This is a genomic window from Flavobacterium cheniae (genome assembly GCF_004363695.1).
Taxonomy (GTDB): domain Bacteria; phylum Bacteroidota; class Bacteroidia; order Flavobacteriales; family Flavobacteriaceae; genus Flavobacterium; species Flavobacterium cheniae.
This window is the reverse complement of the sequence record NZ_SNZC01000003.1, coordinates 115,344-230,686: the sequence shown is the minus strand read 5'-3', so window position 1 is coordinate 230,686 and position 115,343 is coordinate 115,344. Positions and strand designations below refer to the sequence as shown.

Genomic DNA, 115,343 nt, shown 5'->3' with positions numbered 1-115,343 from the left:
AACTGTCTTTTTTCCGGCATGCATGAATTGTAATAAAGCCATTTGAGCGGTTGCATCTTGACATGCTACTCGATCTGGAGCGAAGTCAACATAATCTTTACCTCTTGTAAATGTCTGAGTTGGCATTCCTTCCCATAAATGCGAATACAAAATTTTCTCAGACAACGTTAATGGACGTCCAACTATGTCACGAGCTTTATCCACTCTAGCCGCCATGTTGGCGTACATTTTTTCAATCATTTCAATATCGAATGCCATAATAATTATTTTATTTAGTTATGTTATTTTCAACCTCCTAATTTACGAAAAAATGGACAGATAAAAAACAAAAAAAAGCCTAAGCAGAACTTAGACTTTTAATTGATTATTATAATTGATTATATTATCCTACCAACAATTTGTGAGATGGAGCAAACTTAGTTAAGTTAATTCCTTCTACCGCTAGTTTGTATTCTTCAATTGAAGGTGTTCTACCTAAAATTGTAGATAAAACTACAACTGGAGTTGATGATAATAAAGATTCTCCTTTTTTAGTTTCTGTATCTTCAACAACACGTCCTTGGAACAAACGAGTTGATGTTGCCATAACTGTATCTCCTTTAGAAGCTTTCTCTTGATTCCCCATACAAAGGTTACAACCTGGGCGCTCTAAATACAACATGTTTTCATATTCTGTACGAGCAGCGGCTTTTGGCGCATTATCATCAAATTCGAATCCTGAATATTTTTGTAATACTTCCCAATCACCTTCTGCTTTTAATTCGTCAACAATGTTGTACGTTGGAGGAGCAACTACTAAAGGCGCTTTGAATTCCACTTTACCTTGTTGTCTCTCGATATTTTTAAGCATTTGCGCTAAGATTTTCATATCGCCTTTGTGCACCATACAAGAACCGATGAATCCTAAATCTACTTTTTTGTCACCTCCGTAGAAAGAAAGTGGACGAATTGTATCGTGAGTATAACGTTTAGAAACGTCTTTATTATTTACATCTGGGTCAGCAATCATTGGTTCGTTAATCACATCCAAATCTACTTCAACTTCAGCATAATATTTTGCATTAGCATCAGGACGTAAAGCTGGTTTTTCACCCGATTTGATTTCAGCAATACGTTTGTTTGCTTTGTCAATTAACCCTTGAAGTACACGGTTTTTATTATCCATGCCTTTATCAATCATGATTTGGATTCTTCCTTTTGCAATTTCTAATGATTCGATTAACGTTTCATCTTCTGAAATACAAATAGAAGCTTTAGCTTTCATTTCGGCAGTCCAATCTGTAAATGTGAATGCTTGGTCAGCTGTTAATGTTCCTAAATGTACTTCGATGATTCTTCCTTGGAAAACGTTTTCACCACCAAATTTATGTAGCATTTGCGCTTGCGTAGCATGAACCACGTCACGGAAATCCATATAACTTGCCATATTTCCTTTGAAAGTCACTTTTACTGATTCTGGAATTGGCATTGAAGCTTCACCCGTAGCTAAAGCAAGAGCTACCGTTCCTGAATCTGCACCGAAAGCAACTCCTTTTGACATTCTTGTATGAGAATCTCCACCAATAATGATAGCCCATTCATCAACCGTAATATCATTTAATACTTTGTGAATTACGTCTGTCATAGCATGATAAACGCCTTTTGGATCACGAGCTGTGATTAAACCGAAGTCGTTCATAAATTGCATTAATTTAGGAATATTAGCTTGCGCTTTTTTATCCCAAACAGAAGCTGTATGACAACCTGATTGATAAGCTCCGTCAACAATTGGAGAAATCACAGTAGCTGCCATAGACTCTAATTCTTGAGCTGTCATTAAACCAGTAGTATCTTGAGAACCTACAATGTTTACTGTTACACGAACATCAGAACCAGCGTGTAATGCTTTTTTAGAAATAGTTCCTACCGCATTTCTATTGAAGATTTTCTCAACAGCTGTTAAACCTTGTCCTTCAACTGAAACTTCTTTTGAAGGTGCGTAAACTAGTGGCGCTTCAATTCCAAGAGTTTTAGCTGCGAAAGTTTGGATTTTTTTACCGAAAACAATCGCATAAGATCCACCTGCTTTGATGAATTCCATTTTCTGAGGCGTGAATGCTTTAGAAATGTCGATTAATTCTTTGTCTCCGTTGTATAATTTTTTTGTTTTTGTATTGATGGTAAGAACAGTACCCGTTGCTACAGAATATACTTCTTCTAAAACTGGATCACCACTTTCATTACGAACTACTTCTCCATTAGCATCTGTCTTTTTTACCCAGTTTTTCAAATCTAAACCGATTCCACCTGTAACATCAACTGTAGTTAGGAAAATTGGAGAAATTCCGTTAGTTCCACCTACGATTGGAGCAAAATTTACAAATGGTACATAAGGACTTGCTTGTTTACCTGTCCAAAGTGCAACGTTATTTACACCCGACATACGAGAAGAACCTACACCCATTGTTCCTTTTTCAGCAATTAACATTACCGATTTATCTGGATGTTGCGCTTGCAACGCTTTAATTTCTTCTTGAGCTTGAGGCGTAATCATACATTTACCATGCAATTCACGGTCAGAACGCGAGTGCGCTTGATTACCTGGAGATAATAAATCGGTTGAAATATCACCTTCACCAGCAATAAATGTTACTACTTTAATTTCTTCTGCAATTTCAGGAAGTTTTGTAAAGAATTCTGCTTTAGCATAACTTTCTAAAATTTCTTTAGCAACGACATTTCCTTTTTCAAAAGCATCTTTAATACGAGCCATATCAGCATCGTAAAGATAAACTTGAGTTTTTAAAACATCCGCTGCTTGCTTTGCAATATTTGAATCATTTCCTAAAGCTAAATCTAATAGCACCTCAATTGAAGGTCCACCTTTCATGTGCGATAATAATTCGAAAGCAAAAGCAGGAGTAATTTCAGCAACAGTCTCTTGACCAAGAATAATTTCTTTTAAGAATTTTGCTTTCGCTCCAGCTGCAGGAGTTGTTCCTGGTAATGTGTTATAGATAAAAAACTTTAAACAATCTTCTCTGTTTGCATTGTTTGTATCTTTAATTTGAGCGATGATTTCGTTTAACAAATCAGCTCTATCAATTGGTTTTGGGTGTAATCCTTGACCTTTTCTTTCTTCGATTTCTTTAATGTATTCGTTATAAAGATTCGTCTCAGTAGCTAATGCCATATTGTAAATAGGTTAATTATTGGTTGTTGTATTTATTTTGTGGCACAAATTTAATAAATCTTAATCAGATTTAAAAATTTTTAATAAAAAGCCTAAATAGAAGAATTATTATTTATAAAGATTCTATTTTGATAATTATTTTTCAATAAAAATGATTAAAATCAAAATATATTGAATAATTCGTAATTTAAAATCAAAGTTTTATTAAATTATCAAAAAACAATATTCAATTTTATGAGAGTCTCAAAATAGGTGAGCTAAATTATTGCTTATCTCTCCAATTCATAATTGGTTTTTCGTAAAATCTGTACAAAATGTAGGACAATAAAAAAGTTATGGATAGATAAATAAAAGTAAAAAAGTGACGTTCCGTTGTAGACATCTGAGAAGTATCCATAAAAACCCTCAATAATTGTAGTATAATACTGTAATGAAGTAAATAAATAGAATATGAAATTTTACTTATCAATTCAACAGGATACAAAACTGGATTGGCGTACGTTTTCCATTCGGAGAAGAAAGGCAACAAAAATGCAAAAGCGACTGAAGTAATTGGCAAATACAAAACATTCCAAAAAAACGGATTTTGTTCGATTGTCAGATTCATTGGAATAAGTCCAAACATTAAAAAGAATAAAATTGCAAAGCCTATCAAAGCAAACACACCTTTAAATTGTTTCCAAATACTACTATAATTAAAAGAAAACCACGCGACTAAAACTCCAATTAAAATAGCATCTATTCGATAAAGCAAAACCGATTTTAAATTTAAATTCCATTCTGATAAATTCGAAATTTTATGTTGGGAATGATAATAAAATTTATTCATCCAGAAAACTAGAATCAAAGCTACAATTACCAACAAAAATAATTTTGCCTTGTTTTTTACCTTACTTAATCCCACAAAAAATAATGAAAATGGCAAAAGTAAATATGTATATTCTTCTATTGATAAACTCCAAGATTCCGGAAAAAAAGCAGGTGATTTTGATGCGAAATTTTGCAAAAAGAGAAAATAACTTCCTGTATTTTCAATCGAGAATCCAAGAAAAAAAGCAATCAAAATGTTTAAAATCAATACCAAATAATAGTTAGGTAATGTTCGAAACCAGCGTCTTTTTAAGAAATGAAAAACTGATTTTAAAGTAAAATTTTCATTGACAAATGTTTTATACAGAATTGAGCCAATCAAAAAACCACTTAAAACAAAGAAAAGTTCCACACCCCAAAAACCAAAAAGTTCAAATAATGTTGGAATAAACGCATTACTTTTTGGGTAAATCCATAACACATGTGAACTCACTACCATTAAAATAGCAGTAGCTCTTAGTGCGTCTAAACCGAAGATTCTTTGTTTAAAATTGAGTTCCAAATTCCTTTATTGATTTATAAAAGTAATAAAAAAAGCTGTTTAAAACAGCTTTTTAATAATATCATCTTCCGAAATTCCTTCGGCATCGGCTTTGTAATTTTTTACGATTCTGTGACGAAGAATTCCAACGGCTACTGCTTTTACATCTTCGATATCTGGTGAGAATTTTCCATTGAAAGCGGCATTAGTTTTTGCTGCTAAAATTAAGTTTTGTGAAGCTCTTGGTCCTGCGCCCCAATCGATATACGTTTTTACAAATTCGTTTGATAATGGATTATCCGGACGTGTTTTGCTTACTAACGAAACTGCATATTCAATTACATTATCGGCCACAGGAATTTTACGAATTACATTTTGAAAATCGATAATTTCCTGAGCCGTAAATAAAGGATTTACGACAGGTTTAAAATCGGATGTTGTTGCTTTCACCACATCAACTTCTTCTTGAAAACTTGGATAATCTAATTTTACGGCAAACATAAAACGGTCTAATTGCGCTTCTGGTAACGGATATGTTCCTTCTTGCTCAATTGGATTTTGGGTTGCCAATACAAAATATGGCAAATCTAATTTATAATGATGTCCCGCAACAGTAACAGCACGCTCTTGCATAGCTTCTAACAATGCTGCTTGCGTTTTAGGAGGTGTTCTGTTGATTTCGTCAGCCAAGATAATATTAGAGAAAATCGGTCCTTTAATAAACTTAAAATGACGATTTTCATCCAAAATTTCACTTCCTAAAATATCGGAAGGCATTAAATCGGGTGTGAACTGAATTCTTTTGAAATTCAATCCTAAAGCTTGCGAAATAGTATTCACCATTAAAGTCTTTGCTAATCCAGGAACACCAATAAGTAAAGCGTGACCTCCAGAAAAAATACTCATCACAATTTGATGTACTACTTCATCCTGACCCACAATTACTTTAGCAATTTCTTGTTTTAATGCTTTTTGTCTTTGAACTAATTCCTGAATGGCTGCTACGTCTGACATATTGAATTTAGAATTTAGAATTCGGAAAATTGAACTTAATTATTAAACCTCTAAAATAATAAAAAACCCTCTGAAAATTCAAAGGGTTAGTTAATTTATTTTTTTAACCAATTGTTGGTAAATTCACAATCTTTATATTCATCACTTATTTTAATATAAGTTTCTTTTATTTTTTCTTCAGACCACTTAGCAATTTCTTTAATTTGCTTATCTCTTAAAGCTAATTCTTTAATTTTAAGATAATCTCTAGAAAAATCCGCTTGATGTTCTTCAATTCTATTATTAACAGTAATTATTTTATAAAACTTACCTGTACCTCTTTCTTCGTCTAAAATTGGAAACGAAACCTCACCATCTTTTAAAGAAGAAACTTGAGCATATAAAGATGGATCCATTTTGGTTAATTCAAATCTTGGCTCCATTGTTCTTGGATTTAACAAAACCCCACCGTTGTTTCGCGTTTCTTTTTCGTCTGATGATGATTTAGCTGCATCAGCAAATGTAATTTCCTTATTTATGATTTTAGTTCTTATTTGATCAATTTTAGCTTTTGCATCTTTCATTGCTTGAGTTGAAACTTTTGGAGCAATTAAAATATGACGCAATTCTACTTCTTGACCTTTAATTTTTTCTACCATAATAATGTGATAACCAAATACAGTTTCAAAAGGCTCTGAAATTTCACCTTCAGCCAAACTAAATGCTACATCTTTAAATTCTTTAACAAAAGCAGTTTTACGATTCATTTTATAAAAACCTCCTGAACCAACTGATGCTTCATCTTCTGTAAACAAAACGGCTTTACTAAAGAAACTAGAACCGTTTAATACATCTTGTTTAATTTCTTTTAATTTATCAATTACTCGCTTCTTTTCGTCTTCAGAAACAACTGGTTTTACTACAATTTGAGCTACTTCCATTTCGGCACCAAATGTTGGAATTTCATCAGCTGGAATTCCTTTGAAAAAATTTCTAACTTCCTCTGGAGTAATCTCTACTCCATCAACAATTTTTTTCTGCATTTGCGTGGTAAGCTTGTTCATTTTTACAGCATCAAAAAAATGATTTCTTAACTCTTCCTCATTTTTTTTGTTGTAATATTTAACTACTTTTTCCATTGAACCAATTTGCTCCACTGCTGCATCTAATTGCTCACTTAAATAGGCATTTACCTCAGCATCTGTAACCACAATACTATCTTGAATAGCTTGGTGAGCATATAATTTATCTTCTAATTGTTTACCAAAAAGTTCACAACGTGTAATGTTTTTAACATCAACATTTTGTGCTTTTAATGTAATGTAATCCAAATCGATATCGGAATCCAATACAACATAATCACCAACCACTGCTACAACTCCATCTACTTTTTGTTTCTTAGGCTGTGCAAATACTGTTGTTGATGTAATAAAAAGTAATGCAAAAAGTAATCTCTTATTTATAAATTTCATATTTATTGTCTTTGATTGCGTCATTCGTAATCTCTTTTTCTAAAGTGTTAATTAATTCTAATTTTCTATTGTTGATAATAATTTGCTTAATTGTAGGTTTTAAAAACTCTAAAGGTGTTGCGCTATCTTTTGGTAAAACATTATTAATTTTTACTAACCATATAGTTGTTGAATCGGGATACTGAAAATTCATTCCACTTGAAACATATTTCTGCTTATTTTCTAAATTAATAAACGGAATTTTTTCATAAACCTGATTAATATCTACCCAGATAGAATCGTTAAAAGCATAGCTTTTAAACTGAACCGCCATTTGTTCTAACTCCTTTTTATCTTTTTTGGTAAAGGAACTAAACTTTGATTTAATTTTCGCAAATTTTGGATTTTCTTTAACTAAATTGATATATCGCAACTTTACTAACTCTGATGAATTCTTAAAATATTGCTTATTTTTATTGTAATAATCTACTATCTGATCGTCTGTAACCAAAGTATCTACTTGTCTAATTACTAAATTTTCTAAGTAAGCTTTGGTGTATAAATCAACTTTGTATTGTTCAATTAAAACATTAAATTCATCTAATTGATCTTTCCCTATATTTTTTTCTGCCGCTTCAAAAAGTAATTTTTGAGTTGCCCATCGACCAATAAAAGATTTTACAATTGCAATACTATCTTGTTCTGATGTTCCTTTTGGTACTAAATTTAAGATATCGGATTCGTATAAATAACTTTTACCAACACGCGCTATGGCTTTTGGTTCTCTAGGCGCTTTGAAATAATCGCACGAAGAAACCAATAGTAAAAGTAAAATTATTTGTATCCAGTATTTCATTTATTTATGCAACTGATTTTTTACTTTTGCAAATACATCTTGATTTACCTTAATAGTAAATTCTTTTTTTAATTCATCTACCCAATTATTCTCTAGATATTGCTGATAATCGCTAATTACTTTTCCTTTACATTCAGACAGTTCTTTTGAACCAGCAGGCTTTACATCCGAAATATTTACAACAAAAAAGTATTGGTCTTTTGAAACAATAGCGGTTACACCTTTTGGCAAGTCTTTAAATTGAGATAAAACATCATAATCTTCTTCATACATACCTGATTTTGACATGATATTTACTTTACCATCATTATTTAATTGTTCTTTGATATATTCTAATGATTTTCCTTTTTTCAAAAACTTTTGCGCTTTCTCAACAACTTTACTATCCGTTGATGATAAAATATCAGCACTATATTTTTTTTTCCATTGATAGTTTTTGATGTTGTTTTTAAAATAATCGTTTAATCCTATAGTATCATTTTTAGCTCTATTCCAAATCTCTTTTTCCATCAAATCAAAAAGCAATAAACCATCTCTGTATTCATCCATTACATTTTTGAATTCCGAAAATTCATTTTCTAAATTATCATTATAGTAGGTTATTAATTGCTCGTCAACAAATTTTTCAAACAATTCGTCTACTAATCTAGCAACAGGTTTTGTTTTAATATTTGACTTTTGTTTTGAAGCAATAAAATCTAAAAACACTTTAGAATTGATTTTTCTATCTTTATTGATGGTTAAAACAACTCCATTTAAATCTTTTGATTTTTCAGGAACAACCCAAGTTTGAGTGTAAAACTCATCATTAACTAATCCCTTTATTGTTGCAATTAATTTTGAGTCTTTAGTAAATGTATATTTTGCTCTTAATTTTTTAGCCAAAGAATTAGTAATTAACAAAGAACGTTCGTCTTTTCTAATTTTTTCCTCTAATTCAAATTTCATATCGTCAAACGTACGAACGGGATGCTTTTCGATTAATTTAACAATATGCCATCCAAATTGTGATTGAAAAGGAACTGAAATTTGATTTTTATCTTTTAATTCAAAAGCTACGTTTTCAAATTCTTCTGAACTCAACTGCCCAGAACCAAAACGTTGCAAAACACCACCTTTAGCAGATGATGATTTGTCTTCAGAAAATTGTTGTGCTAAACTTTCGAAATTTTCTCCTTGTTGAATTTTTTTATAAATATCATCAATAGTAGTTTTAGCTTTTTCATTTTGAGCAGCATCATTTTGCTTTAAAATCATAATGTGTGCCACTGTAACTTCTCCTCTATTCACTCTCTTATCAACAACTTTTATGATGTGGTATCCAAAACGAGTACGAAATGGTTTTGAAATCTGACCTAACTTAGTTTTGTAAGCTGCATTTTCAAAAGGATATACCATTCTGAAAGCTGAAAAATAACCTAAATCACCATTATTTTCTTTTACTGAAGGATCTTCAGAAAATTGTTGTGCTACTTTAATAAAATCTTCACCTGCATCTAATCTTCTTTTTATATCGATTACTTTATTATATGCTTTTAAAGTATCTTGTGGTGAAGCACCTTCGTCAACTAAAACCAAAATATGTGAAGCTCTAACTTCTTGTTGCATTCTTTCATAAGCTTCATGCACCAATTCATTAGTAACTTTAGAATCGTTTACATAATTCTTTGACAATTGATTTCTATACGATTTTAATTCGTTCTGATAATTCGTACCGTTTTGCAAACCAATTTTATTTGCCTTTTCAACTTTTAATTTATATCCCAAAAATAAATCCAAATACTTGTCTAAATCTTTCTGAGAATCATCTTTTACTAAATCTAAATTTTTATTGTATACTCTCATGAATTCATCTGTATAATAAGGATGATTATCAATAGTAAACAAAACTTCCTTAGTTTGAGCCAATAAAAAACTTGGAGCTATTAAAAAAACAAAAATAAGTAGGCGACTAATTTTCATATAAATCATACATTTTAAGTTGTAATCGACAAAAATAACAATTCGAGACTATTTCACAACATTTATAAGCGACTATTAACAGAAAATTCTGCAAAAAAAAGTTACTTTTGCACAAAATTTTGAATAATGAGTTTTATAGAAGAAATAGCAAGAAGACGAACTTTTGGAATTATCTCCCATCCCGATGCCGGTAAAACGACTTTAACTGAAAAATTATTGTTGTTTGGAGGCGCAATTCAGGAAGCTGGAGCTGTAAAAAGTAATAAAATTAAAAAAGGAGCTACTTCCGATTTCATGGAAATTGAAAGACAAAGAGGAATTTCGGTAGCGACTTCTGTTTTGGCTTTTAACTATCAAAATAAAAAAATCAACATCTTAGATACACCGGGTCACAAAGACTTTGCTGAAGATACTTTTAGAACTTTAACTGCAGTTGATAGTGTTATCGTAGTAATCGACGTTGCAAAAGGGGTTGAGGAACAAACTGAAAAACTAGTGGAAGTTTGTAGAATGCGAAACATTCCGATGATTGTTTTCATTAACAAATTAGACCGTGAGGGTAAAGATGCCTTTGATTTAATGGACGAAGTGGAGCAAAAATTAAAACTTCGCGTTACGCCATTGAGTTTTCCAATTGGAATGGGATACGATTTCCAAGGAATTTACAATATTTGGGAAAAGAACATCAACCTTTTCGAAGGTGATAGTCGAAAAAACATTGAAGAAACGATAGCTTTTGACGACATCAATAATCCGGAATTAGAGAAGATAATTGGTGAAAAACCAGCAAATCGCTTACGTGAAGAATTAGAATTAATTGAAGAAGTATATCCAGCATTTAGTCGTGAAGAATATTTGGCAGGCGATTTACAACCGGTTTTCTTTGGTTCGGCTTTGAATAATTTTGGAGTTCGTGAATTATTAGACTGTTTCGTTGAAATTGCACCAACACCAAGAGCAAAAGAATCAGATACTAGGTTAGTTCACCCTGAAGAAGAAAAATTAAGCGGATTTGTATTTAAAATTCATGCCAACATGGATCCAAAACACAGAGACCGTTTGGCGTTCATCAAAATTGTATCGGGAACGTTTGAAAAGAACAAACCGTATTTACACGTTCGTTTAGGAAAGAATTTAAAATTCTCTAGTCCGAATGCATTTTTTGCTGAGAAAAAAGAGATTGTAGATATTTCGTATCCTGGTGATATCGTAGGTTTACATGATACTGGAAACTTTAAAATTGGAGACACATTAACTGAAGGCGAAATCATGAATTTCAAAGGAATTCCAAGTTTCTCACCAGAGCATTTTAGATACATCAATAATGCTGATCCATTAAAATCGAAACAATTAGAAAAAGGAGTTGACCAGTTAATGGACGAAGGTGTGGCTCAGTTGTTTACTTTAGAAATGAACGGCAGAAAAGTAATTGGAACCGTAGGAGCACTTCAATACGAAGTAATTCAATACCGTTTAGAGCATGAATATGGAGCAAAATGTACGTATGAAAACTTCCCTGCATTTAAAGCATGTTGGGTAAAACCACAAGATCCTAAAAATGTAGAATTTGCCGAATTTAAACGTGTGAAACAAAAATTCTTAGGTCATGATAAATACGGACAATTGGTTTTCTTAGCTGATAGTGACTTCTCTATCCAAATGACCCAACAAAAATACCCAACGGTTGAATTATTTTTCACATCTGATTTTCAAAAAAGATAATTTATTAGTATTATTGCACTATAATTAGATAAAGCCCCCAAATTTAAAAATATGAAATCAAACCTATTTAAACTTTATGCAACACTTATGATGGCTTTTGTAAGCTTCTTAAGTTTTGCTAATCCAATTGATCCACCTGCCGATGATGATCCACCACCAGCACCAATTAACACAAAATTAATTTGGTTAGCAGTTGCAGGAATTATCTTTGTTTACTTTTATTTTAGAAAACAAGCGAAGACTACAAGTCAAAACTAAAAATAAAAAAAGACCTGAAAAATTTCAGGTCTTTTTTTATTTAACTACTATTTATTTCTCTTCTGTTCTCTTGCTAACAAAGTATTTTTCAACAACATTGCAATTGTCATGGGTCCTACTCCACCAGGAACTGGCGTAATGTATGAGGCTTTTTTAGATACGTTTTCAAAATCTACATCACCTACAATTCTATAGCCTTTTTCTGTGGTTTCGTCTTCTACTCTTGTAATACCTACGTCAATAATAACTACATCGTCTTTTACCATTTCTGCTTTTAAGAAATTTGGAACTCCTAATGCAGAGATAATAATATCGGCTTGTGAAGTAATTTGGTTGATGTTTTTAGAATGACTGTGTGTTACTGTTACTGTTGAATTTCCAGGAAATCCTTTTCTTCCCATTAAAATTCCCATTGGTCTACCTACGATGTGACTTCTTCCAATAACTACGGTATGTTTACCATCTGTAGGAACATTATATCTTTCTAATAATTCTAAAATTCCGAAAGGTGTTGCTGGAATAAAAGTGGACATATCTAACGCCATTTTTCCAAAATTTTCTGGATGGAAACCATCTACATCTTTACTTGGATCGATAGCCTCAATGATTTTTTGTGTATCAATTTGTTTTGGTAAAGGTAACTGAACAATGAATCCGTCAATATCATCATTTTCGTTCAATTCTTTGATTTTTTTCAAAAGTTCCGTTTCAGAAGTTGTGCTTGGCAATTTAATCAAAGTAGATTCAAAACCTACGCGCTCGCACGATTTCACTTTACTTCCTACATACGTTAAACTCGCTCCATCGTTACCAACAATAATAGCTGCTAAATGAGGTACTTTTTCTCCATTAGCTTTCATTTGAGCTACCTCAGCAGCAATCTCATTTTTAATATCTTCCGATACTTTTTTTCCGTCTAATAATTGCATTTTTTATTTCAGGTTTAGTGTTTTGGATTTAAAAGTTGTGTGTTTCCCAAAACAAATAGTTAGTATATTTAAAAAAATAAGGCTTAAACTCGAAAATTTAAACCTTAAACTATAATTTACATTTTTGGCATTCCGCCTTTCATTCCAGCCATAGCCTTCATCATGTTTTTTCCGCCACCGCCTTGCATCATTTTCATCATTTTGCTCATTTGGTCGAATTGTTTCATCAATTGGTTGACTTGCTCAATTTTTGTTCCCGAACCTTTGGCAATTCTAGTTTTACGTTTTACGTCTATCAAAGATGGTTTGCTTCTTTCAGCTGGTGTCATCGATTGGATGATAGCTTCAATATGTTTGAAAGCATCATCTTCAATTTCAACATCTTTTAACGCTTTTCCAGCTCCAGGAATCATTCCAACAAGGTCTTTCATGTTCCCCATTTTTTTGATTTGTTGGATTTGCGCTAAGAAATCGTCAAAACCAAATTCGTTTTTAGCGATTTTCTTTTGTAATTTTCTTGCTTCTTCTTCGTCGTATTGCTCTTGTGCTCTTTCTACTAAGGAAACAACGTCTCCCATTCCCAAGATTCTATCCGCCATACGATTTGGATAAAACACGTCGATAGCTTCCATTTTTTCACCTGTACCGATGAATTTAATTGGTTTATTTACTACCGATTTAATCGAAATAGCAGCACCACCACGCGTATCTCCATCTAACTTCGTTAAGATAACTCCGTCAAAATTCAATCTATCGTTGAAAGCTTTTGCTGTGTTCACTGCATCTTGACCTGTCATGGCATCCACAACAAATAAAGTTTCATGTGGCTCAATTGCTTTATGAACATTTGCAATTTCGTTCATCATTTCCTCATCAACTGCTAAACGACCAGCCGTATCGACAATTACAACATTGAAACCATTTGCTTTTGCATGTTTGATTGCGTTTTGAGCAATTTCAACAGGATTTTTATTTTCTGGTTCTGAATAAACTTCAACACCAATTTGTCCACCCACTACGTGCAACTGATTAATTGCCGCAGGACGATAGATATCACAAGCTACCAATAAAGGTTTTTTGTTCTTTTTTGTTTTTAGAAAATTAGCTAATTTTCCAGAAAAAGTAGTTTTACCAGAACCTTGTAAACCCGACATTAATATCACTGTTGGATTACCAGAAAGATTAACTCCAGCAGCGTCACCACCCATTAATTCAGTCAACTCGTCTTTAACGATTTTCACCATTAACTGACCAGGTTGTAACGTAGTTAATACGTTTTCACCAATTGCTTTTTCTTTTACTCTTGTGGTAAAATCTTTAGCAATTTTAAAATTTACGTCGGCATCCAATAAAGCTCTACGAACTTCTTTCAGAGTATCAGCAACGTTAACATCGGTAATTTTACCGTGTCCTTTTAATATATGAAACGCTTTATCTAACTTATCACTTAAATTATCAAACATAATTTTGTCTTTGTTTAATGAGGTGCAAAGATAAGATAAAGTTATAAAGATGCAAAGTGAGAAAATGGGTTTGTTTTAAATAAAAAAACCAGCCGTAAAAGCTGGTTTTAATTTTATTTGAATTTTGTTAGTCTTTCTCAAAAGTTAAATAATCAATACTTCCATCGCCACCACTTACGTGTTTTAATTCGATTTTAGTAGTGGTTCTTGAAATAACATTCCAATCTTCACTGATTTCTTCAAATGGTCCGTCAAGTGCAGTAAACATTATATCTAATTTAGTATAACCGCTGTCTGTATATGTACTCCAGTCCCCAGATTGGGTTGTTGAACCATTGGTTGCCGATAAAGAACCGTCAGCTCCAAAGGTAAAACTATAACCTGAATAATTACTAGTTTGTACTACATCATTCTCTTTAAACAAAGTCACAACCCATTGACCATCTGTTACAGTCGAAGTAATTTCCGTTGGATTTGATACCTGTGTAGAAGTATCATCTTCATCCGAACAACCTATGCTAACAAATAATAGCAAAGATAAAATTGAGATTAATTTTAATTTTTTCATGATTTTTGTTTTGTTTAATAACGCTAAATTATAAAAAAAAGTATGGCATTAATCTTGAATCTTAAATACTTTTCTTAAAATATCTTCCATTAAACACCATTTGGTAATGGAGGATTGTAACAAATTGGCTCCAACAAAAATGGTAAACCAATACCAATTTTCATTCACATACATTCCTAACAACACACTTAAAATGATGAAGGTTCCTGCTATTGCTCTTATTAATCTGTTTATCATAATCTTTAATTTTTAATTATACTTTTCTACTGAAAATACTGCTAAATGAACTTTTGATATTGTTTTTTGTTCCTTATTGAATTGATTAACTTCTTGAAACAAAGTATCTAAATTTTGTTGTAAAATGAAAGCGTAAAAAACTATTGAATCCGTTTCATTCATTTCTGAACCAAACCAATTAGATTCTACATTTTCCTCTGAAGCATCTCTAAAACCTTTTACATCTCTGTACGAATACGATTTTACTTTAGCTTCTTTTAGCATCTTTTTGACGTCTTTTTCAAATTCTGCTATGGCGGTAATTAACACTAATTTCATGTTTATATTTTTTAGATTCTGAAACAAGTTCAGAATGACATTAATTTAATTATTCTTCTCCCATTTTTTACGTTCCGTGATATAGTAAATCAATGGAACTACAATCAATGTTAATAATGTTGATACAATTGCACCCGCTACTAACGAAATCGCTAATCCTTGGAAAATTGGATCAAACAAGATGATGGATGCTCCGATTACTACTGCTCCAGTAGTTAACAAGATTGGTGTTGTTCTAACGGCTCCAGCTTCAATGATAGCTTGTTTCATTGGAACTCCGTCGTTCAAACGGATTTCGATAAAGTCAATCAGCAAGACCGAATTCCGAACCATAACTCCAGCTAAAGCAATCATTCCAATGAATGAAGTTGCCGTAAAGAAAGCACCTAAAACCCAGTGACCTAATACAATTCCAACCAATGAAAGTGGAATGGCAACCATCATTACTAAAGGTGTTTTGAAGTTTTGGAACCAACCTACAATCAACATGTAAATCACAATAATTACGACCAAAAAAGCAGCTCCTAAATCACGGAACACTTCTAAGGTTATTTGCCATTCTCCATCCCATTTTACAGTGAAATCACTTTCATCTGATGGAGTATCCATGTACAATTCGTTTACTTTATAGCCTTTTGGCAATTGCATTTTTTCTAACTTCTCATTCATTCCCAAAATCGCATACACCGGACTTTCTAATGCTCCTGCCATATCTGCTAAAACATACACCACGCGTTTTTGATCTTTACGATAAATGGTGTTTTGTAAAGTATCTGTTTTAACTTTTACCAAATCACTCACAGGAACCACATTGCCTCGACTGCCTTTGATTTTCAAGTTTTGAATATCTTGCATCGAAGTTTTGTCTTTGTCTTCTAATGAAAGTGTAATACCAACAGGATTATTCGAACGTTCATCGTATAAATTAGAAACTGGCATTTCTCTTAACAAATAAGTCAAATTCCCCACTATTTGTTGTGGAGCGATTCCGTTTAACATAGCTTTTTCTCTGTCAACTTCTAATTTGTATTCTACTTGAGGTGCTTCTACCATCCAATCAGTATCTACTACATCTGAAGTAGTTTCCAAAATGGTTTTAACTTGATTCGCAACCTTGATTTGATCTTCATAATTTGGTCCGTAAACCTCAGCTACTAAAGTTGATAAAACTGGTGGTCCAGGTGGAACTTCTACAATTTTCACATTCGCACCATATTTTTTTGCAATTTTTTGGACTTGTGGACGTACAACTTTTGCGATATCATGACTTTGTAAATCTCTATCTTCTTTGTGTAGTAAATTCACTTGAATGTCCGCCATATTGCTTCCACCACGCATATCATAATGACGCACCAAACCGTTAAAAGTTATTGGAGCTGAAGCACCAACATAATTCTGATAATCCACTACTTCAGGAACGGTTGAAAGATATTGTGCAATTTCTTTTGTAACCGCTGCAGTTCGTTCTAACGTTGTTCCTTCTGGCATATCGATTACGACTTGAAATTCGTTTTTATTATCAAAAGGTAACATTTTAACTGCAACTGATTTTGTGAAAAACATCAAAACTGAACCGATTAACAAAACACCTGTAACCAAAAACATTAGATTACGTTTTTTAGAATTGTCTAAAAGTGGTTCTTCAATTTTTTTGTAAATTCTATAAATCCATGAGGTTTCTAATCCTTGTTCTTCTTTATGTTCTTGCTCGTCTTTTTCGTGTAATAAATGGTATCCCAAATAAGGTGTTACGGTCAAAGCCACAAACAACGATAATATCATCGCAATCGAAGCACCAATTGGCATCGGACTCATATAAGGCCCCATCATTCCTGATACGAAAGCCATTGGTAAAATAGCTGCAATTACAGTAAAAGTTGCTAAAATGGTTGGATTTCCTACTTCGTTAATGGCATAAATAGCCGCTTGTTTGAACGGTAGTCGTTTCATTTTAAAGTGACGGTGCATGTTTTCGGCAATAATAATACTGTCGTCTACCACAATTCCTACCACAAAAACTAAGGCAAAAAGCGTGATTCGATTTAACGTATACCCCAATAAATAATAACTAAATAAAGTCAAAGCAAAAGTCAATGGAACAGAGAAAAACACTACTAATCCGCCTCTCCAACCCATCGCTAACATTACTAAAACAGTTACTGCAATAATAGCAACACCTAAGTGCAACAACAACTCACCTACTTTGTGCGATGCTGTTTCTCCATAGTTTCTAGAAACTTCAACGTGTACATCAGACGGAATTACATTTTTCTTTAAAGCTTCTACTCGTTCCAGAATTTTCTCTGAAATTTTCATCGCATCCGCACCTTTAACTTTTGCAATCGAAATGGTTACGGCTGGATATTCCGAATTGTGTTTTGAGAATTTTTCATTCGCTTTTCCGTATCCAAAAGAAACATAATTCTTAGGTGTTTGTGGTCCGTCTTGAATGGATGCAACTTGTTTTAGATAAACGGGCATATTGTTATTTACGCCAACCACCAAGTTTTCTACATCTTCCGAAGATGCTAAAAATTTACCTGTAGTAACTAAATATTCAGTGTCATTTTGTACAAAACTTCCTGATTGCGAACTTCCATTATTAGCTTGAATCATTTGCATAATGCTCAATGCATCTACACCATTTTCGCCCATTTTGTCTTTATCCAAAACTACTTTTAGCTCGCGCGTTCTTCCACCAATTTCTTTCGTAATCGCAACGTCTTTTACTTTTTCAACTTCCGAAGTAACTTCTTCTGCTATTTGACGCAATTGAAAATCATCGTATTTTTCGCTCCAAAGTGTTAATCCTAACATCGGAACATCGTCAATAGAACGCGTTTTTACCATTGGTTGATAAACACCTTGTGGAAACATGTTTTGGTGTTTCATCAATTCGTCGTATAATTTCACATACGAATCTTCGCTGTTTTCACCCACATAAAATTGCACAACCATCATTGCCTGACCGTTCATTGCCATACTGTGAATGTGCTCTACTCCTTTGATGTTTGAAATTACTTTTTCAAGCGGTTTAATAACTCTGCTTTCTACTTCGCTTGGACTTGCTCCTGGATAACCCACCATTACGTCGGCCATAGGAACATTAATTTGTGGTTCTTCTTCTCTAGGAATTAAGAATGAACTGTATGTACCAATAATCATCAACGCTACCATCAATAAAATGGTTAGTTTTGAGTTGATGAAAAAATTGGCTATTTTACCTGATATACCTTCTTGCATTTTTTTAAGTTTAAATGTTTATAGCATTCTTTTTACTGAACACTAACCTTTGCTCCATTGAATAATTTTCCTTCAGCTGAAATGATGTATTGTTCGTCTGCTGATAATCCTGATAAAACTTCTACTTGATTCCCGAATGTTTTTCCGATTCGCAACCATCTTAAAATAGCTACATTGCCACTTCCGATAGTGTAAATTCCTGTCAATTGACCTTGTTTTACTAAAGCAGTTTCTGGAACCATTACTATATCAGATTTTGCTATAGTTGTTTCTTTTTTAGCGCTTGGAAATTGAACGTTGACAAACATTCCTGATAAAATCTCTTTATCCATTTTGTCCAAAGTTACTTTCACTAAATATTGTCCACCCGTATTTTTTGCAGATAAACTCACTTCAGAAACTTTTCCAGTAACTTCTTTATTTAATGATTTCACGTTGATTTTAACTGGCATTCCGTTTTTAACATTCGAAATATCACTTTCTGAAACCATTGCCGTTACTTGTAATCTTGAAGCACCTTCTATACTTACTAAAGGCATTCCTGGATTGGCCATATCACCTTCTTTTACGAAAGTATTGGTTACCGTTCCTGAAAATGGAGCTGTAATATTCGAATAAGAAAACTGCGCCATCACTTCATTACGCACTTGTTTGGCTGCTTCTAAACCTGCTTTTGCCATTTCGTAACGTGCTGTCATATCATCCAATTCTTTTTGCGAAGCCGATTGTTGTGCAAACAAATTCACAAAACGATCATAATCTTTTTTTGCATTGTTGTATGCTGCTGTTGCTTGTGTTATTGAAGCGTCAACTTGTGCTTTTTTAGCTTGTAAATCGGTATTATTGATGCTTACTAAGAGTTGTCCAGCAGAAACATTTTGTCCAACTTTCACATTCACTTTGGTTACATAACCCATCATTCTGGTGCTTAAATTCGCGCTGTTTTCCGATTCGATTTTTCCACTTGCTGTTATGTATGGACTATTAGAATTTCCTGAATTTCCAGCCACTTTTACTGGAACTGCAGGTAAATCAGCTACATTTTCTTTTTTATCACTTCCACAAGATGTTAAGATTAGTGAAGACAAAGTGATTATAGTTATTATCTTTTTCATAGTATTATTTCGTTAAAAATTGTAAGTATTGTTTGGTAAAGTTATATTCGAAAACGGCTTGTAAATGCTCTAATTCTTTTTGTGCCATTTGCGTTTCAGCCATTAATAAATCGGTTGTTTTTTCTAATCCTTGTGTGAATCTATTTTGACGAATTCTAAAAGCTTCTTGCGATTGTTCAAAAGCTAATTTGGATAAATTCACTTTGTTTTCGGCATCTACCAATTGACGATTGGTTTTACTCAATTCTAACTGGCTTTGCTTTTTGTATTGTTCGGTTTCAATTTCGGCTTTTTCAAAATCAGCTTTCGCTTTTTGCGTTTTTCCAATGGTTTTAAATCCATCAAAAATATTCCATGATAATTGCGCACCCACTAAATAGCCTTTAGCTGAAGTCCCGAAAATATTTTGATCATATAATTCATAACTTCCAAAAGCGTTTAATCTTGGTAAGAATCCAAATTTGGATGATTGAAACATTTTTTTGTACGCTTCAGACGATTTTTGCATCGCTTGAATATCTTTTCTGGAATCAGAAATTGTGGTATTCATACTTTCGATTGCAATTGAATTGTCTAAAGCTTCTGCTGGCTTGTAGGTTTTTCCAGCCATATCTTCGTTCAATAAAAATGCTAAATAATCGGATGCATTTTGCACATTTGATTTGGCATACTGTAATTGATTTGTAATTTCATTCACACGAACTTGCACGTTTAACAAATCCGTTTTTTGCAACATTCCGTTTTTGAAATAGTTTTCAACCATTTTTAAATTGCCTTGTGCGGTTGCATTCGCTTTTTCTAAAACTTTCACTGCTTTATAAGCCAATTGCAATTGCATGTATGCTTTTGAAACTTCCAATTCTAAATATTCCTTAGTTCGTTCCGTTTGCAATTGAAAAGCATCCATTTTTGCTTTAGCCGCTTGTCTTCCATATAAACCATCTAAATTAAAAAGAGGTTGTTGCACTTCAATTTTAGTGGCGAAGTTTTGAGTTACATCTGGGTCATTCAACAACGCTGGATTAAAATCGGAAGCTGTTAAAATTTCCTGATTTAATTTCGAACCAAAAGCCATTAAAGGATTAGTTGTAGAAATTCCTGTGTGCGACACATTAATGTTGGGCAAAAAGAGTGCATTCGATTGACGATAATCCGCTTTAGCCGATTGAAATGATTTTTCTGCCACTTTGATTTGTAGGTTATTTTCAGTGACTTTTTGTAACAAATCATTTTTTGAAATCGTCAGAGTATCTTGTGCAAAAGCAGCACCAGTTACCATTCCTAATACGATTAATAAATTGACTTTTTTCATATTATAGTTTATTCTTATTTTATGTTACAAATGTACATTCGTAAAAAAAGGTAGTCGGTAACAAGAGTTACATAACGAAGTGACAATTGTTACAAATGAAAAGAGCACCTCTACAGATGCTCTTTTACTAACCAATAAAACTAAAACAATCATCAATTTCTCAATGAATTGTTTCTCAAAATTATGTCTTTTAAAAAACCTACTCAGCAACATTTGTTACATAAAAAAACGCCCCGAAATAATCGAGGCGTCTTTATAAATATGAGTGTAAAACTATTCAGCTTTTTTCTCAGCAGCTTTTTTAGATGAACAACATCCACCTGATTTAGCTTCTGAACCACAAGATTTTTTTTCAGCAGTTGAACAAGATTTTTCAGTTTTAGCTGTTTCTTTTTTTGCTTTTTGTTTTGGCTCTTGAGCGTTAACATTCATTGAAAACATAAAAGCAGCTACTGCCATAATTGAAACTAATTTTTTCATTTTTTGTATTTTTAAATTGTTATTTATTTTTTTTGCTTGTATTGTACTATGACAAATATATATAATTTTAGAAATAGTACTCTTAATTTTTTATTATTTTAACAGTTATTACTTTTTTATTACTTTTTGAGACACATAAAATTTGTCATCAAAAATAAAAGTTATAATCACAAATTCTGATTTGGCTGATGCTAAACTAAAATTCATGCTGTTTATTCCTGCGCTTACATCTTCGATTTCTCCTTCTTCTGCTATTTTACCATCTAATGTCGATATTATATAATTGACTTTAGCAGAATAAGCCATATCAAATTGAATTCTAACCGTATCATTTGATGTTGGATTAGGCGAAACCGTAAACGAAAACGGATTTTTACCATCTATTTGAGGTGTGCTCAATAACGGATTTTTTACTAATTTAACTTCATAAACCGTTGGATCGGCACTCGTTAAATTGGTTTGATTATCCGTAAAAGCTGAAGGAGAAGAACTTTGAATTCCCCCAAATAAATATCCAATTACGAATTCGTCCGCAGTAATATTCGATAATTGAATTACTTCATTTGAATAATGTGGTAAATTCTCATTCGGAATAAACTCAGCTCCAGCGCCTTTTAAATTTGGCATTTCAACTGGCAATTGATATTCAAGCAAACTTCCATTGGCAAAACGAGTTGTTCTACTAATCGTTTTTACAAAAGGAACCGTATCGTCTTGTAATAAGGTGCCATTAGAATAGTAATACTGACTCATACCCCCAAAAAACAAATTGTGCATTCTGTTATTGGTAGCATCGTACAAACAAGCCTTTCCACTGTGATAATTACTCAAATATTGATTGAATTGCGTTTGAGGAAAATAGCCTCCTGCTTTTATATCAACTGGATATAAAAAAGGCAAATCCACTGCAATTTGAAATACGCCTGAAGAAATCGTGTATCCTAATTCTCCATTAGGAAAAATCTGAGGCAATAAATTATAATCCCGACGGTGTAAATGAACGGCATCTACAACTTCTTCATAATTGGCATAACTCAAACTCGCTCCCGAATTATCAATTGTAAATTTTCGGATAGCATTCGAATACGTTTGGGTAAACGTTGGATTGTTCATTGGGTTATATCTTCCGTCAAAACGATGCCCACCTACCAAATAAAACGTAGTACCAATTTTTGCTAATTGACCTCCCGTAATCGCAAAAACATCATTTGATATTTGTTTGAAATAGGATGTTATTGGAGTACCTGCAATGATAGCATTTATCAAATTAGGCACGTCAACTGAAGTCAAATTATTGAACGTTTTATGATCGGCAGCTGTTGTTGAATAAGCATATCCTCCAATAATAAACAAAGCATCACCATCCTGATAAAAGTTCATGTTGGTCGATTGCAATTGTTCTTTAATTCCTGTTGGAAGCGAATTCACGGAAGCCGACCAAGATTGCTGCGTTGCAATATCAACCACATACATATCCGTATTATTTTGAGCTCCTGGAAAAGCATTAAAAGGCTGACGTGCGTGTAAACCGTCTTTTCTTCCGCCAATGATTAACCATTTTCCATTATGTTGCGCAAAAGCATAAGAATGCAATCCGGGCAAACCTGAAACGGAGACCGGAGTTAACACCACATCATATTCGAAGGTGCTTTGTGCTGTTGTTGACTGAAAAAAAGCCAACAAAAACACGATTAATATATTTTTCATTTTATTCCATTATAAGTTAAGCTTGTGTAAAAACACAAACATAAAAATCAACTTTTTTTAAGTTAAGAAATGGAAAACTTCGGCGGATGCCAAATGGAATGTTGGTATTTAGAAATAAAGATCTTCTCGTAGTTCGATTGTTCTTTTTCTATTTTGAATTCTGGAAAAGTTATTTCGGGTTTAAAATCTAATTCGGCTACAAATTGAACCGGACTAAAATTCAAACTCATGATGATTTTTCCTTTCTCACAACCCGAAGATTCTGAGCCTGATTTATTACAAGTTTGTTCACAATTTTCATTCACAAGCATCTTCATTGCTCTAACTGATGGCAACGTCACCAGAAGCAATAAGTAAAAACAAAGTATGTGAACTAAAAATTTCATTCAACAAATATATACAAACTTTAAAAACCTATGGTAACATTTGTTACACAAGAAATTAGGATTGTTTCTTTTTGAAGAAATCACTAATCATGTTAAATAGTAATCCTCCTAATACGCCTCCATACAAAGTACTATTTAATGGTTTTGAAGTGATAGAACACGTTCCTGAAACACATCCAACATAATGGTAATAAGCATAACCTGAAATTAATCCTATTACAACTCCAATAAACGTAATTATAATTTCTCTTTTATTCATCTCGTTTTAAAAAAACAAAGTTACAATTCGTACGAAAGCAAATTGGTAACAAAAGTTACTTAAAACTGAAAATAAATAAAAGGTTGCGCACCAGCAGAAGCCGTAGCATACACTACCCAATAAATCAATCCTAATAAAACAGCTTTTGCTAGCAAAGGTAAAGTTGAAAATGTTTTTTGCATACCAGCTAAAGTTTTCACTGGAACAAAATGCCAAACCACGCCAATAGCGATTAATAAAAATACATTTTTATAACCTAAAATAATGGTTTGCCATTGATTTAAATCGAAAGTTAATTTGGTAATATTATCTGCAATTTGAAATGCCGTTGCAAAGTCTTTCGCTCTAAAAAACAACCAACAAAACACAACAAAGTGGAACGTTAAAATAACTTGGATAGTTCTAACGAATATATTTTTTGGCAACTTAATAAACTGACCAAAGAATTTCTCTACTACTAAAGCCAATCCGTGTAAAACGCCCCAAACTACAAATTTCCATGAAGCGCCGTGCCATAATCCACCTAATAGCATCGTCATGAATAAGTTGAAATAGGTTCTGATTTTACCTTTTCTGTTTCCACCTAAAGTAATGTACAAATAATCACGTAACCAAGTGGAAAGCGAAATATGCCATCTTCTCCAAAACTCAGTAATCGAACCTGATTGATAAGGTGTTCTAAAGTTATCAGGTAACCAGAATCCCATTAATAAAGCCAATCCAATTGCAATATCAGAATATCCAGAAAAGTCACAATAAATTTGAATTGCATAACCATAAGAAGCCATTAAATTTTCGAATGCAGTGTAACTATTCGGTGCATCAAATACGCGATCAACGAAGTTGCTTGAAATGTAATCTGAAATAACTGCTTTTTTGATTAATCCACCAATAATCAAGAATAAAGCACGATTGAAATCTTCTTTCGTTAACTTTAATTTCTCATAAATTTGCGGAATGAAATCACTTGCTCTTACAATTGGCCCTGCTACTAATTGCGGGAAAAACGAAACGAAGAACAAGAAATCCATGAAGCTTTTCGTAGGCTCTAATTCTCTTCGGTAAACGTCAATCGTATAACTTAAGGTTTGAAATGTATAAAATGAAATTCCGACTGGTAGAATAATATCCTCAAACTTCATAGTGCCATCGAAAAGTGAATTGTAATTATCGATGAAGAAATTGGTGTATTTAAAATAAGCCAACATCCCTAGGTTAATCAATAAACTTAATATCATATAAAATTTACGATAACCTTGTTTGGCTTCTTCATAGATTAATCGCGATAAAACATAATCAACAACCGATGAAAAAATCAACAATCCAAAATAGATTCCACTTGATTTATAATAGAAAAACAAAGAAAACAACACCACATAAGTAATGCGGAAATAATGAGTTTTTCTAGATAAAATGTAAATAATATAGAAAACTAAAAAGAATCCTAAAAAAATAGCGCTATTAAATAAAAGCGGTTGTTTTGGATTGAATAAAAACCAGTTTTTAATGGTCTCTAAATCGATATTCCCTACATTTTCAAGAAACCAATTTTGTATGCTAAAAAGTGCTTTCACTACTGCTTTGTCGATTTAAATAATTCGTATGATTGTAAAAAGGCTTCAAAAAACAAATCGCCTTGTTTTTCATATCCTGCTTTTGAATAATGCACCTTATCTCTTGCCATGTAACCTTTTGCTGCATTGCGTTGAATGGATTTGTTTCCACCAAAAACTTGAAGTAAATCCCAAACGGCATAATTTTTCACATGCGCATTTTCTTCAATTAATTCGGCATATTTTTCAATAAAGGTATTTTTATATTTTCTATGCAAAACCGAAGGCGGCGACGTCATCACCAAAACACAAGCTTGAGGGTTTTTATCTTTAATTCCTTGAATAATTTGGCTCAAATGAGTAAAATATTGTTCGCCTGATTGCTTATCGAAACTTTCATTTGTTCCTAAAGAAATAATTACTAAATCAGGATTTAAAGCTGGCAATTGCTCATTGAATAATCTGAATTTATTGTAATCAGACGCTTTCGCACCATTCACTCCAATACTGTGATAGATGACACCCGAATTATCATTTTCCAAAACCAATCCGTTCAAAGCAAAATCATCAATTTCTTGATTCGGAACAATCGCAATTTTATCTAAAGGCGTTTCCGAAATGTAATCGTTTGAAAATGGTGAAGGTTGTAATTCGATAGGAATATATTCTGTTTTTGTGGTGCTTTTCGATTGTGTTCCTTTAGTTGGAATCGTCAAAATTTTTCCATCGCGAATCATATCGCTTTTTAAACCGTTTGCTTGTTTCAATGCTTTCAAAGAAACATTGTATTTATCGGCAATTCCTCCTAAAACTTCACCTGGTTTTACTTTGTGAGTGATTTTCTTCGGAACTTTTCTTTCAATTACTATACTTTTATTAGAAACCGAAACATCAAACAAGTTGACATTTTGAGGTGTAATCACTTTTAATTTCGTGAAATTATATTGCGCATCTTTTACATTCAATTGAATCGCAAAATCTTTTGAAGTCGTTTCCATAGAAAAACCACTCAAGCCAACCGGACGATTAGCATCAGCATATAAATTTCTAAAACTTTGAAAATTTCCTGAAGCAGAATAACGAATTGGAGCACTGTTATTTGTCTTAGCTACGCTATATGGAAACGTAAATCCAAAACCGCCATTCCCATATACTTTTTGAAATTGAGTACGAATTTTAGCCGTAAATAAATCCGCTTGAATATGTGAATCGCCAATATGAACAATATTAATTTTACCCGATTTACTTTGCTCTAATTGGTACATTTTTTCATAAAACGCCAAAAGTGCATTCGGATTGTGAATGTCGTTTCCTGTGAAAGTAACTTCAATAGAATCGATAACAGGAAGATCTACTTCAACAGAATCTATCGGAACTAATAAAGTATCTTGAGCAAATCCAAAAAATGAAATTCCCAATAAAAACATCAAAAATCTATTCTTCATAAACGGAATCTTTATTAATGATGACACTATCTTTTTTCACTGGAGCAGCTGGTTTTTTACGTTTCTTTCTCAAATCTTTATACATTTCATAGCCTTGATTTAATTGGGTAAAAATCAAATTTGCAGCTTCTTTAGCTCCTCTGTGATTAAAGTGTGTGTAATCTTTATTAGCTCTGGCTGGCTCTTGTTCTACCCATTGAATCATAGAACCATCGCCACCCATTAAAGTGTACATATTGACAAAACTCGATTCCGACTTGATAGCATATCGTTTTTGTGCTGTATTTAAAGGAACAACAGCGGAATCGGTTTTCATTTCTAAATCATATTTGGTAGATTTATCAGCAGTTGAAACAATCAAAATAGACACTCCTGGAAAACATTCTTTCAAATGCGCTACTACTTTTGCCATTCGCTTTTCGTACCAACCGTAGTTTAATGAACCGTAATTTAAAACGTTAGCTCCGTATTGCAACACAATTAAATCGTAATCTAATTTCGAATGAAATGCCCGCATAGTGGCAACATCAAAACTTCCAATTGGCAAACCAGAATTTCCTCTATTCGAGAAATTATCCACGTGAACACCTTTGCCGTCATCAAAATTAAATCCGTAAATTGGAATAGAATCGGCTTTTTTGAAATTCACTTTGATGCTTTTTAAATTTCCTTCCGATAAAGCTAATGTATTAACCGCTTTATTAGGTGTCAATTTTTTAACAATAGTATCTGCGCCAGATGTATAAAATACTTTTCCATCTTTATTCGACGAACTTCCGTAGAATAAGGTTGGGCGAGGTAATTCTGAAGCAAATCTTGTTTTATTGGCTTTATATTTTACCCAAGCTACATTTGCTGTATCATTCGCATAAAACACATGACCGTTTACACCAAATGGATTAGATGGACGCTTTACTTTTAAATACGATTGGGTTTTCCAGTTTCCAGAAAATTCGTGAGTAATTGAACTACGAGAACTCGCCGATTCAGAAGTAATATTCACAAATCCAACACCTTGACCACCAAATTTTTCTTGTAAATAAGTTCTAAAATCTTTTACAATTAAATCGCCATCTGTCATTGAATCCCCAAAATAAGCTATACGAACGTTTCCTTCTTTTTTAGTTTCTAATTGAAATAATTTTTCGAAAAATGTTGCTAAATACTGATTTCCGGTATATTCTTCGAATGTTTCTGGCGGAAATTGAATTCCGTTTACCACTTTGTAATCGATAATGGTTTTAGCCATAGAATCTTCTACAACTTCGCCTTCGTCTTCAGCAATAGCTTCCAAAAGCAAACTATCAACAACTACATTTTTAGAACTAAAAGTACTTTCCGTAAATAACTTTTTAGGTAAAAACGTTTTGAATGCCAAAAAAGACAATCCAGAAACGATTACCACGATTAAAGTTTGAAAAAAATATTTTGATGTATTCACTTAATTTTATCTCTTATAACTGATTTACTATTTCAAAATTCGTTGTTCCAAGTTCGTTGTTCGATATTTAAACAAAGAATATTCAACATGGAATTTTGAATGTTGAAATGTTTTTACATTCGCTCCGGAACTTCAATTCCTAATAACTGAAATGCATTTTTTATCGTGTTTCCAACTGATTTTGACAATTGTACTCTAAACACTTTTTTATCGTGATTTTCCTCTCCTAAGATTGAAACCTGTTGATAAAACGAATTGAATTCTTTTACCAAATCATACGTATAATTCGCAATTAATGCCGGACTATGATTCTCTGCCGCATTTTGAATTACTTCAGGAAATAATTGCACTTGCTTGATTAATTCTTTCTCCTTTTCGTGTAATTCTAATCCCGAAATTGAAATTGAAGTATCAAAATCTGCTTTTCTCAAAATTGACTGAATACGAGCGTAAGTATATTGAATAAATGGCCCAGTATTTCCTGCAAAATCAACTGATTCTTCTGGGTTGAACATCATTTGTTTTTTAGGATCAACCTTTAGCATATAATATTTCAAAGCGCCTAAACCGATTGTTTTGAACAATACCGCTTTTTCATCTTCAGAATAACCATCTAATTTTCCTAATTCTTCCGAAATAGTTTGCGCTGTCGTAGTCATTTCTGCCATTAAATCATCAGCATCTACAACTGTTCCTTCACGTGATTTCATTTTTCCAGAAGGCAATTCCACCATTCCGTATGATAAGTGATATAAGCTATCAGCCCAATCAAATCCTAATTTTTTCAAGATTAAGAACAACACTTTGAAGTGATAATCTTGCTCGTTTCCAACGGTGTAAACCATTCCTCCAACATCTGGAAAATCTTTCACACGTTGAATAGCTGTTCCAATATCTTGTGTCATGTAAACCGCTGTTCCATCAGAACGAAGCACGATTTTTCTATCTAAACCATCCGCAGTTAAATCAATCCAAACTGAACCATCTGGATCTTTCTCGAAAATGCCTTTTTCTAAACCAAATTGTACTACTTCTTTTCCAAGTAAATACGTGTTTGATTCGTAATAATTAGGAATATTGAAATTAACACCTAAATTTTTATAAGTTTGCTCAAAACCATCATACACCCATTGGTTCATGGTTTTCCAAAGTTCGATAACTTCTGGCTTTCCATTTTCCCAATCTAAAAGCATTTGTTGTGCTTCCAAAATAGATGGTGCTAGTTTTTTTGCTTCGTCTTCGGTTTTACCTTGAGCGATTAATTCTGAAATTTCTTTTTTGTATTGTTTGTCGAATTCCACATAGAAATTTCCAACCAATTTATCTCCTTTCAATCCTGTTGATTCTGGCGTTTGTCCGTTTCCAAATTTCTGCCAAGCCAACATCGATTTACAGATATGAATTCCTCTATCGTTGATGATTTGTGTTTTATATACTTTTTTTCCAGAAGCTTTAATGATTTCTGCAACGGAATAACCCAATAAATTGTTTCTGATGTGTCCTAAATGCAAGGGTTTGTTAGTATTTGGTGAAGAATATTCCACCATTACAGCCTTCTCGCCTTCTTTTGGAGTTACAAAACCAAACGTCTCGTTGTTTTTAATCGAATTGAAAAATTCTACATAAAAAGCATCCGAAATCACAATGTTTAAAAATCCTCCTACGACATTGAACTTAGCAACTTCATTTACGTTCGCTACTAAGTAATTTCCTATCTGATTTCCGATTTCAACTGGGTTACCTTTTAATGCTTTTACCAAAGGAAAAACTACCATAGTAATATCACCTTCAAACTCTTTCCTAGTAGCCTGAAATTCAACTTTTTCTATAGAAATATTGAACAATTCAAGAACCGCTTTTTGGATGTGTGTTGTTAATGTGTGATGTAATGTCATTTTACCTTATTTTTTTGAACGTGCAAAGGTAATAAATAGTAGTTAGTGATTAGTAAATAGTGATTAGTTTTTTTTCGATTAAAAAAATATTTTAAAAATACTGTAACAATTAACAATTGTTGAAGTCTATTAACCACAATCATCAATCATTTAATCAAAAACAAACAAATGAAACTTAAATTAATTATCACCTGTTTTTTGTGCTCAATTGCCTTTGGATTTGCACAAAACTCGGGAAGCATTAAAGGTAAAATAGTTGACAAAAAAACAAATGAGCCTTTACCTTACGTAAACATTATTCTTAAAGATAATGACAAGATTGTTACAGGAGGTGTAACCACAGAAGACGGAAATTTTGCCATCAACAAATTAGGATTACAAAAATATACTATTGAAATTCAATTCATTGGCTACACAACAGTTGTTAAAAACATTGATTTAACTGCAGATGCAAATCAAAACTTAGGAACAATTGCTATTTTAGAAGATGTATCAGAATTAAAAGACGTAGAAGTTGTGGCTGAACGCTCTAACATGGTGCAGAAAATCGATAGAAAAGTAATTAATGTTGGAAAAGATTTAATTGCTTCAGGAACTACTGCTTCTGAAATTATGAATAACATCCCAACAGTTAGTATCGACCCTCAAACGAAAGAAATCAGCATGAGAGGAAACAGTAATGTACGTGTACTTATCGATGGAAAACCTTCGAATGTTTCTGTAGAGCAATTGTTACAACAAATTCCTTCTGCATCAATTAAACAAATTGAGTTGATTACGAATCCTTCGGCAAAATACAATCCCGAAGGAATGAGTGGAATTATTAATATTATTTTGCATAAAAATTCGCAAGATGGTTTTAATGGTTCTATCAACACAGGAGTTACATTTGGAATTACTCCAAAAACAAACTCGGCTCTGAATATGAATTACCGTGTAGGAAAAGTGAATTTTTATACCAATTATGGTTTTAATCACGGAATCAATGCCAATAATGGTTTTGTAGATAGCGAAAGACCTACTCAAGAAAATCGTCAAGATTTTAATTTTAGAAACAAAAACAATTCGCATCTATTAAAGTTAGGAATGGATTATTATATAAACGACAAAAACACATTATCCGCTTACACCAACCAAAGTTTTACTTATGGTTCTGGGACAGGTTTAACGACAGTAGTTTATGATGACCCTATTGCAAATAGCAACACCACACAACTTTTTGGAAGTAATGGCGACAACAAAAATCAAACTTATGATGTTGTTTACAAACATGATTTCGATAAAAAAGATGAAAATTTAGAACTTCAATTTAATTATTCGCACACGGAGAATGATGAAAACACAGTATACGATGAAACGATTTCGAATCCAACTTTTAATTTTGATAGAACCAATTTAGTAAAAGGAACAACAGATTATTTTCAGTTTAATGCAGATTATGTAAATCCAATAACTGAAACTACAAAATTAGAATTGGGAGTTGAAACGAGAATTCAAAATTCGGGCAATCATTTTAACGATATTAATCCGAGTTTTACAAGCGCTAATAATTCGTTTGAATTTGGTAGAAATATTTATTCGGCTTATGCTAATGTTGGCAAGCAAATTGGAAAATGGAGCGGTCAACTTGGGGTTCGCTTAGAATATTTTGACTTAGATGCTGATTTCGCAATTAACGAAACAAATCCTAGTTTTAATGATGCTCAAAACATTTCGGATGATTTATTTACAGCTTATCCATCAGCATTTTTAACATACACAGCAAACGACAAAAACTCTTTCAATTTCAATTATTCAAGACGAGTTGACCGACCAAGTATTGGACAAATTAGCCCAATTAGAGAATGGACAACACCTTTAATGGAGTCGAGAGGAAATCCTGGATTAGTTCCGCAGTTTACTAATTCATTTGAAGTAAATTATACGAGAAATACAAAAATTGGATCGATAACAAGTGGTGTATTTTACAGAAGTATTTCAGATGAAATATCAAGAACTGTTTACAACGATCCAAACAATCCAAATCGTAACATTTTATCGTATGACAACTTTGATAATAATGATGCCTTTGGAATTGAAACTTCTGGAAATTTAAAATTCACAAAATGGTGGTCAGTTAATGCAAGTGCCGATGTGTATTTTAAAACGGCTAAAGGAACGGTACAAAATGCTAGCACAAATGCTTTAGAAAATGCAGAAGTTGATGTAACTACTTTTAATACAAGAATCAACAATAGTTTTACCGCTACAAAAGATTTACGTTTCCAATTATTTGGAATGTATAGAGGAAAAGACAGAGGATTACAATATGACAGAATGGAAATGTACAAAATGGATATTGGAGCAACCTACAATATCTTAAAAGGAAAAGGAACCATCACAGCTCGTTACAACGACGTTTTTGAAAATATGAACTTTGCTTTTGATGGTAATATTCCTTTCAGACAACAAGGTGCATTTTACTGGGAAAGCCAAACATTTTATGTTGGATTTAACTACATTTTTGGCGGCGGTAAAAACCGTGCTTTAGCAAGAAAACAAAGAGATGCTAACGAGACTCAAAGTGGTGGTGGAATGTTCTAATTTAGCTATTAGGCATTAGGCATTAGGCATTAGGCATTAGGCATTAGGCAAAAGTAAAAAAGCGTTCTGAAAATTTCAGAACGCTTTTTATTTATTCATTTTTAGCATAAAGCTTACCGCTTATTGCATACAGCGTATTACCATCTAATAATCACACTTCCCCAAGTAAATCCTGAACCAAAAGCAGCTAAAACTACTAAATCACCTGATTTGATTTTACCTTGCTCCCAAGCTTCGGTTAAAGCAATTGGAATGGAAGCTGCGGTTGTATTTCCGTATTTTTGAATATTATTGAAAACTTGGTCGTCAGTTAAACGGAATTTCTGCTGAATGAATTGCGAAATTCTCAAATTCGCTTGATGTGGCACCAACATATTAATGTCAGAAACTTGTAAATTATTCGCTTGTAATCCTTCATTAATGACTTCACTAAAACGAACTACTGCATTTTTAAATACGAATTGTCCGTTCATGTAAGGATAATAACTTTCATCATTTGGATCGTTATCAGCAATGATATCAGTTACCCAACGTTTTCCCATTCCTGGCGCAATTAATGATAATTCTTCGGCATGTTGCCCTTCTGAATGTAAATGCGTAGACAAAATTCCTTTAGATAAATCTTCTTCTCTAGAAAGTACTGCTGCTCCTGCTCCATCTCCAAAAATCACAGAAACTCCTCTTCCGCGAGTGGTCATATCCAACCCTGTTGAATGCAATTCAGAACCAATTACTAAAACGTTTTTATACATTCCGGTTTTGATGTATTGATCCGCAATTGAAATTGCATACACAAACCCAGAACATTGATTACGAACATCTAAAGCACCAACCGTCCTTAAACCTAAATCGCGTTGGACTAAAACACCTGGACCTGGAAAATAATAATCAGGACTTAAGGTTGCAAATATGACAAAATCAATATCTTCTTTAGCTATCCCTGCACGCTCAATGGCAATCTTAGCAGCTTTTACACCCATTGATGTGGTTGTATCTTCTCCTCTTATGATGTGGCGACGCTCTTGAATCCCAGTTCTTTCCTGAATCCACTCATCATTGGTGTCCATTTTTTTGGCCAAATCATCATTGGTAACAATATTTTCAGGCACGTAATAGCCTAATCCTGATATTTTGGAATGAAACATAATTTTTATCTTTAATTAAATTTAGCCTGCAAAAATACAAACTTTAAGCGTATTTATTGAGCATATAAAAAAAAGTCCAACTTAAAAATAAGTTGGACTTTTAATTTTTTTATACTTTATGCTGTTTGATCATACGTTTCTGCGTCAGGAGCATTTTTTGCTACAGAAGCAATTCCGTTGTCTCTAGAAGCGGTACTTTCATACATTTCACTAGTTCCAATAATTTGACCATTAGTCGCTTTTAAATTGAAATAATACTTTCCATTTTTAGATTCCAAACGATCAAAACGAGCATCATCTTGCGAATTTTTTTTCACAGATTCTACACCATTTAAACAAGCTGCTTTTGTAGTGTAACCTTCACTACCTAGAATTTCTTGACCATTGCCAGCTTTTAAGCTAAATTGAAATTCACCGTTTTTTCTTGTAGAAATTACAAATTTTCCCATGTTTTAAAATTTTATTTTGAACTATTTTATTTACAAACGAATTATAAAGTTACAAAAAAAATTAACATATAATTTAAAATTTCTAAATTCTAAAAAATTAATTTTAGAGCTTAATATTCAAACCAACAAACATGAAATTAAGATTATTAACATTTGTGGCGTTTTTGGGTACTTTTTTAAGTACATCAGCACAAGAAAATGTAACCTATCAAAAACCCTCACCTGAGATTTTAGCCTTAGCTGATTACGAAAGAGCGCCATCAGTAAGTATGGACACTAAGAAAGAATACATGCTTTTAAGCTACCGAAACACATACAAAACACTTGATGATTTAAATCAAGAAGAAATGAAATTGGGCGGCTTAAGAATTAATCCAGTAACCAATATTTCGAGTACTGTTACTTATATTAACAATCTAAAAGTTAGAAAAATAAAAGACAAAGCGGAAATTCAAGTAAAAGGCTTACCAGAGAACGCTCGAATTACCAATGTTTCTTGGTCGCCAAACGAAAAGAAAATTGCTTTTACAAACACTACTAATAAAGGAGTTGAACTTTGGGTAATTGATGTAGCAACAGCAACAGCCAAAAAATTAACTGCTGATAATTTGAATGCCAATTTAGGAAGTCCATTCAACTGGATGAAAGACAACGAAACGTTATTGGTAAAGGTTCTTCCAAAAGACCGTCCAGCATTAATTAATAGTGGTAAAGATTTACCAAAAGGACCAACCGTTTCTTTAAGTGATGGATCTAAATCGCAAAACAGAACGTATCAAGATTTATTAAAAAATAAAACAGACGAAGCTAATTTTGATGTTTTAGTGACATCTGAATTATATAAAGTTTCTATTTCTGGAAATACTACTTTATTTAAAACAGCTGACATTTATGCGGGTGAAAGTTTTTCTCCAGATGGTAATTATTTAATGTTGACTACGATTCAAAAACCTTATTCTTATATTGTTCCAATGAGTCGTTTTCCACAAAAAACCACGATTTATGATGCCAATGGTAAAGAAGTAAAAATGGTAAATGAAGTACCATTAACTGAAATTATGCCTAAAGGATTTTCATCAGTAAGAAAAGGAAAAAGAAGCATGGGATGGAGATCTGACAAAGCTGCAACTTTATATTTTGTAGAAGCTTTAGATGGTGGAGACCAAGCTGTAAAAGTAGATTTCAGAGACGAAGTGTTCTTATGGGAAGCTCCTTTTACTTCAAATCCAATAAGTTTAATCAAAACACAACAACGGTATGGTGGTATCATGTGGGCGAATGACAAAATTGCAATTGTAGCGGATTCATGGTACGATACAAGAAATACAAAAGCGTATTTATTCAACCCTTCAAATTTAGCTATTGCTCCAAAAATTATTGAAGATAGAAATTCGCAAGATATTTACTCGGATCCTGGAAATTTCGAGATGAAAAAGAACGAATTTGGAAGATATGTAATTGCAATAGAAAACAACAAAGGCTACTTAATTGGTGCTGGAAATACTAAAGACGGACAATTTCCTTTTATTGATGAATACGATTTCACTACTTTGAAAAAAACGAGATTGTATACTTCTAACATGAAAGACAAAAAAGAAGACTTGATGTCGATTGAAGATTTCAAAAAAGGAGAAGTTTTAGTGATGATTCAGTCTAAAAATGAATATCCAAATTACTATTTCAGAAACATCAAATCGAAAAACAAATTAACACCAATTACCGCTTTCAAAAACCCATTCGAAAGTATTAAAAACGTTCATAAAGAAGTTATCAAATACAAGAGAAAAGATGGTGTTGAACTTTCAGGAACTTTGTATTTACCAGCAGGTTATGACAAAACGAAAAAAGAAAAATTACCTTTGTTAATTTGGGCCTATCCAGCAGAATACAAAGACAAAAATTCGGCAGGACAAAACGATAAAAACCCTAACGAATTTACATTTCCTAACTATGGGTCGTTTGTATATTGGGTAACCAAAGGTTATGCGGTTTTAGACGACGCTGCTTTCCCAATTATTGGTGAAGGAACAACAGAACCTAACGATACATTTATTCCACAATTAGTTGCTAATGCCGAAGCTGCTATTGATGCAGTTGACAAATTAGGTTATATCAATCGTAAAAAAGTAGCTATTGGAGGACACTCTTACGGTGCTTTTATGACGGCTAATTTATTAACACATTCGAATTTATTTGCTTGTGGAATTGCAAGAAGTGGTGCTTACAACAGAACATTAACTCCTTTCGGATTTCAAAGTGAACAACGTAATTACTGGGATGTTCCTGGAGTTTACAACGGAATGTCGCCATTTATGAATGCAGAAAAAATGAAAACACCATTATTATTAGTTCATGGTGAAGCTGATAACAATCCTGGAACTTTCACACTACAATCAGAACGTTATTTTCAAGCGTTAAAAGGTTTAGGTGGTCCGGCAAGATTGGTGATTTTACCAAAAGAAAGTCACGGTTATGTTGCCAAAGAAAATATTTTACATTTGTTATGGGAACAAGATCAATTCTTAGAAAAATATTTAAAGAATTAGAAAAAAACATAGTATAAAGAAGTTAGCCCTTTGAATTGAAAGATTTGAAGGGCTATTTTATTTTCAAACAAACAACTTCTCCATTTTCAATCAAATCATCATTTTCAAAAAAAACCGTTTGATTTTCGAATTTCGCTTCAATTAAATAATGACTTCCTCTAAAATAAGAATTTACAACTTCCACTTTTATATCGGAATTAATCGAAACTTTTAATTGATGCGGATAAACAAATTTCAATTCTCCATCAATTTTAATTTCGTTCACATCTCCAAATAAAGAAGCTATATATCGATTTTTTGGGTTATCATAAATGAATTTTGGAATTCCACTTTCTATGATTTCTCCATCTTTAATAATCGCAACCTCATCGGCAAAAGCTAAAACATCAGTACTATCGTGAGTGGCAACAATACAAGTAATTTGTTGTTCTTTTAAATAGCCAAAAAGTTTTCTCCTTAAGCTATTCTTTCTAAAATTATCGATATGACTAAAAGGTTCGTCTAACAACAACACTTCAGGTTCTAATGCTAAAACTCTAGCAATGGCTACACGTTGCATTTGACCACCACTCAAAAACTTAGCTTTTACATTGGCATATTCTGTCATTTCTACAATTTCTAATAATTCCGAAATACGAGCTTGTTTGTCTTCTGGAAAAAAATTAGAAAGATATTTCCCTACGTTTTCAGCAACAGTAATAAATGGCATTAAATCAAAATCTTGAGCCAAATATTTCATAAATGACATACCTGGAATCAAATGGAATTTCGGGCCTAGTACTTCGGTTTCGTTCCAAAATATTTGTCCTTCATCTAAATCATGTAACCCATAAATCAATTTTAATAAAGTACTTTTCCCACAACCACTTTCTCCTATAATAGCTAAATTTTTTCCTCTTGTTAAAGAAAAACTTATATTCTTTAGAACCAATTTATCTTGATAGGAAAAACATATTTCGTTAGCTTGTAGCATCTTTTTTTTACAAAGTAAATTATAAAAGTCAACCTTTTAAAATTTTTAAAAAAAATATTTTTTAAACTTTAATTTAATTCTATATTGCGACACCCAAATTAACCTTTAAATACAAATGAAAAAAACTTACTTTATCATGGCAATTTTGCTATGCTCTTTATTTTTGTCAAAAAACACATATGCCCAAATTGGTGTAGAAGTTAATTACGGACTTAATGGTGTTTTTGAACCAAGCATTAATGATTTATCCCATCTTGGAGGAGCAATTTCTTATGATTTTGATGAAACATACGGAATGAAAATTGATTTCGCTTCTGATAAATTTAGAACTAAAAACCTTTTATTTACCGAAGAAACAGGAATTGATATTACCCGAATTTCACTTCAAGGAACTATGAATATTACTACTGCATTTTCTAGAGCCTCAAGTTATGACTTCTTCAATTTAATCGCACACGCTGGTGCTGGATATTCTTTAGTTAAATCGAGTTTTAATTCTGGAAATGATAATTTAGTAAACGTTGTTATGGGTTTGACTCCACGATTTAAAATCACTGATGGATTATATTTTGCAATTGACACATCTGTTATATTCAATATATCACAACATTATAATTTTGATGGAAGTTTTTCATACACAGAAGCGGTAAATTCTTTTACTGGAATAACATACAATGTTACTGGAGGAATTATTTACAAATTCAACGAAAACTACTAAAAATACTTATAACTGAAAACATTAATTTTAACCAAAAAACAAAAAAGACTGCCTTATAAGCAGTCTTTTTTTATTATTCTATTGTTGTTTATTTCCCTGCTTCTTTTTTAGCATCGTCAATCATTTTATCATTAGCTAAAATAGCAAACTCAACACGTCGGTTTAAACTTCTACCTGCATCGGTATCATTTCTTTCAATTGGTTCTGCTTCTCCCATTCCAATTACTGCAAATCGACCTGAGCTCAATCCTTTTCCAGAAAGATACGATTTTACTGCCGCTGCTCTTTGAGTAGATAAATCTAAATTGTAACTTTCAGAACCTTTACTATCGGTATACCCATAAATTTTAATATCAGTATCTGCATACTCTTTAAAAACTGGAACTAATTTATCTAAATTTTGTTTTGCTGTAATGGTTAAAGTAGCTTTATTAAATTCAAAATTTACGGAATTTTCTCCTAAAACCAAATGAATTCCTTCTCCTACTCTTTGCACTTGAGTTCCGGGTAAAGCTGTTTCAATTTCACGAGCTTGTTTATCCATTTTATTTCCTATTAAACCTCCAACGGTTCCACCAACTACGCCACCAATTACAGCTCCTAAAGCCGTATTGCCTCCTTTACCCAAATTATTTCCTAGAATTCCTCCAATAATAGCTCCTGAACCAGCACCAATTACAGCCCCTTTCTGAGTGTTATTAGCGTTTTTAGTAGCTTCACAACTTACAAAAGTACCAGAGAACAACACAACCAAAATCAAGCTCAAAACGATATACTTATTTTTCATACTCTTTATTTTTTATTTTATTCTGTTAAATTGATAAACCAAAGTGATGGTTTTTCCTGCAACATCAACTGTATCGAATAGCTGAAAAGCATTTTCTGTCAAATTAGCTACTTTTAATACATAACCTTCTTTTACTGTTTTAGCTTTCACATCTGCACCTACAAATTTCAAAACAAGATTTCCTTCCTGATTAACATACCAAGTAATATCACTTGAAAACGTCGGACAACCTGCTTTACGCAAAGCCATTTCTCCTTGATTGTTGTTTGAAATGAAGCGCCAAGAACTGGTTTCAAAACATTGTGAATCCGCTATACCAAAGGAATTAATTTTAATATAAGACGAGTTTGGATAAGAAACTGAAGTCAATTCCCAATTTCCTTTTAAGCCTACCTCTGTCTTATTGTCTAATTTTGTAACTGGATTGGATTTACATGAGACCATTAAAAAAAACAAACCGAAAATAATTATATTTTTCATAATAAATTGTTTTACAAGAGATTATACTTACAAAGATAACCCTTATATTACCGTCAACTGTTAATTAAAACCCAATTCTCATATCCGACAATTTGTCATAAATTCAAAAATGGTACTTATTTTGAATGATAAAAACCATTCAATTGTTTAACTAAAAATTTTAAAATATGGCATCAGGAAAAATTAATGTTTCAGTAGAAAACATCTTTCCCTTAATTAAAAAGTTTTTGTACAGTGACCACGAAATTTTTCTTCGTGAATTAGTATCGAATGCGACAGACGCTACTTTAAAATTAAAACATTTAACTAGCATTGGCGAAGCTAAAGTAGAATATGGCAATCCAATCATCGAGGTTAAAATTGACAAAGAAGGTAAAAAACTACACATCATCGACCAAGGTTTAGGAATGACAGCTGATGAAGTAGAAAAATACATCAATCAAGTAGCTTTTTCTGGAGCTGAAGAATTCTTAGAAAAATATAAAGACTCTGCTAAAGATTCTGGAATTATTGGTCACTTTGGATTAGGTTTTTACTCGGCTTTTATGGTGGCTGAAAAGGTAGAAATCATCACTAAATCATACAAAGACGAACCAGCAGCACATTGGACATGTGATGGAAGTCCGGAATTTACTTTAGTACCTCATGACAAAACAGAAAGAGGTTCTGAAATCATCTTACACATTGCAGAAGATTCATTAGAATTTTTAGAAGAATACAAAATTCGTGAATTGTTAACTAAGTATAACAAATTCATGCCGGTGCCAATTAAATTTGGAACTCGTAAAGAAACCATTCCAGTACCTGAAGGCGCAGCAGAAGATGTAAAACCAGAAGAAATTGAGGTTGACAACATCATCAATAATCCAAATCCGGCTTGGACTAAACAACCTGTGGATTTAACAGATGAAGATTATAAAAAATTCTATCACGAATTGTATCCAATGCAGTTTGAAGAACCATTGTTTAACATTCACTTAAATGTAGATTATCCGTTTAATTTGACTGGAATTTTATATTTCCCAAAAATGGGCGCTGATTTACAATTGCAAAAAGATAAAATTCAATTGTACCAAAATCAGGTTTATGTAACCGATAATGTAGAAGGAATTGTACCTGAGTTTTTAGGCATGTTAAAAGGTGTAATTGATTCACCAGATATTCCGTTGAATGTATCACGTTCGTATTTACAAGCGGATGGCAATGTTAAGAAAATTTCGAACTACATCACTCGTAAAGTTGCGGACAAATTGAAATCGTTATTCAACGAAAACCGTGAAGATTTCGAGCAAAAATGGAACGATATTAAAATTGTTTTGGAATACGGAATGCTTTCGGAACCAAAATTCTATGAAAAAGCAGGCGATTTCGTCTTGTATCCAACAACTGAAGACAAATATTACACGTTAGCAGAATTAAAAGAAAACTTAAAAGACAATCAAACCGACAAAAACGGAAAGTTAGTTGTTTTATATGCTTCAAACAAAGATGCACAACACAGTTACATTGATATCGCAAAAGAAAAAGGCTATCAAGTGTTATTATTAGATTCGCCAATTGTATCGCATTTAATCCAAAAATTAGAAGCAGATAATGAGAATTTGACTTTTGCTCGTGTGGATGCAGATCATATCGATAAATTAATTCAGAAAGAAGAAGAAACGATTTCTAAATTATCAGATGACGAAAAAGAAAAATTAAAAACGTCTATTGAAACGGTTGTCCCAAAAGAAAACTATACGGTTCAATTAGAGAATTTAGATAGTAATGCTTCACCATTCATCATTACCCAACCTGAATTCATGCGTAGAATGAAAGAAATGAGTGCTTCTGGCGGTGGTGGAATGTTCGGCATGGGCAACTTCCCAGATATTTATAATTTAGTGGTAAACACGAATTCAGAATTAGCCACTACTATTTTAAACAGTCCAGAAGACGCTCAAAAAGACTTAGTTAAACAAGCTTTAGATTTAGCAAAACTTTCACAAGGTTTATTAAAAGGCGAAGAATTGACTGCTTTTGTTAAGAGAAGTTTTGAGACTTTGAAGTAAGAAATAAAGTAATAATTATTAATCCTGACAGGTTTTGAAACTTGTCAGGATTTTTCATTAAATTTGATTACTAAAGAAAGAAACCATGAAAAATCTAACATTCGAAATTGAAATAAACGCTCCTGCTGATATAGTTTGGAATGCCATGTGGAATGAAGAAAATTACAAAAAATGGACATCCGCTTTTTGTGAAGGTTCATATGCAAAATCTTCTTGGAAACAAGGCGAAAGGATTCATTTTTTAGATCCAAACGGAAACGGTATGTATAGTGAAATTTCAACTTTAGTTCCGAATGAAAAAATGTATTTTACTCATCTTGGTAACATCAAAGAATTTGAAGAACAACCTTTAGACGAAGCTACAAAAGCTTGGTCGGGCGCTCAAGAAAATTACGAAATAATTAAAGTTGGAAGTCTTTCAAAAGTTTTAGTAACTCTTGATATTGTTGATGAATATGCCAACTTCTTTTTGGAATCATTCCCTAAAGGATTAAATACCATCAAAGAAATAGCTGAAAATAATGAATAATTTTTTCAAGATAATAGTTATTACACTAATTAGCGGATTTACTTTTTCGCAAGAGCAAGAAAAACCAATGCCTGCTATTGACATTTTAAAAAAATATCAAAATGTTCGTGATTTTACTATTTCAAAAAATCAGGATGAAATTTATTTCACCATTCAAAATCCTTCCGAAGAACGAGCTGTAATTGCAGTAATTAAGAAAAAGAAAAAAAGATGGTCAGAACCCGAAATGACATCTTTTTCTGGAAACTTTAGAAACATCGAACCTTTTTTAACGCAAGATGGTTTGCGTTTGTATTTCGCATCGAATCGACCTATTAACGACACGACAACAAATGCGAAAGATTACGACATTTGGTATGTTGAAAGAAAAGACCTAAAAAGCAAATGGTCGAAACCAATAAATATTGGAGCTCCAGTAAATTCTTCTAACAATGAATTTTATCCTTGTGTAACGCTGAATGGAAATTTATATTTTACTTCAGATGCGATAAAAACACTCGGAAAAGATGATATTTTGGTATGCAAATGGGACGGAAAACAATATATAGAACCTAAAAATTTAGGCATGAATATTAATTCAACTGGATACGAATTTAACGCCTTTGTGAGTCCGAATGAGGAATTCATTATTTACACTTGTTACGGAAGACCTGATGGTTTAGGAAGTGGTGATTTATACATAAGTTACAAGAATAATAAAGGAAATTGGGACACCGCAAAAAACTTAGGAGCTGAAATCAATTCTAAACAAATGGATTATTGTCCGTTTTACGATACCACTACACAAACACTGTATTTCACGAGTAAAAGAATGATTGTAATTGATAAAATATTTACCAATTTAAAAGAATTTGAAACCGAAATTTCTAGTTATGAAAACGGATTTAGCAGAATTTACAAATATCAAATAAAGTTATAATCATGACACTATCTATCGAAACTCCAGCTTTACTATTCTCTGCAACTTCGTTAATTTTATTAGCCTATACAAATCGGTTTTTAACTATTGCACAGATCATTCGTAATTTAAAGAAAAACTACGATGACAATCATAACAAGAATATTCTTCTAGAAATCAAAAATCTGAATTTAAGATTAACATTAATTCGTTACATGCAGCTTTTTGGAGTGATGTGTTTGTTCTTATCGGTTTTTGCTATGTTATTACTTTATGTAAGTCAAGAAAATCTTGGTATTTACTTTTTTGGAGCCAGTTTGCTTTGTTTATTGATTTCTTTGGGAATCTCATTTTGGGAAATAAGTATTTCCGTTAATGCTTTGAGAGTTCATTTAAAAGATTTATCGGAAGACATTGAATAATTTTTAACTTTTCATTAAACCTTTTTAATTTTATGATGTCAAATTCCAATAAAAAATATTTTAATTATGAAAAAATTATCTGTTTTTTTGTTGCTAATTCTTGGAATTACAACAAGCTTTGGTCAAGAAAATGATAAAAATGATTTTCCTGAATTTACTGGTGAGAATTTTAGTTTAGAAGGTGCTTTGGCTTTATTTAAGCAAGCAAACTCATTAGAAGAATTTGAAAAATTAATTAATGACGAAAAGAACAATGTTAATAATCTTGATTTAAACAATGATGGAGAAACAGATTACATTGTGGTACAAGACATTCAAGAAAAAGATACTCATGTCATTGTTCTAAGTACTTATTTAAACGAAAAAGAGAAACAAGACATTGCAACAATTGGTATAGAAAAAACTGGAAATGAATCAGCAATTCTGCAAATTGAAGGCGATTCAGAATTATATGCAGAAAACACAATTGTTGAACCTTTTGAAGTGGAAGAAAAAATCGAGAAAACAAAAGGTGGTCCAAATGTTCCCGTAATTACATCAACAGGAGTAGTAGTAAATGTTTGGTTTTGGCCAAGTGTTCGCTTTTTATATGCACCGGGTTATGTAGTTTGGGTTTCACCTCATCGTTGGGGATTTTATCCAAGATGGTGGAAACCTTGGAAACCATACAGATATTCAATTTTTTACGGAAAATGTGCGCATCATCGCGTGTTATATCGCAAAACTACAACACATAGGGTTGTTGTTGCTCGAAAAGTATATACACCTAGAAGAAGTAAATCTACAATTGTAGTTCACAACAGAAGAGGAACAACAGTTATACACAAAAACAAAAGAGGAAAAACTACGGTAGTAAAAACAAAACGTCGTGGTGGTAGAAGATAACTTACAATTAATATAAAGTTGAAATAAAAATCTCGTTTAAAGTAAATTAAACGAGATTTTTTTATTACAATCGCTCAAATGATTTCAAATTAATTACCAATAGCAGGCTGATCTTCTTTTTTATCATTATTTAAAATATTACCTTCTTCTTTTGCTAATTTATTTTTAGTCGGGATTTTATAATTTAATGTAATTCCTACTCGTCTTGAATCGTTTTTACTTTCATAAACTAAATTCGTTCCTAATGCGTTAAATCCTTGTTTATTGGTGTTAAAAATATCATTACAATAAACCGAAACTGACAAATTATTGTCTAAAAATTTCTTAGCAAATGTAACATCAAATTGTTGACTAAATGGCACTCGATTTTCATAATAGAAATAATTCCCACCCGTTGATGAAGTATTATAAGTTGCTGTAAACTTAATTTTACTTGGTAAAACAATTTGCGACATAGCATTAAAAAACCACAAGCCTTTTCCACTAACCTCAGGCAAAATGTGCTTTTGATGTCCAACATATAAATACAAGAAATTAATCTCATCTGGATTAAAATCAAATTTTAAGGTCTCTTTCAATCCTTTGGTAAACAACATATAGGGTACTGGTAAACCAAAATTAAAATTATGAATGGTTACTTGTGGAATATTTTCTGAAATACTTGCAGCTCCATCACCATCAGTAATTATTCTATTCATTACCTGATTATTGGCATCGCTACGAGAATAACCAATAAAAAAATATTCAAAAGCACTTATTTTAAACTCATAATTATCAAAAATGGTAGGTTCTAAATTTGGATTTCCAAAAAAGGAAACATTGGGATTTTGATAATTGGTATTATTCGGATTTAAAGCAGAAGTATTGGGTAAGCTAATCTTTTTATTATAATTTGCATTCACAAAAACTTGTGGAATTATATTGTATTGAATACTTGCATTTGGAAAAAATCGGGTTTGATTAAACGGAATTAATTCATCAGTATCTGTATTTCCATCAATAGCATACGACTCTAATCTTCCTCCTAAAATAAAATCAAACTTTTTATAGGTAGATTGAAATTCAGAATAAGCTGCTAAAGTGGTTCGTTGATAATCTAAATTAGTTACACCTAAATTTAGGGCTTCAAATTCTAATTTATCTGCTAAAACTCCAGTTGAAAATTTAGTTTTCTCTAAAAACGAAAACTCTTGTGAGTAATCGGTTTTAAATTGATAAAACAATTGATTGTAACCATTATCTAAGACTGAATTCCCAGAAACTCTATTATTCAAATCGAAATTATTGTTAACCGAATTGACATTAAATCTAAAATCTAATTTTTTAGTTGCATCATCAAATCGCTTCTGATAGTTCAAAGCAACATCATTTCTATTAAGTTTGTTTTTACTTTTATCGCTGGTTACAAATCCAAAACCACTAGCATCAATTAAAGCATTATTATTTGAAGTGGTGAAATCGTAATTGACCAAAAATCTATCTTTTTTTAAATCGAACTTTAAACCTGTTTTAAAAAAGTAAAAACGATTTTCTCTGTCGGTCGTATTTTTAGAAAGTACAGTTGTTTCATTTTCAAAATTTGTACGCTGGTAACCTTGGTTAAAGTTTTGCCCCAATTGTACTTGCCAACCAAACCATTTGTTTTTTGCATTGACCAATAAACTATTATTAAATCGATGACGTGATTTGTCGTATTTTGTATAACTATATCCGTTTGAATACGTTGCCGAAAGATATTTTTTAGCGTTTTTTGAAGTTACAATATTTATAATTGCTCCACCAGAAGTTGCAGGAAATTCGGCTCCTGGTTGCGTAATAATTTCTACTTTTTCAATTGAATTTGCAGGCATACTTTCTAAATATGAAGTAAGTTCATTCGAAAAAATATTTAATGGTCTGGCATCCATAAACACTTCTAATTGCTTTCCTTGATACATCATTCCAGCCACGTCAGAAACTATTAATCCGGGTAGTTTTTTTAATCCTTCCATCACAGAGCCTGAATTCAAATGACTTTGTTCAGAAAAATCAAATATGGTTCTGTCGGCTTTTTGTTCAATACTTTTCTTTTTAGATTGCACCACGACTTCATTTAATTCGGTGGTTTTAATACTATCTTTAGATGTTTCTTCTTGAGCAATAGAAAATTGAAAGGTTAAAAAAGAAAGGAAAATCAAAAAATTTCTCATTGTAGTAATTTATTTGCAATTAGTAGGCTTTTTCCTATTTTGTTACAAAAAAAATTATTTATTCCACAATCCACAACAAAACTGGTTTTTCCGATTGTTGCAAGCGAACATCTAATTTTCCCATAAATGCATCAGAAACCGCTGGACATCCCCAACTTAGTGGACTATGTCTTGGATACACTTCTTTATTTTTAACAGCACTCCATGAATGTAAAACCACAACCCTTTTTTCAGCACTTTTATTAGTTGCTTCTAATCCGTGCAACCAATATTTCACGTTGATTCCCCACGAACTATAATCGCGATTTCCAATTTTGTATTTACCTTTCATGGAACAATGACTATCAACTCTATTATCAAATTTTACTTTTTTCCATTTGTCTGGATTTTCTTCAAATTGGTCGCAACTTCCGTGTGTAACCAAGTTTTTATCTAATACTTTCTTTGTAGTAAAATCATAAATAAAAAAACGATTCTTTCCAGAGTGCAAACTCAAATCAACTAAAAAATAATAGGACTCATTATAACCATTCTCCTTACAAAATTCCTTTGCCTCTTTATGAAAGGAATTATAATCTTTTAACGTTAAGGTTTCAACTTCCGAATTATTACAACATAAAAAACAAACCGCAATCAATAGTAAAAAGTGTTTCATATAAATAGAATTAAATTGATATAACTCCACTTTTTGATTTTTATTTAAACCTTTTGTGTTAAATAAAGTCTAAATTTTAAATGCAATACCATACATCATGAATCAGTCAAATCTTTGGTCACTTCGGTTAGGATTTTCGGGAAAACAAAGCCAGAAAATAAATAGTATTGGAATTGAAAAATTTCTAAAAGAATCGTTTTATGCTCCATTTGAAAATAAAATACCCTATTGTTTAATAGAAGATCCAAAAACCTTAAGTGAACTTAAAGATTTTAGAGAAAAAGTAAAAAACACTACTTCTGAAGAAGGTAAAAAAGCCTTAAAAAATCAAATCAAAAACAGTATTGAATTAAGAAAATGGTGGATTAATGAAATTCAAAAACAAGAATTTCCTTTGCGTGAAAAAATGGTGCTTTTTTGGCACAATCATTTTGTATCAACCTCACAAAAAGTAAAAGTTAATTGGTGGATTTATCAACACAATCAAATCTTAAGAGAAAATGCTTTTGGAAATTTTAGACAATTAACCAAAATAATGATTCAGACGAATGCCATGGTGCGTTATTTAGACAATACCGATAACCGAAAAGGTAAAATTAACGAAAATCTAAGCAGAGAATTATTAGAATTATTTACTTTAGGCATTGGAAATTACACCGAATCCGATATAAAAAATGGCGCAAAAGCATTGGCAGGATTAGGTTTAGGCGAAAATGAAGCTAAATACAGAGCTTTTTTTGAAGACAACGACACCATTACTTATTTAGGAAAAACTGGAAACTTCAAAGCAAATGATTTAGTTGATATTATTTTTGAACAACCAAATATCCCTTACCTTATTACTCGAAAAATTTTAAAATGGTTTATTTATGATAATCCAAAAGAAGAATTGGTAAAATATTATGGCGATTATTTAAGAAAAGTAGATTTTGAAATTGAACCTTTACTTTTAAAAATTTTCACAGAAGAATATGAGAAAAAAACCTCAGGAAGCAAAATAAAAAACCCATTAGAATATATCTTACAACTTACCGAAGCCCTGCAAATTAAAGAAATAGATGCTGCCATCATTGTATTTTTCATAAAACAACAAGGCATGGATTTGTTTAACCAACAAAATGTAAAAGGTTGGGATGGTGGAAAATCATGGCTAACATCACAGCTCTATTTACAGCGTAACAATGTATCTGATTTGCTTTGTAATGGAAGAAACATTAACCGAAAAACATTTAAAAATTTACCTGAAAATGGTGAAGAACTTAAAATTTCATTAGAAAAAATTGACATAAGAATCAATTTTAATCCCAAGGGAACAAACAAACAAATTATCAAAGAATTAAGTGATGCTTACTTGTTTCAAATAGACGAGAACATTCAAAAAGATATGGAAGCAATCTTAAAATATGATTTTGACGCAAGTTCTAAAAATTCACAACAGGCGGTTGTTCGGTTATTCAATTTTATAACCAAATCACCAGAATTTCAATTAATTTAAACCATTTGCTATGAACAGACGTAACTTTTTATCGCTTACAGGAACATTAACTGGAGGATTGTTAATTCTACCTGATTTTCTTCATGCTTTTGGTAACCAAACGCAATTAATTCAAGGTAATTCTTCAGTTGTATTTATTCAATTAAATGGTGGAAATGATGGATTGAACACTTTTATCCCTTTTGAAAATGAATTATATTATAATTTACGTCCAAAGATTGCCATTTCAAAAAATGAAGTAATAAGCAAAAATAAAAGCATGGCTTTTCATCCTGCCTTAAAAGGATTTGCAACAATGCAACAAAACGGCCATTTATCTGTAATTCAAAATGTGGGATATCCAGAACCAAATCGTTCCCATTTTCGTTCTCAAGAAATTTGGCAAACAGCATCTGCATCAGATCAATACATCAATGAAGGTTGGCTAGGGCGTTATTTAGATTTACAATGTGTTGAACATGCTCCAACAGCCGGCATAAACCTTGACAATATTGATAATTTGGCATTAAAAGGAGTTGAACCAAATTTTATAACCGTTAAAGATCCAAACCGTTTTAAATCAAAATCTGAAACAGAAAACATACAACTTTCAGATAATCCACAATTAGATTTTGTTAGAAAAATTGCAAATTCAGTTACTGAAGGTGCGGACGAAATTCAAAAAGCTTTAAATCAATCCAAAACTGAAATTAACTATCCAAAAACACAATTGGGTAAAAATTTAGAATGGATTGCCCGATTAGTTAAAGGGAATTTAAATTCAAAAGTATATTATACTTCTCAAAACGGATATGACACTCACGATAATCAATTAGCCATCCACAGCAATAAATTAACCGAATTAAATGATGCCATTTTTAGTTTTTATACCGAATTAAAACAAGCTAATCTACTTCAAAATGTAACGATTGTAATATTCTCTGAATTTGGTCGTCGCGTAAAAGATAATGGCAATGGAACAGATCATGGAACAGCTGCTCCAATGTTCATCATTGGTGGAAATAACAAAGGTACTATCATTGGGAAAAATCCAAACTTATCTAATTTAGACAATGGTGATTTAATTTTTGAAACCGATTTTAGAAGTGTTTACGCTACTATTTTAGAACAAAAGCTTCAATTTGACTACACAAAAATTGGAATCAAAAATCAAATTCTAAACGGATTGTTTTAATTTCTGAATTCTAAATCCCTATATTTGCGCCCCTTAAAAATTTAGGAAATGTCGAACAACAATATCATAAAAGGAGTTTTTCTTGTAGCATTAGGAGCAACGAGTTACGGAATGTTAGCCACTTTTGTAAAACTAGCATACAAAGAAAATTTTACAACAGCTGAAGTAACTTCATCTCAATTCATCTATGGAATCATTGGAATTTTAATTATCAATTTATTCCAAAGAACTAAAAACAAAAATACAGCTGTAAAGGCTACTCCAAAAAACATCATGCACTTAATGTTAGCTGGAACTTCTTTAGGAATGACTAGTGTTTTCTATTATTTGGCTGTAAAATACATTCCGGTTTCTATTGGAATTGTATTATTAATGCAAACCGTTTGGATGGGCGTTTTATTAGAATGGTTTTTAGATAAAAAAGCACCTTCTTTTCAAAAAATAATTTCTGTAATTATTGTTTTAATTGGAACAGCTTTAGCGATAAACATCTTTAAAATAGATTTCAACGACCCAACAATTGATTGGTCAAACGGATTATTCTGGGGATTATTAGCAGCTGCTTCTTTTACTACAACTATGTTTACAGCAAACAAAGTCGCATTAGGCATTTCGTCTGCTCAAAGAAGTTTGTATATGTTGTTAGGTGGAGCAGTTATCGTATTTGGTTTCAGCTTATACACGCAAGTAACTCCTTTTAACTTTGAAATTTTCACCAAATGGGGAATTGTTTTGGCTTTATTTGGAACCATCATTCCTCCTATGTTATTAAATGCAGGATTTCCTCTTACAGGAATTGGATTGGGAAGTATTGTTTCTTCTTTAGAATTACCGGTTTCGGTTATGATGGCTTATTTCTTATTGAACGAACAAGTTTTATTAATTCAATGGATTGGAATTGTGTTGATAATTACTGCCATTGTTATTATGAACATTCAGTTTAAGAAAAACAAATAGCAAGAATTATACTGTTAATAACTTTATTTTCAGTGATTTAAAAAGCATTCTTTTTTTAGTAATTTTAGTTAAATAACCATTACAAGAAATTGTAATTAAAACTATTTAACTATGAGAAAATTATTTGCAGAATTTTTCGGAACCTTTTGGTTAGTATTTGGTGGCTGTGGCGCAGCAGTTTTTGCAGCCGGAGTTCCAGATATTGGAATTGGATTAGTTGGTGTTTCACTAGCATTTGGATTAACCGTTTTAACTATGGCTTACGCTGTTGGACATATTTCTGGCGGTCATTTTAATCCTGCTGTTACTTTTGGATTATGGGCAAGCGGACGCTTTTCATCAAAAGAAATAGCACCTTACATTGGGGCACAACTAATTGGTGCAACTGCAGCCGCGGGAGTTTTATACTTAATTTTAAATGGTGGTGGCGGAACTGAATTTGCAGCTGATTCTGCGGGTGCTTTTGCATCAAATTTCTATGAATCTAACGCTTTTGATCCGAAAACATATTATAATGGTGTTGGATTTTCAATGGGAGCCGCATTTTTAGCTGAATTCATATTGACAATGTTTTTCTTAATTATCATTTTAGGAGCAACAGATAAATTAGCCAACGGAAGATTTGCTGGAATTGCAATTGGTTTGGCTTTAACCTTAATCCACTTAATTAGTATTCCAATAACCAATACTTCTGTAAATCCTGCTCGTTCTACTTCTCAAGCTCTTTTTGTACAAGGTGAAGCCTTGAGTCAATTATGGCTATTTTGGGTTGCACCAATCGCTGGAGCCATTGTAGCAGGTTTTATTTACAAGAATTTATTACAAGACAACAAATAATATTCCCCATAAAAATAGTAAATTAGCGATGTTAATCATCGCTTTTTTTATGCTCGATTTATTCCCAAAAGAAAAAATAATTTTACCTCTACCTGATGCGGTTTTTGAATTTTATCCCAATTTCTTCAATCAAGAAGAAGCGGATGTACTATTCGATAAGCTCATAAATGAAACCCCTTGGCAACAAGATGACATCACTATTTTTGGAAAGAAAGTCGCTCAACCTAGACTAACTTGTCTTTTTGGAAACGAAGGTAAACCTTATTCCTATTCGGGTTTAACAATGCAACCTCATGCTTGGAATCCTACTATGATGTTTATAAAAGAGAAAGTGGACAAAATTTCCGAACAAAATTTCACCACCGTTTTAGCCAATTTATACCGAAACGAAAAAGACAGCAACGGTTGGCATGCCGATAATGAAAAAGAATTGGGCAGAAATCCCATAATTGCCTCTGTAAGTTTTGGGGAAGAACGTAAATTTCAATTGAAACACATTTCAGATAACAACGTAAAATTATCGCTTAATTTAAACCACGGTAGTTTATTAGTAATGAAAGAAGGTAGCCAAATTCATTATAAACATCAAATCCCAAAAGCTACTCAATCCAAAAATGCGAGAATAAATTTAACGTTTCGAACAATTTTGTAAATATTCTCTAAAAACACATAGCAACTTTCTAATAATTTTAAAAAATCCTAAAAAAACAATTGGCATATTTTTTGAATTTATTTTTTTACTAATATTGAATTACAAACCAATAAAAAAGTTAGAATTAGTATTCATCTGATGAGAAAGAAGAAAATTTCAGAATTCGACAACGAAACACTAGATAGAGTTGTTGCTATGGCTCAAGAGGAAAAAAAACCTTTTGAAGTTTTAAAAGAGGAATTTGGAGTGACTGAAAACGAAGTCACCGAATTAATGCGCAAACGATTATCCAAAGACAATTTTGAACTTTGGAAAAAGAAAGTAACGGCAAGTAAGCCTAAACCAAAACCCATAAAGTACAACGAATTAGAAGATGAAGATTTAGATAGTAAATATTACTTCAAAAATAAATTCGACTAAAAACTAAAGCTCTTAAATAAAATAAGAGCTTTTTTATTGACATTAATTTGATTAGTTAAATTTCCAAAGAGAATTTGTAACAAACATCTCTTTTTTTCTACTTATATCTAATTCAATTTTGATAAAATGAAAAAAATAATCCTTTCCCTTTCTTTAGTGGGATTTTTATGGAGTTGTAGCCCAACTCAAACAACTGCTAAACAAAATGATGTAGCAGTAACAATCGATTTAATTAATGTTAAAGACGATAAAGTAATGGTTACCGTTACACCTCCAACTATTACAAGTGAAACTGTAACTTTTCATTTCCCTAAAACAGTTCCTGGAACCTATTCAGAAGACGATTACGGTCGTTTTATTGAAAATGTAAAAGCATTTGATGCTAAAGGAAATACACTTAAAGTAGCTAAAATTGATGAAAATTCATATACTATTTCCGATGCTAAAAAACTATCAAAAATCACATACTTAGTTAATGATTCATTTGATACAGAAGGTGGTGCAGGTTTTGGTGAAAGCGAAGATATTTTCTCACCTTCAGGAACAAATATTAATGCTGGAACAAACTTCATGTTAAATACGCATGGATTCATTGGATACTTCAAAGGAAAAGAAGAAACACCATACAAATTAACCGTTACACACCCTGAAACTTTATTAGGTGTTTCGGCAATGATAGATACAGATGCAAGTGCTACTTCAGATGTATTTTTAATGTCAAAATATGCAAGTTTGGTTGAAATGCCAATCATGTATTCTAAACCTGATTTCACTTCTTTCATGGTAGATGACATGGAAATTATCATCAGTGTGTATTCTCCAACAGGAAAATATACCGCTAAACAAATTACACCTCACATGGAAAACATGATGAAGGCACAAAAACGTTTCTTAGGACCAATTAACTCTACAAAAAAATACGCCATCTTATTGTACTTGTCTGATATGGCAGCTAAAGATGCAAAAGGTTTTGGAGCATTAGAGCACCCAACATCAACTGTAGTAGTTATGCCAGAAATGATGGGATTAGAAATGTTACAAGAACAATTAAAAGACGTAGTTTCTCACGAATTCTTTCACATTGTAACACCATTAACAATTCACTCAAACGAAATTCAATATTTCGATTTCAACAATCCTCAAATGTCGGAACATTTATGGATGTATGAAGGTGTAACCGAATATTTCGCTAACTTATTCCAAGTAAATCAAGGCTTAATTGACGAAAAAGAATTCTTCGAAAGAATGGCAGGCAAAATTGCACAATCGCGCCAAATGAACGACAATATGAGTTTTACAAAAATGAGTAAAAACGTATTGAATCCTCCTTACAAAGAACAGTATTTAAACGTATACCAAAAAGGAGCTTTGATTGCTATGTGTATGGATATTTTAATTAGAGAAAACAGCAATGGTCAAAAAGGAATTTTAAGCCTAATGCAAGAATTATCTAAAGAATACGGAACAACAAAAGCATTTAAAGACGAAGAGTTATTTGATAAAATTACGGCATTGACTTACCCTGCTGTAGGTGAATTCTTAAAAAACCACGTAGCTGGTGAAACTCCAATTCCTTACGAGCAATATTTTGCTAAAATGGGAGTTACAGAAGCAACTATCGAAATTGCTGGAAATCCATTCTTAAAAGGGCAAACACAACCTTATATCACGGTAAATCCTGCTACAAAAGAAATCATGATTTTACCTGATACAGAATTAAATGTATTCATGACTACTTTAGGTTTAAAGAACAATGATACGCTTTTGGCTTTCAATGGTAAAGACTATAATTTAGATAATATCTACGATTTAATCATGGCAAGTATGAACTGGAAAGATGGTGATGCTATGACCGTAAAATTCAAAAGAGATGGTAAAGAACAAACTGTAAAAGGAAAAGTTGTAATGCCAAAAGAAAAACAAGACGGATATCAAGCAACTGATGACACTAAAAAAACAGTTAGAGAGGCTTGGTTAAGAGGTTAAATTTAAGTTTAAAGAGTAACAAATCTTGATTTTTGAATTTGAACTTGAATTTAAACTTGAAATTTGCATTTGATATTGCACTTGAAAATCCTCAAAGTACTTAGTATTTTGAGGATTTTTTTATTTACTTTGCGAACATAAAATAAAACAAAAGGATGAAGAAGATATTTTTAGTTGCTATTGCCGTTTTCACACTTATTGCATGTGACAAAAAAGAAGTTGATGCCGATGCTAACATTCATATTACTGGAGATGTAAAAGGCTTAAGTCAAGGGAAATTGTATTTACAAAAAATACAAGATTCGGCTTTAGTAATTTTAGATAGCATTATCGTTAACGGAGATTCAAAATTTGAGAGTCACATTAAACTTGATAGTCCAGAAATGTTATATTTATTTTTAGATAGAGGACAAACCAATTCTATTGATAACAGCTTACCGTTTTTTGCTGAGCCTGGAAATATTAAAATTGAAACTACCTTAAAACATTTTTTTGCTGATGCGAAAATATCAGGTTCTAAAAATCATGATTTATGGAAAAAGTTTGATAGCATTAATAGTAAATTCAGAGATCAAAACTTAGCTTTGATGGAAAAACGGTTAAAAAACGAATTAAAACCTAATGCAACCACTACAGATAGCATTGAGAAGGCATATAAAAGCTTATTAACGAGAAAATATCGTTACACGGCACATTTTGCAGCTACAAACGGAAATAAAGAAATTGCGCCTTATTTAGCGCTTTCAGAAATTGCTGATATCAACACAACGTATTTAGACACCATTCAAAAAAGTTTGACACCTGAAGTTGCCAAATCAAAATACGGAAAAATGCTTAACGAGCATATTAAGGAAAGAAAAACTTTAGAAGTTCAGAAATAAAGTAAAGCGGTCAGTAATTGACCGCTTTTTTTTATGCTATATTCAAAATTGATTTTTATCTTTATAGAATATCGATACTTATAGTCCATGCGAAAGAATTCAAACGGAGAGTGGACATTTAAAAAATAGATTAAAATGAAATATAAATTAATATTAATATCAATAATAATATTGTTAAATTGTAATAATGCGACTCTTAATAATAAGAACGAAAATCAGACTTTTTTTGTTGAATTCTTCTATCACAATAAGGGAGCTAAATACCCTATGAGATATACTTGTGGGAAATTAATAAGTGGAAAAACTGATAGTAAACCAAATTATAAAAAAATCAATAATAAGGAGTTTACTGAAAAAGTAATTTCGTACTATACTAATTTAAAAGAGGCAAAGGATGAAAGATTTGATGCTAGAATACATTTTCTAGTACATTCACAAAAAGGAGTTGATACCATTTGCATGGGTGAGACTTTTGGAATTGTTGTAAATGGAGTTACAAAAGAGGATTCAGAAGAATTTATTAATTTTATTAAAAATGAAATTTATAAATAATAAATGGTAATTTATAAAAACAATCATTACAACATTTTAGAAACCCTAATTTAAAATAAGATTAGTTAACTAGTTCACCGCTAGCGCGAGCATCTTGCTCGTGACTACATATTTCAAACATTAAAAAACCTTTTTTATACTTTGTGTACACAAGCGTGACGCTTGCGGATGCGTTTTAAAAGATTCTGAAATCAAAGATTCAATGAAGTTAAACAAGTTCAGAACGACTTGAAATAAAAAAACCACCACATTGCTGTGATGGTTTTTAATTTGAGCCGGCGGAGGGACTCGAACCCACGACCTGCTGATTACAAATCAGCTGCTCTAGCCAGCTGAGCTACGCTGGCAACTCAAATTTCGAGTGCAAATATAAGGGTGAATTTTTAATTTCCAAATATTTTTTACACTTTTTTTATTGATTTTTTTATTTTAATTCGTTTATTTTCGCAACAAATTGATTAGCAGCAGCTTCGTATTCTTTACGAATTTGTTTAAAATGTGCTTTTTTATTCTCAACGTCTTTTACGTTAGCTTTTGTCATTAAAGCATCGAAAGTTTCGTACACTTCATCAATTAATTTATCAGATGCTTCAGTTGGTTTTCCTGTTGTAGACATTTCCCAAATGTAAACGATGTTTACAATATCACCTAAAACGTAGTTGATTTCTTTTTTCAAGTTTTTAACGCTTGCCATTTTGTATAAATTTAAAATTTGAAGCAAAATTACATAATATATTTTGTTCTCAATACATTATATGGAAATTTCTAACAATGTAGCCTTTCCTTTAATGGTTAAATTCTCAATACATGCCGGAATCAAAATTGTATCTCCCATTCGGTATCGTAAGATTTCGCCATTCATTACCATTTCAAATTGTCCATTGGTACACATAAAAACGGTGAAAGCTTGTTTCTTTCGTTTCCAAATAAAACGATCTTGTAACGCGATAATATTAGTGATAAAATAAGGACAATCTACCACCAAAGTACTTTGATTAGCCTCTTCCTTATATGTTATTTTAGAATCAGTTGCGTTATAATTAATTGCATCCAAAGCTAATTCGGTATGTAATTCTCTACCGTTTCCGTTAGCATCTACTCTATCCCAATCGTAAATTCGGTAAGTAACATCACTTGTTTGTTGAATTTCTGCTACCACAACCCCAGCTCCAATGGCATGAATAGTGCCAGTTTCTAAAAAGAAAACATCGCCTTTTTTTACTGGAGATTCATTCAATAAAGCCACTAAATTTTTATTTTCTAAATGTGCTAAGTATTCTTCTTGATTAGAATCTTTCTTAAACCCAACCACCAAACGAGCCGATTCATCTGCTTGCATTACATACCACATTTCGGTTTTCCCGAAAGAATTATGGCGTTCTTTAGCTAAATCATCATTCGGATGCAATTGAATAGATAAATCTTCCTTGGCATCTATAAATTTAAAAAGCAATGGGAATTGTTTTCCAAAACGAGCAATGACCGATTTTCCTAAAATTTCTTCAGGATATAAATCAATAATTTCGTTGATATTCTTTCCTTTCAAAACACCAGTAGCAACCACACTAATGTCGCCAGGCACGGTTGAGATCTCCCAACTCTCGCCAGTAGTTTCAGAAACTATAGGTTTGTTGAGATAGGTTTTCAACTTCGTACCGCCCCAAATGCGGTCTTTAAGTATCGGTGTAAAGGTTAAAGGATAAAACTTCATAGTCAAATAGTGAAGTACAAAGATGCAAAAAATTCTAACGAATTACAGAAATTGGAAGTCTTACTTTGTGAAAAAATATTTTATTTTGACTTTTTGATAGCGTCTAAAGCCTTTGTAATATGATTTTTAGCACTGATGCTATCAAAAATATAAATACAATATCCTTTAGCGTCAAAAACATAAGTTACACGTCCTGGTAACAATCCGAAAAGTGCGGTTGGAACGCCAAATAAACGACGCAGTTTTCTATCAGCATCAGAAAGTAAAATAAAAGGAAGTTTATATTTTTGTTGAAAGTTTTGATGCGAAGTAGCCGAATCACCACTTACGCCAATAACTTCGGCACCCAAATCTTGAAAATCTTGATACGCATCTCTAAAACTACAAGCTTGAGTAGTGCAACCTGGCGTAAAATCTTTTGGGTAAAAGTAAATTACAACTGGTTTATGTTGAATAGAAGCACTTTCAAAAGCAGTTCCATCTTGTTTAGCCGCTTTAAAACTTGGTAATTTATCTCCAATTTGAATTGCCATAATTAGTTTCCTTTATAAGTTACAAAGTTTCTCGGAGTTTCGTACAAGGTAATTTCTAATTCTTTATCAGAAGCTATCAAAACGCGAAGTTTGTTCCAAATAATATAAGCAATGTGCTCGGCTGTCGGATTCAAATCCTTGAACTCAGGAACATCTTCATTCAAGTTTTTATGATCAAATGCTTCTTCAATATGTTCTTTGATTAAATCGGATAAAATTTTAGTATCAATTACATAACCCGTTTCCATATCCACTTCACCAGTTACCGAAACAATCAATTCGTAATTATGTCCATGAAAGTTAGGATTATTACATTTTCCAAACACTTCCTGATTTTTTTCCATTGACCAATCCTTGCGATACAAACGATGCGCAGCATTAAAATGGGCTTTTCTTGAAACAGTTACTCTCATGGCAATTTAGAATTTAGAAATTTGAATTCAGAATTAGTGGTTTGGAAATTTATAATTTATGTTCTTCTAGATAATGATAAAACTCATCAAATATAATCTTAAACCAAACGGTATAAGCCTCTGGATTTAAAATCATATCTTCTTTTATCGCTTCAATGGTCATCCATTTCCAGCTTTCAACTTCATCATCATTAATAACAGGTTCTCCGTTGTAATAGCCAATCATCACATGATCCAATTCGTGTTCGGTTAAGCCATTATCAAAAGGTGCTTTGTATATGAAATGAAATAGTTCTTTTAACTCTGCTTTAAAACCCATTTCTTCAAACAAACGGCGTTTTCCAGCTTCAATATTGGTTTCGCCAGCGCGTTGATGACTGCAACAAGTATTAGTCCACAAAAGTGGTGAATGGTATTTGTGATGCGCGCGTTGTTGCAACATCACTTCATTTTTATCATTCAAAATAAACACCGAAAAAGCTCTATGTAAAACTGCTTTTTCATGGGCTTCCATTTTATTCATCAGCCCAATAGGCTCGTCTTGTTCGTTGACTAATATTACTTGTTCTTCTATCATAGGATTTGTAATGCTTGTCAAAAATACAAAAAAAGAAAGGATTGGAAACTAGTTTTTGAGTTTGTGATAAGTTTAACTTGTGTTGAATTCCAAAGTAAAAAGAGCAATCGAAACTTAAAATTGGCGGGTTTTATAGAAGTGAACGTTTTTTTCACTACCTTTGTCACATTGGTAATGATAATAATTTCTTCTCGCAATACTTTGAATAAAAGTACTTTATAAATTTCTTGTTTATTTCGCTTGTGTGTTTTTATCCTTTTACTTTAAAACAAATATTAATTTAAATTATTTAAAATTTAATGGCTAGACCGCAGGAAACCTTTAACAAAAAAGAACAAGAAAAACTTCGTGCTAAAAAACGAAAAGAGAAACAAGAGAAAAAAGAAGCACGTAAATCAAACCCTAAATTATCGGGAGAAGATTTATATGTGTATGTAGACGAGAATGGTCACTTAACCAGCACACCTCCAGATCCATCTAAAAAAATTATTGTTGATGTAGAAAGCATCGAAATTGGTACTTCAAGAAGAACTGAGGAAGATGAAGCACCAACGGAACGCAGAGGAACAATCGATTTTTTCAATGATTCTAAAGGTTTTGGTTTCATTAAAGCTGTTGAAACAGGAGAAAAATACTTTGTACACATTAGTGGTTTACTAGATGATGTAAAAGAAGGTAACTTAGTAACTTACGATTTAGAAAAAGGCGCTAAAGGCATGAATGCTGTAAACGTTAAAAAAATATAATTCCCCTTTTTATCCCAAAAATCAAAATCACAGTGCAAGCTGTGATTTTTTTATTTCGATAAACTCTCCGCAATCTTCAACGCACACTTTTCACCATCAATCGCTGCGGAAATAATACCACCTGCATAACCTGCACCTTCTCCACACGGATACAAGCCTTTGATTTGAACGTGTTCCAATGAAAAATTATCTCTTGGAATTCTAACTGGAGATGATGTTCTACTTTCTGGCGCATGTAAAATAGCTTCGTTAGTCATGTAACCTTTCATGGCTTTTCCGAATTGCACAAAACCTTCGCGCATAATTTGCGATAAAAATCCAGGAAAAACTTGTCCCATTTCTACCGAAGTAGTCCCAGGAACATAAGACGTTTTTGGAATGTCTTTAGATACTTTATTTTGAGTAAAATCAATCATTCTTTGCGCTGGAACTTTTTGAGTTTCTCCAGCCAAATGCCATGCTTTTTGTTCGATGGCTTTTTGAAATTCCATTCCAGCTAAAGGCCCGAACTTTTCATAAGGCTTGAAATCTTCTAATTTTAACTCCACTACAATTCCAGAATTTGCTGTTGCTTGATCACGTTTTGAAGGCGACCAACCATTCGTAACTACTTCGCCAGGAGCTGTAGCACAAGGCGCAATTACACCTCCGGGACACATACAAAACGAATACATACCACGACCATTCACTTGTTTTACAATCGAATAAGGTGCTGGCGGTAAATAATCGCCTCTAAAATCACACGAATATTGAATTTGGTCAATCAATTCCTGTGGATGTTCTGCTCGAACACCTAATGCGAAAGGCTTCGCTTCAATATGAACACCTTTTTTATGTAACAATTCGAAAATATCACGAGCGGAATGTCCGGTTGCTAAAATGACTTTATTAGCCGAAATCACATCACCATTTTGAACCACAACACCTTGCATTTCGTTGTTTTTGATTACAAAATCAGTCACACGAGTTTCAAACAATACTTGCCCACCACATTCGATGATTTTCTCTCGAATATCTTGAATAATTTGAGGTAATTTATTGGTCCCAATGTGCGGATGTGCTTCTACCATAATATCTGGCGTAGCTCCAAAACCAACTAAAAGGGCTAAAATCCTATCAATATCGCCACGTTTTTTAGAACGTGTATATAATTTTCCATCCGAATATGTTCCTGCTCCACCTTCGCCAAAACAATAATTGGAATCTTCGTTTACGATATGATCTACATTAATCGCTTTTAAATCGCGACGACGACCACGAACATCTTTTCCTCGTTCTAAAACGATAGGTTTTAAACCTAATTCGATTAATTGTAAAGCAGCAAATAATCCAGCTGGACCTGCTCCTACTACAATTACTTCTTGTTTATTGGCAACATTTGGGTAATCAGGTAATTCTATTTTTTGCGCTTTATATTCTTCACCAACCAAAAAAATATTCGCCTTAATATTCATTTTAATGGCTTTCTGACGCGCATCGATAGAACGTTTTAAAACATCCACTTTTTGAATTTCTTTTGGGCTAACCTGAAATAACTTTGCAACATGTTGGGCTAACAAACTTTCGTTTGCCGCTACTTCGGGTGAAACTTGAAATTGAAATTCGCGTGGCATAAATTGGTTTTAAAAAATGAATTATTTTGCAAAAGTAATCATTTGAAACTATTTTTTAGATGCAAATGCTCGCAAAGCAAATGAAGCCAACCAATGTTCACCTTCATAATTTCCATCCACAATGGAAGGTAATGAAAAAGACAAATGAGCATCTGCCATTGGTTTCAAGTGAGAAAATTGTTTTGGATATTGTTGAATCAAATCATACAAATTCCAAGCTCTACTAAAATTAAGTCCATCTAAATGTACTAAATGTCCATCGGTTCTATCTGACACTTTTGCGACATCCCATTTCCATTTTTTAGAGAATAATTGAGGCGCAAATTTTTTAATCCATGGAATAAACTCATTTTGAGGAAGAATTCGTTGCATTATGGCTACTTCTTCCATGCATGGTGAAAGAAAATCAGTACCGCTTGGCTCCCAATTAAAAGGACAATTTTCATCTTTTAAAAACATACGTTTAGCATTTTCTTTAATACTGTTTTGCAAAGCAATATTACCAGAAAAAACAGCATAATCCCAAGCATTTGTTAGTCCAAAAGCAGTATTAGAATGTGTTCCAACACGAATAGGGTATAAAAGTTTTGGTAAAAATTCGATATAACGTTTGATAATTAAATCCGTCAAAGGACGCAGATTGTCAGCCAATTCTTTTGCATACGAATCATTTGAAATTTCTAATTCATGTTGTAATTTTAATAGCCAATTCCATCCATAGGTTCTTTCAAAAGATTTTTCATGCGTTTTTTCAAAATAGGCAATTTCCTTATCAATATTTTCTTTGGAAAGATTAATTTTAAGCTTCTCTATAATGAGTGCTGCATCTTTAATATCTTTGAAATTAGATAACAAATACACTAAACTCCAATGTCCATGTACCGAAGAATGCCAATCAAAACAACCATAAAAAGCAGGATGTAATACTTTTGGAGAAAGTAATTCGGTTTCATTCAGTAAAAGTTGATTTAGTTTATTGGGATATTCTTGTTGTAAGCATTTTACAGGCAAACTCGCCAAATGATTGGCTTGTTCAATTGTCAAATTTTGCGAGAGAGCAATACTACTAACCAGAAAAAAAAGTACACTTTTCATAACAAATAGTTTTTTCAAATTTAGTAAAAACTTACCTTTGAAAAATAGTTAATTACAATGTCTAGAAAAATAAAACTAATTTGGGATTTTAGAGGAGAAGCAGCTGCTAAAACAGCAGAGCATCACGATATTCATTTAAAAGAATATTTAGTTGAGGAAAAAATAACGTTAGAAAAAACGGGATTTGAAATCATTAATGAAATGCACGCAATTGCTTTCATTGTGGTAGAAGAAAAAGACATGATTATCTTTAGAGACATTTTAAAACCACACCGAGGAGAAGTTTACACAGCAAATTAAATATGATCACAACCATTATAAGCATGTTTGGAAACAAATGTCCAAATTGCAACAAAGGAAAGATTTTTGAAAAAAGATTGTTGCATTTTAGTTTTAGTTTCCCAAAAATGCATGAAAATTGCTCTAATTGCGGTACGAAATTTGAAAAAGAACCTGGCTTTTTCTTTGGCGCTATGTTTGTTAGTTACGGACTTGGAGTGGCAGAAGCCTTAATAACTTATTTTATCTGCATGCCGTTTTTTGAAGAAACTTTCGATTTGAGAATTATCCCAATAATTGGAGTTGTGATTTTAAGTTTAACCTTAGTCAACATCAAACTATCGCGAATTATTTGGATTTATATGTTTAAGGATTATTCGGTGTAAAAAAGAAAATCCAAACTCTTTTTTAAATGGAGTTTGGATTTTTATTTTTTGGAATCTAATACTAATTCGCTACTTCACTAATAAACTTAATACGCATTAAACGAAGTTCTTCGATATCGTAATCGCCATCAAATTCTTTTAAAGCGTCTTTAATATTATCGGATTCGGAATCCATGAAATAATCATGAATCTCTTCTTGTTGGTCTTCATCTAAGATTTCGTCAATCCAATATCTTATATTTAATTTTGTTCCTGAATAAACGATTTGTTCCATTTCTTTCAACAAACCATCCATGTCTAAACCTTTTGCCTTGGCAATATCGTCTAAAGCTAGCTTTCTGTCTACGTTTTGAATAATATACAACTTCAAACCTGAATTGGCTCCAGTAGATTTTACCACCAAATCATCAGGACGAATAATATCGTTATCTTCAACATATCTATTGATTAGATCAATAAAAGGTTTTCCGTATTTTTTAGCTTTTCCTTCTCCTACTCCATGAACATTACTCAATTCATCAATTGAAATAGGATATTTTAATGCCATATCTTCCAAAGAAGGATCTTGGAAAATAACAAATGGTGGAACGCCTAACTTTTTAGCTTCTTTCTTGCGTAAATCGCGCAACATACTCATTAACGCTTCATCAGCTGTTCCTGTAGATTTTGCTGCCGTTACAATTGCTTCATCTTCTTCTTCATTGTATTCATGGTCTTCCGACATCATAAAAGAAACTGGTTTTTTAATAAACGCTTCTCCTTTTTCTGACATTTTCAACACACCATAGGTTTCAATATCTTTTGTCAATAATCCATCTACTAAAACCTGACGAATTAAAGCCATCCAATATTTCTCATCAAAATCAGCACCACTTCCAAAATAAGGTTGCGTATCAATTTTTTGTGCTTTAATAATCGCATTGACTTTACCTACAAGTGCTAAAACTACTTCTTTCGATTTGAACAATTGTTTGGTATCGCGAACTACTTTTAACAAAGTAACCACTTGGTCTTGTGCTTCGACTTTCTTTTTCGGATTGCGAACATTGTCATCCATATCGGCGCCATCTCCATTAACATCATCGAATTCTTCACCGAAATAATGTAATAAGAATTTACGACGTGACATCGAAGTTTCGGCATAAGCTACCACTTCTTGTAACAACGCAAAACCAATTTCTTGTTCGGCAACTGGTTTTCCAGAAAGGAATTTTTCTAATTTTTCAATGTCTTTATACGAATAATACGCCAAACAATGTCCTTCGCCACCATCACGACCAGCACGACCTGTTTCTTGGTAGTAACTTTCTAATGATTTTGGAATATCGTGGTGAATTACAAAACGAACGTCTGGTTTGTCGATTCCCATACCAAAAGCGATGGTTGCTACTACAACTTCCACATCTTCCATTAAGAACATGTCTTGATGTTTAGCACGTGTTTTAGCATCTAAACCCGCATGATAAGGAACAGCACTTACACCATTGACTTGTAAAACTTGTGCAATTTCTTCCACTTTTTTACGACTCAAACAGTAAATAACACCTGATTTTCCTTTATGTTGTTTGATGAATCGAATAATATCCGATTCGATATTTTTAGTTTTGGTACGTACTTCGTAATATAAATTAGGTCGGTTGAACGATGCTTTAAAGGTATTCGCATCAGGCATATCCAAGTTTTTTAAGATATCTTCCTGTACTTTTGGAGTTGCCGTTGCCGTTAAACCAATCATCGGTACATCGCCTAAAAGACGAACAATATTTCTTAAGTTACGATATTCAGGACGGAAATCATGTCCCCATTCTGAAATACAATGTGCCTCATCAATCGCTACGAAAGAAATTGGAACACTATTTAAAAATTCAATATATTCTTCCTTAGTTAAGGATTCTGGTGCTACATATAATAGTTTAGTGATGCCCGAAGTAATGTCTTTTTTTACTTTGGCAATCTCAGTTTTATTTAAAGAAGAGTTTAATACGTGCGCTATTCCTTGTTCAGAACTTAAGCTTCGAATGGCATCTACTTGGTTTTTCATTAAGGCAATCAGCGGAGAAACCACAATCGCGGTTCCATCTAATACCAATGCTGGCAACTGATAACAAAGTGACTTTCCTCCACCAGTAGGCATAATCACAAAGGTATTATTCCCTGTAATGATACTTTTAACTACTTGTTCTTGAAGTCCTTTGAATTGGTTAAAACCAAAATATTTCTTTAATTCTTTATGTAAATCAATTTCGTGTGGATTCATTCTCTATTAATATGATTTTACCTAAATTTGCAAACATAAAGATACGACTTTCTTTTACACATACAAATTTTTTAATTTTTCTATTTTGAGCACAACTGAAACGATTTTAGCTACCGCAAAACGAACTTTACTTTCCGAAAGTAAAAGCATCGCAGATCTTGTAAATTACTTAGATGAAGACTTTGCCAAAAGTGTTACCGAAATCTATAACACCAAAGGAAGATTGGTAGTAACTGGAATTGGCAAAAGCGCTTTAATCGCTCAAAAGATTGTAGCCACTTTAAATTCGACGGGAACACCTTCTATGTTTTTACATGCAGCAGAAGCCGTTCATGGTGATTTAGGAATGGTACAACCAGAAGATATTATCATTTGTATTTCAAAAAGCGGCAATAGTCCAGAAATTAAAGTATTGGCTCCGTTATTAAAACGTTTTGGCAATACCTTAATTGGAATGACAGCAGATAAAAATTCGTACTTAGGAAAAGAATCACACTATATTTTACATGCTTATGTTGAAAGTGAAGCTTGTCCAAACAACTTAGCACCGACAAATAGTACTACAGCTCAATTAGTATTAGGAGATGCTTTAGCTGTTTGCTTAATGGAAATGCGCAACTTTAAAAGTGAAGATTTTGCCGTATATCATCCAGGTGGAGCTTTAGGAAAAAAATTATTACTTCGTGTGAAAGACATGTTAGATACTACTCACAAACCAATGGTTACTCCGGATGCCTCTATCAAAAAAGTAATCATGGAAATTTCAGAAAAACGTTTGGGTGTAACAGCGGTTATTGAAAACAATCAAGTAGTAGGAATTGTAACTGATGGCGATATTCGTAGAATGTTGAACAACCGTGATACTTTTACCGATTTAACAGCGCAAGATATTATGACTAAAAATCCAAAAAATATTAATTCTGGTATTTTAGTTTCAGAAGCGTTGGATATTTTGGAAAATAATTCAATCACACAATTAGTAGTGGTTGACAACAACGAATACAAAGGAATACTTCACCTACACGATATTTTAAAAGAAGGAATCGTATAATGGCAGAAAAAAACATAAAAGAGATGTCGTTTTTAGACCATCTTGAAGAATTACGTTGGTTATTAGTAAGAAGTTCAGCAGCAATTTTAATTTGCGGTGTGGTAGCTTTCTTTTTTAGCGATTTTATTTTCAATGAAATTATTTTTGGACCAAAAAGTCCCGACTTTGTCACCTATCAATTCTTTTGCGATTTAGGAAAACAATTTGACATGGCAGACACAATGTGTATCAACGAAATCAATCTCCCTATTCAAAACAGGGAAATGGGTGGGCAATTTTCTATGCACATGTGGACTTCAATTACGGTAGGATTTATTTTTGCATTCCCCTTTATTTTATGGGAAATTTGGAAATTTATTAGCCCGGCTTTATATGAAAAAGAGAAGAAATATGCCGCTTCGTTCATCATTGTTTCTTCAATTCTATTTTTTATTGGTGTATTGTTTGGCTACTATTTAATTGCCCCGTTATCAGTACAATTCTTTGCGAGTTATATTGTGAGTCCAGAAATTAGTAATTCGATTGATATTGACTCCTACATGAGTTTGATGAAAACATCCGCTATTGCAAGCGGATTGTTATTTGAATTACCAATTATCATTTTCTTCTTAACAAAGATTGGATTGGTAACACCAGAATTTTTAAGAAAATACCGAAAATACACTTTAGTCATCGTGTTAATTGTAGCAGCAGTCATTACACCACCAGATGTTTTGAGCCAAATTATCGTTACAATCCCAATTATGATTTTATACGAAGCAAGTATTTTGATTAGTGTTTTAGTTGTAAAAAGTCAAGAAAGAGAAAAATTAAAAGCATAAAAAATGGCAGATTTAGTAAAAGAATTCAACGATTATCGTTCGAAAATGAACGAAAAATTATTAGCAGATAACAATAAAGTTATCAAAAGAATATTTAATGTAGACACTAATGCTTACATGGAAGGTGCTTTAGATGTAAAAACTAAAGAACTTTTAGGCTTAGTAGCGTCAGCGGTTTTACGTTGCGACGATTGTATTAAATATCATTTAGAAACCGCTTATAAAAATGGCGTGACTAAAGAAGAAATGATGGAAAGCATGGGGATTGCCACTTTAGTAGGTGGAACCATTGTAATTCCTCATTTAAGAAGAGCTTATGAATTTTGGGAAGCTTTAGAGGAGCAAACTAAATAATTGTTAAAAGATAAATTGTTAAATTGTTTATTCGTTTATTTGTAAATCGATTAAACAATCAAACTTCTAAACATTTAAACCTTAGAATGAAATTAAGAGCAGAAAATTTAGTTAAAACCTATAAAAAAAGAAGTGTTGTAAAAGGAATTTCCGTTGAAGTAAATCAAGGAGAAATCGTGGGTTTATTAGGTCCAAATGGTGCCGGAAAAACCACTTCGTTCTACATGATTGTAGGTTTAGTAAAACCAAATAGTGGGAATATCTATCTTGACGATATGGATATTACCAACTTCCCGATGTACAAACGTGCTCAACACGGCATTGGTTATTTGGCACAAGAAGCTTCTGTTTTTAGAAAATTAAGTATCGAAGATAACATTTTAAGTGTATTACAGTTAACCACTCTTTCAAAAGCGGAACAAGAAGCTAAAATGGAAGAATTAATTGCCGAATTTGCATTGGAACATATTAGAACCAATAGAGGTGATTTACTTTCAGGAGGTGAACGTCGTCGTACAGAAATTGCGCGCGCTTTAGCAACTGATCCAAAATTTATTCTTTTAGACGAACCGTTTGCCGGAGTTGACCCTGTTGCAGTAGAAGACATTCAGCGAATTGTAGCCCAATTAAAAAATAAAAACATCGGAATTCTAATTACTGACCACAACGTACAAGAAACCTTAGCAATTACCGATAAAACGTATTTAATGTTTGAAGGTGGAATTCTAAAGGCTGGAAAACCAGAAGAATTAGTAGCAGACGAAATGGTAAGACGTGTTTACCTTGGACAAAACTTCGAATTACGTAAAACAAAAATTGATTTTGATGCTCCGAAAACTACCATCATTCACGGTAAAGGAGAATTGAATTTAAATAAAGAAGAATAAAAAAATCCCTCACTTATTTGAGGGATTTTTTTATATAATTTCATTTCTATTAGTGAATACACTTTAACAACAGCTTATTTTTATTACCATTAAAAACATTCACATCCACCATTCCTTCTATACCTTGAATTTGAGCTTTTTCAGTGAATTGCCAAAATAGCCAATCGTCTTCTAAATGATTACGCCAAAAATTGTAATTAGCAATCCAAAGCGGATAATCTGAAAATTCTTTTTTTAAGAAATCGGTATAATAACTTTCTCCCGAATAAATAATTGGCTTGACTTTATAATGTTTTTCCACCTTTTTCAACCAACGACGTAATCCTACTTTTAAACTATCTATTGATTGTGATTTTGGTAATTTTTCGATATCCAAAACAGGTGGCAAATCGCCTTTTTCTAGTTTTACATTTTTGATGAAATTTTCAGCTTGAGCAATCGAATTTTCATTAGGACGATAATAATGGTAAGCGCCTCTAATAAGTTCTCGTTCTTTTGAAGCTTTCCAATTCTCTTTGAATCTTTTGTCTGTTTTATTTTTTCCAGCTGTAGCTCTGATAAAAACAAAAGACAATTCAAATGATTCATCAATATGATAGGTTTGTTCCCAATCGATTTCACTTTGGTATTCCGACACATCAAAACCTATGGCTTTGTCATCGTGTTTGTGTAATACTTCATAAATTCGGATATCGGCTAATTTTCGCTCTTCTTTGGATAAAGTTTCAACATTTTTATCGGTTTTAAAACCTAAATAATACAAGAAACCATCTCGGAATTTATAAATTCCAATCGCAACAAATAGTAATAAAACAAAAGAAATCAGGTAGAAAATCCATTTACTTTTCGAATTGGATTTTCGTTTTGCAATAGGTTTTCGTCTGTAACTTTTGGACGCCATTACGCCTTCGCTATCATTTTATTACTGATTACAGAAACCAGCACATAACTAATGATAATCAACGGAATAGCCACGAATCCTAAAATAAAAAAGGATAATAACGACCCAATTAAAAACAAGATTTGCATTTTATATTTCGCCCAAGTAAATTCTTTAATTTTCAATGAAAACAAAGGAATTTCAGCGTTTAAGATGTACGAACTCAAAATTGTAATAAACAATAACACGTAAGGATTATACAATATAGAATTTAATACTTCAGAGTCATTTGTATATTGAATCATCGGAATACTCATAATTACCAAAGCGTTTGCAGGTGTTGGCAATCCAATGAAAGAATCGGTTTGGCGTGTATCGATATTAAATTTTGCCAATCTATAACAAGAAGCTAACGTAATTAAGAAGCCTAAATAAGGTACAAATCCCATATAAAAATACTCTTCCGTTAAATAATAAACCGAAGTAGAATCTCCTTGAATATTTTGAAACAACACAAACATCATTAATCCTGGCACTACGCCACAAGTCACCATATCTGCTAAAGAATCTAATTGCACACCTAAAGGTCCGGCAACATTGAATTTTCTAGCTAAAAATCCGTCCCAAAAATCAAAGAAAATACCCAAACAAACAAAAATAAACGCTTCATCATAATAGCCTTTAAAAATAGCGATGATGGCTAACAATCCTGCTGCTAAATTTAGCAAAGTGATTAGATTGGGAATGTGCTTTTTGATATTCATATAACGTGACTTTATAAACTCTTTACTTAATTTATTGCTGTTATTGCAACTAAAACGAATTGCAAAATTACAACTAAAAAAGACCTAAAAACAAGCCTTCCCTAATTTACAGCAAATGTAATACAATAAGTTAATACTTTTAGAGTTTACTATTTGAGAAATTTATTTCATCTTTGTAAAAAAATTGGCATTGAAAAAGACCATTTTACTACTTTTAATTTGTTTTTGTGGGACAACCTATGGGCAAACCGTACGAAAATATTCAAATGAGTTTATGAATATTGGAGTTGACGCTGCTGCTTTAGGAATGTCTAATGCTGTTGTGTCTCATACTGGCGATGTGAATTCTGGCTATTGGAATCCTGCTGGATTGTTAAAACTAGAAGACAAACAGTTTGCTTTGATGCATGCTAATTACTTTGCCAATATTGCGCAATATGATTATGCTGGTTTTGCCATGCCAATTGACGACCGAAGTGCTGTTGGAATTTCCTTAATTCGTTTTGGAGTTGATGATATTTTAAATACCACACAATTAATTGATAGCGAAGGAAATATCGACTACAACAGAATTTCGCTTTTTTCTACTGCCGATTATGGCTTAACTGTTTCTTATGCTAGAAGTTTACCTATTGAAGGATTAAATTACGGAGTAAACGCGAAAGTAATCCGAAGAGTTATTGGTGATTTTGCTAATTCTTGGGGATTTGGATTGGATTTAGGAATTCAGTACATCAGTGATGATGAAGATTGGAAATTTGGTTTGATGATTCGTGATATTACTACTACTTATAATACTTGGACCATAGACGAAGAAAAGTTTCAAGAAATTGCAGATGCCATTCCGGGTGAAAATCAAGAATTACCTGAAACTAGTGAGATTACGCTACCAAAAGCGCAATTAGGAATGTCAAAAAAATGGATTATTCGTTATGATTATAGTTTGTTAGCGGCGACCAATTTAAACATGCAATTTACTCGAACCAATGATATTATTTCAACCAACACAATGAGTATTGATCCTGCACTTGGATTGGAATTTGGTTACATTGATTTGGTTTACTTGAGAGCTGGTGTTGGAAATTTTCAGCAAATCACGCAAATTGATGATTCAAAAAAATTGAGTTTTCAACCGAATATTGGTTTAGGATTTAAATACAAAGGCATTCAAGTGGATTACGCTTTAACCGATTTAGGTGACCAAAGTGCAGCTTTATATTCTAATATTTTTTCCATTAAAGTAGATTGGGAATTGTTTAGATAATTTCAGAAATAAGAGAAAAGAAACAAGAAGAAAGACTTTATATAAAATGACAAAAAAACTACTTTTCGCTTTACTTATTTTAATTTCTTTTAATGGGTTTGCCCAAAACATTACACTTTCTGAAAAAGCAAAAGTTAGCATTTTAACTTGTGGTTTAGGACCAGAATCGTATGCTATGTATGGTCACACTGGTATTCGTATTCAAGATAGTATTCATGCTATTGATGTAGTTTACAATTATGGCGCTTTTGACTTTAGTACGCCTAATTTCATTGGCAGATTTATAAAAGGCGATTTACAATATTTTGTTACCAATGGTAGTTTTATCGATTTCTATTACAATTATCAAGCGGAAAATCGTGAAATAATTGAACAAGAATTAGCACTAACTCCAACACAAATCAATACATTGTTCCAACAATTAAATCATTCCGTTTATAGTGATGAACGTTATTACACCTATAAATTCATTGACCGAAATTGTACAACGATGGTGGTGGATAAAATCAATGGAATTTTAGGTAAAGAATACATCAAATCGGATAGTTCAAAGATATCGTATCGCGAAATTTTATATCCGTATATGAGCGACTTTTATATGAAACTAGGAATTCAATTGATTTTTGGAGCAAAAGTAGATGAACCAGCCACTCGCCTATTTTTACCTTATGAATTCAAAAACGCGATTTCAACTACAAAAGTAAATGGAAATAAAATTGAAAAGAGTGATTCAAAAATTCTTCAAGTAACCAAACCTGAAATTCCTTTTAACTGGTTAAACTCTGTTTATTCTTTAATTACAGTGCTTTTAATTTTAGCACTTTTAAACAAGAAATGGATAAAAATTAGCTACTTCATCTTTGCTGGATTATTAGGGCTTTTCTTCTCTTTGGTGGGATTGTATTCGTTGCATGAAGAGATATTATGGAATTATAACATTTTATTGTTCAATCCTCTTTTATTGGTATTTGCTTGGTATATTAAAAAAGGGATTAAAGATAAAATACTGCTTTTTGGAAAAATAATTTTGGCAATGTTATTGGTGTATTTAGCTTATATGACTACAAAAATTCATTTAGGAATTGTTTGGCCTTTTATTGTCTTACATTTTTATTGGATTGGAAAAATTGTTTTGCAGATTAAGAAATCAAGCACAGCACGCGGATAAAACTGATTCGCTGTTGCGAAACGCTGAAATACACAGATTTTTATCAATTAATTTTTTCTTTACATACTCTCAAACTCCAACAACAGACGGACGACTAACAACTGAACACTAATTACTGTCCTCTAAAAAACAATACCGTACTCAACGTTTTTACGACGATATTTACATCTAAAAACAAACTTCTGTGTTTGATGTAATACAAGTCGTATCGGAGTTTCATCAAACTATCTTCTAAGTTAGAACCGTAAGGATAATTCACTTGTGCCCAACCAGTAAGCCCCGGTTTAATTACATGACGCGTTTGATATAACGGAATAGAAGCAGCAATTTGATCCACAAAAAATGGTCGCTCAGGTCTTGGACCAATAATAGCCATTTCGCCTTTTAAAACATTAATAAATTGTGGTAATTCATCTAATCTTGTTTTACGTAGAAATTTCCCGAAAGGAGTAATTCGACTATCATTTGTTGTAGCAAAAACAGCACCGTTTTGTTCGGCATTTTGCACCATAGTTCGCATCTTGTAAATGGTAAATGGAATTCCGTTTTTACCTACACGCTCTTGTGTATAAAAGAAACTTCCTTTGTTTACAAAAAGATTAATAATCCATAAAAGAGGCGCAATCAAAAAGAATCCTATCAACCCAACAACCGCAAAAACAAGATCAAAAAAACGAGTATAATACATGTATAATTTGTTCTGATTGCTTCTACTAAATGGGAAAAACTTGTACAATTCTCTATCTTCAAATTGAATAGGTAAACGATAAGTACTGTTCTCGTATACCTGATTATATTTTCTGATAACAATTCCTTTCTCTAATAATCGTAATAATTTATTATACAATTCAACCGATGCAAGTTTGTTTTTAACATTAGCAACCACGATTTCGGAAACGTAATTTTGGTACACAAAATCATCTAATTCTTCTGCAGAAACACGTGTCACGTTAGCCCCATTAGGAGTTTCATCAATTGCGACGTAACCCACTACTTTATAATGTGGGTTAAACTTGGCTAATTCAGTTACCAAACCATCTACATCTTTACTGCTGCCTACAAAAAGCACTTTTTTCATAAAACGATTTGAAGCAAAGAAAACGATATATAAATAGCGCCAAACCGACAACGAAATTAAAATAGAAAAGAAAAACAGGATTATTTGCAAACGATTAGAAGGCAATACAGGTGTATAAAAAGGGGTTAACAAATAAAACAATACGGTAACCGAAGTGGTTAATATGATACTTTTAGAAATTTGAAAACGATTACTTGCTGTTTGTAAATTGTACATTTCAAATATGGTTCCAAAGAAAACAATATAAAGTGCTAGTACAATAGTCCAATAAAAACTTGTTTGCGAAACTCTGAAATAATCGAATTGAGTATAATGTCCAATTAATGCTAATGTAAGCACCGTAAACACAACATCCATAACACGCAATAAGATTTTGCGTTCGGAAATTTCAAAATGTATTTTTTGGGAGGCACTCATTTTTTTGTAATTCTAATGCAAAGTAACGAATTTAAAAGAAATAAGGAAACTCGTATCGCTTTTTTATTAATTTAATAATAGAGTAACGCATTATCATTCATAAGTTTGGTTAAAGGAAGAATTTTTAACTGATTATTAAAGAACCTTTAAAATAAATTCAAAAGTACCTTAAACTATTTCAATAACGAAATCCAACTTTGTTTCACTACTTGCCAATCCATTTGTTCTATAAAAGTTCTAGCATTTTTAGCCAACTGGTTCACTCTAACTTTATCATTTAACAAATCTAAAATTGTTTCCGTCATCTCTTTATCATCATCATCGTTAACCAACAAAGCATTTTCTTTATCAGCCAACAAATAAGGAATACCACCTACATTAGTACTCACAACTGGCAAACCTAAAGCCATGGCTTCCATTACGCTAATTGGTGTATTATCAAAATGAGTGGTATTGATAAAAATATCATGTTCTGAGGCTAATTGCCACCAATCTTCTTTTGCTAATTGTCCGGTAAAATTTACAGCAACCCCAATAGAATCAGCAAAATCTTTAGTCGTTTGCAAACTACCATCTTTGTCGGGTCCTACCATAGTTAAAGAAGCTGAAGGATGTTTTTCTTGCAATTGTTGTAGCACTTTAACCGCCATTTCAGGATTATAAATGGATGCAAAAGCGCGAACCCAAAGTAATTTTGGTGCTAACTCAACTCTTGTTTTGAGCTCGTATTTATCTATTTCAATAGAATTAGGAATGTGGACTACATTTGTAAATCCAGCACTTTCAAACGCCTGCTTTAAATAACCAGAAGGCGCCACATTTTGATAGGCGTTAGCAAACACCATTTGGCATAACTTGGGATTGTTTTTAAGCCGATTAGGTAAATCGCCGCCTCTTAATATGGGAACATATTTAACTTTGAAAATTCGAGCAATCTGACTACAAAAAAAAGCATACCAAAAACTTGAAGTGCTATAAGTATCTATCAATATATAATCTACTTTTTTTGCTTTTAAAAGAGTAACATATAACATATCTAACATTCTAGACCACTGATTTTTCTTGCTAGAGGTAAATATTACATGATACCCTTCAACCTCAAGAAAAACCCCAAGTGTTTCAATAGAAGTTTTGTTATATCCGTGTTTAGATAGCTGGTTCCCTATGTACAACAGGTGTTTCATCATCTACAAATTTTACTTTTAAAAGTGATAAGGCGTATATAAATGCGGGAGCAGCGGTGCGCATAGCAGCGTGATTAATGGTTAGTGCCCAAAAAATAAAAAAGGAAAGTAGAAATACATTTTGCTTATTTCCAAAATATAAAGAAATTGGAGTTATAAACAATATTAGCAAACCAAACAATCCTAATGAGCCATGATCAGCTAACATACGTGTAATCTCATTATGGGAGGAAACTTTATGCCCTATGATTTCTTCCCTATATTCAGCATTTTTACCAACTCCAATACCAAAAATAGGATTTTCTTTAAAAGCATTTATTTCTGTTCCTGCAATTGCCTCGCGACCTCCAAGCCTATCTTCTTTATCCCTTCCTCTAGCATCTTTATTTGCATAGCGATACTCAATCATCCCATTTGTCTTGTAAACAGAATAAGACCATAACAAACCGCCTCCAATTACAGAAAACAATATTACTGTCAACAATTTACTCTTAACCTTTGGACCTGAATAATAAAATAACACAACCATTAAAAAAATAATCATTGCTATCCCAGTTATAACTCCTCCCCTTGAAAAGGTTAAGATTCCGCGGTAAGAAACTAATACAAAAATTATTAAATTTATAATAATCATTTTTTTTGTATTTGAATAAAGTAATGCTAATACAAAAAAAACAAACATACCTAAACCTAAAGATGTAGACACTTGATTAGGTCCAAATCCTCCTGAGGCAGAAAAATTTGATTGTGTACTGATAAAAATTTCTTTGTTACTAGGTGTAAACAAAAATAAATAAATAGTCATACTCAATATAGGTAGCCCTATAAAAACAAACATCTTGAACAATTGCTCTTTTGTAACCACTCGCTGATAACAATACAACGAAGCAATTGCCAAACATACTGGACCAGAAATATTAAATGCGATTGCTTTTCTAACATTAGTATCAAAACTTAATTCATTGGCTCCAATAATAATACCAGGAATTAACAGTAATAGAAAAACAATATAAATAAATGAATTCTTTGAAAATCCTTTATAAATCATTCCAAAAACGAGAAAAACAATAACTAAATACTTGGATAACTCGTGTATTGGATTTCCTTCTGTCATTCGCAGAAAAACTTCGACACCTACAATATAACCACATATAAGCAAAGCTTCGTTATTCTTGTTTTTAGTTCTTAGCATGTACATAACTCCAAAAACAAAAACAAAAACAGCATATAACTTTGCTAGGAATGGTAATAAATAAATTACAAATCCAATAATTACATGTACTATAATTAAATTAAAATATGTTAATTGACTATTTTTCATTTACCCAATTTAAATATTTTAACAACACTTTTTCTTCAGAATAAGTATTTAAAATAGTTGTTTTTAAATTTTCCCCTAATAAAAGTCGTAAAGAATCATTTTCTATTAATTCAATTAAAGCATTCGAAAATGACAATGCATCATTAGGCTGAATTAACATACCGCTTTTTTTATCGTCAATCACTTCTGGTATTTCTCCAACAGCAGTCGAAACTACAGCTAATTTTTGAAATCCATATTCTAAAAGTGCTACTGGCAAACCTTCAGAATCTGATGTTAAAATTCCTATTTGACATTGTTGCAAAATAGAGCTTACATCATCGCATGAACCATATAAAAAAACGTTTTCTTGAAGTCCTTTTTCTATAATTAAATTTTTAATCGTTTCAGAATAAGAATCTTGAAAATCTTTTCCAACTAAATGAAACGACCAATCAAGATGATTTACTTTACATTTTTCTGCTACTTCTAACAAAAGGATATGATTCTTCTGAGATCTTAAATTTGCTAAACAAACAATTTGTTTTCCTGTTATTCCTTTTAATTTTGTTTTTATAAATGAAGTTTCATTAGCTGATACAGTAAAATTAGCTAAATAAATTACTTTTTTACAAAACATATTATTTTTTGACCAAGCCTCTAACTTTTGATTTACAGCTACAATTCCAAAAACTAAAACAGAAATAATCCTTAAAAAAAAAGACTTTCTTTTTTCTAACATTTCGCTTTTACCATAATGATCATGCCAAATAATTCTAATACTTGGAAATACTAATTTTATTAAAAAGGCAAAATATATAGAGGTGCTATGGGCTTGAATGAATTTTACATTATTTGCTTTCAAAAAACTTCTTAACTTAAATAATGCTTGTAAATCTAAAACTTTCTTTTTAGCCAAAAATAAATAAGAAACATCTTTGTCTAATTGATTTTGTAAACTACCTTCATTACGCGTTACCACAATACCAGAAAAAGAGACCCTTTTTTGAAGCGCATTAGCATAACTAACAGCCATGCGCTCAGCGCCGCCTGCTTCAAGGCTGTCTATAAGTTGAACTATGCGCATGTTTGTTTTAATAGCAGAAATACAATTAAATTCATCGACAAATATAATCTTTTCTTTTATTCATATCAGACATAAAACCTATGTTTAATCAATCATTAGACAATTAATTAGTAAAAAATAGTATTTTTACCAATGAAAACTAACCTATATGAATCAAATACAAAAACTATTAGAAAGTAAAAGATTATATTACATTCTTTTTGGCATACTTGTTTTGCTCTCTTTGAGGAATTTATTTTTACCCTTACAAGGGGATGAACTCACCTATAACAAAATTGCTCAAAATGTATTAGAAGGCCAATATTATCAAACTAAAAACCCTTCTTCTGTTATTCCTATAGTTCCTTTTTTAATGGCTTTTTTTTCAATTCCAAAATTTCCTTTATTAGGTTTTGCTTTACATAAGTTATTTCATATTGGTCTTTGTATTTTAGGAATTAGATTTGCTTTCTTAACTTTCAAAAAACTCAATTTAGAGCCTACAATTACATACATTTTATTGCTTTTAACATGTGTTTCTTCAGGTTTTTTATCATTTTTACCTTCTTTATATCCTGAAGCAATTGTTTTTGTGACATTTTGGGGATTCATTTATTATCTAAACTCAGAAAAAAACCTTTCAAACTTTAAGCGTCTTTTTGCTCTTTTTATCCTTTTGGTTTTTACCCGTTATGTTTATGCTGTTTTAGGATTAATGGTATTACTTTACTACTATTCTTATTTTCAACAGGATAGAAAAAACTTTGGAAAAATAGTTCTTTACTCCATAATTCTAACAACTCCGCTACTCTTTTGGTTTAAATATGTTTACAATATTGAATCTCAAAATTTAAGCGAAATAAGCTATTTTAGTCGTTATAAAATGGACGAAAATCCACTATGGTATAACATTAAATGTGGCTTAGGAATTGAACAACACTATCAAGTAAACAGAATCAATGGTATTCCTGCCTTTATTTCACTATTTGTTCCAGTAACGGGAATTAGAAATTTTGTTATTAGTTTAGTTCTTTTATTAGCTGTAATTTTTGGTCTTTACAAGAATTGGAAGAATCCAATAATTAAACAGTTAAGTATTTCATTTGGGTTAGTATTTTTAGGTTTTGTATTAGCTGGAACAGGATTTAGTCGTTATTGGTTAGTGTTGCTACCGATTATCTATTTAAGTTTTTATTATATTTATACTTTATTTACAAAAAAAGCGAACTACTTTATTTACGCCAGTAACTTATTTTTCATTGTTCTATTACTAAACGAATTCAGAATAACCTTATTGTTGATAAAAAAAATAATCTAAGATGTTAGAAAAACTTGTTATTTATATGCCTGCTTTAAATGAAGAAGCAACAATTTTTAAGGTCATTCAATCCATACCAAAAAGCTTTGAAGGTTTTAACCTAACCGAAGTTTTGGTAATTAATGATGGAAGCTCAGACAATACTGTTGAAGAAGCAAAAAAGGCAGGCGCAACTGTATTGAGTCACAATAAAAATAAAGGCGTTGGAGAGGCATTTCAAACAGCTCTTAATTATGCCCTAAAAACTAAAGCGGATGTTTTAGTAAGTATTGATGCCGATGGACAATTTGATGTAAATCAAATTTCTGAATTAATCAATCCAATAATTCTTCAACAAGCAGATTTTTGCTTAGGCATTAGATTTTCTGGTGGAAAACCAGATAACATGCCAGGAATAAAATTTTGGGGAAACAAACAAGTTAATAAAATTGTAAGTTTTGTAAGTAAAACTAAAATTTATGATGCCTCTTGTGGTTTTAGAGCCTATTCAAAAGACACTTTGTTAAGTTTAAACCTACATGGAAGTTTCACTTACACACATGAAACAATTCTGGATTTATTAGATAAAGGATTTAAGGTAGCCCAAATTCCAATTACCGTTTTATATTTTGAAGATAGAGTTTCCAGAGTAGCTAACAATCTTTTTAAATATGCTTACAAAACTTCGTCAATAATTTTCAAGTCATTAAAAGATTATCGTCCTTTACAGTTTTTCCTTGGAATTGCATCCGTTATTTTTTTAATCGCTGTTTTTTTTGGAGGATGGGCTTTATTACATTGGATTATCTATAATACGATAACACCTTACAAAAGTTTTGGTATTATAGGATTATCTCTTTTAGGAATGAGTGTTATTATCACTATTTTTGCTTTCATGGCTGATATGTTAGGCAGAATAAGGAAAAACCAAGAAAAAATATTATATTTTTTAAAACAAACGCATTTTGAAGATCCTAAAAAATAAAGAATTACAATCTCAAGTTTTAAAATACATTATCATTAGTCTTTTTGGTTATGGTTTTGTATTTGTATCGCTTTATGCTTTTGTTGATATTTTAAAAATCAATAAATCAATTGCATTCATGATTGTTTATGGAATTTCTTACTTAATGCTTTATACGCTTCAATTAAGATTGCTTTTTAAAACCACTCATAGTAATAGTAAGCTAATTAAGTTTTGCTTAAGCTTGGTTTTCTTTTACTTATTGGCTAATATTTTATATAATACTTTTAATTATTTTGAAATAAATTATTTGATAAGTACATTTATAACTATTTTGATTTTAACACCTTTACGATTTATTATTTCAAAATTTTACGTTTACAAATAATGCAAAAATTTTTATACAAAATAGATTATGTTTTACAACGATTTTTGACTTCGTTGCTATTTACTTTTCCAATAATTAAATTGATTAAAAAAGCATATTTTTTTGTTCGTTTTAAAACAACTTACATTGAAGCTACTAATAATGTTGTAATCACTAATTTTGATAAGCCTAACCAAAATTCAGGAATTACTTTTTTAGGAAAATGTGTGTTATCAAGAAACATTGAAGTAGATATTTGTGGAGGTATTGTTATGGGAAAAAATGTCACTATTTCTGACCATGTTACTATACAAACCCATAAACACGAATATGATGGTTTTAGTTTGTATAAAAATAAAACATCATCATCTCCCTTAGAAATAGGAGATGAAGTTTGGGTTTGCAATAATGTAATTATTACAAATAGTGTAAATAAAATTGGTAAAGGAGCTGTAATTGCTTCGGGCTCAATCGTAACTAAAGACGTTGAAGATTACAGCATTGTTGCAGGAGTTCCAGCGAAGCATTTAAAGTATAGAAATAAAATAAATTATGGAAAAGCATAGTGCTACTTGGAATAAAATTTCTCTTTCTTTCTTTAAAAAAGGTTTTAAATTTATTTTACTTCACCTTTCAATGCAATTTTTTGTTCCGCCTTCGTTGCGAACTAAATTACTAAAATTGTATGGTATTCAATTTAAAAATCGCAAGACTGTTTTTATTGGAACCAATGTATTATTCGACAATTTAAAAAACGTTTCTACATCTATTGGAGACAATGTTTTAATTACTTCTGGTGCAAAAATTTTAAATCATTTTCCAATTATTACCCCAGAAGGCGTTTCTGAGTTTAGCATGGGCAATGTAATTATAGAAGACAATGTTTTTATAGGCATGAATGCGCTAATTATCAAACCCGTAACAATTGGAAAAGGTGCCGTAATTGGTGCTGGTGCAGTTGTCACTAAAGATGTACCGCCTGGAACTATTGTAGGAGGAAATCCTGCAACAGTAATTGGGTATACAAAAGATTTTAGTAAAAATTTAGAGTAACTTTTTAATCTCTTCTTCAAATTTATCCGTAGTAAATTGGCGCGACCAGTTTTGCCCTTCCGAAGCCATTTTTTGATATAACAATTCGTTATTTAGTGCACTCATTACTTGACTTACATCGGTTTGCAATTGTTCTTCTAACTGAATACCTCTTTCTCCGTAGCCCAACATATAAGGCACACAAGAAACTTTAGAAACAATAGGCACACAACCCCAAAACATAGCTTCCGCTACAACTTTTGGCCAACCCTCGCTTTTTGATGGCAAAACTAAAAAATGACTCGTTTGATAGGCTTTTAAAACTGTTTCTTTTGACTGATTTCCTCTCAAAAAAACAATATCTTGTAAATTATTCTCTTCTATAAACGTTTCTAAAGTTGATCTCAAAATCCCATCTCCATACAAATTCAGTCGGACCTTTTTTCCTTGTTGGTATAATTTTTCGACCAATTGAATAGCAAATAAAGGTTGCTTGCCTTTTGACAATGTTCCAACAAATAAAAAATCAATATATTCTTCTAATACTCTTGACTGTATTACCTTTTTATCTGATTCTGAATATGTTGCTGTAAAAAAAGGCTTGATATTTTTAGTTTGATTTTCCCAATCACCATACACCAATACCTGCATGTTTTTTGTCAAAAAAGTATTGGATAAAATCCAACGCTGTAGTTTGTATGTAAAAGGTTGTTTGGCGTTCGGATCCCAATTACCAGCATATTTAGCGGTTTTAGGTTTTTTAGGAAATAAAATTTGAACCATAGCTCCAATTAATCCCATATTTCCTGGGCAACGCAAATGAATATGGTCGGCTTGAGACATGGCTTTATAAACTTGAGACACTATCTTAGGCAGCCTAGCTATTGTCTTGAATACATTAGCTATAGAAGTAATTTCAAACTCTTCCACTTGACGAAAATCCACGCTTGAATGATTGTACTTTTCATGAATAGGGTTTAGCTCTTTATCAACCAAAGGTGCTACAATTATAACCTCATCTACATATTTTAGCCAAATATTCATTTCACGAATATAGGGTGCATAACCAAAATATTGATTATCACTTTTAATGTGTTGCACGTGAGTTATAATAGCAAATTTCATATTATGATGTAAAACTTCCTACATTAATTTTATTTGAACTAAATACTCGTTGCTTTACAAAATCTAAATCCTTAATAAACAACGTATTGAACTGGTTCGTGTTTTTAAAATCAATTTCTTTAAAAGCTTTCGTTTCAAGATTAAAAACATAAGGCAAAAATCCTTTATCTCTTAATAACTGAATAATTTGTTCGTCTTGAATATTGAAATTCTTCCCTGATTCGTTTAACTCTATTAAAATCAATTTGAGATTAGCATTTGACAAGGTATTTAATCCTCCATTTAACACAAACCACTCATAACCTTCTACGTCAATTTTTATAAAATCAGGAACCTGGTGTGAACAAATTTCATCTAACGTGCTTACTTTTACTTTTACTCCATGACCTGTAGTTGAAACTTTATTGGTAGTAAATTGCTGATTAGTAAACACTAATTCTCCCGATTCATTTGACAAACCAATATTTAACAATTCAGGTTGATGTATCCAATTGTTTATTTTAACATTGTTTGATAATCGTTCAAATGTTGAAGGAATAGGCTCAATTGCAGTTACTTTACATTTTGAACACAAGCCCGCTAGCAAAGTATAATGTCCAACGTTAGCCCCAATATCCAAAAAAGAGTCTCCTTCTCGCAGTAAATGCATCAAAAAAAGAGAATCAGCAGCTTCATGTAATCCTGAGTGATAATTTCCAACAATACCATCTCCTTTTTTAACTTTAGCTTTAATACCATTTAGATACGTAATCGTTACTTCTCTTTTTAACACATAAAGCAAAAAATTAATATATAAATACTTAATTAAAGCCCAAAATGGATTTGATTTGGTTAAAGGATTCGTTTTAAAAGATTGATATCTCTTAAGAACGTATTTATATTTTTTAAACAAGGTCTTTACTGTCTTCATTTAATAAAATTAAAGTTTGAAATCTATTCGCTTCAAAATCATAATTTTTATAATACGATTCGTAATAAGCAATTACATTTTTTTGAAGTGCAAAATATTCTGAATCATTCATTTGTAAAGCTTTATCAATAACTTGAGAAATACTTGTTTCAGATTGGTAAAGTAACGCATTTTTTCCATCTATTAAACTTGGATTTAACCAATTTTGATAATTAATGATGGGCACTACTCCAACCGACATGGCTTCTATCACATTGTGACACATCGGCATTGTCATTCCTGGTGCACAAAATAAAAATTTGGCCGATGACAAATAGTGACGCCATTCTTCTGAAGGGATTGCGCCTTGTTGCCATTTCATTACTACAAATGAATTCTTGAAAATACTAGATTCTAATTGTTCTTTAAATTCTGTTCCTGTAATCGTTACTACAGTTTTGTGCTTTATAATTTCACTGTAAATCTGCCATCGATTTAGTAGTTGAAAATTTTTAGTAATCGCATCCGAATCGTAAATTTTAGCTTCAAAATTGCCACTCATTACAATTCCAACCTGTTTTTCTAATAAATCAGGTTTAGCAATCATATAATTTCTTGGATGCATAATATACGGGACCGCTTCTTTTACATATACATCAGTAGTATACACTTTCTTATAATTAAAATTTACTTGAAAATCGGCATTTTTTTGGTGCGAAAACAAACGATAGATCTTAGGTTTTTGAAATGGTTTTGAGAAATAAATAAAATCCAATTCTTTAAACCACTTAACCAATACAAAATAACGAAACAAAGAAAACTCAATTACAATGGGTTGCTTATACTGTTGTTGTAATCTAAAAATAATATTCAAATACGTTCTAACTTTTGTATTTCGCTTTAAACTTAAAAACAACACTTCTTCTGTATCGTTGTAAAAACGAACATGTTGGTAGTTTTCTCTAAACTCTTTGAGTTTTCGATTTATTTTCTTTTTAAGTAAATACAACATTATATTGGAGGATTAAAAAACAAAGTGAACCATCCTGAAATTCGCCCTAAAGTTTCCGTTAACGCTTCTTTTCTTTTTGATTTGGTAGCAACATTCGTAAATCGTATAGCGGTTAATAATAGCGTAATCAAATGCCATTTTATTTTCGCTTTAAAGGACGGATTTGGATACTTCACACGCCAAACATAATATCCATTTCGTACCACCATTTTGCCATAATCATATTTATTAGGTCGTCCTGAGGCATCGTGATAATGTCCTAATTGCGCATTGGTATTGATATATAATTTCCCAACTTTTGATAATCGAAGGGTAAAATCGGCATCTTCATACAATCCATACCCTTCAAAATAAGTTGAAAATTGAAATTCCTTAAAAACCGATTTTCGAAAAGAAGAAACGCCTCCCATAAGTTGCTCTACTTCGTAAATTTTCCCTGAAGGTGGTAAAAAACCGATACTTCTTCCGTGAGAAAATTCAGGCAAACAACCTGGAGGGCGATTACTATCTAATCCTAACTTCTTACGCCAAACAAATCGGGAACCATCTTTTCTTTTCCAACCATCGTAATAAAACTCATTTGCTTTCGCTTGATAATCTGAAGTTGTTTTGGTCCAATTAGTTTCATTTGTAATATAGCCGCCAACACCTAATGCTTCCGGAAATAAAGTATACGTTTTTATAATTTCTTCAAAATAGTTGGATTCTAAAACGGTATCATCGTCTAAAAAACAAACTACTTCGCTTGCTTCCTGAACTCTTGCAATACCATAATTGCGTTGTTTCGTTAAACCTCTATCTTTATCATCTACTTTGAAATACTTTAAACCTTGAAACGAATTTTGAGTCAGCATTTCTTTAGTGAAATCATCCGGAGAACCATCTACTATCAAAATCTCATTTGGATGCAACGTTTGATGCTGCACTGAAAGCAAAAGCTTCAATAAAGGCTGCGAACGTTTATACGTACAAATGATTAAAGCAAATACCATGTTATTTTGATTGTAATTTTAATTTTTTAGCCCATTTTTCACTTACTTCCCATTGCTTTTGCATGGTTTTGTAATATTTAAACGGATTTTTAATCGTTTGTTGGTTGTAATATTTTAAAAACAAATTTAATTTATATCCAAGTATTTGCTCATTTGTATGATACAACATTTTAAACAACATTACAGTTGGCGAAGGTTTGGGTTGTATTGCTTCTTCTTGCCAAGGCAAAGTAGGTTGTACTCTAAATCCTCCTACTGGTGCTTTTAAATGTAAAATTTGTGGTTGTGGCAAATATAAAACATCATATCCTTTGTTTCGCAATTGCATCCCAAAATCGGCATCTTCTCCAAAACCATTTTCAAAACGCATATCAAATTTCAAACCTTCCAATGCTTCTCTTTTTACCATACTACAGCCTGAACCAAAAGTATCCCAATGCATCAGGTGATGAAAAACGGGAATTTCATTAGGTCTAAAGCAGGCTAAGGTAAACGCTTTTTCAGTGGTTTTTAAAATGCTTTTTAAACTTTCTTCAATAAAAGCAGGTGCTAGTTTAATATCATCATCGGCAAAAAACACCCAATCACTTTTTACTTCTTTCAAAGCCATATTTCTTGCATTACAAGCACCTGTTTGATGAATAAAATGATGAATTATTTCAAAAGGCCAAATTTCATTCTTCACATAATCTAACTCGGACTGACTATTTTCAAGAGGATTTTGTTCTACAATTATGATACGATTTGGAATTTTCGTTTGCGTTCTTAAATCACAAAGCACATCGTATAAATATTTTTTTCTACCAATAGTTGGAATCAAAACATCTAAAGTAACTTCTGAAAAATCTACATTTGAAATTTCTTGCTCTGTTTTAGCATTTGGGTCAAAAACAATTCGTTTAACTGAAATTACACTCATTAAAGATGCAATAGGAAATCGTTTTTCAAATAAAATAAATAACAAAAACAACTGCAAACATTTTGAAAAACCATAGTATTGTGCTGTCCATTGAAAAAGTTCATTGGTTGTTCCCAAGTGTGGCTTTACAACCTTTACTTCTAGAAGCAAATTGTGATTTGAATAAGTTCGCAATCCGTTTCTGTGACCCATTTTTGCCATAATGGTCAAAAAAAAACCAAAACTAAAATTATCATTAATGAATTGACTTCCGAAACTTACAAAACCTTGAGCCGAAATAGTTCCTATAAAAGCACTTGCTTGCCAACTTGCAAAGGAAACTCTTTTATTAATTTTTATAAAAGGTGAAGGTTCTACATAACCTACTTTTTCTGTTAAAAACTCTGTTTCAGATGGATTAAAAAAATGCATCACTTGACTTTCAGCATTTAGTTCAACCCAATTGTAATTTACATGATTCTTCAATGATTCGTGAATCCAGATCAATTGAGCATTCGGATATTGTTGCGAAAATTCGAAAATTAACTTCTGAATATCTTTAGAAGAATCAAACGAAGAAACGGCAGCGAAATCTTTATAGATTGCTGTAACTTTTTTAAAATTATGTACAAAAGTTAGGTTCATGTTTTACTTTATCAAATGCTGATAGTAATTAATATTTTCTGCTACTTTTTTAGTAATATCAAAATGTTCTTCAACATATAGTCTAGCTTCGTTACCCATTTTGGCATTACAATCCGTATCGCTTAAAAGTGTAATTATTTTTTGTGCAAACACCTCATGATTAGCAGGATGTACTAAGAAACCACTTTTCCCATCTTGCATTAATTCTTGTGCCCAACCAATGTTACTATTCACTACTGCTTTTTTCATTGCCATCGATTCGATAGTGACCATTCCGAGGGTTTCAGCGTAAGTAGGAAATACACAAGCATTTGCTTTTTTAATATAATCTTGCACTTCTGCGTAAGGCATTTTGCCTGAATAGGAAACCTGTTCCAAATCCTTTTCATAAAACTGTTGCTTAACTAATTCCCAAGTAGATTTGTTTCCTGTGGCTACATCTCCAGAATCGCCACCAATTAAAACCAATTGGGCTTCTGGAAACTGATTTCTCACTTTATGGAAGATTTCAGGCAATTCAAAAACGCCTTTTTTTCTTATTATAGTCCCAATGTACAAAACAAGTCCTTTCTCAAAACTTTCTGGATATTCATTATTGAATTGAGTTAAATCCAATCCGTAATGAATGGTTTTTATCTTCTCTTTGTGCAATCCAAAAAGTTCAGCCGAAACTTCACCTGCGTATTTCGTAGGAGCTATAAATCCTTTTGCTTTTCTTACCGCTAAAGTTTCAAACAATCGATTTTTAAACTTCTGTTTTCTTTTTTCGATATGACAAAAATAAGTGTCGCTTCCGTGAAAACGAATTACTAACGGAACCGTAAAATTTATAAAAGCAGTAACTCCTGTCCAATCGGGTGCTTCAATTAGATCTATTTTCTCTTTCTTAACAACCGAATTAATATAGTTTTGAAGGTGTTTTCTGTAAAAAAACCATTTTCCTAATCGATATTTTTTGTCTGAAATAAAATGAAAAACTATCTCATTTTCTTCAAAAACTTCCGATTTTGGCTGACCATATACAAAAACCGTTACCTTTACCCCTTTTGCAACCAAAGCCACCACCAAGTTTTTAATACTGGTGCCCAAACCACCCGAATGTTTTATTTTCGAATGTGGATATTCTGGAGTTAAAAAAGCGATATGCATAGTTATTTACTTAATTCTTTACAAAAGGCTAAAGTACAAAAAGTTCTTCCTTTACTATTTACGTGAATGTTATCGAAGAACAAATCTTCTGGTAAAATTCTGGAATGATTAATTATTTTAAATTGGTCAGTGTTCGGAAAAACGACATTTTTTCTATGAATAGGAGATTGATACACAATTAAATCAATAGCTTTTTGTTTGCATAGCTTTTTAATCTTTAAAAATGATGGATTTAAATAACTTGTTTCAATATTAGTAACAATTCCTTTTTCTATACGATTTTCAATTTGTGGATACGTGTAATTTCCTTTATCATCAAATCTATTTCTTTTTGTAGGTTTTAAAAAGGCATACATTGAAGGATAAAACAATTCATTATTATAATAGCTCACTCCTAAAATAGGCATGAACTTAGAATAAGTAAGTACTTTCAATCCTCCATGCTCCATTCGATTATAATAATTATAAATCAAAGTATCTTGAACTTCCGTTAAAAAACGATAATCGTTATTATTTAATTCGTTTACCGGATTTTGTAAATCACTCGGAGTAACACATAAAATCAATTGATCTATAGATTTTCCTAAAGAAAGGAAATATTGCAACATCAAATAATGCGAACTTAAAGAAGTATCGTCCATACTAATATTTAAACCAGAAGTATTTAAAATTTTATCAATCAACTTCGTATCTAATGTAGTTAATCCGGTACTAGAACCTAAAACCACATAATCAAAATGAGTTTCTTTGACACCATTTTTTACAAACTGATTTTTATACAATTGCGACTTCCCTAAAACATATAGAGATAAATAAGCAATTCCGTTTCCAATCAAAAGAATGAAAAACGTATAAATGGCTATTTTGGTTAGAAACTTCTTCATTAGAATTGGAAATAAATAAAGTCCATTTGATTTTTAAAACTTCCCATAAAGAAAATTAACAACACTAAAAGTAAAGCCCCAAAAGCAGAGATTTTAGGTAATTCTCTTTTTTTGATAACCCAAACTAATTCTTGCATAGATAAAATTCCGACAGCCAAAACACTTAAACCAAAAATCATCAAATTCGCATTGGTTTTATAGAATAAGGTCAATCCTAAATTTTTCAATTCTAACATATGAGCTAAATATTGAAAAGCATCTGTAATTGAATCCGCTCTAAAAAAGACCCAACCGATACAAACCACTAAAAAGGTTACCCCTATTTTAGCAAAATCGAGCCAACCATAGGATTTGGTAATCAAATGACTTCTATTTATGTTGAATAGTAATAATGGTAAAAACATCAAAGCATGAAATAAACCCCAAACTACATAGGTCCAATTGGCGCCATGCCAAAAACCACTTACCAAAAAGATAATCATAACGTTTCTAATTTGAAACCATTGTGAACCTTTTGAACCGCCAAGCGGAATATAAATATAATCGCGAAACCATGTAGATAATGAAATGTGCCAACGACGCCAAAATTCTGCAATATCTCTTGAGAAATACGGAAACTTGAAATTTACCATTAAATCAAACCCAAAAAGTTTAGATAAACCTATAGCAATGTCTGAATATCCTGAGAAGTCACCATAAATTTGGAAAGCGAAGAAAACCATTCCAACGAACAATTCGCCACTAGAATACGTTTCAGGACTTTCAAAAATCTTGTTTACAAAAAAAGCACAGTTATCCGCAACCACCACTTTTTTAAACATTCCCCAAATAATCAATTTGACACCGTCCACCGCATTTTGATACTCAAATGTTCGGTTTTTATAAAACTGAGGTAATAAATGAGAAGCTCTTTCAATTGGACCCGCTACTAATTGTGGAAAAAAAGTTACGAAAGCGGCAAAATCGATAAAACTTTTTGTAGGTTTCATTTCCTTTCGGTATACATCAATGGTGTAACTCAAGGTTTGGAACGTATAAAACGAAATTCCTACTGGAAGTATAATATTTAATGTACTGGCTTCCATTGTAATTCCAACACTTGACCAAGCTTCTATCCAACTTGCCACGAAAAAATTGTAATATTTAAAGAAACCTAACATCCCCAGATTCCCCACTAAACTAATTCCTAAAAGTAATTTTCGTTTTTTGGAAATGGATGTTTTTCCTAATTGTATAGCAATAAAATAATCTAAAAAAGTACTGGCGATAATTAAGGATAAAAAACGCCAATCCCACCAACCATAGAAAATATAACTGGCTACCAACAACAATACATTTTGTGCTCGTAGTTGGTTTTTAAATACAAACCAATACAAGAAAAAAACAGTAGGCAGAAAAAGTAAAAATTCTATCGAGTTAAAAAGCATTTACTATTTTTTAAATAAGTCTTCAATAATTTTAGTGGTGTATAACCTAGCGCCTTTATCATTCAAATGTCCGCATGAAGAAAAGTATTGATCTCCATCTACTACATGTTCATACTCTTTAATTTCAGGATACAAAGCTTTCACTTTTTTAAAATATTCCATTCCTTTTACATTCGAACACATAGGAGTCGTTACTGCTATCAAATTGACATTATTAGCATTACAAATTTGCTTAATTTCTTCGAAATAACGATTACGTAAAGGCACTAAACTTTCAATATTGTTCTTCATGTTGGCTTTAGGATTATATCCAAGCGGATAATACCCATTATTTGCCAAGGTATTGGTCGGTTCGTTTACCAAGGTTTTACACCAAGCTCTAAAACCTACTTTAGCATCAAATTGTATGTAACGATAAAACGGCACATAATACAATTCGGTAAAATCGGGTTCGTTTTTAAAATGTTCTGCAATAGTATTCGATTGATGCATAAACGGCATGAAACGTCCAAAAGTACCATCATCACGTTTTTCGTTGGACAGATTTAAATCCGTTTCTACAATGACGTTTTTTATTTCCCAACCGCGCTCTATCATTAATTTTAGTAGCAAAGAAGTTTCAAACAAATGTGCACCACTCATTCCGAAATTAAAAGTTTTCAACCCTTCTTTTTCAAACAACTCCGACACAAAATGGTTATTCGCTCTTGAAGTTCCTAAAATAATAACATCATAATTTTGAGGTTTCGAATTGATAACATTTTCTACTTTATTTCGAGTTTCCGATTGTGCAAAAACAGTGGTATAAATGAAATCTAATGCAAAAGCGGAGAGCAAAAGCACCAACAAAATTTTTCCGACAAAGACAAAAAACTGTTTCATTAGAATTGGAAATAAATAAATTCTTTATAATCGGAATACACGCCTAAAGCTAATAAAGCCATAATCGCTAAGGTTACTTTTATCCAACTTGCTTTTCCTGATAAAGGCTCTACTTTAGTACGATTGAACCATTCAACAAATACAAAAATCATTACCAAAAATAGTAATTCAAAATTATAACGTTCGTTACTCAAATATTGCGAATCAAAATGGAAATCGGTCACCATTTTTTGGATATATCCGACAGCTTCAGTCATTGATTTTGCTCTAAAGAAAATCCACGCAATTGTAGTTAAAGCAAAAGTACCTAAAATATTCAAAATGGTTTTTACACTGCTTATATTCCAACCCATTTCAATTTCGCCCATATTGGAACGATTCTTATTTTGCAATAACAAAGGCAAGAAATAAATTGCATTCAATAAGCCCCAAATAATAAACGTCCAATTGGCTCCATGCCAGAATCCGCTCACTAGGAAAATGATGAATGTATTTCTAACTTTCATCCACATACCCCCTTGACTTCCTCCTAAAGGAATGTATAAATAATCGCGGAACCATGATGATAACGAAATGTGCCAACGACGCCAAAACTCGGCAATGTCTCTGGAAAAATAAGGATAATTGAAATTCTTTAATAAATCGATTCCGAATAATTTAGAGGTTCCTAATGCAATATCGGAATACCCTGAGAAATCACCATAAATTTGGAAGGCAAAGTAAATAGCTCCTAAAATTAACGACAACGAATTCATAGATTCGTAGTTGTCAAAAACTGCATTGGCATAAGTGGCGCAACTGTCTGCAATTACTACTTTTTTAACCAATCCCCAAATGATTTGATAAACGCCTTCTTTCGCTTTTTCAAAATTAAAATGGCGTTTGATTTTTACTTGTGGTAATAAATGTGTGGCTCTTTCAATAGGTCCAGCAACCAAAAGTGGAAAGTAACTTACGAATAAAGAATAATCAATAAAATTAAGCTCAGCTGTGATGCGTTTGTAATAAATATCAATTACATATGACAAACCATGAAATGTATAAAAGGATATTCCAACAGGAAGAATTAATTTCAATAAAACTGGATTCGTTTGAAATCCGAAACCGTTTAACAAATCGGCAAAAGATTGCGCAAAAAAATCGTAGTATTTAAAAACGCCTAAAAATCCTAAGTTAATCCCAATAGTTAACCACAACCACAACTTGCGTTTTTTATCCGAAGTGCTGTTTTCCATCATAATAGCGCTGAAGTAATCCAGCAAAGTAGAAAACACCAATAAAAACAAAAATCGCCAATCCCAACACGAGTAAAAATAATAACTCGCTATAATCAATACCGCATTTTGAGTAGTTTTATTTTTATTAAATACTAACCAATACAGTAAAAATACGATGGGTAAAAAAATGGCAAAGGATAAGGAGTTGAAAAACATACTATTTTTTTACAATACTATTAATGCCTTCCCAAATATTCTCTGAAGCTTTTGTTGGCTCCATTCCTACTACTACATCAAACCATTTTTTCCCGACTGGAACATTGGATTGCTTTCCGTCTAAAATAGCTTTTACAATAGAAGTTAGTTCTTTTTTATCATAAACAAACAAGGCCGCTTCTTTATTTGGCATCGAACGAAAATGAATGTACCTGTAATTTTGTCCGATATCGCGAATTCCTTTTTGTAATTGCGGTTGTTCGTAATCAAAAAACAAACACGATTTATCATGTGCCACAAAATCGAAGACCATTGAAGAGGCAATATTTCCAACGAATTCAGTATGCTCACAAATATTAGATTGTAGAGCAAAATCTTCTTTGGTTGGCATAATTTCGTTCCAACTCGTGCCTACTGGTCGCCATAAGGGATCAATAGAAACAATAACATCCTGATATTGTTGTAAGACAGCATCGTATCGATTCGTAAAATCTACAGGACATTTTCTGTAAATAATGCCCAAGTTATATCCTTGTTGGTTTAATTCACGAACTGAAATCGCTAAATCTTCTAAATAATATTGATCTAAAGGTGATGTTACAATATCATCTCCCGAAAAACAAATGTATTTTTTTTCTAAATCTAAATGGTGTGACTTATAAAAATCTTCTTTTGATTGCAATAAACTCGTATCGAAATGGCTTTCAAATTGTGGTGTTCCTGTAACAAAAACTTGCTCTGGTTGTACATACGGACAATATTGAAGCAATTCTTTTTTCATATAATCGCTCCACACAAAATAAAAATCGGGTTCAATTAGCGTGGTAGCTTTAGGTAAATTATCCCATGAAAAAATAAAGGAAGCCGTAGGAATTCCTAAATCTTGAGCAGCCAAAATAGGCGCAATAGCTTGAGTTGGTCGAGGATTCGTACAAAAAACAATATCGGGTTTGTGCTCTAGTAATTGCTTTTTACAATACTCATATTTAGAGGTACTTCTTTCTAACTTTTTAATTTTAGTTCGAATGCTCTCTACTCCTTTTTCAGTAGATTTTGTAGCTACTAAAAAATCGACATTTAAACTTTTAATAATATTTTTTATTCCCTTGTAAGATTGCGGAAAATTATAGGTATTATAAACCGTTTCCTTGAATTTTTTATCGAAAACGTTTAACTCACAACGCTTTCTAGCACGAGTATATACCGTTGTCCAAGGATGTAATTGATGATTTGTAATATTTACTTCATCATATCCTAATTCTTCTTTTATTTTAAAAGGCGTATTATTCCAATACACCATTTCATATCCTAAAGTTGTACCAATAGCATTAAAATTGGTTAAAGCGAAATTACGCAAACCTACACCGTCAGGTAAAAAAATAAAGGCTTTTTTACTCATACTATTTTTTTAAAAACTTATAAACCCCAATATTTTTAAAAAAAGAAACTATATTCCTCTTTGACTTATTTTTAACATTACTGAAAAAATATTTTCTATTGTTAGAATCAAAAATATTTTTTCTTTTGCTCTCATACTTTTTTAATATGTTGATAACTGTTTCGTAATTATTATTTTTCTTTTTATTAGTCACAAGTTCTCTTTTTACAAATAAAGCCTGTACATTTTCATTACCAATCACCATATCAAAACCATTCTTATTCATAAAGGACTCTAAAATAGCTAAATTAAAATGGACTGTATGTGCATTTTGAAGATATCTTAAAAAATCATTTCTATAATTTTTGGTTAAATTATCTAAACCAGGAACTTCTATGTAAATCATATCTCCTACATTTAAATAATTATACCATTTCTGAATTTCAATATTTGGATTTAATATATGTTCTAAAACATGGGAGTAAATAACCAAATTTGGTTTTATTTTTTTTTCAAAAATGACATCTATTGTTCCACTAAAAAGTTCAATTCCTTTTTCTTTTCCAAAATCCACATAACTACTCCCCAAATCAACCCCCCAAACAGCACATCCATTTTCTTTAAAAAAACTAAGAATTCCTCCAGCACCAGCGCCAACTTCAACAATATTTAAATCTTCAAGATTTACATTTTGTCTTATAAAATCATATATTAATTTTCCATGATTATGTTGATTTTTAAAAAAAACATCTGTTCCAATGCTATTCCCAGAATACAATTGTCTGTAGTGATTTTCATAAAAATCATTATATGAATTCTGATTCATTCTAGGATTTGTTTGTAAAAGTCCGCATTCTCTACAAATTACAGTAGAAACAGCTAAACCATATCTATCCTTTTCAGCAATTAAATCAAATCCATTAGAATTACAATTTAAACATTCAACAGCTTCAAATACATATTTACTTGAATCTATTTTAGATTTAATTGCATTAAGAGCTTCCGTTTGGGATTTATTTAACTCCAATATAGCTTTACCATTAGCCTTATATCTACTTGAAAGGATTTTATTTGAAAGGATTTCCATGTTCTGAAATTAATTTGCTATTTGATGGTTTTATATATTTTGTTAATGTTGAAAAATTAAAGCAAAAATCATCATCTTCCTGATTTAAATAAAAAACTTTTTCATCATCAATATATTGAGAAAACATTTCTTTGCCAATGTTATTAATCAATATAGTTGGAACACCTAACAAATGAGCTTCAATTAAACAACCTGAAAAATTAGTTATATGAACAATTGAGGAAAGTAATGCTTTTGGCAAAGGCATTTCATCAATAGAACTTTGTATGATTGCTTTATCTTCAATTTGATGTTGAATTAAAAACGCCTTTATTTCTTCAATTTCAATGTAATTTCTGGGATGCAAACGCAATATCCATTGATAGGGTAAATCCTTAATTAATTGAATAACTTTAGGAGTCAACATATCTTGAATTTCAAAAGGAAATGTTTGCAAACTGTAAATAATTGTATTGCTCTCGCTTCTTTCAAAATGATTATGCTTCAACCAATAATTAACAAAAGGCTGTCCCACCACTTTTGCTATACTATTATTTTTATGACACCATTTTTCAATATTTATTTTTGAAAATTCATCCCAATTCCAAAATTCTTTAGGCAATAAAGCATATCCATCTGATGGGAATTTAGTCCATGCTGAAAAAACCATGTGAATATTCGTTTGCGGACCGTGCTGAAAATCAACCGTTTTTATTCCCATTTGATTTGCCGTTAAAAGAGCCGCATACAAATCGTCATAACCATAGAAGCCTAAAAAAACTAATGTTTTAGGTTGTGTCTTCTTATAAAATCTTCTAAAGAAAGGTTGCAAAGCAATAACTCTTCTAGACCAATTTTTCAAATCTTGAACGGAGAATCGCAACAAATCCAATCGGATAGGTAATTGCTTTAAATAGGCATAAAAATCATCATAATTTTCTAAAGAAACACTATCGTTTTTAGACGTAAACTTTTCTTTAAAATTTAATAAATTCTTATAATTTCTTACTTCTTGTTCTAAAGAAATAACCGCTTCTTTATTAAAAGTATTAGGATAAACTTTTTGATACTCTACATTATAAACCTCATTTTTAAGATGGTGAATATCCACTAAAGAATCATAAAATCGATTAAAATAAAGTCCGTTTTGCTTTACCCTATGAATGTGTGAACCAAACAACAAATGAGGCTTCTTTTTTAAACTGAAAAAGAAAAAATTCAACTTAAAAAAAGAAGAAAAAATTAGAAAGAGTTTAGAAAATATGGTTTTTTTTGAACTAGAAGTGTGCTTAACATCGGAAGTTGTTTCATCCTTTTCTAGCTTTTTATTCATCATCATTAAAAGATGAATGTAAAGTTTAATTCGGAGATAAGGCCATATTTTGATATGATTTACTTCCCATTTTTCAACTGGCCATTTTTCTTCAATATGAAGAATTACTTTTTTAATTTCGTCTTGGGAACTGATGCTATTCATATCAATTTTTAAAAGGGCAAACTTCCATTAATCCATTTCTTAAATCTTCCAGTACTTGAGGATTTGGCAATGAAACATATTGTTGAAATAAGCTGGTCATTTCATCATTAGTGTAGGCTTCTGTTTTTATTTCGGGATGGTAAAATGGAATTTGAATCGATTCCATGTAATCTTGATATTTGATGTCATCACCAAAAACTTTGTCTGAAAATTTTTGCCAAATAGCCGGAATTCCATATGCATGGGCAATAATTACACCGTGTAAGGAAGAAGAAATTATTCTTTCACATTGTAAAAATTCAATGGTTTTAGACTCGATATCATTGGTCATCATATCTATTAAATGGATATCCGATCTGTTTTCAAACCACTTCTCCACAACTTTATAATCGTTGTAATGCGGAACGATGCCATATTGATATTTCTTATCTACTTTCGGATTAAAATAACGCGGCAATAACAAAGCAGGATCGCCATAAACTTCTGGCACTTCATAACCTAAATCCATTAAATATTTTCGGGTTTGAGGGCCACGAACGGCTAAAAATTTAGCGTTTTTAATTTTGATTTCCTTATTGATAATGCCACTTCCCCAAACGATACATTTATGATTTACATTAGCTAGAATGCTTCCAATAGTTACATAAATGGGTGAGAAAAAATCTAAAAAAGAAAACTTTTTAGGCCAAGCAAAAACCACTTTTTTACCCGAAATTTTTTCTACTAAAAATTTACCCAAGACATCCCCATAATTTTCTTTGGATTTGCCTTGGATAATTTTTTCATTCCACCAAAATAATCGGATGGTATTTTTAAGCATAAAAATTATACTTTTTTATTTTTCAACTTATCGCGTTGTACTTGCTCAATTGGTAAAATATCTTGACTTTTAAAACTAAGTGCTTTACTTACCGCTTTTAAATCACGACATAATTTACGTAACCCTTCTGGCTCTAAAGATGCCGCATGATCAGTACCTTTCCAAGTTCTATCAATTGTATAATGACGCTCAATAACATTTGCCCCTAGAGTATAAGCGGCAACGTCTACTGCAATTCCTAAATGATGTCCAGAAAAACCAATGTGTTTTACTTTGTCTCCATATTTTTCAATCAATAAATTGATATCTAATAAGCAAACGTCTTCAAATGGAACTGGATATCCAGAAGTACAGTTATACAATACTAAATCTTTGTTTCTACCCTTTTCAATGAAGAAATTAACTAAATCATCAGCTTCTCCTTTAGTAGTCATACCAGTTGAAATGTGAATTTCTCCTTTATAATTATCACATAACCAACCTAACATATCATAGTTGTTGTTACATGCAGAAGGAATTTTTATGTATTCTGGATTTAAAGATGCAATTTCTTTTGCAGAAGTAGTATCCCAAACCGATGTTGAATACACAATACCCATTTCCTCACAATAGGCTTTTAATTCAGCATGTTGATTAACATCAAATTCTAAATATTCTCTGTGCGCACCATAAGTATCTCCATAAGAGTTAGCAGGATTAGGGTGTGGTGCATTGTATTGATCTTCTGTCAATAATTCTTTATTGTTACGTTTCTGAAATTTTACTGAATCCGCATTACAAAATATTTTAGCTATTTTGATTAATTCTTTTGCGATTTCCATTTCACCTTTATGGTTACAACCAATTTCGGCAATTACGTAAGGTTTTTTATATTCTGTCATTTTCATTCTATTAGAAAGGCAAAGAAAAATAATTTTATCGAATAATCACAACTAATCTCTGTTAATCTTCAGTTATTTATGAACGATAACATTTTCATATGATTTAAAAAATTAGTCAAGCCAAAAAAAACATTAAAATCTTTTATTGTAATTCATTATCCATTCACAAACTTCTCTGATAGCACCATCTGCAGAATTATTTGACAATGTAAAATCTACTTGTTGCTTAACAATTGTCGTAGCATTAGCTGGAGCAAACGACCAACCTACTGTGCAAAGATTAGCCAAGTCATTTACATCATCTCCTACATAAGCCAAATTGGCCCATGAAGTTTGTTGTTGATTTATAAAATCTTGCAAAAAGGAATACTTATCTTTTACTCCTAAAAAGGTATGTTTTATTTGAAGTTTCTGCATGCGTTTCGCTACTAAATCAGAGTTTTCTGAAGTGATTACAACAACTTCAACGTTATTTTGTCTTAAGATTTCTAATCCCATACCGTCACGCATATCAAACTTTTTCATCAACTCGCCTTCTGCTCCGTAATAAACACATCCATCTGTAAAAACACCATCAACATCTAATACTAAATAATTAATTCGTTCTTGTTTCTTAAAAGCTTTTTGGCGTTCTGCTAGTAAACTTTCTATAATAGTCCAATCGGAAAGGCTATCGATTTCCATTAAAGTTTCCTCAGGCATTTCAACCAAACCTATGGTTTCACTAACTCTGTTTTTACTTTTTAGGAAAGCGTCTTTTGTTGTAGCATAAACAGCTCCGTTTTCCATCAATAAACCTGCAAAATCTTGTCTTCTTGGACGATTAAAAACATCATAATTTTGAGGTGTTCCATCTACATTCCAAGTAAAACGATGTGTTTTTACTACACTTAATGCAGCCGTTTTTCCTTCGGTACTTATCTCAGATAAAGCACTATTAATATCTTGTGAAGTGGTTAAAGGCGACGTAGCTTGCAACAAACATAAAACATCAAAATCGTGATTGATTTTTTCAGCAAACTCTAACATAGCACTTTCTGTAGATGCGGTATCATTCGCATTTTCATCATTGCGAAGCAAACCTTTTACTTTACTTGTCCAGTGATATTCTTTACTTATAAAGTTTAAAATTTCCTCATCATCTGTAAACACATAAACTTCGTCCAAATCAGAAAAAATAGCGGCACCTAAAACCCATGAAAATAAAGGACGTCCTAACATTTTCTTTTTATTTTTTCCTGGAATTCCTTTAGAACCTTTTCTAAGTGGAATGATGGCAACTTTTTTCATTTTAATTTAATTTTTTATAGATAGAAATCACTTCATTTTTAACTTTTATGTAGTGTAACTTTGGAACAATTTCTGCTTGATTTAAACTTTCAGCTTTTTCAAAATTACAATTATTGACAGCGTGAATTACAATTTCTTTTATTTTCTGTACTTCTTCACAATCCTCAATTAACAAACCATTCTCTCCATCTCGAATTAACTCAGCTGTAGCACCACCAGGATTAGATTGAATAGGAAACGCTCCCATAAAAATAGCTTCAAGCATAGTATTTGGCATGCCATCTGAATTACTATTCCCTATGTAGATTAAGGATTTACCCATTAATTTTAGTACTTCTTCGTGTGGAATCTTTCCTAAAATTTCAAAATTACCCCAACTTTTTAATGGTGATTGTTTCACAAAATCAAAAGTTTGAGGATCGGCACCAAAAACTACAATTTCGTAATTATGTAATTGTTCTTTTAACGTTGCTATCGCCTTTAAAACAGGAATAGCTCTACCAGAACGACCTTGGAAACCTTTTATCAAAATAGTTTTTCGTTGTGAAATGGGTAATTTGTATGTTTCCATCTCGTTTAACTCAAAACCGCCGCCACCGGGAAAAACTCCTAAAAATTTACCTGTAAATCCGTATTGTTTTGCTATTTCATAATCGCGCTGGCAATCGGTGAACAAATAATTAATTCGTGGTAGAACACGTTTAATATCTTTTAAGTAAGTAGATTCGTTTTGAAAATAAAACAAATCGCTACCCCAAGAAGAATAAATCCATTTTTGAGTTGGATTTTTCTCCATAACTTCCATTATAGGGGAACAAGATAAATACAAAGCAAAGCTGTGCACAACATCAGGTTGAATTTCATTCAAATAATTTTCAAAAGTTTTCGCTGTGTATTTTTCGTTAAATTGATGAATGTATTCATATAATTTCGGAAACTTATTTTTAACAAATATGCGTCCTGGATAATTCCACTTTAATTTCCAATCTACTTTTTGTTGCATCCAAGAAATTTTTGATACTGTCTTACTCATTCCTGTAATATCAAACCAATATACCTCGTGTCCGGCATCTTGTAATTGATTGGCCCAACGAAAGAAATGCAAAGTAGGTATGGAAACCATTAAAATTTTCATGCTACAAAATTTAGAACTAAAATGATTTTATTCGTTTGTCTATTAAATGAATAGTGATAAGGGCAATTGCGATAATTTTTTATAATTTCTTCTAAAACTAGATTGTTTACATATTCCATTTTATAAAAAGGGAGTGCTTTTTTTCCTAGAATTCTTTTGATAAAATTCTTATTTTTCTCTTTGCGTGAAAGGTCATGAATTTCTATTTGAATAACTTCATTTTTAAAATTTTTCAATTGTGCTAATAAAGCATTCACTTGAAGCAAAGAAGAGGAAACAATTATTTTCTTTTCGGGAAATTGCAACTTTTGATAATCGGCATCATGGGTTAATTGTCCCCAATTTTGATATTGATTAACTACTGTACGTTTATTTTTTTGCGTTTGAATCATGTAAGCATGATTAATGCGCTCTAATTGTGAATGATAAGGATGCGTACTCCTTTTACTGCGATACGCTTTTGGATGCCATTGATGCTTAACCAAAATTTGTTCTTCATAAAATGCAACTTGTAATCCTAAATTTTGCATTCGAATATGAGCATCGGTATCTTCTGCTCCCCAACCTTGATAAAACTCATCAAAACCATTGACGCTTTTTAAAATTGCTGTCGGAAATAGGGTATTTCCTGTTACATCTTTACCTCCTTTAAAATCGACTTTTAAATCTTCAAAACTTTGCTTTTTAACCGATTCTGTCTCACTTAAAAATCCGTATTGAAAATAATGTACGATATTAGGATTTACTACACTTTTTAAAGTTTGAATATAGTTTGGATGAAAAATCAAATCAATATCACCTACCACAAAATAAGGCTGGGTAGCCTTTTGAAGCGCTATATTGATAGCGCGACATTTGCTCCATAACTGACCAGAAGTAGGACAAGAAACAAATTGAATTTTAGGATACTGAAGCACTAATGTTTTTAGTTCGTTCAAATACGTTTCGTTTGAACCATAATCAACAAGAAACCATTCAAAATCAATATCCGATTGGCTTTGAAGAGAATCCAAACAATTTTTAATGATTCGGATATCACGATTTCTATTGGTTAAAACTAAGGTAATCAAGATGTAAAATTATTTATTTGTTCTTTTGTTAATCCTTTACTTTTTAAAAGTGCCTTTTTTATAGGTTTAAAGTACAATATTTTTTTAAATAGATATTCCGAAAACAAATATTCCAATCGATTTTTTTTTAAAATAGCAAATTTTGAATATTTATTTTCTTTTTTTGAAATCTCTATAAGTGAATTATACATTTCTCTCATCCAAGGTTCCACTTGATTTCCTATGTGATACGCATAATTATCATATGTTGACAAACGATAACCTCCCATTTTTAAAACAGGTTCATCTGTATATAAATATTCGCTATCGCCACCTAATTTAAATTTGCTGTTCGTTTTAGGTAATTCTTGAAAAACTTCTCTTTTATAAGTTGCTACAAAATGAGGACAACCCAAAACAGCAACGGTTCCGTTTTTTGAGGTTAATGTTCCAATCGTATCTTTCCATTTTTCATCAAGCCAAGGCCAACCAATGCTATTAGCAAATCGAGTTAATGCAGCAACGTTTTTTATTGGTTTAAAAAAAAGACGCTTGGAGAAAAGGTTTCGAATCCAAATATTAGCCGTTAAGTGGAAATGTTTTCTAAAAACAGGTACAGGTGATACAGCTCCTGCTTTTGGGAATGCTTCAAAAACTTCCGAAACGGCTTCTTCCCATCCATTACAAAACAAAACATCGGCGTCTGTTATGGTGATTAAGCGTTCTTCAGCAGTTCTAAGTGATTTTAAAATACTATTGATTTTTCCAACAGCTTCTTTTTCAATAATTAACTCATCAATAAATCCTTTTTTTTGTAATTCGTAAAGTTTATCGTTTACCGAATCACATGAGTTATTACTTACTACGGATATTTTTAATTGTGTTACGCTAGTTTTAATAACCGAAAACAAACAAAATTCAAATATTTGATACGCTTCTTTGTAATAGTCTTCTTCATTTGGAATATACAAAGGAATAATTACCCGATGTGATGAAACATTCGGATTTAATAATACATCCTTTGAAATATTTGCGCCTTTTCTCATTTTTTAAACGGACACGAAGCAAATAAAGCTTCTTGTGTTTGAATTAACTTATCTTTTGAAGGTAATAAAACAGAGGTGTTTTCACTTAATAATTTTTCAAAATCAACAATTGAACTTTCAGACGGGTTAATGAAAAACTCTTGGTGATAAGTAATATTTAATGATTCAAAATAGTCATAAAACTTGACATTATCACCAGATACTTTATTTGAAAATTTAACCCATAAAGCCGGTATTTCATAAGCATGAGATACAATTACACCATGTAAAGAAGAAGAAATAATTTGCTGACACTCTAGTATTTCTTGAGTTGTTTTTACAACATCATTAGTCATTAAATTAATAACTTTAATTGTTGTATCATCTTTAAATCGAGCAACAATAGCATCATAATCAACATAATGCGGAATAATTCCTAAAGCATATTTTTCCTCTTTTACATTTGAGATGAATTTAGGTAATAAAAGAGCAGGATCTCCATATACTTCTGGAACTTGATAGCCCAATTCTAATAAACGCTTTCTAGTTCTTGGTCCTCTAACAGCTACAAATTTAGCTGCTCTTACATTTTCATTTTTTTTAATAATACCGCTTCCCCAAACGATTGAGTTTTTACTGGCAGCACAAATAATGCTTCCAACAGTTATATAATGCTTAATAAACCATTTATACCAGCGTTGCATAGGATGCGAAACTTTAACCACTTTTTTACCAGATAATTTTTCAGCTAAAAAAGGAGCTAAAATATCTCCGTAGTTATCAATCTCTCCTTGCGCATTGAGTGCCCACCAATAAACATGAATTTTATTCATTAGCATTATAATTTTTAAAGAAGAAATCTTTATTTACTTTTATTTTTTCATCATCCCAATTCCACCATTCTGAAGCTAGAAGTATTTTTTTTGAAGCTTCTGTAAATCTATTTTTTATAAACTTTGCTGGAACTCCTCCAATAATGGAGTAAGGTTCAACATCTTTAGTAACTACGCTTCCAGTTCCAATTATAGTGCCATGACCAATTTTAACATTTGGCAAAACACTTACATTGTCACCAATCCAAACATCACTTCCAATTTCTATTGAAAACTTGTTTGTATAAAGATTAGCTTTTTTGGGTTTATCTTGAAAATATTTTTTGTAAAAACCATATTGCATTACTGCAAAATTATAATCGTGATTAGATGTAATAAATTTTACATCTCTACCTAATGCGCAAAATGAACCAATCTTAATTTTACCAGAACCTCTAATTTCAAAATTTCCATTGTGAAAAGTATCTTTACCAACTTCAATATTGCTTGATGGCTGAATTAGTACTGGAAGTTTTTCGTATTCCAATACACTTTTTAAATTTTTTGATAACCAATATTTTATTTTTGATTTAATTCCCATTTCGCATCTGAATAAACATATAAATTCCCTTTTGGAATTCTTCCTGTTCCATAAACATCATTAGGTACAACTGTAAAACCTAAACATTCCTCTTTTATGTCTATAGTTGTATTATTTTCTGCTAAAGCAATTGTAACAACATAATCACCTGGCATTAATTTTAAATCTGAAGCGGTTGCTTTAAAAACAAAATCTCCTTTTGAATCAAAAATAAAATCAGTTATTTCATGCGATCGTATTGCGGCAATTCTAGTACCACTAGCTGTTGAAATAATAATACTGGCTTTTAAATTATTATAAGCTTGATTTGCTAAAACAAAAATGGAAAACTCTAAAATATTCCCCATTAAAACACCACTTGAATTTGAACGTTCTCCTTTTAAATTCAAAGAACTAACTTCAAATTTGGAAATTTGAATAGGAGCTTCTTTTTCATCAAACTCAATATAATTATTACTATTAAACGAAAAAATACTACTTTTTAAGTATAAATCGATAGTTTCATCAATATCTCCAAAGAAAATAGTTTTTCCATTTTCAATTAACATTCCCCTAGTACATAAACTTCTAACCGCCGCCATATTATGACTCACGAATAAAACGGTTCTGCCCTCGCTTTTAGAAATGTCTTGCATTTTTCCAATCGCTTTCTTTTGAAACTCAGCATCACCAACAGCTAATACTTCATCAACAACCAATATTTCAGGTTCTAAAAAAGCAGCTACAGCAAAAGCCAAACGAACGGTCATTCCGCTACTATAACGCTTTGTTGGCGTATCAATATAGCGTTCGCAACCACTAAAAGCAATGATTTCATCTAATTTTGAAGTGATTTCTTTTTTAGTCATTCCTAAAATAGCACCATTCAAATAGATATTTTCTCTACCTGTTAACTCAGGATTAAAGCCGGTTCCTACTTCTAATAAAGAAGCAATTCTTCCTCTAGATTTAATTACTCCTGTTGTAGGCGCTGTAACTTTAGATAATATTTTTAGTAACGTAGATTTTCCAGCACCATTTTTTCCAATGATACCTAAAACTTCTCCTCTATTTACTTCAAAATTAATATCTTGTAATGCCCATACATAATCGCTATTTCCCTTTGAACTTCTGTCATTTGTCTCGCCTACTTTCAAATAAGGATCTTCTTTTCCACGAATAGCATGCCACCATCTATTCAAATCATGACTCAATGTTCCTGTACCCACAGTTCCTAAACGGTATTGTTTAGAAATATTTTCGGCTTTTAATATGATATCTTTTTTATTCATTCTCTTACTAAACTGTATCAATAAAACTCTTTTCTGTTTTATTAAAAATCAATAACCCTACAAAAAACACGACGATTGTTACTGCAACTGTATAAAGCAAACCTGAAATAGAAATACTTCCTTCATGCAATAACATGTAACGGGCTGTTTCAATAACATAAGCTAAAGGATTATACTCAATTAACCAACCAAAATCGGGCAATTTTTCTTTTAACAAAGCCATTGGGTACATTACTGCAGAAACATACATTAAAAGCTGAACTCCAAACCCAACCAAGAAACTTAAATCGCGATATTTAGTAACTAATGAAGATATAATCATTCCTAATCCTAAACCTAGTATCCCCATAATAGCAACTAATATTGGGAAAAAAAGTGTTGATGTGGTAAGTTGCATTTTCATTCCTTGTGTTAGATAAAACACATAGAAAGCAACGAAAATTAAAAACTGAATTCCAAATTTTACCAAATTAGAAATTACAATAGATAAAGGAACTATTAGTCTTGGAAAATAAACTTTACCAAATATGGAGGCATTTTTTTTAAATGTATCCGATGTATCATTCAAGCAGGAAGTAAAATAACTCCAAACCATTACGCCTCCTAAATTAAATAAGAAAGCAGGAGTATCTCCTGTTTTAATGCCTGCCACATTATTAAAAATAATTGTAAAAATAACAGAGGTAAATAAAGGTTGAATTAAATACCACAATGGTCCTAAAATAGTTTGCTTGTAAACCGTTACCACGTCGCGTTTTACAAACAACATAAGCAAATCTCGATAACGCCAAACCTCTTTAAGATTTAGTGAGAAAAATTTGTCTTTTGGAGCTATCTCAAACAACCATTCTTCTTCTGAAAATTCGGTTTTATTCATGTATGCAGTACTTTCTTTATTAATGTTTCAAAATTAAACTATTTTGGTTACTGAACAAACTTATTGAATGGATAATGGCTAATTGATAATCAAATATTAATACAAATAGTTTAATTTTGCCTCAAATTCCAAATCATGTTATCGCTTTTCAAATCTAAACCTAAATTAGCCGAGTTAATTCCTTCAGGATATGTGGATATTCATTCTCATGTTTTACCAGGAATAGACGATGGGGCTCAAAAAATTAAAGATTCTAAATTTTTATTGGAGTCGATGATTGATTTTGGTTTTTCAAAAGTGATTACTACTCCACATACGATGAAAAATGTGTGGGATAATTCTACCTCATCAATTGGTGATGCTTACAATTTAGTTCATAGTGAATTACCTGAACTTTCAAAACAAGTATCACTTCAATTTGCTTCTGAATATTTTTTAGATGAAAATTTAATACGTTTAGCACAACAAGAAAAACTACTTTCACTGAAAGATAATTTCATTCTAATTGAAATGTCGTATTTGAATGCGCCTATTCAATTGTATGATTTTCTTTTTGAGTTACAACTAAAAGGATATCAATTGGTTTTAGCACATCCTGAGCGTTACAATTACTTCCATTCCTATAAAAAAGAATATCAAAAATTAAAAAAAGCAGGTTGTTTATTTCAATTGAACCTATTATCTACCGTAGGTTACTATGGTAAAAATGTAGCTGAAATTGCTGATTATCTTTTAAAAGAAAATCTATATGATTTTGTAGGTTCTGATATTCATCACAAAAATCACGTAGCGGCTTTTCAAAACAAGGTGATGATCAAAAATTATCAAATTTTAGAAGAGACTATGCCTAAAAATGTGTTTTTTAAGTAATTATTTTGGCAACCATTTTTTCCAAAACGGGGTAGATTTTTCTTCTGTCCCATAACCGTATCCATAACCATAACCGTAAGTTGTGCTTACTTCTGTATCGTTAACAAGCACCGACATACTAGGTAAATTTTGATCTGAATATAATTTTTCAATGTAAGGAATCATTCTTCTATCTAAATAGTTAGCTCTTGTTACGTATAAGAAGGCATCGGCATATTTTGCAATTAATGTTGTATCAGTTACCAGTGAAATAGGCGCTGTATCTACCACAATATAATCATAAATATCTTCAATCTCAGCCAATAAATTTTCTAGTGCTTTCGACATCAGTAACTCAGAAGGATTAGGCGGAATAATTCCTGCAGGCAAAACATCAAAATTAGCAGCAATTCCAGACGGATATATGTAATCTTTCAACACTACCTTTTCTTTTGATGAAATGTAATTTGTTATTCCTTTTGTAGGTGTTGTTATATATTCTGATATTTTAGGATTACGAATGTCTAATCCCATTAGCAATACTTTTTTATCTGTTTGTGCTAAAATAGTTGCTAAATTTACCGATATAAATGTTTTTCCTTCTTTTGGATAAGTAGAAGTTACAAATATTTTCTTTCCTTTTCCTTCCGGTTTATTAGTAAAGAAAAACTCTAAGTTAGTTCGAATTATACGCAATGCCTCTGCAGTTCCACTTCTCAGATTATCATTTGTAATTAGATTACCCGAATCCAATTTAGGAACTTCACCAATAACTGGTATTGAGGTGATTTTTTCAAAATCCAACCTAGATTTAATTTTTGTATCTACTAAATCTCTCAAATAAATCACCGAAAACGGCAGTAAAAAACCTAAAAACAGACTTCCTAAATAAATAATTTGTCGGTTTGGAGAAACAGGAGCATTTGAAACTAATGCACGATCAATAATTTTTGCGTTTGGAGCCGTTACCGCTAAGGTAATAGCCGTTTCCTCTCTTTTTTGAAGAAGATATAAATACAAAGACTCTTTAATAGTTTGTCTCCTGTTGATATCTCTGAACTCTAATTCTTGTGTAGGCACTTTAGAAATTCTAGTTGCCATCGTATTATTTTGTCTTCGAAGTCCATTTAACTCAATAGTTAATTGTTGTTTCATTTGTTGAAGACTTGTAGAAATTGTAACTTGTAAAGCCTTTATTTTTTGTTCTAACTGTTGAATGGTTTTATTTTGAGGTCCGGCAGAAGTAGCCATTTTTTGCTTTTGAATCACCAATGCATTGTAAGATGCTATTTGGTCACTAGCTTCTCCACTAATCAAATTTGTTGGAAGTACATCATTTAAAGAAGTACTTTTAAGATAATCTTGAAGTGTAGAAATAACTTGCACTTGTGTACTCTTTGCTGCAAATGCTTTTTCAAGTTCGCTTGCAGAACCTAAGTACAACTCCGCTTCAGAAACAATATCTGTTACTTTATTTTCTTTTTTAAATGTTTCCAGATTTTTTTCAACTCCCGAAAGTTCTTGGGTTATTAGATTTAATCTATTCTCTATAAATTCAAGTGTATTTTCGGAAACAAACTTCTTATCGTTGACACCATCTAAATTATAATTTTCTACCAATTTATCTAAAAAATCGGCTGCTTTACCTTTAACCGCATCTGTAAAAGATAAAAACAAAACAGATGAATATTTGTCTGCTGCCGTTACTTGTAAACGATTGTAATAACTCTCCACTAAACCATCAAAAGGAAATACTTTAACCAACACCTTCTTCCCTAGCTCCGTTTCATGAATTTGATTTTCTTTAACTATCATTTTTTGCCCCATAAAGACAAACGGAAAATTATATTTTTGATCAGACAAAACTTCGCCTGAAATTTCATCTTCTATTGCAAAACTTTTTTTATTTGGCGTGATAAAAAAAGAAAAATACTGATTCACAGGCGCCTGTGTTGAATCATTTAGAATCGTTAATTCAAAAGGTAAATCACCATACATTTCCCCTGACAGAATACGACCTACACCATAGTATGTATATTGCAATTTCAAATCCAATATGGTTTTCCCTACTAACGATTTAGAACGTAATACATATAACTCGTTATCTACAGTACTTTTTGCACTAGAAATCGCAGAAATATCTGAAAAAGCCGCTAATTCAGATGCAATACCTGACTTTCGCTCATCTTTAATCATAATATTCGAAACGGCTTTATATGTGGGCACCGTATAACGTAAATAAGCAAACGCAATTGACAAACATATAAAAAAACTAATCGCAAACCATTTCCATTGAGAAACGTACTTTACTAGTTCCTCTTTAAAATTAAAATTAGTTTTATTTTGAATTTGATGTTGCATGATTTAGTTAATAGTTAAAGCAAATATTGTTACAACTAATGACAAGGCAGATATTCCAATAGCAATATTAGGCCCTACAGTTGATGAATTAATTTTAGTTTTATTAGGTTCGATGTAAACAACATCATTTTGTGCTAAATAATAATAAGACGAATTGATGAAATCTGATTTTGTAATATCAACACGTTGTGATATTTTTTTACCGTTTTCCTCTCTTATGATTAAAATATTATTGCGCTTTCCGTAGATAGTTAAATCACCTGCTTGACCTAATGCTTCTAGGAGTGTAATACGCTCGCTTTGTATTGGGTAAGTACCTGGTTTATTAACTTCACCTAAAACTGTAATTTTATAATTTAAAATTCTCAGATTAATGCTCGCATCAGCAACGTGGTCTTTTAGCTTTTCTTTTAGTAAATCTATTGCTTGTTCTTTAGTGTATCCTGAAAGTTTAATCTTTTTTAAAATAGGAAATTCTATGTATCCATTTTTATCCACTAAATACGTTTGGATTTGATTTGATTGGCCTGAATCTGAGCTTGAATTTTGAAGCGTTACAGCTACAGAATTATAGGGTGCCGATACTTCAGGGTTTTCTGAACTAACAACAATGGCTAAAATATCGTCCGGTTTAATTTTGGTTTCAAATTCAGACGTTTCTGAAGCAGAAATAGCATTCTGTATGTACACTATCTTCTCTCTTGAAGCACAAGAAAAAAATAAAAAAGGCAACAAAAATATCCAAGTTGATAAAAAAAATATTCTTTTCATATGTCGTATCATAAAACTGTGCAAATATAACGTACTTTATTTAACTTTCAAGAAATCAAATTAATCGAGGTTTTCATATACCGAATTCCTGCTTTTAAATTCTGGAACAATCTTTTTCATTTCAGCTACCACCGCATCAGACTGCATTTTTTTTGCATATTGTATCAAGTTTTCTAATTGCGATTTAAAGGAATCAAAATCTGTAACATTATATTCTTGAGCAATCATGATTTTATCATGGTGAGTTGGTAATGTTTTAGAAGCATCATTTAATAATTCCTCAAATAACTTTTCTCCCGGACGCAATCCTACCACTTCTATTTTAATATCTTCCTCAGGAACAAATCCAGCCAGACGAATCATTTTATAGGCCAAATCAATTATTCTAACCGGTTGTCCCATGTCAAAAATATAGATTTCACCACCATTCCCCATAGAACCCGCTTCTAAAACCAACTGGCAAGCCTCGGGAATCGTCATAAAATAGCGAATGATATCAGGATGGGTTATGGTTATAGGCCCACCTTCTTGAATTTGTTTTGTAAATAATGGAACTACAGAACCATTTGAACCCAAAACATTTCCAAAACGAGTGGTAATAAATTTGGTCGCTCTTGAAGTTTTTGATTGAGATTGCATAAATAAGGATTGCACGTATAATTCTGCAATTCTTTTACTTGCTCCCATGACATTACTAGGGTTTACCGCTTTATCAGTAGAAACCATCACGAAGGAAGCTACTTGATATTTAATCGCTAAATCTGCCAGTATTTTTGTTCCTAATACATTGGTTAAAACCGCTTGATACGCATTGGTTTCCATAATAGGCACATGCTTATAAGCCGCCGCGTGATATATAACATCTGGTTGATGATTGCTTAAAATTTGCTCCATTATAAAAGCATCTTTAATATCGGCGACAAATGGGATATAAGTAGTATTTTTTAGACTTGTTTTAACTAATAAACTTAATTCATACAATGGTGTTTCTGCTTGATCTACCAAAATAATTTTTGCAGGTTCAAAAGCTAAAACTTGTTGCACAATTTCGCTTCCAATAGATCCAGCTGCACCAGTTACTAATACCGTTTTATTCTGAATTTGTTTTGATATCAATTTATTTTGAATAACAATAGGCTGTCTTTCGAGTAAATCTTTAATATCAAATTGTTTAATATTTTTTGTGATACTCTTTTGATCTTCCCAATTCTTTACCGTTTGTGTTGATAGCACTTGATAGTTATGCTCCAAACAATCGTCTACTATTTTTAATTGTTCTTCTTTAGTTAATGTGTAATCGCTTAAAATAATAGCAGAAGCATCGAATTTTCTAATAATTTCAGAAGCATTTTGTTTGAAGCTTACGATTGGCAATCCTAAAACCTGCTTGGTTCTGTTAGCATTTGTTTTCTCAATAAATGCTACAACTTTATATCGTTTTGGCTGTTCAGAATTTAAGGCTTTCGCTAACGCAAAAGCATTTGCATCAATACCAAAAACGACAATTTTTTTTATTTGGTCTTTATTTTCTAATTCAATGTAGGTCTCAAATAAAAACTTTACTAAAATTCTAAATAAAAATAATAATACAAATGATATAACACCGTGAATAAAAAGTTCAGGCATTAAAAAAATCTTTGTTTCATGAACAAAGAAATGAGTATAATTCAGAACTACTAATGAAAAAAACGCAAAAGAAGTGGCTAACAACAATCGCATTCCATCAATAAAACTAGAGTGTCTTATTATCCCTGCATAGGTTCTAAAAGCAAAAAAGAAAAAAGCGTAAGTTAAAAGTGTTATAAAATATCGGATGGAAACAGAATAAGTATCGTAACTCTTAAACGTTAAATTAGCAACTATAAAATAGGTTATTATACCAGCAAACATTACTATAACCATATCAATACAGAAAATAACCCATCGTGGTAAATAGGCTAAATTGCTGAATCGATTTTCAAAAAAATCTTTAGTTAATTCCTTAAAAATTGATTTCTTAGTAGTATTTGAGTTAAATTTTGACAATTAAATAGTTTTAAAATTGGGGTTACAAAAATACAACAACTTATCAAAGTGATTGTGATTTAAAGCTTTACTTTTTATTTTAAAAAAAAACCTCTAAAACAAGAAAAATTCTTTCCCACTGATTTTCGGTTAAATTAGAACCAGAAGGCAAACACAAACCATTTTCAAATAAAGACGCCGCCACCGAAGTACCATAAAATGGATACATTTCAAAAACGGGCTGTAAATGCATAGGTTTCCATAATGGTCGAGTTTCTATATTTTGAGATTCAAACTCAAATCGCAATGCTTCACGTTGCTCAAAAGATGCTAAAACAATTGCTGTTAACCAATGATTCGAATAAAAATCATTTGAAGGTTCTTTCAAAACAGTAACATTTGGAATCGTTGCAAAAAAATCTTGATAACGTTGATTCCACTTTCTTCTTACATCCACGTGTTGTTCTAGAACTTCCATTTGACCACGACCAATGCCGGCAGCAATATTACTTAATCTATAATTATAACCAATTTCACTGTGCTGATAATGCGGTGCGGCATCTCTTGCTTGAGTGGCGAAAAAAATTGCTTTCTCTTTTAAAACTTCTGATTTTGTTACCAAAGCGCCGCCTCCAGAAGTGGTAATAATCTTATTTCCGTTAAACGATAAGGCAGCTAAACTACCGAATGTGCCACATTTTTGACCTTTGTATGCACTTCCTAAGGCTTCTGCACTATCTTCTAAAACTGGAATTTCATAACGATTTGCAATCGCAATAATTTCATCCATTTTTGCTGGCATTCCGTACAAATGAACAGGAATGATTGCTTTTGGCTTCTTTCCTTTTGCGATTCTATCTTGAATAGCTGCTTCTAATGCAATGGGACACATGTTCCAAGTATCCAACTCGCTATCTATAAAAATTGGCGTTGCACCTAAATACAATATTGGATTTACAGTTGCTGAAAAAGTCATCGATTGACAAAGAACCTCATCACCTTGCTGTACTCCCAATAAAATAAGTCCCAAATGCAAGGCAGCTGTTCCAGAACTCAAGGCCGCAACATGAACTTGATTACTCAAATAGTTTTCCAAGTCAGACTCAAAGCCATTAACATTTGGTCCTAAAGGAGCTACCCAGTTCGTTTCAAAAGCCTCTTGTATGTATTTTTGTTCCGTTCCACCCATATGAGGAGAGGAAAGCCATATTTTTTCGTTCATTTTAGTTCTAATCTTGATATTTAATAATTTTTGCTGGAGTCCCAACTACAACTGCATTATCTGGAATATCTTGCAACACTACAGAACCTGCCCCAACAGTAACATTCTTTCCTATGGTGATATTAGGTATAACAGTAGCACCTATACCAATTAACGTTTTTTCGCCAACCGTAACATTTCCACCCAAACAAGCATTTGGAGCCACATGCACATAATTTTCTAACCTACAATCGTGCTCTACAATAGCGCCTGTATTGATAATACAATGATTTCCAATTACAGCTTCTGCATTTATAACTGCTGTAGCCATAATTTGAGTTCCAGGTCCAATCTTGGCAAACTTGGACACAATAGCATTGGGATGAATGGTCATAATAAAATTAGTATCTAAAGTTGTAACTATTTTTTTTCGTATTGCATTATCTCCAATGGCAACAATACAATTTCGAGCCTGCAGCTTTTGTCGATTAAAATTTTTCTTGACGGGAATTCCAAACAAAGCATCTGATTTTGGCCCATCATCTAAAATTCCTTTGACAACATATTTATTTTCCGATAAAAGCACATCCAAAACTACTTTTCCATGACCGCCTGCTCCAAAAACATAAACAGAAGTTGTTCCGCTGAATGGTTCTATCGTAGCTGAATTTTGAGCATTTATCCCTTCTTTGATTACAATCTTTTTTACCGTTTTTAGCAAGATTTTCACATCTAAGGTAAAAGAAATGTTTTCAACATAAAACACATCCAATTCAAACTTGGTTTCCCAATCAATTGCATTTCTTCCGTTTACTTGTGCCCAACCCGTTATTCCTGGTTTTACTTCGTGACGCCGATTTTGATAGGGCGAATACAAATGCATGTATTGTGTTAATAAAGGTCTTGGCCCTACTAAACTCATATCCCCTTTCAAAACATTGAACAACTGTGGAATTTCATCTAAAGATGTTTTTCTGACAAATTTTCCAATAGCCGTTAATCGTTCAGCATCAGACAACAAATTGCCTTTTTTATCTTTCTTATCATTCATTGTTTTAAACTTGATGATAGTAAAAATTGCTCCATTTTTTCCAGGTCGTCTTTGAAGAAAAAAGGGTTTCCCATGATTAGCAAAAAAAAGCGCAATAGTGATAAATACAAAAATAGGACTAAACAAAAGCAAACCCAATAAGGCCGAAATAAAATCTAATAAAGGCTTAAAAAAAGTGCTGTACATTACAGGTTTGTTTGCTAA

At 31.9% G+C, this 115,343-nt stretch carries 105 protein-coding genes, 1 tRNA gene and 2 pseudogenes (1 of these 108 only partly in view); 34 read left to right on the top strand and 74 right to left on the bottom strand.

The window, feature by feature from the left end; genetic code table 11:
- The 7 genes from C8D80_RS09870 to C8D80_RS09840 form a co-directional block, all read right to left on the bottom strand.
- Positions 1–258: the start of an aconitate hydratase gene (locus tag C8D80_RS09870; protein ID WP_133609881.1), read on the bottom strand. 2,007 nt of this gene lie to the left of the window's left edge; only the first 258 of its 2,265 coding nucleotides appear in the window; its start codon is at positions 256–258; the stop codon falls past the left edge of the window.
- 124 nt (positions 259–382) lie between these two features.
- Positions 383–3,172 (bottom strand): bifunctional aconitate hydratase 2/2-methylisocitrate dehydratase, encoded by a 2,790-nt coding sequence (locus C8D80_RS09865; protein WP_133609879.1) that lies wholly within the window; start codon positions 3,170–3,172, stop codon positions 383–385.
- Between the two features lie 262 nt (positions 3,173–3,434).
- Complete coding sequence (locus C8D80_RS09860) at positions 3,435–4,544, bottom strand: acyltransferase family protein (RefSeq protein WP_133609876.1); 1,110 nt, start codon at positions 4,542–4,544, stop codon at positions 3,435–3,437.
- A gap of 39 nt (positions 4,545–4,583) precedes the next feature.
- A complete protein-coding gene (locus tag C8D80_RS09855) occupies positions 4,584–5,537 on the bottom strand; it encodes an AAA family ATPase (protein ID WP_133609873.1) in 954 nt (317 codons plus the stop codon).
- Positions 5,538–5,632: 95 nt separating this feature from the next.
- The gene (locus C8D80_RS09850) at positions 5,633–6,988 is read right to left on the bottom strand and encodes a peptidylprolyl isomerase (protein ID WP_133609870.1); all 1,356 of its coding nucleotides are present in this window, start codon (positions 6,986–6,988) and stop codon (positions 5,633–5,635) included.
- The gene (locus C8D80_RS09845) at positions 6,972–7,823 is read right to left on the bottom strand and encodes a hypothetical protein (protein ID WP_133609868.1); all 852 of its coding nucleotides are present in this window, start codon (positions 7,821–7,823) and stop codon (positions 6,972–6,974) included. Before C8D80_RS09845 ends, C8D80_RS09850 begins: the two co-directional genes overlap by 17 nt.
- Entirely contained in the window at positions 7,824–9,785 is a 1,962-nt protein-coding gene (locus tag C8D80_RS09840) for a peptidylprolyl isomerase (protein ID WP_133609866.1), read from the bottom strand.
- 126 nt (positions 9,786–9,911) lie between these two features.
- Between C8D80_RS09840 and C8D80_RS09835 the strand changes: the two genes are divergently transcribed.
- Both C8D80_RS09835 and C8D80_RS09830 read left to right on the top strand, forming a co-directional pair.
- Positions 9,912–11,507 (top strand): peptide chain release factor 3, encoded by a 1,596-nt coding sequence (locus C8D80_RS09835; RefSeq protein ID WP_133609864.1) that lies wholly within the window; start codon positions 9,912–9,914, stop codon positions 11,505–11,507.
- A 51-nt stretch (positions 11,508–11,558) separates the two neighbouring features.
- Positions 11,559–11,765: a hypothetical protein gene (locus tag C8D80_RS09830; protein WP_133609862.1), complete on the top strand. Its 207-nt coding sequence runs from the start codon at positions 11,559–11,561 to the stop codon at positions 11,763–11,765.
- Between the two features lie 47 nt (positions 11,766–11,812).
- Here C8D80_RS09830 and C8D80_RS09825 read toward each other — a convergent pair whose 3' ends face one another.
- The 16 genes from C8D80_RS09825 to argS form a co-directional block, all read right to left on the bottom strand.
- Positions 11,813–12,694 carry a bifunctional 5,10-methylenetetrahydrofolate dehydrogenase/5,10-methenyltetrahydrofolate cyclohydrolase gene (locus C8D80_RS09825; RefSeq protein ID WP_133609860.1) on the bottom strand — a complete coding sequence of 294 codons (882 nt, stop codon included), beginning with the start codon at positions 12,692–12,694 and terminating at the stop codon, positions 11,813–11,815.
- A gap of 116 nt (positions 12,695–12,810) precedes the next feature.
- Positions 12,811–14,157, bottom strand: a complete 1,347-nt coding sequence (gene ffh, locus C8D80_RS09820) for a signal recognition particle protein (RefSeq protein ID WP_133609858.1) — start codon at positions 14,155–14,157, stop codon at positions 12,811–12,813.
- A 127-nt stretch (positions 14,158–14,284) separates the two neighbouring features.
- Positions 14,285–14,725, bottom strand: coding sequence for a hypothetical protein (locus C8D80_RS09815; RefSeq protein WP_133609856.1), 441 nt, complete (start codon positions 14,723–14,725; stop codon positions 14,285–14,287).
- 48 nt (positions 14,726–14,773) lie between these two features.
- Complete coding sequence (locus tag C8D80_RS09810) at positions 14,774–14,962, bottom strand: YgaP family membrane protein (RefSeq protein WP_133609854.1); 189 nt, start codon at positions 14,960–14,962, stop codon at positions 14,774–14,776.
- 12 nt (positions 14,963–14,974) lie between these two features.
- A complete protein-coding gene (locus C8D80_RS09805; protein ID WP_133609852.1) occupies positions 14,975–15,280 on the bottom strand; it encodes a hypothetical protein in 306 nt (101 codons plus the stop codon).
- A 45-nt stretch (positions 15,281–15,325) separates the two neighbouring features.
- Entirely contained in the window at positions 15,326–18,523 is a 3,198-nt protein-coding gene (locus C8D80_RS09800) for an efflux RND transporter permease subunit (RefSeq protein ID WP_133609850.1), read from the bottom strand.
- A 32-nt stretch (positions 18,524–18,555) separates the two neighbouring features.
- Complete coding sequence (locus tag C8D80_RS09795) at positions 18,556–19,638, bottom strand: efflux RND transporter periplasmic adaptor subunit (RefSeq protein WP_133609848.1); 1,083 nt, start codon at positions 19,636–19,638, stop codon at positions 18,556–18,558.
- Positions 19,639–19,642: 4 nt separating this feature from the next.
- Complete coding sequence (locus C8D80_RS09790; protein WP_133609846.1) at positions 19,643–20,950, bottom strand: TolC family protein; 1,308 nt, start codon at positions 20,948–20,950, stop codon at positions 19,643–19,645.
- Between the two features lie 273 nt (positions 20,951–21,223).
- Positions 21,224–21,430: a hypothetical protein gene (locus tag C8D80_RS09785; RefSeq protein WP_133609844.1), complete on the bottom strand. Its 207-nt coding sequence runs from the start codon at positions 21,428–21,430 to the stop codon at positions 21,224–21,226.
- A 108-nt stretch (positions 21,431–21,538) separates the two neighbouring features.
- Positions 21,539–23,137: a hypothetical protein gene (locus tag C8D80_RS09780; protein WP_133609842.1), complete on the bottom strand. Its 1,599-nt coding sequence runs from the start codon at positions 23,135–23,137 to the stop codon at positions 21,539–21,541.
- A gap of 62 nt (positions 23,138–23,199) precedes the next feature.
- Positions 23,200–23,442, bottom strand: a complete 243-nt coding sequence (locus tag C8D80_RS09775; RefSeq protein WP_133609840.1) for a hypothetical protein — start codon at positions 23,440–23,442, stop codon at positions 23,200–23,202.
- A 136-nt stretch (positions 23,443–23,578) separates the two neighbouring features.
- Positions 23,579–23,782 carry a DUF6132 family protein gene (locus C8D80_RS09770; protein WP_133609838.1) on the bottom strand — a complete coding sequence of 68 codons (204 nt, stop codon included), beginning with the start codon at positions 23,780–23,782 and terminating at the stop codon, positions 23,579–23,581.
- A 59-nt stretch (positions 23,783–23,841) separates the two neighbouring features.
- Positions 23,842–25,356 (bottom strand): MBOAT family O-acyltransferase, encoded by a 1,515-nt coding sequence (locus tag C8D80_RS09765; RefSeq protein ID WP_133609836.1) that lies wholly within the window; start codon positions 25,354–25,356, stop codon positions 23,842–23,844.
- Complete coding sequence (locus C8D80_RS09760) at positions 25,356–26,780, bottom strand: GDSL-type esterase/lipase family protein (RefSeq protein WP_133609834.1); 1,425 nt, start codon at positions 26,778–26,780, stop codon at positions 25,356–25,358. Before C8D80_RS09760 ends, C8D80_RS09765 begins: the two co-directional genes overlap by 1 nt.
- Entirely contained in the window at positions 26,770–28,221 is a 1,452-nt protein-coding gene (locus C8D80_RS09755; RefSeq protein WP_133609831.1) for an SGNH/GDSL hydrolase family protein, read from the bottom strand. Before C8D80_RS09755 ends, C8D80_RS09760 begins: the two co-directional genes overlap by 11 nt.
- 113 nt (positions 28,222–28,334) lie before the next feature.
- Positions 28,335–30,116: an arginine--tRNA ligase gene (argS, locus tag C8D80_RS09750; protein ID WP_133609829.1), complete on the bottom strand. Its 1,782-nt coding sequence runs from the start codon at positions 30,114–30,116 to the stop codon at positions 28,335–28,337.
- Between the two features lie 168 nt (positions 30,117–30,284).
- Between argS and C8D80_RS09745 the strand changes: the two genes are divergently transcribed.
- Positions 30,285–32,699 (top strand): TonB-dependent receptor domain-containing protein, encoded by a 2,415-nt coding sequence (locus tag C8D80_RS09745; protein ID WP_133609827.1) that lies wholly within the window; start codon positions 30,285–30,287, stop codon positions 32,697–32,699.
- Between the two features lie 137 nt (positions 32,700–32,836).
- Here C8D80_RS09745 and C8D80_RS09740 read toward each other — a convergent pair whose 3' ends face one another.
- Together C8D80_RS09740 and C8D80_RS09735 are read right to left on the bottom strand one after the other, a co-directional pair.
- Positions 32,837–33,844, bottom strand: coding sequence for a 3-oxoacyl-ACP synthase III family protein (locus C8D80_RS09740; RefSeq protein ID WP_133609825.1), 1,008 nt, complete (start codon positions 33,842–33,844; stop codon positions 32,837–32,839).
- A gap of 116 nt (positions 33,845–33,960) precedes the next feature.
- The gene (locus C8D80_RS09735) at positions 33,961–34,293 is read right to left on the bottom strand and encodes a YegP family protein (RefSeq protein ID WP_133609823.1); all 333 of its coding nucleotides are present in this window, start codon (positions 34,291–34,293) and stop codon (positions 33,961–33,963) included.
- A gap of 131 nt (positions 34,294–34,424) precedes the next feature.
- On the opposite strand from C8D80_RS09735, the gene C8D80_RS09730 reads away from it, so the two are divergent.
- Entirely contained in the window at positions 34,425–36,839 is a 2,415-nt protein-coding gene (locus C8D80_RS09730) for a S9 family peptidase (RefSeq protein ID WP_133609820.1), read from the top strand.
- Positions 36,840–36,891: 52 nt separating this feature from the next.
- Here C8D80_RS09730 and C8D80_RS09725 read toward each other — a convergent pair whose 3' ends face one another.
- Positions 36,892–37,812, bottom strand: coding sequence for an ABC transporter ATP-binding protein (locus tag C8D80_RS09725; protein ID WP_133609818.1), 921 nt, complete (start codon positions 37,810–37,812; stop codon positions 36,892–36,894).
- Between the two features lie 115 nt (positions 37,813–37,927).
- On the opposite strand from C8D80_RS09725, the gene C8D80_RS09720 reads away from it, so the two are divergent.
- On the top strand, positions 37,928–38,530 hold the full coding sequence (locus C8D80_RS09720; protein ID WP_133609816.1) for a hypothetical protein: 603 nt from the start codon (positions 37,928–37,930) through the stop codon (positions 38,528–38,530).
- Between the two features lie 88 nt (positions 38,531–38,618).
- On the opposite strand, the gene C8D80_RS09715 is transcribed toward C8D80_RS09720, so the two are convergent.
- Positions 38,619–39,317 (bottom strand): OmpA family protein, encoded by a 699-nt coding sequence (locus tag C8D80_RS09715; protein ID WP_133609814.1) that lies wholly within the window; start codon positions 39,315–39,317, stop codon positions 38,619–38,621.
- A 12-nt stretch (positions 39,318–39,329) separates the two neighbouring features.
- Positions 39,330–39,797: a lipocalin family protein gene (locus tag C8D80_RS09710; protein ID WP_133609812.1), complete on the bottom strand. Its 468-nt coding sequence runs from the start codon at positions 39,795–39,797 to the stop codon at positions 39,330–39,332.
- A 167-nt stretch (positions 39,798–39,964) separates the two neighbouring features.
- Between C8D80_RS09710 and htpG the strand changes: the two genes are divergently transcribed.
- The 5 genes from htpG to C8D80_RS09685 all read left to right on the top strand — a co-directional run bounded on the left by htpG (position 39,965) and on the right by C8D80_RS09685 (position 44,582).
- Positions 39,965–41,848 (top strand): molecular chaperone HtpG, encoded by a 1,884-nt coding sequence (htpG, locus tag C8D80_RS09705; RefSeq protein ID WP_133609810.1) that lies wholly within the window; start codon positions 39,965–39,967, stop codon positions 41,846–41,848.
- A gap of 85 nt (positions 41,849–41,933) precedes the next feature.
- Positions 41,934–42,377: an SRPBCC domain-containing protein gene (locus tag C8D80_RS09700; protein WP_133609808.1), complete on the top strand. Its 444-nt coding sequence runs from the start codon at positions 41,934–41,936 to the stop codon at positions 42,375–42,377.
- Positions 42,370–43,296 (top strand): TolB-like translocation protein, encoded by a 927-nt coding sequence (locus C8D80_RS09695; protein ID WP_133609806.1) that lies wholly within the window; start codon positions 42,370–42,372, stop codon positions 43,294–43,296. Before C8D80_RS09700 ends, C8D80_RS09695 begins: the two co-directional genes overlap by 8 nt.
- Positions 43,297–43,298: 2 nt before the next feature.
- A complete protein-coding gene (locus tag C8D80_RS09690) occupies positions 43,299–43,697 on the top strand; it encodes a DUF2721 domain-containing protein (RefSeq protein WP_133609804.1) in 399 nt (132 codons plus the stop codon).
- A 66-nt stretch (positions 43,698–43,763) separates the two neighbouring features.
- Entirely contained in the window at positions 43,764–44,582 is an 819-nt protein-coding gene (locus C8D80_RS09685; protein WP_133609802.1) for a hypothetical protein, read from the top strand.
- Between the two features lie 89 nt (positions 44,583–44,671).
- On the opposite strand, the gene C8D80_RS09680 is transcribed toward C8D80_RS09685, so the two are convergent.
- Positions 44,672–46,771: an outer membrane beta-barrel family protein gene (locus C8D80_RS09680; RefSeq protein WP_133609800.1), complete on the bottom strand. Its 2,100-nt coding sequence runs from the start codon at positions 46,769–46,771 to the stop codon at positions 44,672–44,674.
- Positions 46,772–46,829: 58 nt separating this feature from the next.
- Positions 46,830–47,426 (bottom strand): murein L,D-transpeptidase catalytic domain-containing protein, encoded by a 597-nt coding sequence (locus tag C8D80_RS09675; RefSeq protein ID WP_133609798.1) that lies wholly within the window; start codon positions 47,424–47,426, stop codon positions 46,830–46,832.
- A gap of 97 nt (positions 47,427–47,523) precedes the next feature.
- Between C8D80_RS09675 and C8D80_RS09670 the strand changes: the two genes are divergently transcribed.
- From C8D80_RS09670 to C8D80_RS09630, 9 genes are all read left to right on the top strand, one after another.
- Positions 47,524–48,921: a DUF1800 domain-containing protein gene (locus C8D80_RS09670; protein WP_133609796.1), complete on the top strand. Its 1,398-nt coding sequence runs from the start codon at positions 47,524–47,526 to the stop codon at positions 48,919–48,921.
- 10 nt (positions 48,922–48,931) lie between these two features.
- On the top strand, positions 48,932–50,095 hold the full coding sequence (locus tag C8D80_RS09665; RefSeq protein ID WP_133609794.1) for a DUF1501 domain-containing protein: 1,164 nt from the start codon (positions 48,932–48,934) through the stop codon (positions 50,093–50,095).
- Positions 50,096–50,143: 48 nt separating this feature from the next.
- On the top strand, positions 50,144–51,052 hold the full coding sequence (locus tag C8D80_RS09660) for a DMT family transporter (protein ID WP_133609792.1): 909 nt from the start codon (positions 50,144–50,146) through the stop codon (positions 51,050–51,052).
- Between the two features lie 111 nt (positions 51,053–51,163).
- Positions 51,164–51,889 carry an aquaporin Z gene (aqpZ, locus tag C8D80_RS09655; protein ID WP_133609790.1) on the top strand — a complete coding sequence of 242 codons (726 nt, stop codon included), beginning with the start codon at positions 51,164–51,166 and terminating at the stop codon, positions 51,887–51,889.
- 49 nt (positions 51,890–51,938) lie between these two features.
- Positions 51,939–52,541 carry an alpha-ketoglutarate-dependent dioxygenase AlkB family protein gene (locus C8D80_RS09650; RefSeq protein WP_133609787.1) on the top strand — a complete coding sequence of 201 codons (603 nt, stop codon included), beginning with the start codon at positions 51,939–51,941 and terminating at the stop codon, positions 52,539–52,541.
- 138 nt (positions 52,542–52,679) lie between these two features.
- Entirely contained in the window at positions 52,680–52,961 is a 282-nt protein-coding gene (locus C8D80_RS09645; RefSeq protein ID WP_111566856.1) for a TIGR03643 family protein, read from the top strand.
- Between the two features lie 126 nt (positions 52,962–53,087).
- Positions 53,088–54,947 carry a M61 family metallopeptidase gene (locus C8D80_RS09640; protein ID WP_133609785.1) on the top strand — a complete coding sequence of 620 codons (1,860 nt, stop codon included), beginning with the start codon at positions 53,088–53,090 and terminating at the stop codon, positions 54,945–54,947.
- Between the two features lie 155 nt (positions 54,948–55,102).
- On the top strand, positions 55,103–55,828 hold the full coding sequence (locus C8D80_RS09635) for a DUF4369 domain-containing protein (protein ID WP_133609783.1): 726 nt from the start codon (positions 55,103–55,105) through the stop codon (positions 55,826–55,828).
- 135 nt (positions 55,829–55,963) lie between these two features.
- Complete coding sequence (locus tag C8D80_RS09630) at positions 55,964–56,380, top strand: hypothetical protein (protein WP_133609781.1); 417 nt, start codon at positions 55,964–55,966, stop codon at positions 56,378–56,380.
- A gap of 273 nt (positions 56,381–56,653) precedes the next feature.
- Here the strand turns inward: C8D80_RS09630 and C8D80_RS09625 are convergent.
- The 6 genes from C8D80_RS09625 to idi form a co-directional block, all read right to left on the bottom strand.
- A tRNA-Thr gene (locus C8D80_RS09625) sits at positions 56,654–56,727 on the bottom strand.
- A gap of 77 nt (positions 56,728–56,804) precedes the next feature.
- Positions 56,805–57,074, bottom strand: coding sequence for a hypothetical protein (locus tag C8D80_RS09620; RefSeq protein WP_133609779.1), 270 nt, complete (start codon positions 57,072–57,074; stop codon positions 56,805–56,807).
- 57 nt (positions 57,075–57,131) lie between these two features.
- A complete protein-coding gene (locus C8D80_RS09615) occupies positions 57,132–58,097 on the bottom strand; it encodes a type I phosphomannose isomerase catalytic subunit (protein WP_162845063.1) in 966 nt (321 codons plus the stop codon).
- 74 nt (positions 58,098–58,171) lie between these two features.
- The gene (locus C8D80_RS09610) at positions 58,172–58,624 is read right to left on the bottom strand and encodes a peroxiredoxin (RefSeq protein WP_133609775.1); all 453 of its coding nucleotides are present in this window, start codon (positions 58,622–58,624) and stop codon (positions 58,172–58,174) included.
- 2 nt (positions 58,625–58,626) lie between these two features.
- Complete coding sequence (locus tag C8D80_RS09605) at positions 58,627–59,037, bottom strand: 6-pyruvoyl trahydropterin synthase family protein (RefSeq protein WP_133609773.1); 411 nt, start codon at positions 59,035–59,037, stop codon at positions 58,627–58,629.
- A gap of 49 nt (positions 59,038–59,086) precedes the next feature.
- Positions 59,087–59,614: an isopentenyl-diphosphate Delta-isomerase gene (gene idi / locus C8D80_RS09600; RefSeq protein WP_133609771.1), complete on the bottom strand. Its 528-nt coding sequence runs from the start codon at positions 59,612–59,614 to the stop codon at positions 59,087–59,089.
- Positions 59,615–59,913: 299 nt separating this feature from the next.
- Here idi and C8D80_RS09595 point away from each other — a divergent pair, with 299 nt between their 5' ends.
- The gene (locus tag C8D80_RS09595) at positions 59,914–60,360 is read left to right on the top strand and encodes a cold-shock protein (RefSeq protein ID WP_133609769.1); all 447 of its coding nucleotides are present in this window, start codon (positions 59,914–59,916) and stop codon (positions 60,358–60,360) included.
- Positions 60,361–60,410: 50 nt separating this feature from the next.
- Here C8D80_RS09595 and C8D80_RS09590 read toward each other — a convergent pair whose 3' ends face one another.
- On the bottom strand, positions 60,411–61,973 hold the full coding sequence (locus C8D80_RS09590) for an NAD(P)/FAD-dependent oxidoreductase (protein WP_133609767.1): 1,563 nt from the start codon (positions 61,971–61,973) through the stop codon (positions 60,411–60,413).
- 48 nt (positions 61,974–62,021) lie between these two features.
- Complete coding sequence (locus C8D80_RS09585; protein WP_133609765.1) at positions 62,022–63,068, bottom strand: DUF2891 domain-containing protein; 1,047 nt, start codon at positions 63,066–63,068, stop codon at positions 62,022–62,024.
- Between the two features lie 57 nt (positions 63,069–63,125).
- Here C8D80_RS09585 and C8D80_RS09580 point away from each other — a divergent pair, with 57 nt between their 5' ends.
- Entirely contained in the window at positions 63,126–63,368 is a 243-nt protein-coding gene (locus C8D80_RS09580; RefSeq protein WP_133609763.1) for a hypothetical protein, read from the top strand.
- Positions 63,369–63,370: 2 nt separating this feature from the next.
- Entirely contained in the window at positions 63,371–63,733 is a 363-nt protein-coding gene (locus C8D80_RS09575) for a DUF983 domain-containing protein (RefSeq protein ID WP_133609761.1), read from the top strand.
- 61 nt (positions 63,734–63,794) lie between these two features.
- Here the strand turns inward: C8D80_RS09575 and recQ are convergent, their stop codons facing one another.
- Positions 63,795–65,990, bottom strand: a complete 2,196-nt coding sequence (recQ, locus tag C8D80_RS09570; protein WP_133609759.1) for a DNA helicase RecQ — start codon at positions 65,988–65,990, stop codon at positions 63,795–63,797.
- Positions 65,991–66,075: 85 nt separating this feature from the next.
- On the opposite strand from recQ, the gene C8D80_RS09565 reads away from it, so the two are divergent.
- The 4 genes from C8D80_RS09565 (at position 66,076) to lptB (ending at position 69,103) form a co-directional block, all read left to right on the top strand.
- The gene (locus C8D80_RS09565; RefSeq protein WP_133609757.1) at positions 66,076–67,041 is read left to right on the top strand and encodes a KpsF/GutQ family sugar-phosphate isomerase; all 966 of its coding nucleotides are present in this window, start codon (positions 66,076–66,078) and stop codon (positions 67,039–67,041) included.
- Entirely contained in the window at positions 67,041–67,862 is an 822-nt protein-coding gene (gene tatC, locus C8D80_RS09560; RefSeq protein ID WP_242004802.1) for a twin-arginine translocase subunit TatC, read from the top strand. Before C8D80_RS09565 ends, tatC begins: the two co-directional genes overlap by 1 nt.
- A gap of 3 nt (positions 67,863–67,865) precedes the next feature.
- Positions 67,866–68,216 (top strand): carboxymuconolactone decarboxylase family protein, encoded by a 351-nt coding sequence (locus C8D80_RS09555; protein WP_026724505.1) that lies wholly within the window; start codon positions 67,866–67,868, stop codon positions 68,214–68,216.
- Between the two features lie 86 nt (positions 68,217–68,302).
- Complete coding sequence (gene lptB / locus C8D80_RS09550) at positions 68,303–69,103, top strand: LPS export ABC transporter ATP-binding protein (RefSeq protein WP_133609755.1); 801 nt, start codon at positions 68,303–68,305, stop codon at positions 69,101–69,103.
- 49 nt (positions 69,104–69,152) lie between these two features.
- On the opposite strand, the gene C8D80_RS09545 is transcribed toward lptB, so the two are convergent.
- Together C8D80_RS09545 and C8D80_RS09540 are read right to left on the bottom strand one after the other, a co-directional pair.
- On the bottom strand, positions 69,153–70,004 hold the full coding sequence (locus tag C8D80_RS09545) for a glycoside hydrolase family 25 protein (RefSeq protein ID WP_133609753.1): 852 nt from the start codon (positions 70,002–70,004) through the stop codon (positions 69,153–69,155).
- Positions 70,004–70,747, bottom strand: coding sequence for a CDP-alcohol phosphatidyltransferase family protein (locus C8D80_RS09540; protein WP_199757194.1), 744 nt, complete (start codon positions 70,745–70,747; stop codon positions 70,004–70,006). Before C8D80_RS09540 ends, C8D80_RS09545 begins: the two co-directional genes overlap by 1 nt.
- A gap of 190 nt (positions 70,748–70,937) precedes the next feature.
- Here C8D80_RS09540 and C8D80_RS09535 point away from each other — a divergent pair, with 190 nt between their 5' ends.
- Both C8D80_RS09535 and C8D80_RS09530 read left to right on the top strand, forming a co-directional pair.
- The gene (locus tag C8D80_RS09535) at positions 70,938–72,011 is read left to right on the top strand and encodes a putative type IX sorting system protein PorV2 (RefSeq protein ID WP_455423379.1); all 1,074 of its coding nucleotides are present in this window, start codon (positions 70,938–70,940) and stop codon (positions 72,009–72,011) included.
- A 46-nt stretch (positions 72,012–72,057) separates the two neighbouring features.
- Positions 72,058–73,179: a lipoprotein N-acyltransferase Lnb domain-containing protein gene (locus C8D80_RS09530; protein WP_133609749.1), complete on the top strand. Its 1,122-nt coding sequence runs from the start codon at positions 72,058–72,060 to the stop codon at positions 73,177–73,179.
- Positions 73,180–73,291: 112 nt separating this feature from the next.
- On the opposite strand, the gene C8D80_RS09525 is transcribed toward C8D80_RS09530, so the two are convergent.
- The 4 genes from C8D80_RS09525 to C8D80_RS09510 form a co-directional block, all read right to left on the bottom strand.
- Positions 73,292–74,674 carry a sugar transferase gene (locus C8D80_RS09525; protein ID WP_133609747.1) on the bottom strand — a complete coding sequence of 461 codons (1,383 nt, stop codon included), beginning with the start codon at positions 74,672–74,674 and terminating at the stop codon, positions 73,292–73,294.
- A gap of 173 nt (positions 74,675–74,847) precedes the next feature.
- On the bottom strand, positions 74,848–75,861 hold the full coding sequence (locus C8D80_RS09520) for a glycosyltransferase family 4 protein (RefSeq protein ID WP_242004803.1): 1,014 nt from the start codon (positions 75,859–75,861) through the stop codon (positions 74,848–74,850).
- The gene (locus C8D80_RS09515) at positions 75,821–77,179 is read right to left on the bottom strand and encodes an O-antigen ligase family protein (RefSeq protein WP_162845062.1); all 1,359 of its coding nucleotides are present in this window, start codon (positions 77,177–77,179) and stop codon (positions 75,821–75,823) included. Before C8D80_RS09515 ends, C8D80_RS09520 begins: the two co-directional genes overlap by 41 nt.
- Positions 77,169–78,245: a glycosyltransferase gene (locus C8D80_RS09510; protein WP_133609745.1), complete on the bottom strand. Its 1,077-nt coding sequence runs from the start codon at positions 78,243–78,245 to the stop codon at positions 77,169–77,171. The genes C8D80_RS09515 and C8D80_RS09510 overlap by 11 nt, the downstream gene beginning before the upstream one ends.
- 148 nt (positions 78,246–78,393) lie before the next feature.
- On the opposite strand from C8D80_RS09510, the gene C8D80_RS09505 reads away from it, so the two are divergent.
- From C8D80_RS09505 to C8D80_RS12875, 5 genes are read left to right on the top strand one after another with little or no spacing between them, the layout of a single operon-like run.
- Positions 78,394–79,542, top strand: coding sequence for a hypothetical protein (locus tag C8D80_RS09505; protein ID WP_133609743.1), 1,149 nt, complete (start codon positions 78,394–78,396; stop codon positions 79,540–79,542).
- A gap of 1 nt (position 79,543) precedes the next feature.
- Positions 79,544–80,506, top strand: a complete 963-nt coding sequence (locus C8D80_RS09500) for a glycosyltransferase family 2 protein (protein ID WP_133609741.1) — start codon at positions 79,544–79,546, stop codon at positions 80,504–80,506.
- Positions 80,487–80,873 (top strand): GtrA family protein, encoded by a 387-nt coding sequence (locus C8D80_RS09495; protein WP_158633782.1) that lies wholly within the window; start codon positions 80,487–80,489, stop codon positions 80,871–80,873. Before C8D80_RS09500 ends, C8D80_RS09495 begins: the two co-directional genes overlap by 20 nt.
- The gene (locus C8D80_RS09490; protein WP_133609737.1) at positions 80,873–81,418 is read left to right on the top strand and encodes an acyltransferase; all 546 of its coding nucleotides are present in this window, start codon (positions 80,873–80,875) and stop codon (positions 81,416–81,418) included. Before C8D80_RS09495 ends, C8D80_RS09490 begins: the two co-directional genes overlap by 1 nt.
- Entirely contained in the window at positions 81,405–81,905 is a 501-nt protein-coding gene (locus C8D80_RS12875) for an acyltransferase (RefSeq protein WP_133609735.1), read from the top strand. Before C8D80_RS09490 ends, C8D80_RS12875 begins: the two co-directional genes overlap by 14 nt.
- On the opposite strand, the gene C8D80_RS09480 is transcribed toward C8D80_RS12875, so the two are convergent.
- The 23 genes from C8D80_RS09480 to C8D80_RS09370 form a co-directional block, all read right to left on the bottom strand.
- A complete protein-coding gene (locus C8D80_RS09480; RefSeq protein WP_133609733.1) occupies positions 81,897–83,009 on the bottom strand; it encodes a glycosyltransferase family 4 protein in 1,113 nt (370 codons plus the stop codon). The two genes, C8D80_RS12875 and C8D80_RS09480, sit on opposite strands and share 9 nt — an antisense overlap.
- Before the next feature lies 1 nt (position 83,010).
- On the bottom strand, positions 83,011–83,919 hold the full coding sequence (locus C8D80_RS09475; RefSeq protein ID WP_133609731.1) for an FkbM family methyltransferase: 909 nt from the start codon (positions 83,917–83,919) through the stop codon (positions 83,011–83,013).
- Positions 83,894–84,910 (bottom strand): glycosyltransferase family protein, encoded by a 1,017-nt coding sequence (locus C8D80_RS09470; RefSeq protein WP_133609729.1) that lies wholly within the window; start codon positions 84,908–84,910, stop codon positions 83,894–83,896. Before C8D80_RS09470 ends, C8D80_RS09475 begins: the two co-directional genes overlap by 26 nt.
- Positions 84,910–85,902 carry a glycosyltransferase family 2 protein gene (locus C8D80_RS09465; RefSeq protein WP_133609727.1) on the bottom strand — a complete coding sequence of 331 codons (993 nt, stop codon included), beginning with the start codon at positions 85,900–85,902 and terminating at the stop codon, positions 84,910–84,912. The genes C8D80_RS09470 and C8D80_RS09465 overlap by 1 nt, the downstream gene beginning before the upstream one ends.
- Position 85,903: 1 nt before the next feature.
- Entirely contained in the window at positions 85,904–87,445 is a 1,542-nt protein-coding gene (locus tag C8D80_RS09460; RefSeq protein WP_133609725.1) for a glycosyltransferase family 2 protein, read from the bottom strand.
- 3 nt (positions 87,446–87,448) lie between these two features.
- Entirely contained in the window at positions 87,449–88,594 is a 1,146-nt protein-coding gene (locus tag C8D80_RS09455) for a glycosyltransferase family 4 protein (RefSeq protein ID WP_133609722.1), read from the bottom strand.
- A 2-nt stretch (positions 88,595–88,596) separates the two neighbouring features.
- On the bottom strand, positions 88,597–89,478 hold the full coding sequence (locus C8D80_RS09450; protein ID WP_133609720.1) for a hypothetical protein: 882 nt from the start codon (positions 89,476–89,478) through the stop codon (positions 88,597–88,599).
- Complete coding sequence (locus C8D80_RS09445) at positions 89,478–90,905, bottom strand: MBOAT family O-acyltransferase (RefSeq protein WP_162845061.1); 1,428 nt, start codon at positions 90,903–90,905, stop codon at positions 89,478–89,480. The genes C8D80_RS09450 and C8D80_RS09445 overlap by 1 nt, the downstream gene beginning before the upstream one ends.
- Positions 90,906–90,908: 3 nt before the next feature.
- The gene (locus C8D80_RS09440) at positions 90,909–91,787 is read right to left on the bottom strand and encodes a hypothetical protein (RefSeq protein WP_133609718.1); all 879 of its coding nucleotides are present in this window, start codon (positions 91,785–91,787) and stop codon (positions 90,909–90,911) included.
- Positions 91,787–93,220 (bottom strand): MBOAT family O-acyltransferase, encoded by a 1,434-nt coding sequence (locus tag C8D80_RS09435; RefSeq protein ID WP_133609716.1) that lies wholly within the window; start codon positions 93,218–93,220, stop codon positions 91,787–91,789. Before C8D80_RS09435 ends, C8D80_RS09440 begins: the two co-directional genes overlap by 1 nt.
- A 1-nt stretch (position 93,221) precedes the next feature.
- Positions 93,222–94,619 (bottom strand): glycosyltransferase family protein, encoded by a 1,398-nt coding sequence (locus tag C8D80_RS09430; RefSeq protein ID WP_133609714.1) that lies wholly within the window; start codon positions 94,617–94,619, stop codon positions 93,222–93,224.
- Between the two features lies 1 nt (position 94,620).
- On the bottom strand, positions 94,621–95,685 hold the full coding sequence (locus C8D80_RS09425; RefSeq protein ID WP_133609712.1) for a class I SAM-dependent methyltransferase: 1,065 nt from the start codon (positions 95,683–95,685) through the stop codon (positions 94,621–94,623).
- On the bottom strand, positions 95,666–97,141 hold the full coding sequence (locus tag C8D80_RS09420; RefSeq protein WP_133609710.1) for a hypothetical protein: 1,476 nt from the start codon (positions 97,139–97,141) through the stop codon (positions 95,666–95,668). The genes C8D80_RS09425 and C8D80_RS09420 overlap by 20 nt, the downstream gene beginning before the upstream one ends.
- A gap of 1 nt (position 97,142) precedes the next feature.
- Positions 97,143–97,961: a polysaccharide pyruvyl transferase family protein gene (locus C8D80_RS09415; RefSeq protein WP_133609708.1), complete on the bottom strand. Its 819-nt coding sequence runs from the start codon at positions 97,959–97,961 to the stop codon at positions 97,143–97,145.
- 5 nt (positions 97,962–97,966) lie between these two features.
- Entirely contained in the window at positions 97,967–98,842 is an 876-nt protein-coding gene (locus C8D80_RS09410; RefSeq protein ID WP_133609705.1) for an N-acetylneuraminate synthase family protein, read from the bottom strand.
- 132 nt (positions 98,843–98,974) lie between these two features.
- Positions 98,975–100,132 (bottom strand): acylneuraminate cytidylyltransferase, encoded by a 1,158-nt coding sequence (locus tag C8D80_RS09405; RefSeq protein ID WP_133609703.1) that lies wholly within the window; start codon positions 100,130–100,132, stop codon positions 98,975–98,977.
- Position 100,133: 1 nt separating this feature from the next.
- Positions 100,134–101,267, bottom strand: a complete 1,134-nt coding sequence (locus C8D80_RS09400) for a glycosyltransferase family 4 protein (RefSeq protein ID WP_133609701.1) — start codon at positions 101,265–101,267, stop codon at positions 100,134–100,136.
- Positions 101,264–102,337, bottom strand: a complete 1,074-nt coding sequence (locus C8D80_RS09395) for a glycosyltransferase family 2 protein (RefSeq protein ID WP_133609699.1) — start codon at positions 102,335–102,337, stop codon at positions 101,264–101,266. Before C8D80_RS09395 ends, C8D80_RS09400 begins: the two co-directional genes overlap by 4 nt.
- The gene (locus tag C8D80_RS09390; protein WP_133609697.1) at positions 102,334–103,362 is read right to left on the bottom strand and encodes a glycosyltransferase; all 1,029 of its coding nucleotides are present in this window, start codon (positions 103,360–103,362) and stop codon (positions 102,334–102,336) included. The genes C8D80_RS09395 and C8D80_RS09390 overlap by 4 nt, the downstream gene beginning before the upstream one ends.
- On the bottom strand, positions 103,359–104,174 hold the full coding sequence (locus C8D80_RS09385) for a polysaccharide pyruvyl transferase family protein (protein WP_158633783.1): 816 nt from the start codon (positions 104,172–104,174) through the stop codon (positions 103,359–103,361). The genes C8D80_RS09390 and C8D80_RS09385 overlap by 4 nt, the downstream gene beginning before the upstream one ends.
- Positions 104,167–104,700, bottom strand: a complete 534-nt coding sequence (locus tag C8D80_RS09380; protein WP_158633784.1) for a CatB-related O-acetyltransferase — start codon at positions 104,698–104,700, stop codon at positions 104,167–104,169. Before C8D80_RS09380 ends, C8D80_RS09385 begins: the two co-directional genes overlap by 8 nt.
- 32 nt (positions 104,701–104,732) lie before the next feature.
- Positions 104,733–106,025: an ABC transporter ATP-binding protein gene (locus C8D80_RS09375; protein ID WP_133609691.1), complete on the bottom strand. Its 1,293-nt coding sequence runs from the start codon at positions 106,023–106,025 to the stop codon at positions 104,733–104,735.
- Between the two features lie 7 nt (positions 106,026–106,032).
- Entirely contained in the window at positions 106,033–106,902 is an 870-nt protein-coding gene (locus tag C8D80_RS09370) for an ABC transporter permease (RefSeq protein WP_133609689.1), read from the bottom strand.
- A 135-nt stretch (positions 106,903–107,037) separates the two neighbouring features.
- Between C8D80_RS09370 and C8D80_RS09365 the strand changes: the two genes are divergently transcribed.
- Entirely contained in the window at positions 107,038–107,772 is a 735-nt protein-coding gene (locus tag C8D80_RS09365; RefSeq protein ID WP_133609687.1) for a tyrosine-protein phosphatase, read from the top strand.
- On the opposite strand, the gene C8D80_RS09360 is transcribed toward C8D80_RS09365, so the two are convergent.
- The 6 genes and pseudogenes from C8D80_RS09360 to C8D80_RS12845 all read right to left on the bottom strand — a co-directional run.
- On the bottom strand, positions 107,773–110,112 hold the full coding sequence (locus C8D80_RS09360; protein ID WP_133609685.1) for a GumC family protein: 2,340 nt from the start codon (positions 110,110–110,112) through the stop codon (positions 107,773–107,775).
- Between the two features lie 3 nt (positions 110,113–110,115).
- Complete coding sequence (locus C8D80_RS09355; RefSeq protein WP_133609683.1) at positions 110,116–110,883, bottom strand: polysaccharide biosynthesis/export family protein; 768 nt, start codon at positions 110,881–110,883, stop codon at positions 110,116–110,118.
- 60 nt (positions 110,884–110,943) lie between these two features.
- Complete coding sequence (locus C8D80_RS09350) at positions 110,944–112,908, bottom strand: polysaccharide biosynthesis protein (protein ID WP_242004804.1); 1,965 nt, start codon at positions 112,906–112,908, stop codon at positions 110,944–110,946.
- Positions 112,909–112,987: 79 nt separating this feature from the next.
- Positions 112,988–114,109, bottom strand: coding sequence for a DegT/DnrJ/EryC1/StrS family aminotransferase (locus tag C8D80_RS09345; RefSeq protein ID WP_133609681.1), 1,122 nt, complete (start codon positions 114,107–114,109; stop codon positions 112,988–112,990).
- 7 nt (positions 114,110–114,116) lie between these two features.
- Positions 114,117–114,707, bottom strand: a pseudogene (locus C8D80_RS09340) (acetyltransferase); the annotation flags it as partial.
- Between the two features lie 21 nt (positions 114,708–114,728).
- Positions 114,729–115,325: pseudogene (locus C8D80_RS12845) on the bottom strand (sugar transferase); the annotation flags it as partial.
- Between the last annotated feature and the right edge of the window lie 18 nt (positions 115,326–115,343).

Excerpts from the sequence above, each read along its gene's own strand:
- C8D80_RS09865 (WP_133609879.1), bottom strand. The coding sequence starts at position 3,172 with ATGGCATTAGCTACTGAGACGAATCTTTATAACGAATACATTAAAGAA.
- C8D80_RS09855 (WP_133609873.1), bottom strand. The coding sequence starts at position 5,537 with ATGTCAGACGTAGCAGCCATTCAGGAATTAGTTCAAAGACAAAAAGCA.
- C8D80_RS09850 (WP_133609870.1), bottom strand. The coding sequence starts at position 6,988 with ATGAAATTTATAAATAAGAGATTACTTTTTGCATTACTTTTTATTACA.
- C8D80_RS09845 (WP_133609868.1), bottom strand. The coding sequence starts at position 7,823 with ATGAAATACTGGATACAAATAATTTTACTTTTACTATTGGTTTCTTCG.
- C8D80_RS09840 (WP_133609866.1), bottom strand. The coding sequence starts at position 9,785 with ATGAAAATTAGTCGCCTACTTATTTTTGTTTTTTTAATAGCTCCAAGT.
- C8D80_RS09835 (WP_133609864.1), top strand. The coding sequence starts at position 9,912 with ATGAGTTTTATAGAAGAAATAGCAAGAAGACGAACTTTTGGAATTATC.
- C8D80_RS09830 (WP_133609862.1), top strand. The coding sequence starts at position 11,559 with ATGAAATCAAACCTATTTAAACTTTATGCAACACTTATGATGGCTTTT.
- C8D80_RS09825 (WP_133609860.1), bottom strand. The coding sequence starts at position 12,694 with ATGCAATTATTAGACGGAAAAAAAGTATCGGAAGATATTAAAAATGAG.
- ffh (WP_133609858.1), bottom strand. The coding sequence starts at position 14,157 with ATGTTTGATAATTTAAGTGATAAGTTAGATAAAGCGTTTCATATATTA.
- C8D80_RS09815 (WP_133609856.1), bottom strand. The coding sequence starts at position 14,725 with ATGAAAAAATTAAAATTAATCTCAATTTTATCTTTGCTATTATTTGTT.
- C8D80_RS09810 (WP_133609854.1), bottom strand. The coding sequence starts at position 14,962 with ATGATAAACAGATTAATAAGAGCAATAGCAGGAACCTTCATCATTTTA.
- C8D80_RS09805 (WP_133609852.1), bottom strand. The coding sequence starts at position 15,280 with ATGAAATTAGTGTTAATTACCGCCATAGCAGAATTTGAAAAAGACGTC.
- C8D80_RS09800 (WP_133609850.1), bottom strand. The coding sequence starts at position 18,523 with ATGCAAGAAGGTATATCAGGTAAAATAGCCAATTTTTTCATCAACTCA.
- C8D80_RS09795 (WP_133609848.1), bottom strand. The coding sequence starts at position 19,638 with ATGAAAAAGATAATAACTATAATCACTTTGTCTTCACTAATCTTAACA.
- C8D80_RS09790 (WP_133609846.1), bottom strand. The coding sequence starts at position 20,950 with ATGAAAAAAGTCAATTTATTAATCGTATTAGGAATGGTAACTGGTGCT.
- C8D80_RS09785 (WP_133609844.1), bottom strand. The coding sequence starts at position 21,430 with ATGAAAAAATTAGTTTCAATTATGGCAGTAGCTGCTTTTATGTTTTCA.
- C8D80_RS09780 (WP_133609842.1), bottom strand. The coding sequence starts at position 23,137 with ATGAAAAATATATTAATCGTGTTTTTGTTGGCTTTTTTTCAGTCAACA.
- C8D80_RS09770 (WP_133609838.1), bottom strand. The coding sequence starts at position 23,782 with ATGAATAAAAGAGAAATTATAATTACGTTTATTGGAGTTGTAATAGGA.
- C8D80_RS09760 (WP_133609834.1), bottom strand. The coding sequence starts at position 26,780 with ATGAAGAATAGATTTTTGATGTTTTTATTGGGAATTTCATTTTTTGGA.
- argS (WP_133609829.1), bottom strand. The coding sequence starts at position 30,116 with ATGACATTACATCACACATTAACAACACACATCCAAAAAGCGGTTCTT.
- C8D80_RS09745 (WP_133609827.1), top strand. The coding sequence starts at position 30,285 with ATGAAACTTAAATTAATTATCACCTGTTTTTTGTGCTCAATTGCCTTT.
- C8D80_RS09740 (WP_133609825.1), bottom strand. The coding sequence starts at position 33,844 with ATGTTTCATTCCAAAATATCAGGATTAGGCTATTACGTGCCTGAAAAT.
- C8D80_RS09735 (WP_133609823.1), bottom strand. The coding sequence starts at position 34,293 with ATGGGAAAATTTGTAATTTCTACAAGAAAAAACGGTGAATTTCAATTT.
- C8D80_RS09730 (WP_133609820.1), top strand. The coding sequence starts at position 34,425 with ATGAAATTAAGATTATTAACATTTGTGGCGTTTTTGGGTACTTTTTTA.
- C8D80_RS09725 (WP_133609818.1), bottom strand. The coding sequence starts at position 37,812 with ATGCTACAAGCTAACGAAATATGTTTTTCCTATCAAGATAAATTGGTT.
- C8D80_RS09720 (WP_133609816.1), top strand. The coding sequence starts at position 37,928 with ATGAAAAAAACTTACTTTATCATGGCAATTTTGCTATGCTCTTTATTT.
- C8D80_RS09715 (WP_133609814.1), bottom strand. The coding sequence starts at position 39,317 with ATGAAAAATAAGTATATCGTTTTGAGCTTGATTTTGGTTGTGTTGTTC.
- C8D80_RS09710 (WP_133609812.1), bottom strand. The coding sequence starts at position 39,797 with ATGAAAAATATAATTATTTTCGGTTTGTTTTTTTTAATGGTCTCATGT.
- htpG (WP_133609810.1), top strand. The coding sequence starts at position 39,965 with ATGGCATCAGGAAAAATTAATGTTTCAGTAGAAAACATCTTTCCCTTA.
- C8D80_RS09700 (WP_133609808.1), top strand. The coding sequence starts at position 41,934 with ATGAAAAATCTAACATTCGAAATTGAAATAAACGCTCCTGCTGATATA.
- C8D80_RS09695 (WP_133609806.1), top strand. The coding sequence starts at position 42,370 with ATGAATAATTTTTTCAAGATAATAGTTATTACACTAATTAGCGGATTT.
- C8D80_RS09690 (WP_133609804.1), top strand. The coding sequence starts at position 43,299 with ATGACACTATCTATCGAAACTCCAGCTTTACTATTCTCTGCAACTTCG.
- C8D80_RS09685 (WP_133609802.1), top strand. The coding sequence starts at position 43,764 with ATGAAAAAATTATCTGTTTTTTTGTTGCTAATTCTTGGAATTACAACA.
- C8D80_RS09680 (WP_133609800.1), bottom strand. The coding sequence starts at position 46,771 with ATGAGAAATTTTTTGATTTTCCTTTCTTTTTTAACCTTTCAATTTTCT.
- C8D80_RS09675 (WP_133609798.1), bottom strand. The coding sequence starts at position 47,426 with ATGAAACACTTTTTACTATTGATTGCGGTTTGTTTTTTATGTTGTAAT.
- C8D80_RS09670 (WP_133609796.1), top strand. The coding sequence starts at position 47,524 with ATGAATCAGTCAAATCTTTGGTCACTTCGGTTAGGATTTTCGGGAAAA.
- C8D80_RS09665 (WP_133609794.1), top strand. The coding sequence starts at position 48,932 with ATGAACAGACGTAACTTTTTATCGCTTACAGGAACATTAACTGGAGGA.
- C8D80_RS09660 (WP_133609792.1), top strand. The coding sequence starts at position 50,144 with ATGTCGAACAACAATATCATAAAAGGAGTTTTTCTTGTAGCATTAGGA.
- aqpZ (WP_133609790.1), top strand. The coding sequence starts at position 51,164 with ATGAGAAAATTATTTGCAGAATTTTTCGGAACCTTTTGGTTAGTATTT.
- C8D80_RS09650 (WP_133609787.1), top strand. The coding sequence starts at position 51,939 with ATGCTCGATTTATTCCCAAAAGAAAAAATAATTTTACCTCTACCTGAT.
- C8D80_RS09645 (WP_111566856.1), top strand. The coding sequence starts at position 52,680 with ATGAGAAAGAAGAAAATTTCAGAATTCGACAACGAAACACTAGATAGA.
- C8D80_RS09640 (WP_133609785.1), top strand. The coding sequence starts at position 53,088 with ATGAAAAAAATAATCCTTTCCCTTTCTTTAGTGGGATTTTTATGGAGT.
- C8D80_RS09635 (WP_133609783.1), top strand. The coding sequence starts at position 55,103 with ATGAAGAAGATATTTTTAGTTGCTATTGCCGTTTTCACACTTATTGCA.
- C8D80_RS09630 (WP_133609781.1), top strand. The coding sequence starts at position 55,964 with ATGAAATATAAATTAATATTAATATCAATAATAATATTGTTAAATTGT.
- C8D80_RS09620 (WP_133609779.1), bottom strand. The coding sequence starts at position 57,074 with ATGGCAAGCGTTAAAAACTTGAAAAAAGAAATCAACTACGTTTTAGGT.
- C8D80_RS09610 (WP_133609775.1), bottom strand. The coding sequence starts at position 58,624 with ATGGCAATTCAAATTGGAGATAAATTACCAAGTTTTAAAGCGGCTAAA.
- C8D80_RS09605 (WP_133609773.1), bottom strand. The coding sequence starts at position 59,037 with ATGAGAGTAACTGTTTCAAGAAAAGCCCATTTTAATGCTGCGCATCGT.
- idi (WP_133609771.1), bottom strand. The coding sequence starts at position 59,614 with ATGATAGAAGAACAAGTAATATTAGTCAACGAACAAGACGAGCCTATT.
- C8D80_RS09595 (WP_133609769.1), top strand. The coding sequence starts at position 59,914 with ATGGCTAGACCGCAGGAAACCTTTAACAAAAAAGAACAAGAAAAACTT.
- C8D80_RS09590 (WP_133609767.1), bottom strand. The coding sequence starts at position 61,973 with ATGCCACGCGAATTTCAATTTCAAGTTTCACCCGAAGTAGCGGCAAAC.
- C8D80_RS09585 (WP_133609765.1), bottom strand. The coding sequence starts at position 63,068 with ATGAAAAGTGTACTTTTTTTTCTGGTTAGTAGTATTGCTCTCTCGCAA.
- C8D80_RS09580 (WP_133609763.1), top strand. The coding sequence starts at position 63,126 with ATGTCTAGAAAAATAAAACTAATTTGGGATTTTAGAGGAGAAGCAGCT.
- C8D80_RS09575 (WP_133609761.1), top strand. The coding sequence starts at position 63,371 with ATGATCACAACCATTATAAGCATGTTTGGAAACAAATGTCCAAATTGC.
- recQ (WP_133609759.1), bottom strand. The coding sequence starts at position 65,990 with ATGAATCCACACGAAATTGATTTACATAAAGAATTAAAGAAATATTTT.
- tatC (WP_242004802.1), top strand. The coding sequence starts at position 67,041 with ATGGCAGAAAAAAACATAAAAGAGATGTCGTTTTTAGACCATCTTGAA.
- C8D80_RS09555 (WP_026724505.1), top strand. The coding sequence starts at position 67,866 with ATGGCAGATTTAGTAAAAGAATTCAACGATTATCGTTCGAAAATGAAC.
- lptB (WP_133609755.1), top strand. The coding sequence starts at position 68,303 with ATGAAATTAAGAGCAGAAAATTTAGTTAAAACCTATAAAAAAAGAAGT.
- C8D80_RS09545 (WP_133609753.1), bottom strand. The coding sequence starts at position 70,004 with ATGGCGTCCAAAAGTTACAGACGAAAACCTATTGCAAAACGAAAATCC.
- C8D80_RS09540 (WP_199757194.1), bottom strand. The coding sequence starts at position 70,747 with ATGAATATCAAAAAGCACATTCCCAATCTAATCACTTTGCTAAATTTA.
- C8D80_RS09530 (WP_133609749.1), top strand. The coding sequence starts at position 72,058 with ATGACAAAAAAACTACTTTTCGCTTTACTTATTTTAATTTCTTTTAAT.
- C8D80_RS09525 (WP_133609747.1), bottom strand. The coding sequence starts at position 74,674 with ATGAGTGCCTCCCAAAAAATACATTTTGAAATTTCCGAACGCAAAATC.
- C8D80_RS09520 (WP_242004803.1), bottom strand. The coding sequence starts at position 75,861 with ATGATGAAACACCTGTTGTACATAGGGAACCAGCTATCTAAACACGGA.
- C8D80_RS09515 (WP_162845062.1), bottom strand. The coding sequence starts at position 77,179 with ATGAAAAATAGTCAATTAACATATTTTAATTTAATTATAGTACATGTA.
- C8D80_RS09510 (WP_133609745.1), bottom strand. The coding sequence starts at position 78,245 with ATGCGCATAGTTCAACTTATAGACAGCCTTGAAGCAGGCGGCGCTGAG.
- C8D80_RS09505 (WP_133609743.1), top strand. The coding sequence starts at position 78,394 with ATGAATCAAATACAAAAACTATTAGAAAGTAAAAGATTATATTACATT.
- C8D80_RS09500 (WP_133609741.1), top strand. The coding sequence starts at position 79,544 with ATGTTAGAAAAACTTGTTATTTATATGCCTGCTTTAAATGAAGAAGCA.
- C8D80_RS09490 (WP_133609737.1), top strand. The coding sequence starts at position 80,873 with ATGCAAAAATTTTTATACAAAATAGATTATGTTTTACAACGATTTTTG.
- C8D80_RS12875 (WP_133609735.1), top strand. The coding sequence starts at position 81,405 with ATGGAAAAGCATAGTGCTACTTGGAATAAAATTTCTCTTTCTTTCTTT.
- C8D80_RS09480 (WP_133609733.1), bottom strand. The coding sequence starts at position 83,009 with ATGAAATTTGCTATTATAACTCACGTGCAACACATTAAAAGTGATAAT.
- C8D80_RS09475 (WP_133609731.1), bottom strand. The coding sequence starts at position 83,919 with ATGAAGACAGTAAAGACCTTGTTTAAAAAATATAAATACGTTCTTAAG.
- C8D80_RS09470 (WP_133609729.1), bottom strand. The coding sequence starts at position 84,910 with ATGTTGTATTTACTTAAAAAGAAAATAAATCGAAAACTCAAAGAGTTT.
- C8D80_RS09465 (WP_133609727.1), bottom strand. The coding sequence starts at position 85,902 with ATGGTATTTGCTTTAATCATTTGTACGTATAAACGTTCGCAGCCTTTA.
- C8D80_RS09460 (WP_133609725.1), bottom strand. The coding sequence starts at position 87,445 with ATGAACCTAACTTTTGTACATAATTTTAAAAAAGTTACAGCAATCTAT.
- C8D80_RS09455 (WP_133609722.1), bottom strand. The coding sequence starts at position 88,594 with ATGCATATCGCTTTTTTAACTCCAGAATATCCACATTCGAAAATAAAA.
- C8D80_RS09450 (WP_133609720.1), bottom strand. The coding sequence starts at position 89,478 with ATGAAGAAGTTTCTAACCAAAATAGCCATTTATACGTTTTTCATTCTT.
- C8D80_RS09445 (WP_162845061.1), bottom strand. The coding sequence starts at position 90,905 with ATGCTTTTTAACTCGATAGAATTTTTACTTTTTCTGCCTACTGTTTTT.
- C8D80_RS09440 (WP_133609718.1), bottom strand. The coding sequence starts at position 91,787 with ATGAAACAGTTTTTTGTCTTTGTCGGAAAAATTTTGTTGGTGCTTTTG.
- C8D80_RS09435 (WP_133609716.1), bottom strand. The coding sequence starts at position 93,220 with ATGTTTTTCAACTCCTTATCCTTTGCCATTTTTTTACCCATCGTATTT.
- C8D80_RS09430 (WP_133609714.1), bottom strand. The coding sequence starts at position 94,619 with ATGAGTAAAAAAGCCTTTATTTTTTTACCTGACGGTGTAGGTTTGCGT.
- C8D80_RS09425 (WP_133609712.1), bottom strand. The coding sequence starts at position 95,685 with ATGGAAATCCTTTCAAATAAAATCCTTTCAAGTAGATATAAGGCTAAT.
- C8D80_RS09420 (WP_133609710.1), bottom strand. The coding sequence starts at position 97,141 with ATGAATAGCATCAGTTCCCAAGACGAAATTAAAAAAGTAATTCTTCAT.
- C8D80_RS09415 (WP_133609708.1), bottom strand. The coding sequence starts at position 97,961 with ATGCTTAAAAATACCATCCGATTATTTTGGTGGAATGAAAAAATTATC.
- C8D80_RS09410 (WP_133609705.1), bottom strand. The coding sequence starts at position 98,842 with ATGACAGAATATAAAAAACCTTACGTAATTGCCGAAATTGGTTGTAAC.
- C8D80_RS09405 (WP_133609703.1), bottom strand. The coding sequence starts at position 100,132 with ATGAAAAAAGTTGCCATCATTCCACTTAGAAAAGGTTCTAAAGGAATT.
- C8D80_RS09400 (WP_133609701.1), bottom strand. The coding sequence starts at position 101,267 with ATGAAAATTTTAATGGTTTCCATACCTACTTTGCATTTCTTTCGTTGG.
- C8D80_RS09390 (WP_133609697.1), bottom strand. The coding sequence starts at position 103,362 with ATGAGAAAAGGCGCAAATATTTCAAAGGATGTATTATTAAATCCGAAT.
- C8D80_RS09385 (WP_158633783.1), bottom strand. The coding sequence starts at position 104,174 with ATGAATAAAATTCATGTTTATTGGTGGGCACTCAATGCGCAAGGAGAG.
- C8D80_RS09375 (WP_133609691.1), bottom strand. The coding sequence starts at position 106,025 with ATGAATAAAAAAGATATCATATTAAAAGCCGAAAATATTTCTAAACAA.
- C8D80_RS09370 (WP_133609689.1), bottom strand. The coding sequence starts at position 106,902 with ATGAATAAAACCGAATTTTCAGAAGAAGAATGGTTGTTTGAGATAGCT.
- C8D80_RS09365 (WP_133609687.1), top strand. The coding sequence starts at position 107,038 with ATGTTATCGCTTTTCAAATCTAAACCTAAATTAGCCGAGTTAATTCCT.
- C8D80_RS09360 (WP_133609685.1), bottom strand. The coding sequence starts at position 110,112 with ATGCAACATCAAATTCAAAATAAAACTAATTTTAATTTTAAAGAGGAA.
- C8D80_RS09355 (WP_133609683.1), bottom strand. The coding sequence starts at position 110,883 with ATGAAAAGAATATTTTTTTTATCAACTTGGATATTTTTGTTGCCTTTT.
- C8D80_RS09345 (WP_133609681.1), bottom strand. The coding sequence starts at position 114,109 with ATGAACGAAAAAATATGGCTTTCCTCTCCTCATATGGGTGGAACGGAA.